Annotated in this window: 107 protein-coding genes, 1 tRNA gene and 8 pseudogenes (2 of these 116 only partly in view); 46 read left to right on the plus strand and 70 right to left on the minus strand. The window is 64.5% G+C overall.

From position 1 onward, the window contains the following. The 4 genes from ACNJYB_RS31035 to ACNJYB_RS31050 form a co-directional block, all read right to left on the minus strand. Positions 1–2,189: the beginning of an AAA family ATPase gene (locus ACNJYB_RS31035; RefSeq protein ID WP_439370346.1), read on the minus strand. 4,114 nt of this gene lie to the left of the window's left edge; only the first 2,189 of its 6,303 coding nucleotides appear in the window; its start codon is at positions 2,187–2,189; its stop codon lies beyond the left edge, outside the window. 286 nt (positions 2,190–2,475) lie between these two features. After that, the gene (locus ACNJYB_RS31040) at positions 2,476–2,835 is read right to left on the minus strand and encodes a hypothetical protein (RefSeq protein ID WP_439370347.1); all 360 of its coding nucleotides are present in this window, start codon (positions 2,833–2,835) and stop codon (positions 2,476–2,478) included. Positions 2,836–2,873: 38 nt separating this feature from the next. After that, positions 2,874–3,083 carry a hypothetical protein gene (locus tag ACNJYB_RS31045; RefSeq protein WP_439370348.1) on the minus strand — a complete coding sequence of 70 codons (210 nt, stop codon included), beginning with the start codon at positions 3,081–3,083 and terminating at the stop codon, positions 2,874–2,876. Between the two features lie 218 nt (positions 3,084–3,301). Beyond that, positions 3,302–3,934, minus strand: coding sequence for an FMN-dependent NADH-azoreductase (locus ACNJYB_RS31050; RefSeq protein WP_439370349.1), 633 nt, complete (start codon positions 3,932–3,934; stop codon positions 3,302–3,304). A gap of 130 nt (positions 3,935–4,064) precedes the next feature. Here ACNJYB_RS31050 and ACNJYB_RS31055 point away from each other — a divergent pair, with 130 nt between their 5' ends. Beyond that, the gene (locus ACNJYB_RS31055; protein WP_439370350.1) at positions 4,065–4,958 is read left to right on the plus strand and encodes a LysR substrate-binding domain-containing protein; all 894 of its coding nucleotides are present in this window, start codon (positions 4,065–4,067) and stop codon (positions 4,956–4,958) included. Between the two features lie 85 nt (positions 4,959–5,043). Here ACNJYB_RS31055 and ACNJYB_RS31060 read toward each other — a convergent pair whose 3' ends face one another. The 3 genes and pseudogenes from ACNJYB_RS31060 to ACNJYB_RS31070 form a co-directional block, all read right to left on the minus strand. Beyond that, on the minus strand, positions 5,044–5,499 hold the full coding sequence (locus tag ACNJYB_RS31060) for an ATP-binding protein (protein ID WP_439370351.1): 456 nt from the start codon (positions 5,497–5,499) through the stop codon (positions 5,044–5,046). Between the two features lie 242 nt (positions 5,500–5,741). Continuing rightward, positions 5,742–6,460: pseudogene (locus tag ACNJYB_RS31065) on the minus strand (LrgB family protein). A gap of 4 nt (positions 6,461–6,464) precedes the next feature. Continuing rightward, entirely contained in the window at positions 6,465–6,857 is a 393-nt protein-coding gene (locus ACNJYB_RS31070; protein ID WP_439375686.1) for a CidA/LrgA family protein, read from the minus strand. 66 nt (positions 6,858–6,923) lie between these two features. Here ACNJYB_RS31070 and ACNJYB_RS31075 point away from each other — a divergent pair, with 66 nt between their 5' ends. After that, positions 6,924–7,838, plus strand: coding sequence for a LysR family transcriptional regulator (locus ACNJYB_RS31075; RefSeq protein WP_439370352.1), 915 nt, complete (start codon positions 6,924–6,926; stop codon positions 7,836–7,838). A 64-nt stretch (positions 7,839–7,902) separates the two neighbouring features. On the opposite strand, the gene ACNJYB_RS31080 is transcribed toward ACNJYB_RS31075, so the two are convergent. From ACNJYB_RS31080 to ACNJYB_RS31105, 6 genes are all read right to left on the minus strand, one after another. Beyond that, on the minus strand, positions 7,903–8,247 hold the full coding sequence (locus tag ACNJYB_RS31080; protein WP_439370353.1) for a hypothetical protein: 345 nt from the start codon (positions 8,245–8,247) through the stop codon (positions 7,903–7,905). 75 nt (positions 8,248–8,322) lie between these two features. Then, the gene (locus ACNJYB_RS31085; protein WP_439375687.1) at positions 8,323–8,442 is read right to left on the minus strand and encodes a protoglobin domain-containing protein; all 120 of its coding nucleotides are present in this window, start codon (positions 8,440–8,442) and stop codon (positions 8,323–8,325) included. Beyond that, the gene (locus ACNJYB_RS31090; protein ID WP_439375688.1) at positions 8,408–8,575 is read right to left on the minus strand and encodes a protoglobin domain-containing protein; all 168 of its coding nucleotides are present in this window, start codon (positions 8,573–8,575) and stop codon (positions 8,408–8,410) included. Before ACNJYB_RS31090 ends, ACNJYB_RS31085 begins: the two co-directional genes overlap by 35 nt. 123 nt (positions 8,576–8,698) lie before the next feature. After that, positions 8,699–10,210 carry a methyl-accepting chemotaxis protein gene (locus ACNJYB_RS31095; protein WP_439370354.1) on the minus strand — a complete coding sequence of 504 codons (1,512 nt, stop codon included), beginning with the start codon at positions 10,208–10,210 and terminating at the stop codon, positions 8,699–8,701. A gap of 671 nt (positions 10,211–10,881) precedes the next feature. Next, on the minus strand, positions 10,882–11,535 hold the full coding sequence (locus tag ACNJYB_RS31100) for a Crp/Fnr family transcriptional regulator (RefSeq protein ID WP_439370355.1): 654 nt from the start codon (positions 11,533–11,535) through the stop codon (positions 10,882–10,884). A gap of 176 nt (positions 11,536–11,711) precedes the next feature. Further along, the gene (locus tag ACNJYB_RS31105; protein ID WP_439370356.1) at positions 11,712–12,650 is read right to left on the minus strand and encodes a helix-turn-helix domain-containing protein; all 939 of its coding nucleotides are present in this window, start codon (positions 12,648–12,650) and stop codon (positions 11,712–11,714) included. 400 nt (positions 12,651–13,050) lie between these two features. Between ACNJYB_RS31105 and ACNJYB_RS31110 the strand changes: the two are divergent. Both ACNJYB_RS31110 and ACNJYB_RS31115 read left to right on the plus strand, forming a co-directional pair. Continuing rightward, positions 13,051–13,494: pseudogene (locus tag ACNJYB_RS31110) on the plus strand (PAS domain S-box protein); the annotation flags it as partial. 21 nt (positions 13,495–13,515) lie between these two features. Next, a pseudogene (locus ACNJYB_RS31115) lies at positions 13,516–14,268 on the plus strand (ATP-binding protein); the annotation flags it as partial. A gap of 802 nt (positions 14,269–15,070) precedes the next feature. Here ACNJYB_RS31115 and ACNJYB_RS31120 read toward each other — a convergent pair. From ACNJYB_RS31120 to mnmA, 4 genes are all read right to left on the minus strand, one after another. Next, positions 15,071–15,147: transfer RNA gene (locus tag ACNJYB_RS31120), tRNA-Met, on the minus strand. Between the two features lie 261 nt (positions 15,148–15,408). Further along, positions 15,409–15,765: a hypothetical protein gene (locus tag ACNJYB_RS31125; protein ID WP_439370357.1), complete on the minus strand. Its 357-nt coding sequence runs from the start codon at positions 15,763–15,765 to the stop codon at positions 15,409–15,411. 44 nt (positions 15,766–15,809) lie between these two features. Next, positions 15,810–16,448 carry a class I SAM-dependent methyltransferase gene (locus ACNJYB_RS31130; protein WP_439370358.1) on the minus strand — a complete coding sequence of 213 codons (639 nt, stop codon included), beginning with the start codon at positions 16,446–16,448 and terminating at the stop codon, positions 15,810–15,812. Between the two features lie 187 nt (positions 16,449–16,635). Continuing rightward, entirely contained in the window at positions 16,636–17,817 is a 1,182-nt protein-coding gene (gene mnmA / locus ACNJYB_RS31135; RefSeq protein ID WP_439370359.1) for a tRNA 2-thiouridine(34) synthase MnmA, read from the minus strand. Between the two features lie 344 nt (positions 17,818–18,161). On the opposite strand from mnmA, the gene ACNJYB_RS31140 reads away from it, so the two are divergent. The 8 genes from ACNJYB_RS31140 (at position 18,162) to flbD (ending at position 26,474) form a co-directional block, all read left to right on the plus strand. Continuing rightward, positions 18,162–19,787 carry a flagellar hook-length control protein FliK gene (locus ACNJYB_RS31140; protein WP_439370360.1) on the plus strand — a complete coding sequence of 542 codons (1,626 nt, stop codon included), beginning with the start codon at positions 18,162–18,164 and terminating at the stop codon, positions 19,785–19,787. A gap of 13 nt (positions 19,788–19,800) precedes the next feature. Further along, positions 19,801–20,508 (plus strand): flagellar hook assembly protein FlgD, encoded by a 708-nt coding sequence (locus ACNJYB_RS31145; RefSeq protein ID WP_439370361.1) that lies wholly within the window; start codon positions 19,801–19,803, stop codon positions 20,506–20,508. A gap of 356 nt (positions 20,509–20,864) precedes the next feature. After that, positions 20,865–21,140: a CtrA inhibitor SciP gene (gene sciP / locus ACNJYB_RS31150; RefSeq protein ID WP_002714638.1), complete on the plus strand. Its 276-nt coding sequence runs from the start codon at positions 20,865–20,867 to the stop codon at positions 21,138–21,140. Between the two features lie 188 nt (positions 21,141–21,328). Then, on the plus strand, positions 21,329–22,942 hold the full coding sequence (fliF, locus tag ACNJYB_RS31155; RefSeq protein WP_439370362.1) for a flagellar basal-body MS-ring/collar protein FliF: 1,614 nt from the start codon (positions 21,329–21,331) through the stop codon (positions 22,940–22,942). A gap of 30 nt (positions 22,943–22,972) precedes the next feature. After that, positions 22,973–24,070 (plus strand): flagellar motor switch protein FliG, encoded by a 1,098-nt coding sequence (gene fliG / locus ACNJYB_RS31160; RefSeq protein WP_439370363.1) that lies wholly within the window; start codon positions 22,973–22,975, stop codon positions 24,068–24,070. Beyond that, positions 24,070–24,690, plus strand: coding sequence for a FliH/SctL family protein (locus ACNJYB_RS31165; protein WP_439370364.1), 621 nt, complete (start codon positions 24,070–24,072; stop codon positions 24,688–24,690). The genes fliG and ACNJYB_RS31165 overlap by 1 nt, the downstream gene beginning before the upstream one ends. 3 nt (positions 24,691–24,693) lie before the next feature. Continuing rightward, a complete protein-coding gene (gene fliN / locus ACNJYB_RS31170) occupies positions 24,694–25,041 on the plus strand; it encodes a flagellar motor switch protein FliN (protein ID WP_254146279.1) in 348 nt (115 codons plus the stop codon). A 50-nt stretch (positions 25,042–25,091) separates the two neighbouring features. Then, positions 25,092–26,474, plus strand: a complete 1,383-nt coding sequence (flbD, locus tag ACNJYB_RS31175) for a sigma-54-dependent transcriptional regulator FlbD (protein ID WP_439370365.1) — start codon at positions 25,092–25,094, stop codon at positions 26,472–26,474. A gap of 84 nt (positions 26,475–26,558) precedes the next feature. Here flbD and ACNJYB_RS31180 read toward each other — a convergent pair whose 3' ends face one another. Then, entirely contained in the window at positions 26,559–26,891 is a 333-nt protein-coding gene (locus ACNJYB_RS31180) for a GYD domain-containing protein (protein WP_439370366.1), read from the minus strand. 612 nt (positions 26,892–27,503) lie between these two features. Here ACNJYB_RS31180 and ACNJYB_RS31185 point away from each other — a divergent pair. Next, positions 27,504–28,652: a M20 family metallopeptidase gene (locus ACNJYB_RS31185; RefSeq protein ID WP_439370367.1), complete on the plus strand. Its 1,149-nt coding sequence runs from the start codon at positions 27,504–27,506 to the stop codon at positions 28,650–28,652. Between the two features lie 116 nt (positions 28,653–28,768). Here the strand turns inward: ACNJYB_RS31185 and ACNJYB_RS31190 are convergent, their stop codons facing one another. The 10 genes and pseudogenes from ACNJYB_RS31190 to ACNJYB_RS31235 all read right to left on the minus strand — a co-directional run bounded on the left by ACNJYB_RS31190 (position 28,769) and on the right by ACNJYB_RS31235 (position 36,064). Continuing rightward, positions 28,769–28,924 (minus strand): hypothetical protein, encoded by a 156-nt coding sequence (locus ACNJYB_RS31190; protein WP_439370368.1) that lies wholly within the window; start codon positions 28,922–28,924, stop codon positions 28,769–28,771. A gap of 95 nt (positions 28,925–29,019) precedes the next feature. Further along, on the minus strand, positions 29,020–29,601 hold the full coding sequence (locus ACNJYB_RS31195) for a flavin reductase family protein (RefSeq protein WP_439370369.1): 582 nt from the start codon (positions 29,599–29,601) through the stop codon (positions 29,020–29,022). Between the two features lie 32 nt (positions 29,602–29,633). Continuing rightward, a pseudogene (locus ACNJYB_RS31200) lies at positions 29,634–30,278 on the minus strand (ABC transporter ATP-binding protein); the annotation flags it as partial. A 212-nt stretch (positions 30,279–30,490) separates the two neighbouring features. Next, entirely contained in the window at positions 30,491–31,297 is an 807-nt protein-coding gene (locus tag ACNJYB_RS31205; protein ID WP_439370370.1) for an ABC transporter permease subunit, read from the minus strand. Beyond that, positions 31,294–32,457, minus strand: a complete 1,164-nt coding sequence (gene ssuD / locus ACNJYB_RS31210; RefSeq protein WP_439370371.1) for an FMNH2-dependent alkanesulfonate monooxygenase — start codon at positions 32,455–32,457, stop codon at positions 31,294–31,296. Before ssuD ends, ACNJYB_RS31205 begins: the two co-directional genes overlap by 4 nt. A 10-nt stretch (positions 32,458–32,467) precedes the next feature. Then, positions 32,468–32,590, minus strand: a complete 123-nt coding sequence (locus ACNJYB_RS31215) for a hypothetical protein (RefSeq protein ID WP_439370372.1) — start codon at positions 32,588–32,590, stop codon at positions 32,468–32,470. A gap of 2 nt (positions 32,591–32,592) precedes the next feature. After that, a complete protein-coding gene (locus ACNJYB_RS31220) occupies positions 32,593–33,543 on the minus strand; it encodes an aliphatic sulfonate ABC transporter substrate-binding protein (protein WP_439370373.1) in 951 nt (316 codons plus the stop codon). Positions 33,544–33,910: 367 nt separating this feature from the next. Next, positions 33,911–35,077, minus strand: a complete 1,167-nt coding sequence (locus ACNJYB_RS31225; RefSeq protein WP_439370374.1) for a cytochrome P450 — start codon at positions 35,075–35,077, stop codon at positions 33,911–33,913. Between the two features lie 397 nt (positions 35,078–35,474). Continuing rightward, positions 35,475–35,702 (minus strand): hypothetical protein, encoded by a 228-nt coding sequence (locus tag ACNJYB_RS31230; RefSeq protein WP_439370375.1) that lies wholly within the window; start codon positions 35,700–35,702, stop codon positions 35,475–35,477. A gap of 182 nt (positions 35,703–35,884) precedes the next feature. Further along, the gene (locus ACNJYB_RS31235) at positions 35,885–36,064 is read right to left on the minus strand and encodes a hypothetical protein (RefSeq protein ID WP_439375800.1); all 180 of its coding nucleotides are present in this window, start codon (positions 36,062–36,064) and stop codon (positions 35,885–35,887) included. Positions 36,065–36,617: 553 nt separating this feature from the next. On the opposite strand from ACNJYB_RS31235, the gene ACNJYB_RS31240 reads away from it, so the two are divergent. Beyond that, a complete protein-coding gene (locus ACNJYB_RS31240) occupies positions 36,618–37,730 on the plus strand; it encodes a helix-turn-helix transcriptional regulator (protein WP_439370376.1) in 1,113 nt (370 codons plus the stop codon). A gap of 895 nt (positions 37,731–38,625) precedes the next feature. On the opposite strand, the gene ACNJYB_RS31245 is transcribed toward ACNJYB_RS31240, so the two are convergent. The 5 genes from ACNJYB_RS31245 to ACNJYB_RS31265 all read right to left on the minus strand — a co-directional run bounded on the left by ACNJYB_RS31245 (position 38,626) and on the right by ACNJYB_RS31265 (position 44,830). Next, complete coding sequence (locus tag ACNJYB_RS31245) at positions 38,626–39,051, minus strand: YybH family protein (protein ID WP_439370377.1); 426 nt, start codon at positions 39,049–39,051, stop codon at positions 38,626–38,628. A gap of 237 nt (positions 39,052–39,288) precedes the next feature. Further along, positions 39,289–40,017: a hypothetical protein gene (locus ACNJYB_RS31250; protein ID WP_439370378.1), complete on the minus strand. Its 729-nt coding sequence runs from the start codon at positions 40,015–40,017 to the stop codon at positions 39,289–39,291. 145 nt (positions 40,018–40,162) lie between these two features. Continuing rightward, positions 40,163–42,757 (minus strand): AMP-binding protein, encoded by a 2,595-nt coding sequence (locus ACNJYB_RS31255; protein WP_439370379.1) that lies wholly within the window; start codon positions 42,755–42,757, stop codon positions 40,163–40,165. Between the two features lie 162 nt (positions 42,758–42,919). Next, the gene (locus ACNJYB_RS31260) at positions 42,920–43,414 is read right to left on the minus strand and encodes an RlpA-like double-psi beta-barrel domain-containing protein (protein ID WP_439370380.1); all 495 of its coding nucleotides are present in this window, start codon (positions 43,412–43,414) and stop codon (positions 42,920–42,922) included. Between the two features lie 189 nt (positions 43,415–43,603). Continuing rightward, positions 43,604–44,830: an LLM class flavin-dependent oxidoreductase gene (locus tag ACNJYB_RS31265; RefSeq protein WP_439370381.1), complete on the minus strand. Its 1,227-nt coding sequence runs from the start codon at positions 44,828–44,830 to the stop codon at positions 43,604–43,606. A 411-nt stretch (positions 44,831–45,241) separates the two neighbouring features. Here ACNJYB_RS31265 and ACNJYB_RS31270 point away from each other — a divergent pair, with 411 nt between their 5' ends. Next, on the plus strand, positions 45,242–46,357 hold the full coding sequence (locus ACNJYB_RS31270) for an ATP-dependent DNA helicase (RefSeq protein WP_439370382.1): 1,116 nt from the start codon (positions 45,242–45,244) through the stop codon (positions 46,355–46,357). Positions 46,358–46,427: 70 nt separating this feature from the next. Here the strand turns inward: ACNJYB_RS31270 and ACNJYB_RS31275 are convergent. After that, a pseudogene (locus tag ACNJYB_RS31275) lies at positions 46,428–46,793 on the minus strand (tetratricopeptide repeat protein); the annotation flags it as partial. A gap of 215 nt (positions 46,794–47,008) precedes the next feature. Between ACNJYB_RS31275 and msrA the strand changes: the two are divergent. The 4 genes from msrA to ACNJYB_RS31295 all read left to right on the plus strand — a co-directional run bounded on the left by msrA (position 47,009) and on the right by ACNJYB_RS31295 (position 48,954). Further along, entirely contained in the window at positions 47,009–47,713 is a 705-nt protein-coding gene (gene msrA, locus ACNJYB_RS31280; protein ID WP_439370383.1) for a peptide-methionine (S)-S-oxide reductase MsrA, read from the plus strand. Between the two features lie 37 nt (positions 47,714–47,750). Next, positions 47,751–48,170, plus strand: coding sequence for a peptide-methionine (R)-S-oxide reductase MsrB (gene msrB / locus ACNJYB_RS31285; RefSeq protein ID WP_439370384.1), 420 nt, complete (start codon positions 47,751–47,753; stop codon positions 48,168–48,170). A gap of 107 nt (positions 48,171–48,277) precedes the next feature. After that, positions 48,278–48,442, plus strand: coding sequence for a DUF3309 family protein (locus tag ACNJYB_RS31290; RefSeq protein WP_439370385.1), 165 nt, complete (start codon positions 48,278–48,280; stop codon positions 48,440–48,442). A gap of 215 nt (positions 48,443–48,657) precedes the next feature. Continuing rightward, on the plus strand, positions 48,658–48,954 hold the full coding sequence (locus ACNJYB_RS31295; RefSeq protein ID WP_439370386.1) for a hypothetical protein: 297 nt from the start codon (positions 48,658–48,660) through the stop codon (positions 48,952–48,954). A 222-nt stretch (positions 48,955–49,176) separates the two neighbouring features. Here the strand turns inward: ACNJYB_RS31295 and ACNJYB_RS31300 are convergent, their stop codons facing one another. Both ACNJYB_RS31300 and ACNJYB_RS31305 read right to left on the minus strand, forming a co-directional pair. Then, positions 49,177–49,719: a DUF4112 domain-containing protein gene (locus tag ACNJYB_RS31300; RefSeq protein WP_439370387.1), complete on the minus strand. Its 543-nt coding sequence runs from the start codon at positions 49,717–49,719 to the stop codon at positions 49,177–49,179. A gap of 59 nt (positions 49,720–49,778) precedes the next feature. After that, positions 49,779–50,204, minus strand: a complete 426-nt coding sequence (locus ACNJYB_RS31305; RefSeq protein WP_439370388.1) for a DUF5413 family protein — start codon at positions 50,202–50,204, stop codon at positions 49,779–49,781. A gap of 145 nt (positions 50,205–50,349) precedes the next feature. On the opposite strand from ACNJYB_RS31305, the gene ACNJYB_RS31310 reads away from it, so the two are divergent. The 3 genes from ACNJYB_RS31310 to ACNJYB_RS31320 all read left to right on the plus strand — a co-directional run bounded on the left by ACNJYB_RS31310 (position 50,350) and on the right by ACNJYB_RS31320 (position 51,379). Continuing rightward, the gene (locus ACNJYB_RS31310; protein WP_439375689.1) at positions 50,350–50,592 is read left to right on the plus strand and encodes a hypothetical protein; all 243 of its coding nucleotides are present in this window, start codon (positions 50,350–50,352) and stop codon (positions 50,590–50,592) included. Between the two features lie 35 nt (positions 50,593–50,627). Continuing rightward, a complete protein-coding gene (locus ACNJYB_RS31315; protein ID WP_439370389.1) occupies positions 50,628–50,858 on the plus strand; it encodes a hypothetical protein in 231 nt (76 codons plus the stop codon). 257 nt (positions 50,859–51,115) lie between these two features. Continuing rightward, entirely contained in the window at positions 51,116–51,379 is a 264-nt protein-coding gene (locus tag ACNJYB_RS31320) for a hypothetical protein (protein ID WP_439370390.1), read from the plus strand. 164 nt (positions 51,380–51,543) lie between these two features. Here ACNJYB_RS31320 and ACNJYB_RS31325 read toward each other — a convergent pair whose 3' ends face one another. Together ACNJYB_RS31325 and ACNJYB_RS31330 are read right to left on the minus strand one after the other, a co-directional pair. After that, positions 51,544–53,166 (minus strand): hypothetical protein, encoded by a 1,623-nt coding sequence (locus ACNJYB_RS31325; protein ID WP_439370391.1) that lies wholly within the window; start codon positions 53,164–53,166, stop codon positions 51,544–51,546. A gap of 37 nt (positions 53,167–53,203) precedes the next feature. Continuing rightward, entirely contained in the window at positions 53,204–54,496 is a 1,293-nt protein-coding gene (locus ACNJYB_RS31330) for an adenylosuccinate synthase (protein WP_439370392.1), read from the minus strand. A gap of 361 nt (positions 54,497–54,857) precedes the next feature. Between ACNJYB_RS31330 and mgtA the strand changes: the two genes are divergently transcribed. From mgtA to ACNJYB_RS31350, 4 genes are all read left to right on the plus strand, one after another. Beyond that, a complete protein-coding gene (mgtA, locus tag ACNJYB_RS31335; protein WP_439370393.1) occupies positions 54,858–57,356 on the plus strand; it encodes a magnesium-translocating P-type ATPase in 2,499 nt (832 codons plus the stop codon). Between the two features lie 158 nt (positions 57,357–57,514). Continuing rightward, complete coding sequence (locus ACNJYB_RS31340) at positions 57,515–58,444, plus strand: DMT family transporter (RefSeq protein ID WP_439370394.1); 930 nt, start codon at positions 57,515–57,517, stop codon at positions 58,442–58,444. A gap of 192 nt (positions 58,445–58,636) precedes the next feature. Further along, positions 58,637–59,572, plus strand: coding sequence for a DMT family transporter (locus ACNJYB_RS31345; RefSeq protein WP_439370395.1), 936 nt, complete (start codon positions 58,637–58,639; stop codon positions 59,570–59,572). Positions 59,573–59,664: 92 nt separating this feature from the next. Beyond that, positions 59,665–60,639, plus strand: a complete 975-nt coding sequence (locus tag ACNJYB_RS31350; protein WP_439370396.1) for a Bug family tripartite tricarboxylate transporter substrate binding protein — start codon at positions 59,665–59,667, stop codon at positions 60,637–60,639. A gap of 129 nt (positions 60,640–60,768) precedes the next feature. Here ACNJYB_RS31350 and ACNJYB_RS31355 read toward each other — a convergent pair whose 3' ends face one another. After that, entirely contained in the window at positions 60,769–62,454 is a 1,686-nt protein-coding gene (locus tag ACNJYB_RS31355; protein WP_439370397.1) for a methyl-accepting chemotaxis protein, read from the minus strand. Positions 62,455–62,701: 247 nt separating this feature from the next. Between ACNJYB_RS31355 and ACNJYB_RS31360 the strand changes: the two genes are divergently transcribed. From ACNJYB_RS31360 to ACNJYB_RS31380, 5 genes are all read left to right on the plus strand, one after another. Next, on the plus strand, positions 62,702–63,745 hold the full coding sequence (locus ACNJYB_RS31360; protein ID WP_439370398.1) for a C-terminal binding protein: 1,044 nt from the start codon (positions 62,702–62,704) through the stop codon (positions 63,743–63,745). 84 nt (positions 63,746–63,829) lie between these two features. Next, positions 63,830–65,173 (plus strand): ABC transporter substrate-binding protein, encoded by a 1,344-nt coding sequence (locus ACNJYB_RS31365; protein WP_439370399.1) that lies wholly within the window; start codon positions 63,830–63,832, stop codon positions 65,171–65,173. Between the two features lie 139 nt (positions 65,174–65,312). After that, positions 65,313–66,269, plus strand: a complete 957-nt coding sequence (locus ACNJYB_RS31370; RefSeq protein ID WP_439370400.1) for a carbohydrate ABC transporter permease — start codon at positions 65,313–65,315, stop codon at positions 66,267–66,269. Further along, complete coding sequence (locus tag ACNJYB_RS31375) at positions 66,262–67,158, plus strand: carbohydrate ABC transporter permease (protein ID WP_439370401.1); 897 nt, start codon at positions 66,262–66,264, stop codon at positions 67,156–67,158. Before ACNJYB_RS31370 ends, ACNJYB_RS31375 begins: the two co-directional genes overlap by 8 nt. Before the next feature lie 133 nt (positions 67,159–67,291). Then, positions 67,292–68,260, plus strand: a complete 969-nt coding sequence (locus ACNJYB_RS31380; protein ID WP_439370402.1) for an MBL fold metallo-hydrolase — start codon at positions 67,292–67,294, stop codon at positions 68,258–68,260. Positions 68,261–68,626: 366 nt separating this feature from the next. Here ACNJYB_RS31380 and ACNJYB_RS31385 read toward each other — a convergent pair whose 3' ends face one another. The 3 genes and pseudogenes from ACNJYB_RS31385 to ACNJYB_RS31395 form a co-directional block, all read right to left on the minus strand. Next, positions 68,627–69,355, minus strand: coding sequence for a mucoidy inhibitor MuiA family protein (locus ACNJYB_RS31385; protein ID WP_439375690.1), 729 nt, complete (start codon positions 69,353–69,355; stop codon positions 68,627–68,629). 35 nt (positions 69,356–69,390) lie between these two features. After that, positions 69,391–70,305, minus strand: a pseudogene (locus ACNJYB_RS31390) (mucoidy inhibitor MuiA family protein); the annotation flags it as partial. Positions 70,306–70,462: 157 nt separating this feature from the next. Continuing rightward, complete coding sequence (locus tag ACNJYB_RS31395) at positions 70,463–71,083, minus strand: response regulator transcription factor (RefSeq protein WP_439370403.1); 621 nt, start codon at positions 71,081–71,083, stop codon at positions 70,463–70,465. A 199-nt stretch (positions 71,084–71,282) separates the two neighbouring features. Between ACNJYB_RS31395 and ACNJYB_RS31400 the strand changes: the two genes are divergently transcribed. Then, entirely contained in the window at positions 71,283–72,320 is a 1,038-nt protein-coding gene (locus ACNJYB_RS31400) for an AraC family transcriptional regulator (protein ID WP_439370404.1), read from the plus strand. A 31-nt stretch (positions 72,321–72,351) separates the two neighbouring features. Here ACNJYB_RS31400 and hemN read toward each other — a convergent pair whose 3' ends face one another. Beyond that, entirely contained in the window at positions 72,352–73,704 is a 1,353-nt protein-coding gene (gene hemN / locus ACNJYB_RS31405) for an oxygen-independent coproporphyrinogen III oxidase (protein ID WP_439370405.1), read from the minus strand. Between the two features lie 135 nt (positions 73,705–73,839). Between hemN and ACNJYB_RS31410 the strand changes: the two are divergent. Then, positions 73,840–74,094, plus strand: a pseudogene (locus ACNJYB_RS31410) (formylglycine-generating enzyme family protein); the annotation flags it as partial. A 155-nt stretch (positions 74,095–74,249) separates the two neighbouring features. Here the strand turns inward: ACNJYB_RS31410 and ACNJYB_RS31415 are convergent. From ACNJYB_RS31415 to ACNJYB_RS31425, 3 genes are all read right to left on the minus strand, one after another. After that, on the minus strand, positions 74,250–74,513 hold the full coding sequence (locus ACNJYB_RS31415) for a hypothetical protein (protein WP_439370406.1): 264 nt from the start codon (positions 74,511–74,513) through the stop codon (positions 74,250–74,252). A 22-nt stretch (positions 74,514–74,535) separates the two neighbouring features. Further along, positions 74,536–75,186, minus strand: coding sequence for a 3-oxoacid CoA-transferase subunit B (locus ACNJYB_RS31420; RefSeq protein ID WP_212430967.1), 651 nt, complete (start codon positions 75,184–75,186; stop codon positions 74,536–74,538). A gap of 68 nt (positions 75,187–75,254) precedes the next feature. Then, positions 75,255–75,962 (minus strand): CoA transferase subunit A, encoded by a 708-nt coding sequence (locus ACNJYB_RS31425; protein ID WP_439370407.1) that lies wholly within the window; start codon positions 75,960–75,962, stop codon positions 75,255–75,257. 335 nt (positions 75,963–76,297) lie between these two features. Here ACNJYB_RS31425 and ACNJYB_RS31430 point away from each other — a divergent pair, with 335 nt between their 5' ends. Beyond that, positions 76,298–78,238, plus strand: coding sequence for an AsmA family protein (locus ACNJYB_RS31430; RefSeq protein ID WP_439375691.1), 1,941 nt, complete (start codon positions 76,298–76,300; stop codon positions 78,236–78,238). A 26-nt stretch (positions 78,239–78,264) separates the two neighbouring features. Here the strand turns inward: ACNJYB_RS31430 and dctA are convergent, their stop codons facing one another. Then, positions 78,265–79,644, minus strand: a complete 1,380-nt coding sequence (dctA, locus tag ACNJYB_RS31435) for a C4-dicarboxylate transporter DctA (RefSeq protein ID WP_439370408.1) — start codon at positions 79,642–79,644, stop codon at positions 78,265–78,267. A 52-nt stretch (positions 79,645–79,696) separates the two neighbouring features. After that, complete coding sequence (locus ACNJYB_RS31440; RefSeq protein ID WP_439370409.1) at positions 79,697–80,770, minus strand: 4-oxalomesaconate tautomerase; 1,074 nt, start codon at positions 80,768–80,770, stop codon at positions 79,697–79,699. 117 nt (positions 80,771–80,887) lie between these two features. Here ACNJYB_RS31440 and ACNJYB_RS31445 point away from each other — a divergent pair, with 117 nt between their 5' ends. From ACNJYB_RS31445 to ACNJYB_RS31460, 4 genes are all read left to right on the plus strand, one after another. Beyond that, entirely contained in the window at positions 80,888–81,871 is a 984-nt protein-coding gene (locus ACNJYB_RS31445; RefSeq protein ID WP_439370410.1) for a LysR substrate-binding domain-containing protein, read from the plus strand. 381 nt (positions 81,872–82,252) lie between these two features. Next, on the plus strand, positions 82,253–83,638 hold the full coding sequence (locus tag ACNJYB_RS31450; protein WP_439370411.1) for an ABC transporter substrate-binding protein: 1,386 nt from the start codon (positions 82,253–82,255) through the stop codon (positions 83,636–83,638). Positions 83,639–83,827: 189 nt separating this feature from the next. Continuing rightward, positions 83,828–84,700 carry a carbohydrate ABC transporter permease gene (locus ACNJYB_RS31455; protein ID WP_439370412.1) on the plus strand — a complete coding sequence of 291 codons (873 nt, stop codon included), beginning with the start codon at positions 83,828–83,830 and terminating at the stop codon, positions 84,698–84,700. Further along, positions 84,697–85,548: a carbohydrate ABC transporter permease gene (locus tag ACNJYB_RS31460; RefSeq protein WP_439370413.1), complete on the plus strand. Its 852-nt coding sequence runs from the start codon at positions 84,697–84,699 to the stop codon at positions 85,546–85,548. The genes ACNJYB_RS31455 and ACNJYB_RS31460 overlap by 4 nt, the downstream gene beginning before the upstream one ends. Before the next feature lie 178 nt (positions 85,549–85,726). Here ACNJYB_RS31460 and ACNJYB_RS31465 read toward each other — a convergent pair whose 3' ends face one another. The 5 genes and pseudogenes from ACNJYB_RS31465 to ACNJYB_RS31485 all read right to left on the minus strand — a co-directional run bounded on the left by ACNJYB_RS31465 (position 85,727) and on the right by ACNJYB_RS31485 (position 92,938). Next, positions 85,727–86,539: an ABC transporter permease gene (locus ACNJYB_RS31465; protein ID WP_439375692.1), complete on the minus strand. Its 813-nt coding sequence runs from the start codon at positions 86,537–86,539 to the stop codon at positions 85,727–85,729. A gap of 4 nt (positions 86,540–86,543) precedes the next feature. Further along, the gene (locus ACNJYB_RS31470) at positions 86,544–87,458 is read right to left on the minus strand and encodes an ABC transporter permease (RefSeq protein ID WP_439370414.1); all 915 of its coding nucleotides are present in this window, start codon (positions 87,456–87,458) and stop codon (positions 86,544–86,546) included. Further along, a complete protein-coding gene (locus ACNJYB_RS31475) occupies positions 87,455–88,627 on the minus strand; it encodes an ABC transporter ATP-binding protein (protein ID WP_439370415.1) in 1,173 nt (390 codons plus the stop codon). The genes ACNJYB_RS31470 and ACNJYB_RS31475 overlap by 4 nt, the downstream gene beginning before the upstream one ends. An 80-nt stretch (positions 88,628–88,707) precedes the next feature. Next, a pseudogene (locus tag ACNJYB_RS31480) lies at positions 88,708–90,112 on the minus strand (glycerol-3-phosphate dehydrogenase). A 141-nt stretch (positions 90,113–90,253) separates the two neighbouring features. Beyond that, complete coding sequence (locus ACNJYB_RS31485; protein WP_439370416.1) at positions 90,254–92,938, minus strand: sensor domain-containing protein; 2,685 nt, start codon at positions 92,936–92,938, stop codon at positions 90,254–90,256. Positions 92,939–93,140: 202 nt separating this feature from the next. Between ACNJYB_RS31485 and ACNJYB_RS31490 the strand changes: the two genes are divergently transcribed. Beyond that, positions 93,141–94,244: an NAD(P)/FAD-dependent oxidoreductase gene (locus ACNJYB_RS31490; RefSeq protein WP_439370417.1), complete on the plus strand. Its 1,104-nt coding sequence runs from the start codon at positions 93,141–93,143 to the stop codon at positions 94,242–94,244. A 111-nt stretch (positions 94,245–94,355) separates the two neighbouring features. Here the strand turns inward: ACNJYB_RS31490 and ACNJYB_RS31495 are convergent, their stop codons facing one another. Both ACNJYB_RS31495 and ACNJYB_RS31500 read right to left on the minus strand, forming a co-directional pair. Further along, entirely contained in the window at positions 94,356–94,535 is a 180-nt protein-coding gene (locus ACNJYB_RS31495) for a YdcH family protein (RefSeq protein WP_025034152.1), read from the minus strand. 58 nt (positions 94,536–94,593) lie between these two features. Continuing rightward, positions 94,594–94,821 carry a hypothetical protein gene (locus ACNJYB_RS31500; RefSeq protein ID WP_439370418.1) on the minus strand — a complete coding sequence of 76 codons (228 nt, stop codon included), beginning with the start codon at positions 94,819–94,821 and terminating at the stop codon, positions 94,594–94,596. 41 nt (positions 94,822–94,862) lie between these two features. Between ACNJYB_RS31500 and ACNJYB_RS31505 the strand changes: the two genes are divergently transcribed. From ACNJYB_RS31505 to ACNJYB_RS31515, 3 genes are all read left to right on the plus strand, one after another. Continuing rightward, the gene (locus ACNJYB_RS31505) at positions 94,863–95,069 is read left to right on the plus strand and encodes a YdcH family protein (protein WP_439370419.1); all 207 of its coding nucleotides are present in this window, start codon (positions 94,863–94,865) and stop codon (positions 95,067–95,069) included. Positions 95,070–95,244: 175 nt separating this feature from the next. Further along, positions 95,245–95,463, plus strand: a complete 219-nt coding sequence (locus tag ACNJYB_RS31510; protein WP_439370420.1) for a hypothetical protein — start codon at positions 95,245–95,247, stop codon at positions 95,461–95,463. A 22-nt stretch (positions 95,464–95,485) separates the two neighbouring features. Continuing rightward, a complete protein-coding gene (locus ACNJYB_RS31515) occupies positions 95,486–95,737 on the plus strand; it encodes a hypothetical protein (protein WP_439370421.1) in 252 nt (83 codons plus the stop codon). Positions 95,738–95,739: 2 nt separating this feature from the next. On the opposite strand, the gene ACNJYB_RS31520 is transcribed toward ACNJYB_RS31515, so the two are convergent. Beyond that, positions 95,740–96,441: a GGDEF domain-containing protein gene (locus tag ACNJYB_RS31520; RefSeq protein ID WP_439370422.1), complete on the minus strand. Its 702-nt coding sequence runs from the start codon at positions 96,439–96,441 to the stop codon at positions 95,740–95,742. A 142-nt stretch (positions 96,442–96,583) separates the two neighbouring features. Between ACNJYB_RS31520 and purE the strand changes: the two genes are divergently transcribed. Continuing rightward, entirely contained in the window at positions 96,584–97,072 is a 489-nt protein-coding gene (gene purE, locus ACNJYB_RS31525) for a 5-(carboxyamino)imidazole ribonucleotide mutase (RefSeq protein WP_439370423.1), read from the plus strand. Then, entirely contained in the window at positions 97,069–98,175 is a 1,107-nt protein-coding gene (locus ACNJYB_RS31530; protein WP_439370424.1) for a 5-(carboxyamino)imidazole ribonucleotide synthase, read from the plus strand. The genes purE and ACNJYB_RS31530 overlap by 4 nt, the downstream gene beginning before the upstream one ends. 37 nt (positions 98,176–98,212) lie before the next feature. Here ACNJYB_RS31530 and aqpZ read toward each other — a convergent pair whose 3' ends face one another. Continuing rightward, positions 98,213–98,935 (minus strand): aquaporin Z, encoded by a 723-nt coding sequence (gene aqpZ, locus ACNJYB_RS31535; RefSeq protein WP_439370425.1) that lies wholly within the window; start codon positions 98,933–98,935, stop codon positions 98,213–98,215. 258 nt (positions 98,936–99,193) lie between these two features. Between aqpZ and rpsU the strand changes: the two genes are divergently transcribed. Both rpsU and ACNJYB_RS31545 read left to right on the plus strand, forming a co-directional pair. Then, positions 99,194–99,490 (plus strand): 30S ribosomal protein S21, encoded by a 297-nt coding sequence (rpsU, locus tag ACNJYB_RS31540; RefSeq protein WP_027545547.1) that lies wholly within the window; start codon positions 99,194–99,196, stop codon positions 99,488–99,490. 215 nt (positions 99,491–99,705) lie between these two features. Then, entirely contained in the window at positions 99,706–100,356 is a 651-nt protein-coding gene (locus tag ACNJYB_RS31545; RefSeq protein ID WP_439370426.1) for a tetratricopeptide repeat protein, read from the plus strand. Between the two features lie 12 nt (positions 100,357–100,368). On the opposite strand, the gene ACNJYB_RS31550 is transcribed toward ACNJYB_RS31545, so the two are convergent. The 13 genes from ACNJYB_RS31550 to ACNJYB_RS31610 form a co-directional block, all read right to left on the minus strand. Further along, on the minus strand, positions 100,369–101,277 hold the full coding sequence (locus ACNJYB_RS31550; protein WP_439370427.1) for a hypothetical protein: 909 nt from the start codon (positions 101,275–101,277) through the stop codon (positions 100,369–100,371). 87 nt (positions 101,278–101,364) lie between these two features. After that, positions 101,365–101,649, minus strand: coding sequence for a cupin domain-containing protein (locus ACNJYB_RS31555; protein ID WP_283021696.1), 285 nt, complete (start codon positions 101,647–101,649; stop codon positions 101,365–101,367). 27 nt (positions 101,650–101,676) lie between these two features. After that, positions 101,677–102,774, minus strand: a complete 1,098-nt coding sequence (locus ACNJYB_RS31560; RefSeq protein ID WP_439370428.1) for a calcium:proton antiporter — start codon at positions 102,772–102,774, stop codon at positions 101,677–101,679. 49 nt (positions 102,775–102,823) lie between these two features. Then, positions 102,824–104,302: a sodium:proton antiporter gene (locus ACNJYB_RS31565; RefSeq protein ID WP_439370429.1), complete on the minus strand. Its 1,479-nt coding sequence runs from the start codon at positions 104,300–104,302 to the stop codon at positions 102,824–102,826. Next, positions 104,256–105,053, minus strand: coding sequence for an alpha/beta hydrolase (locus ACNJYB_RS31570; RefSeq protein WP_439375693.1), 798 nt, complete (start codon positions 105,051–105,053; stop codon positions 104,256–104,258). Before ACNJYB_RS31570 ends, ACNJYB_RS31565 begins: the two co-directional genes overlap by 47 nt. Before the next feature lie 28 nt (positions 105,054–105,081). Then, complete coding sequence (locus ACNJYB_RS31575) at positions 105,082–105,252, minus strand: hypothetical protein (protein WP_439370430.1); 171 nt, start codon at positions 105,250–105,252, stop codon at positions 105,082–105,084. Positions 105,253–105,265: 13 nt separating this feature from the next. Next, the gene (locus ACNJYB_RS31580) at positions 105,266–106,663 is read right to left on the minus strand and encodes an NAD(P)(+) transhydrogenase (Re/Si-specific) subunit beta (protein WP_439370431.1); all 1,398 of its coding nucleotides are present in this window, start codon (positions 106,661–106,663) and stop codon (positions 105,266–105,268) included. Positions 106,664–106,702: 39 nt separating this feature from the next. Further along, positions 106,703–107,020: a proton-translocating transhydrogenase family protein gene (locus ACNJYB_RS31585; protein WP_014492434.1), complete on the minus strand. Its 318-nt coding sequence runs from the start codon at positions 107,018–107,020 to the stop codon at positions 106,703–106,705. A gap of 11 nt (positions 107,021–107,031) precedes the next feature. After that, positions 107,032–108,159, minus strand: a complete 1,128-nt coding sequence (locus tag ACNJYB_RS31590) for a Re/Si-specific NAD(P)(+) transhydrogenase subunit alpha (RefSeq protein ID WP_439370432.1) — start codon at positions 108,157–108,159, stop codon at positions 107,032–107,034. 138 nt (positions 108,160–108,297) lie between these two features. Further along, complete coding sequence (locus ACNJYB_RS31595) at positions 108,298–108,450, minus strand: aa3-type cytochrome c oxidase subunit IV (RefSeq protein WP_008136857.1); 153 nt, start codon at positions 108,448–108,450, stop codon at positions 108,298–108,300. Positions 108,451–108,547: 97 nt separating this feature from the next. Then, complete coding sequence (locus ACNJYB_RS31600) at positions 108,548–108,943, minus strand: type II toxin-antitoxin system death-on-curing family toxin (protein ID WP_439370433.1); 396 nt, start codon at positions 108,941–108,943, stop codon at positions 108,548–108,550. 12 nt (positions 108,944–108,955) lie between these two features. After that, on the minus strand, positions 108,956–109,180 hold the full coding sequence (locus tag ACNJYB_RS31605; protein ID WP_128964236.1) for an AbrB family transcriptional regulator: 225 nt from the start codon (positions 109,178–109,180) through the stop codon (positions 108,956–108,958). Positions 109,181–109,276: 96 nt separating this feature from the next. Beyond that, positions 109,277–111,068: the 3' portion of a M3 family oligoendopeptidase gene (locus tag ACNJYB_RS31610; protein WP_439370434.1), read on the minus strand. Its footprint extends 140 nt past the window's final position; only the last 1,792 of its 1,932 coding nucleotides appear in the window; its start codon lies off the right edge, out of view; the stop codon is at positions 109,277–109,279.

Genomic DNA, 111,068 nt, shown 5'->3' on the forward strand with positions numbered 1-111,068 from the left:
CCCCTTGCACTGATGAGTGCACTTCCGCGATTGAGTTGTCCGACGATCTCGAAGACAGTCTCCTCGACCGTAGCCAAGCTTTGCGCAGCGAGCCGCCGGCCGATGCCAAGGTGAATTGCCGCGCGCTCGTTTTCTGGGATGAGCGCGTAGGCAGCCTCCCGCACCCGGTCATGCAGAAAACGATAGGCGCCTTGTTGCCGCGATATGAGACGCGCCCGCACCGCCGGCCAGAGGCTCGCGTGCAGGGATTCTTCCGTGTCCTCCTGTACCAGCCCCAGCGCCACGGCGGTCGCGCCGTTGCCGAGACAAGCCAGACGCTGCAGGACGGCGCGGGTTGCCTCGGGGAGGAGGCGCAGCTTACCGAGGATGAAATCCACCACGTTGTCGGTGTAGTCCCTGGCGCGGATCTGCTTCAGATCCCAGGACCAGGACATCGAGGCCCTGTCGAAAGCGAGCAGCCCTTCGTCAGCGAGCGCGGTCACGAACTGGATCGTGAAAAAGGGATTGCCGGCAGTCTTTTCATGGACCAGCCGGGCCAGCGAGCGCGTGCGCCGCGAGCGTAGTGACTCGGCCAGCATCAGGTTCACGTCCTCCAGGCCGAGCGGCTTCAAAGCGATTTTCCGCAACCGCGCTTCGGAGTCCTGGATCGCCCGAAGCCGGCGCATGAGAGGGTGCGCAGGCGTAACTTCGTCGTCGCGATATGCTCCGATCAGGAGGAGGTTATTCAGGTCCGGCTCGACAAGAAGATGATCGATCACGTCAAGCGTGGCCGCATCGAGCCATTGCAGATCGTCGAAGAACAGCGCCAACGGATGCTCCGCCTGCGCAAACACCGCAATCAGCCGGCTCAACACGGATTTGAACCGGAGGGACGCGTCGTGCGGCGGCAGCTCCGGCGCTGGCTGCTGTGGCCCGATCAGAAGCGCGAGTTCGGGAACAAGCGCGGTCATGAGCGCGCCGTTCTGGCCAAGTGCCGCAGCCAGCCTCTCGCGCCAGGATGCCAGCTCAGCTTCGCTTTGCCCCAACAAGGGCCTGATCAGGCCTTCGAGCGCCTGCGCCACGCTGGCATAGGGGATGTCGTGCTTGAGTTGCTCGAACTTGCCGAACGCATAAAGCCCGCGGTGCGGCACCAGGGCGCGGTGCAGCTCAGAAACAACCGCAGACTTGCCGACGCCGCCCTGCCCCGCGACGAGAACCAACTCCGGCCCCCCGCCCGCGACGACGCGCTCGAACGCCGCAAGCAAGCTCTCGACTTCGCGCTCACGTCCGTAGAGCCGTTCCGGAATCAGCAGCCGATCGGGCGCATCCCGTTCGCCGAGGGAAAAGGCGTCGATACCGCTCCGCTCGCTCCACTGGCTCAGGCAGCGCCTCAGATCATGCTCGAGGCCCGCAGCGGTCTGGTAACGGTCCTCGGCCGTCTTTGCGAGGAGCTTCATCACGATATCCGAAATCGGAGCCGGAATACTTGTTCTCTTCGCGGCCGGGGCAACCGGCTCGCGCGCGATGTGACAATGAATCCACTCCATCGGCTCGGTCGCACTGAACGGAAGCGCGCCCGTCAACATGCGGTAGAACGTCATGCCGAGCGCATAAAGGTCGGCCCGAGAATCGATCGACCTGTTCATTCGCCCAGTCTGCTCGGGCGCCATGTAGGCAAGTGTGCCGGCGATGACTTCCGGCGGCTCTGGCGTGCGCCGCTCCCGGACCAGCTTCGATGCGAGTCCGAAACCTGACAACCGCACCTGTTGAATTCCGCAGTTCACGAAGATGTTTGCGGGCTTGATGTCCTTGTGCACGAGCCCGCGTGAATGTGCGCTGGACAGGGCCGCTGCAGCATCGATCGCAATGTCAAGGAATGTGCGCACCTCCATTGGTTCGCCAATGAGACGCTCGAGCGGCTCACCGCCGGGGTCTTCGAGGAGGAGCAGGATTCGACCGTCCTTCCGGACAAGATCGAGCGGCCGCACGGCCCACGCCGTATCGAGCTCATCCTTAAGGGCATACTCGTGCGCGAGGCGGTTGACGACAGCGGGCTGAGGCTCCTTCGCCGCCGGCAGGACCATCAAAACGGAGCCGACGCCGCCCTCTTCGAGAAGACGCCGACCACGATAAAGGGCTTGATCCGAATCCTCGCACAGGACCTGGAGATCCGTTATTTCACCAGCGTCGTGCGCAAAACGGGGGTTCAAGCGCCGGGCTCCCTCGCCAACGTTGGATTATGCCGCCCCGCAAAAAGCGGTGCAATCTAAGCCAAAGTACTGAGGCGCGACCAGTCGGCTCCGAAACGGTCCATCAAGGGCGAGCTGTATCTTATTACCAGCGTCAGGGCTCTCTTAGCTGCCCTTTCGATGAGACAAGTCTCGCGTTCAAGGCACATCCGCGGTCAAAGGCGCGCCCTGCGGCGCCATCGTAGCCCACGCGCCTCTGCCTGTTGCGCAGCGAGTTGCGCTATAGACTCTCCGGCGACACCGAGTACTAGCCTCGCTGCGCCGTCCAGTATCCGGAGCAACGATCCGCGCCCGAGTGGCCGCTCCACGTTCCCTGGCCGGTGTTCCCCTTCAACCGGCCGGAGCCCGACGCGTATTTCTCGTGCACGGTGACCGACGCGCGAACCCCGCCGGTTCTTCCGACATAGCCTCTGAACTTCACCAGGTTGGGATGGGTAATGATGCCCCCGGCTATGTTGACCGAAAAGTTATAGGTCGCGTCGCAAACCCCGCGCTGAGTGAAAAACGTCAGATTCCAGGAACCGTCGTAAGAGCTTCTGGCATCTGCTGCCGTGGCCGAAACGAAGCAAGCGCAGCCCAAAACTGCCGCTATCGCGAGCTGTTTCATGATCTCCCTCCAACTTCCTTCTGCGAGGTCCGCCTAAGCTAGGCTCCCCTTTCAACCTGCTTGCCCATGACACAGCGCCAGGCGGCGAGGCGTTCTGCGGGATGTTGCTTCATCCAGTCAGCGAGCTGCGGTGCGCCCATCAGGCAGGCCTGCATCGAGATGTCGGCAAATTCCGAGGTCGTGACGATCTGCTCGTGGCAGTTCGTCGGCGAGGAAAGGCTGCACAACACGGCGATGATCTTGATCATTGTCGGATACTCTCCGTTGCCCGGGAAGCTGCCGCCCTCGGATCATGAACTCCAGTCTAGGATGGCCGTCCGCAGAGTCTCAATTGAGCGCGGGTCTACGTCGCATGTCCGAAGGCGTCGCCGGGTGATACGAAGGCTTACACCTTCGGTTCACCTCACTCCTCTCTGCCCTCCCCGGCGTCAATCCGCGTGCTCCGCCCGATGCAGGGGCAATGGGGTCATGCTGCCCTCGAATGAATGAAGAGCTTCTCGATCTGCTTTTGCGCCTCGTTGATCGCTGCTCGCGCGGCATCCGGCCCCATATTGATCCCTTCGGCACGAATGATGGTCTGGTCGGTGATGCCGACGAAACCAAACACTCTGCACAGATAAGCTTCCTGGTGATCGAGAGCTGCCTCCAGAGGCGTGCCTGCGTACTTGCCACCACGGGAGGAGGCAATGATCACGCGCTTGCCCCCGGCTAGTCCGACAGCGCCGAGCTCGGTGTATTTGAACGTGCGCCCGGCCTGAGCGATTCGATCAATCCACGCCTTGAGCGGTGTCGGAAGGCTGAAATTGTACATGGGGGCCCCGATGACCAATCCATCGGCTGCGAGAAATTCATCGACCAGTTGTTCCGAAAGCGCCACCTCGGCGCGCTCTTCATTCGTCAGCCCGGTCATGTCGCGGGAGCGCATGGCCATCGCCACGCGGCCGGTCAGGTGTGCTGGCGGAGCGGCGGCCAGATCCCGGTAGTTGACGCGGAGTTTGGGCTCCGCGTTTCGCCAGGCTCCTACGATCGCGGCCGTCAGCTTGCGGGAGGTCGAAAATTCGCCAAGGGCGCTCGAGTCGATGTGCAGAAGCGTCGTCATGAGTCGTGTCTCCGCTCAGATGTAAAAAGGGCAGCCTCGCTGTCGGATGAGACATAGCGGTCGAACGACGTTGCCATTAGAGCCTTGGCATGGCACTTATCGTTCCATTAATGGAACGATGAGTGCCAGCTTGCACGATCTCAATGACCTGTATCTGTTCGCCAAGGTGGTCGAGCACGGCGGCTTTGCACCGGCGAGCCGGGTGCTCGGCATGCCCAAATCGACCCTGAGCCGACGCATATCGCTGCTCGAGCAGAGGCTCGGGATCCGTTTGCTTCACCGTTCAACCCGACGCTTCAGCGTCACCGACATCGGCCAGGCGTACCATCGGCATTGTCTCGCAATGGTGGAGGAGGCAGATGCGGCGCAGGAGATGGTCGAACGCGTGCAGGCCGAGCCCCAGGGGCTTATCCGGGTGAGCTGCCCGGTCATGCTCAGTCTGACGACCGTTGGACCTCTGGTGGCGCAGTTCGCGACGAAATATCCGCGTGTTCGTATCGATTACGAAGTCACTAACCGCCGCGTGGATGTCATCAACGAGCGCTTCGACGTGGCGCTCCGTGCCCGGCTGCCGCCGCTGGAGAGTTCGGACTTGGTCATGAAGATATTGGGAGAGAGCGCCCAGCTCCTCACAGGCAGCCCAGCGCTCCTCCAAAGGCTGGGGCGCCCGCAGGCGCCTGCCGACCTCACGCGTTTCGAGAGCTTGAGCTTCAACCTCGGCGCCGCCGAGCACCTATGGCAATTGACCGGGCCCGACGGCACGACGCAAGCGATAGCCCACAAGCCGCGATTGACGACCGATGACATGACGACGCTCCGGCAGGCAGCGCTTGGCGGCGCCGGCATCGTGCAATTGCCGGACTACTTTCTGGCGCAGGACATCGCAGACGGAAAGCTGGAGGTGCTACTCCCCGCCTGGTCGCCGCCGCGGGCCGTCATTCACGCGGTTTTCCCGTCCCGGCGCGGCCTGCTGCCGGCCGTCCGCACGTTTATTGATTTCCTCGCGGCTGAGATGGCGGCCTGACTTGCGATCTCCCGACTCGTAGCAATCAAATAAGTCTGCTCAACCATTCAATTTCGGCGAGCAGGCTAACGAGCTCCCCGGAAGCTTACGCGGCGGGTGCGCTAGGCAGCCTGTTCGGTTGGTTTGCCAGGCGCTCGCGTTCGGTGAGCGGGATGGTGAGCACCAGGGACGTCGTTTCATCATCGAACCAATGTCCAATTCGGCCGCACACGCCCTTGGCCAACTCGCGAGCAACGTCCAAGCCTCGCACCGTCCTCACCGATTCCGAGGCGTTGTCGGTGACCGTGCAATGAACCAGGTCGGCCTCGTGCGACAGCTCTATCTCGATCTTTCCACTCCTTCCGGCGAACCGTGCAGCCGCGCTTGCCAGAAGCTCGTTGACGATCAGCTCCAATTGCCAGCAGCGGTCGGATTGGAGCAGGAGGCTGTTGCCAGGGGTGGCCGCGTGTACTTCTATGGCCGTCAGTTCAAGACGTTCGGCCTCAGCGCCGACGCTGCGCAAATACTCCGTGGCATCGATCAGTCCGTTGTTGCGTGTCATAAGCTCGCGTCCAGGTTTGTAAAAAACGTCACGGCCCGTGTCGCCACGAGTTGCGGGCAAACGGAAGTGGTGCAGGCCCACGATCGGAGCGCAGCGGTCCGTCGCAGTTGGCTCCGACCTCATGGATCATCACACTCGCTGCGACTGTCGTGCGGAACTGACCTTCGTCGTTGTGAACGTGAATCTCCATTGCACCGAGATACTGTTTGCTAAGCGTTGGCTTAGCTCGCAGCGCGTCCCCCTCAACCTGTCCTGAGACACGCAGCAACGATTGGCGCGAGCAGAACGTTGAAAAGCCCAACCAGGACCATCACCAAGCCTGCGACAGAGCCTTCCTGCCGGCCGAACTCATTCGCCTTCGCGGTACCCGCCCCATGCGCCCCGACCCCGAGCAGCGCGCCGCGGCCAAGGCCGAGTATCCGGGAAACCAGCTCAGCAACAGTTCGCCAACGATTGCGCCGACGATCCCGGTCACGACGACGAATACAGCCGTCAGGTCTGGCGTGCCGCCGATCTCCCCGGAGATCGTCATGGCAAAGGGTGTACTGATCGAGCGCGGCAACAGACTGAGGCGAAGGTCACCATTCAAGCCCAGCAATGCGGCCAAGGCCCACGACGACACCATGGAAGTTGCCGTCCCCGCCAGCATGCCAAGAGCAAGAACGCGCCAATGACGCCTGACCAGTTGCCGCTGCTCATAAATAGGAACTGCGAAGGCCACGGTTGCTGGTCCGAGCAGAGCAACCAGCCAGTGCGTTTGGCGGATATACTCATGATAGCCGGTCCGGAGTAAGATGGCTGCGAGGATCAGCACGAGCGGTGTGACGGCAAGTGGTGCCAGCCACCAACGGGGCCAGCGCCGGTACACGGCCTTGACGCCGACATACGCAGCGACGGTCAGCGATGACCAGAACACTGCACTGGTCGCGGGATCTTTCCAGATCGTCATGAGCGAGCTCATCACTTCACGGCCTTCGACAGCTGAGGTCAACAGTGAGCCCGGTCACGCACATCACAACAAGAGTGCTGCACACAATAACAGCAAATACCTTGAGGCCGACGATTCCCATGAGCTCGCGATGGTCGAGCACGGCAAGAGCGGCCGGCACGAAGAACAGGACCATGTCTCTGATCAGCCATTCGGCGCCTCGCCGAACGCTGAGGATGCTGAGATGCTTCGTTGCAAGAAGCAGGAGCACGACCAGCATGCCGACGACGCCGCCGGGAACTGGAATGCGCGTCAGCATGACCAGGACCTGCCCGGCGAGCCAGAACGCCAGGACGAGCACCAGCTGGAGCGGACCATTGCGGTGAAGAAAACGCCGCAGGCGATCGACGGCTCCTTCATTGCCGCCAATGTAGGCCCGCTCGGATCATGTGAAAAATGAATTGTTCGACTTGTTTCTATTCTGCTATGGAATGTCATGGAGCTGAAAAACCTTCGTACCTTTGTCGAGGTCGTGCGCCAGGGCGGCTTTACCCAGGCCGCCAAGACGGTGTTTGCCACGCAATCAACCGTGAGCAAGGCAGTCAAACAGCTCGAGGACGAGATCGGCGTGCCCCTGCTCGACCGCATCGGCCATCGCAGCCAGCCGACCGCGGCCGGCCATATCGTGTACGAGCGGGCACTCAGGCTGCTGGCGGAACGCGATGATCTCATCGCCGAGCTCGGCGCCTTGCAGGGGCTGAAACGCGGCACGCTCCGCCTCGGGCTTCCGCCGATCGGCAGCAGTACGTTGTTCGCGCCCCTGTTTGCCGTCTATCGCAAGCGCTATCCAGGCATCGACATTCGCTTCGTCGAGCACGGCAGCGACCGCCTGGAGGAGCTCGTCCGCTCCGGCGAGATCGAGCTCGCCGCGTCGCTTCTCCCCGTATCTGATGAGTTCGATTGGCAGGATGTCCGGAACGAGCCGCTGAGCGTCCTCATGTCAGCCAGTCACCAGTTTGCAAACCGTCGCTCGCTCGACCTTCCTGCGCTGCGCAACCTGCCGTTCATTCTCTACGAGAGCGGGTTTGCACTGAACCGCATCATCATTGATGCGTGCCGGCGGCACGGCTTCGAACCCGCCATCGTTGCCCGTAGCAGCCAGATCGATTTCATCATCGAGCTCGCGGCGGCGAATCTCGGGATCGGCTTCATGCCGAGAATGATCGCGGAACAGCGCAAGAATGCCTTGGTCAAGCGCATCCTGCTATCGGAGCCGCATACCAACTGGCACATCGCCATGATCTGGCGTCGCGGTGCATTCTTATCCCATGCCGCGAAAGCTTGGCTGGAGCTTGTCGCGAAGCGCGGCACTCGGAGCGGAAGCAACCAAAATCGCCTGAATGTCGGTTGAAGAAGTCACCTTTCTGCGGCATCCGCGCTCGCAGCTTCGGCCTGCGGCGATCGGCGACTTAATCCTATCCCGTTGCCGAGATCTGGGCGAAGAACCGCTCGACGTCCGACTGAAGCATCGTCGCCTCTTTCGATAGATCGCTTGAAGTCACGAAGGCCTTCTCTGATGCCGCCGCTACAGCCGTCGACTGACTTGTCGCCTGCTCCGCATTCGCCGCAAGCATATTGGCTGCGCCTTGAAGAGAAGCCGCCGAGTGGCTCACAGTCGCAAGCGACCGGTCGACACGATTCCTGAAGCTCTCGATCGCGCTGTTCATCTCCTCGCGTCTTCGCTGCTCCGCCGGCAAAGCCTCCTGGTACACGGAAATGGCAACGTCTATATCCAACATCACGGCCGAGTTGATGGCCACGAGAACCTTGGCGAGGCGCGAAGGACTCCAGCGATATTTCTGACGGCAAGACAGGTAAGCTCCCCAAGCACCAAATTATACCCCCCCGATATACCACCGAGGCTCCAGGCCGATTTTGTTATGGGCCAGTCCGATGTTGCGGACACCGCGAATATGTTCTTCATCGAACCGTCCACTGAACAGACGGGCCCCAATGAGCGCCCTGGGCTCCCTTCAAACGAGGAATATCGTTTCCGATCATCCTCGCGAGCTGCGGCGTGGCGGCGGCGTGCTCATAGAACCGGTCGAGGATCGCCGGCAGATTGTGCTCCAGAACTCGCGCAGCAATTCAAATGTCTGGGAATCGATGCGCATAAAGCGCAACCGCGTCTCCCGCTCCTCCGTGACGTCGCGAAGCTCCAATCGACCAGTCTCAAGGCTCATATTGCAAAAGCTCCATCTGTACTCGGCGTCAAGCGGCGCGTACACCTGAAAGGAAGTTTGCTACTTCCGACTTCAGCCGTTCGGCTTCCGCAGAGAGCTGATTCGCCGAGGTCAGGACGCTATCCGAGATCGCCCCTGTTTCGGCTGCAGCTTTTTGCGCCGAAGATACATTTCCGGAAACTTCGCGCGAGCCAGCCGCGGCATGCTGGATATTACCTGCGATTTCTTGCGTCGCTGAGCCCTGCTCTTCGACAGCTGCGGCGACGGTCGCTGTGATTTCGTTCATGCGGGCTACGGTGCCGCCGATCCCCTCGATGGTGCTGACTGCGCTTCCGGTCATCGCTTCGATTTCGGCCACCATCGACTGGATTTCGTCCGTCGCTTTCGCGGTCTGTGTCGCCAGGGATTTGACCTCCGAAGCGACAACAGCGAAGCCCCGCCCGGCTTCCCCCGCACGTGCCGCCTCGATGGTAGCGTTGAGCGCAAGGAGGTTGGTTTGAGCGGCGATGCCGGTGATGAGCTCAACGATATCGCTGACCCGCTTGGCGGAGTTGGCGAGATTGGCCATGGTTGTATTCGCCCGAGCCGCCTCTGCGACTGCCCCCGCGGCAATCTGGGACGAATGAGCGACCTGGCGCGAAATCTCCTGTATCGACGAGGACAACTCCTCCGTCGCCGCAGCGACCATTCCTACATTGGAGCTGGTCTGGTCGGCGGCGACTGCCGCTGCGCTCGTCGCTTTGCTCGTGGTCTTCGCTGCGATCGCCATGGAGTTGGCAGAGGCTTCCATGCCGGTGGCCGCCGAGGCTATCCCGTCCGCGACCGCCTTGATCGATGCTTCAAAGCCGTCGGCAAGCTTTCGCATGGCCAGCTGACGGTCGCGTGCAGCGGCTTCCTTGAGCTGGTTCTGCTCGCCGGCGAGCCGCACTGCCTCCGCAGAGCGCTGCTTCAAAACCGCAATGGCTTGTGCAAGCGTGCCGACCTCGTCCTGCTGACTTGTGCCGGGCACGTCGACGGAGAGGTCGCCATCCGAGAGCCGGTGGGTGGCCTCGGCGAGCTTCAGGATCGGCCGGGTTGTGCGGCGGCCAATCCAGAGGGCTAGGCAGAACGAAACGAGAGCCAACGCAGCGACAATTCCGCCGATGCGTTGCGTGCTCGACCAAATGGCGGCCTCGACGGCGTCCAGATACACGCCCGAAGTGACGACCCAGTGCCACCCAGCAGTCAGCTTGTTGTAGGCGACTTTATCTATCGGAGGCGTGTTCGGTGCCGTCGGCCAGACATAGTAGACAAAGCCACCACCCCGCTGGGCGGCGGCGATCATTTCGCGGACGAATGCGACGCCATTAATATCTTTAACATCGGCCATTTGCCTGCCTTCCATCTCTCGAAACATGCCATTGGCAATCGAGAGGCCGTCCGCCTGCATGGCAGCGACGTATTCGCGCCCGTCGTAGCGCATGGCACGGATGGCATCCTTTGCAGCGGTCTGCGCTGCCTGCTCGCTCATCTCACCTCTTGCCGCCTTGCTCTCGTACATCTCAACGATCTTGGCCGCTGCTTCCGTGACCGAGCGAGCGCGCGCCCCACGCTCATAGCGGGTGATTTCGCCAGCCCGCCACGACGAGCGCTATCACGGCGAGCACCGGAAGAAGCAGAATTCGGGTGTTGATGCTTCGAGCAATTTTCAGCACATTTTTCTCCTGGAAACGGCGGTGCGAGACGGTATGCGCAGCTGGAGCTCCGAAGAGGCTGGATCACACGTGAACCCAGAGAGCGGCTCATCTCTTCAGAGGGTCCTGATCCGCTCATGGAGGCAGTTCAATGCCTCGAGCTGCTGATCCAGTCGGTGCAGGGTCTGGGCAAGAACCGCCCTATCGACGGACTCCGGCTGCTTCGAGACGTCCTGAATCAGCCTTGCAGTTGCCAACACTGCCCGAGACGCAGCGGCGAGCGCAGACGACGCCTTCGCTGCGACTGCCAGTCTGAAGACTGTCCCGTCCGCAGTCCCTCCTTCTGCGGAGATGCCCGGCGCGCTCATTTGCAGGTTGCCTGCTCGATAGGTGAATGACGTTCATTTGCCCCCGATTTCCCGAACGCCCCAGCCCTCGTGGCGTAATTAATCGACCGGTTCACCCTCACGCCATTTGATTAAGGAGACTTCTGCCGCAGTTGATCGATGTTAATTGCGGCCTTCCTCCTCGCCCCGAATTAACTGATCGCCTGGTATTGGCAGATTTGCTCCAATTCCCGGCGGTGCGATATCTCCAGGAACCCCGCTTCCAGTCGCAGCCAGCCGCGCGCCCGGAAAGTCGCGATGGTGCGGCTGACGTGCACCGGCGTCAGCCCGACGGTGTCCGCGATATGCTGCTGCAAGAATGGGAACGAATAGCGTTCGCTTCGATCAGGACTCCACTTTCGCAGCCGAGAAGTGGAATGCAGCAAGAACCAGGCGACGCGCTCCTCGGCCGACTTCTGCGCAATCGCGGTCAGAAGCCGATTGGCTTCGCGAAGCCGCTCGCCCAGCAATTCGGAGATCACGATCGCGAGTTGAGGCTCCCGGACGATGCGATCCTTGATCGCGGCCATGGAAAAGATGCCGAATTGAACGTCGGTCAAGGCGCGCGCGGAGGACTCGCCTTGCTGGCCGAGGATGTCACCCGGAAACAGCATGTCTCCCGCTGAAAGAAAAGCCAGGATTTGCCGGCGCCCCCTACTCAACGGCAGATATTCGAAGGCCCACCCTTCGCAGACCACGATGACTTCGTCCACGCGCGGCTTTGCGAGCGAGACGATTTGGCCTTTTCGCGCCACCTTGAAGTGTTTGCCTAAATTCCCGCGAGCAACGCCACTTTCGAGGGCCATTGCAGCACCGCAGAAACCTTGACCTCTGTTCGGGCAAGTGACGCAGAGATCGGCGTTCATGCTAAGAGAAAACAGGCCACACTGCGCCCGCGGTTTCCGCCGGCGGATGAAGGATCGTGCTAGATTGCTAGGGACGAGCCGGGACCAATAGAACGATATTGCGAGCGTTGTGACGATTATTGCGATTTGACCGACGAACGAACCACTCCTGGCGTAATTCCCAAGATCCGCTTGAAGGCGCGGGTCATATGCGATTGGTCGCTGAAGCCGCAGGCAACGGCGACTTCCGAGAGTGGCAAAGGCGATTCGCGGATCATTTCGACCGCGCGATCGAGGCGCTTTCTGATAACGAACTGGTAAGGGCTGAGGCCGAACGACGCCTTGAAACAACGAATGAAATGGTACTCGCTGATGCCCGCCTCACGTGCAAGCTGCTCCAGCTCGAAGTCCCGAGACAGGTGCGTTTCGATGAAACCGAGCGCCCGCCGTTTCTGGGCCGCGGTCAGTTGCCAGGCCGGCTTCGTTTCTTCTCTGCGATCGTGATGATAGTCCCGGAGCAAGCGAACTGACATCGCTTGCGCAAGCGTGTCGATGAGCAGCGTACCACCAGTTGACGGGGCTCGCAGTTCATCAATCATCATGTCCGCAAGCGCGAGTAGCTTGCCGTCATCGACCTCGAGAGCATCCTTCGCGATCAGTCGCCGGTAATCCCGTTCGAACGCGCGGGCGCATGTCTCGCTGAGAAGCCCGCTCGAAAGGTAGAGGTGCGACACCTCGATCGGCTGATCCCATTCCCAACGCGAAGGCGTTCCCGCGCCGAGGATCGAAATCGTCCGCGGGCGAACCAGCGCACCTTGCCAACCGGCTTCGCAACGCCGGCGCATGCGAGACTGCCCATGGCGATAGATGACGATGAGAAGGCTATCGATCGCAGGTCCCTCAACGAGCAAGGGCCCGTAGCGAAACTCCCGAAAGACCACGCGCCGCCGCGGATCCCCATTGTCGGACTCAGCAAGAATTTCACCTGGGGCGTAGAGCGGCACCTGCTCGGGGTTTATCGGGGGCGACGCGGCCGGTCGCAACCGCTCCTGATTGTAAAAGCTCCTCATGCTCATTGCACTTTCGCCGACAGGTCCGTTCAACCGGGAGACCGCTTCACTGACCGGTGCAACCTCAGCAATCCGCTGCGGGCATCGATCGAGACTACACATCATTTTCGATTACGGCTGATTGAATGGCAATCGCGCAAATGCGCGGTACGCGCCGTCGCGTCGGCGGGAGAACGGAATAGGGGCGACCCCAAAAAAAATCCAGAGAGGTACGTGGTTACGCTGCGAATTTGATGCAGGTTAAGCAGTTCGCTGTTCTCAAGTGGCGAGCGCGAGCGGCTATTCGTTCCATGTCGGCCCGATCTCGATCAAACTGCTCGATATCCGTATCTTCGGCTGCCTGGCTTGGACTCGTCGGTTTGCAAGCAGGCAGTTTCGACGACGCTGGCATGCGACAGGGTATCGAATGATCTGGGATGAGCTCAGGGCGGCTTTCAAGCACGGGGTCAGAGAAGAGACAGTCGATCGGATATTACAGGTGCTGAACGAGGAGCTCGAGCTTCGAAGCCGCGCGGAAGCCGATCTGCGACTGAGCGAGGCCAAATTCCGCAGTGCCGTGATCGCCAGCCCAGACGCCGTGATCGTGGTCAACAAGGCGGCTTCCATCGAGTTCGCAAGCGAACGTGTGTTCGACGTCTTCGGCTATGCATCTGCAGAACTGCTGGGAAAGCCGCTCAATGTCCTGATTCCGGATCGGTTCTGGATCAGTCACCTGGAGAACGTCGACCGGTTCTTTGCCAGTCCGCGGACGCGAATGATGGGCGCTGGGGTTGCTCTGTGCGGGCGCCGCAAGGACGCAACGGAATTCCCGGCCGAGATCAGCATCAGCCCGATCGAATTCGCCGGCACGACCTCGGTCGTGGCCGCGATCAGAGATGTCACCGAGCGCAAGGCGATGGAAGCTCAGCTGCAGCAGGCGCAGAAGATGGAGGCGCTCGGTCAGCTGACCGGCGGCGTGGCGCACGACTTCAACAACATCTTGACTGTGATCACCGGCACCATCGACGTTCTCGCACGGGCCGTCGCGGATCGGCCCGATCTGCTGGCGATCACGAGGCTGATCGATGAAGCCGCGGAACGGGGCGCCGGGCTGACGAAGCATCTTCTTGCCTTCGCCCGCAAGCAGCCGCTCCAGCCGCGGGACATCGATGCCAATGCGCTGGTGCGGGAGGCAGGAAAGCTCATTGGTCCCACCCTTGGTGAGCGAATCATCATCAGCATGAGACTGGCGGAGGAGGCCTGGATCGTGCGCGCCGATGCCGATCAGCTCACGACGGCACTATTGAACCTCGCGTTCAACGCGCGCGACGCCATGCCGAATGGTGGCAAGCTGATGTTTGAGACGCACAATATCTCGCTCGACCAGCGAGACGTTGGCGCGCATGGTGATGTGGTGGCCGGCGAGTATCTCATGATCGCCGTTCGCGACACCGGGGTCGGCATAGCTGCTCATCTTCTGGAACGAGTCTTCGATCCGTTCTTCACCACCAAGGAGGTCGGCAAGGGGACCGGCCTCGGGTTGAGCATGGTGTTTGGCTTCGTCAAGCAGTCGGGCGGGCACATCACAATTCATAGCGAGGAAGGTCACGGTACAACCGTCAGGATCTGTCTCCCGCGAAGCACAGCAAGGCCGACAGCCTCATAGGTCGTTCGCGGCAGGCCGGGATTCGCAAGAGATTCGGCCTCGATTCTCCGAGTATCGCAAGATCTCGCACCTGGCCTTGGGAGGGATGGGCCGGGTTGGATTCAGCGCTGCCATTGCCGCCCAGGGCTCGCCATGCTGTTCTCGAGCGCAACCAGCAGCTCACCCGCGCCTTGTCCTTGATCGCGAGCTTGAGCACCCGCCACATTCGTGCTGGCGTGATGCGGGCGTCGATGAAGTCGCCCGGAAGATCCGGTCCCCATTGATAGAGACCGCCGCGGTCCATCAAGTGATAGCCCGCCGGCTGCGCCGCGTCGAACAGATCGCCATCGGCGTAGGGCTCGTGTTTTCTGGCCGCAGGGGTCGCGCAAATAGTCGAAGATCTGGCCGTCGGCGAGACACATGACGTCGGACGGAAGGAAACCCAACGTGTCCATGTACCAGCGTACGCTGCGGTTGAAGTCGGGTGTCTCCAGGACGAGGTGACCGAGCTTGGTGACCTGCGGCGGCTCGAGCTTCGGGCGGCGGCCTTTCCGTTCGCAGCGGCGATCACCGAGGGCCATGAGAGCGCAGCTGGCGCGGGAACGATTTCCTTGCCCGGCCTCACTCCTCTCGCATTGCCGCTGAGACCATCTGACGTTCGATCACGGATCGAGTGTTAGGACTTCCGATCGGCCCTTGTGGCCATTGCTGAGAGGCTCGCGCGCCTGTATCATTGATACATTCCCTCGTGCGCAACAGCGATTAGGCAAGTCGAGGAATTTCATGGATTTACCGGGAACGTTGGTAGCGGGGGAGGGACTCGAACCCCCGACCCCAGGATTATGATTCCCGTGCTCTAACCAGCTGAGCTACCCCGCCACAGGGATCGCGAACGGCGGAACGGCCGATCTCGCGAACGCGCGGCATATAAGGAAGGGGGCGGCGGGAAGTCAAGCAAAGTGGCAGCGATTGAGGGGTGATTTCACTGGCTAAATCGCCCGTTTAGGGCGGGGCTCGTCCGTTTTTGCGGAGAGTCCCCTCGCCCGGAGTCCGCGCCTTTGTGCGGATTCCGGCTTCTCCGCGCGCGGGGAATCGAAGGGAGATCGGAGTCCGCCTACGGCAGGGCTTCGGCGGGACAAGCTATTTCGGCCTCACATTCGGGTCGCCGCCGGGGCTGCCGGGGGGCGGGATGACCGGGGTGTTGCTGCCGGTGTCGGGGGCCGGGGCGTGCATGTCGGGGTCGACGCCGGCGGGCGGGCAGAGCACGCCTTCGGATTTGGCCAGCCTGTCGCCGAGCGGTTCCCGGGACTGGCCGGTGGTGGTGCCATCGGGTGAGCGGTTCGGGCGGTCCTGCGGCGTGCAGTTGGCCGCATGTTGCGGGGATGGCGGCGCTGTCGCTTGCGGCGGCGTCGCAGGGGCGGGCGGGGCCTGCGCGATCGCACCGCCGGAGGCGGCGATCAGCAGGCTTGCCAGAATGATGTTTGATGTGGTGCGCATGGGAGGAAAACGCGCCGGCCTTGGCGCGTGTTCCCGCAGTACAATCACGATTTGCGGTAGCGGATCAGCGAGAAATGGCCCATCGGCGGCATGGGGCGACGCTCGGTGAGCGTGACGCCGCCGTGTTTGGCGGCCCAGTTGACGAGGCGGGCCCACGGGAATTCCGGGCGCCAGCCGAGGCGGCGGGCGATGGGGGCAAAGGCGAGCTCGGAGAGCTTGCGCAGGCCCTTTTCCGCGCCGATGTGGTTGACGAGGATCAGCTCGCCGCCCGGCTTGAGCACGCGCACGAACTCGTCGAGCGTTCCTTCCGGATCGGGCACGGCGGTAATGACATATTGCGCCACCACCGCGTCAAAGACGTTGTCGGGGAAGGCGAGGTTCTTCGCGTCCATCACCGAGAGCACTTCGACATTGCTGAGACGTAGCGCGCGGACGCGCGCCTGCGCCTTGCGCAGCATCGGCTCGGAGATGTCCACGCCGCAGATCTTCGTGGTGCGCGCGTAGTCGGAGAGCGAAAGCCCGGTGCCGACGCCCACGTCGAGGATGCGGCCGCCGATGCGGTCAGCTTCCGCGATGGTCGACTGCCGTCCGGCGTCGAAGACCTTGCCGAACACGAGATCGTAAACCGGCGCCCAGCGGCCATAGGCCTTCTCGACCCCCGCCCGCGAGATGTCTGCTGCCATGCCCCCTGCCCTTACTACACCTCTCCCGAAGGGAGAGGTCGGATAGCATCGCAAGATGCGATCCGGGTGAGGGGTTGCGGTGTCAATAATAGTTGCGGCCCCTCACCCGGATTGCTGCGCAATCCGACCTCTCCCCGTCGGGGAGAGGTAAACCCGGCCCGACCAGTTACACTAAATCTCTTCATGGTCAGCCGCGCACGGCTTCCGCAAGCGGACGCGATGTTGCAGCGTCAAGCTTCGCCGCGGCGCTCTGAATAAAGCCACCGCCGAGAACGCGGGCCTGGCCACTGGGTGCGTCGTAGAACACGCAGGCCTGGCCGGGCGAGACGCCCTCCTCGCCGGCGACGAGTTCGACCTCGTAATGGCCGCCTCCGCCGCGCAGCCAGGCCGGCTGCGGCGAGCGGGTCGAGCGCACGCGCACGAACATCTCGAGGCCATTGCCGATCGCGCGGTCGATGTCGCCGCCGCCGATCCAGTTGACGTCGCGCAAGCTGATGCGGTGCATCTTCAGCGCATCGCGCGGGCCGACGACGACGCGGCGGCCCGGGGCATCGAGGCGCACCACGAATAGCGGCGAGCCGGAGGCGATGCCGAGGCCGCGGCGCTGGCCGACGGTGAAATTGGCAATGCCGTGATGCTGGCCCAGCACGCGGCCGTCGAGATCGACGATATCGCCGGGGTCCATCGCGTTCGGACGCAGGCGGGTGATGATGTCGGTGTAGCGACCGGTCGGCACGAAGCAGATATCCTGGCTGTCGTGCTTGTCGGCGACGGACAGGCCGAAGCGGCGCGCGAGCTCGCGTGTCTCGGGCTTGGTCATGTCGCCGAGCGGGAAGCGAAGGAAGTCGAGCTGCTCCTGCGTGGTCGCGAACAGGAAATAGCTCTGGTCGCGATCTGCGTCGGCCGCGCAGACCAGCGCGCGCGAACCGTCGCTCCGGAGGCGCGAGGCGACGTAATGGCCGGTGGCGAGCGCCTGCGCTCCTAACTCACGGGCGGTCTTGAGGAGGTCGCGGAATTTGACGCTGCGGTTGCACTCGATGCACGGCACCGGCGTCTCGCCGAGCGCGTAAGAGTCGGCGAAATTGTCGATGACGGACTCGCGAAAACGATCCTCGTAGTCGAGCACGTAATGGGGAATGCCGAGCTTGGCCGCGACGTCGCGGGCGTCGTGGATGTCCTGGCCGGCGCAGCAGGCGCCCTTGCGATGGGTGGCCGCGCCGTGGTCGTAGAGCTGCAGGGTGATGCCGACGACGTCGTAGCCTTCAGCCTTCAGCAGCGCAGCCGTCGTCGAGGAATCGACGCCGCCCGACATGGCAACGACGACCCTGGTGTCGTCAGGACGGCCTTCGAGATCCAGACTGTTGCGCATGGGTTCTTAAGCTGTGACGGCGGTTCGGCGATCCGCGATTTGCTTCTGGCCGGGACATGAACGGTCCCGAGGGAACTTCGGTTCCCGCAGGGGCCCGACTTGCCCGGTCGAAAGCGGCTGAGAGCTGCCTCTTTAATATAGGCCTCATTCCGGTGAAGCAATCACGCCGGCCTCGAGCTTAGGGCAATTCTTGCCGGGCCGGCAGAAATGGCGAGGCTTTCGCGCCCCGCGTGGCGGGACCATCAATACAATAATTGATTGATTCCGTTATATAAATCGTCGCAGCGGAGGCTGGCCCGCTCCTTGCTACTCCCAAGGCCGAAGATGTTTCCAAGGGGTTGCCTGTGGTCGGTGTTTCCTCAGATCTAGCTGCCAGCGTCCAGGTTTCGAGCGCGCAGCAGAAACCTGCGCGGTCGCAAGGGCCGAGGGGCACGTCACCGAACGAGTCCTTCGGCTCGCTGGTCGACAGCAACACCCAGGGGATCAGCAATAACGCGCCGGCCCAGGACGCCGCGCCGCGCCGGACCGAGTCCTCGTCCTCCTCCGCCTCCGACCGCAGTTCGCGCGACACCGCCTCCACCCAATCCTCCGCGCAGAGCAAGGCCAGCGACGACAGCAACACGCCCGCTCCCGCAAAGAGCGAAGCTACGGACGATGCGGGCAAGGATCAGGTCAAGACGGACACGACCAAGGACAAGCCAGAGGCGTCCGACGCGAAATCGGCCGAAAAATCCGAGGACACCAAGAGCGACACGACCGAGGGCAGCGACAGCCTCGCCGCCGCCCTCGACGCCGCAACCGCCGCGCAGGTTGACGCGACGCAGGCCGCTCAGCCCGATCCGAACGCCGTCGTCGTCGCCGCGCCTGTCGTGCCGGCCGGTCCGAATGCGGCAGCAAACCAGGCCAGCGAGGCGGCCGCCTCGCCGCTGACGATCGCCGCCGCCGGCATTGCCGCCAGCGCGTCCACGGCGGCGCAGATTGCGGGCAGCAAGACCGAGACCGCGACGGCCGGCGACAAGAGCGCCAAGATGGCCGGCGCGAAAGTCGATGCCGACACCTCGGCGACGCTGGCCGATGCCGCGACCGGCACGACTGCGACGACCGACGGCACCGCGACCGACGCCAAGACCAATGGTGGATTGATCGCCGTCGTGGACCAGGGCACGCCAAAGACCTCGTTCAAGGCCGCCGCGATCGCCGCCGGCGTGAGCGACGTCTCGAATATCGGCCAGGATGCGGGCAAGACGAACGCCGCACCCACACCGGACAATGCGGCAACCGCCAACCCCGCGCATGGGCAAGTGGCAAAGCCGCAGGCGGATGGCGGCACGGCCGAGGTGAAAGCCGACGTGAAGGCCGGCGCCAATGACGCCGCACCCGCCGCGCCGAACACGCATGCCCATGCAGGCGCGCAAGCCTTCGCGGCACCGACCGACACCGGCGCGCAGGCCCCATCCGCCGTGCAGGCGCCGCTGACCAACACGAGCTCCGCAGCAACCGCCTCGACCGCAACACTGACCGCGACCGCGGCGACTTCGACGGCGGTGCCGATCAACGCGGTGCCGATCGAGATCGCGGCGGCCGCACGCACGGGCAAGACACGCTTCGACATCAGCCTCGATCCGGTCGACCTGGGCCGTATCGACGTCCGCATCAATGTCGACCGCAACGGCCAGGTCACCTCGCATCTCACGGTCGACAAGCCGGAGACGCTGCAGATGCTGCGGCAGGACGCGCCGCAATTGCAGCGCGCGCTCGACGATGCCGGCTTCAAGACCGGCAGCAACGGGCTCTCCTTCAGCCTGCGCGACCAGAATTCGTCGGGCCAGCAGTCCGGTCAGAACAACGACCATGGCGGCAATGCCCGCCGGCTGATCATCAGCGAGGACGACAGCGTTCACGCAGCGCCCGTCGGGCGCGGCTATGGCCGCATGCTCGGCTCGAGCAGCGGCGTCGACATCAGAGTGTGAGGAGTATTCGCTTATGACCACCACGAATGCCGCCACCGCCCCCGCCGTCGTCTCCGGCACGACCGACATCCCGAAATCGTCCTCGAGCTCGACCATGAGCTCGAACACGGGCTCGACGCTCGCCGGCAACTTCCAGACCTTCCTGACCCTGCTGACGACGCAGCTGCAGAACCAGAACCCGCTCGATCCGCTCGACACCAACCAGTTCACGCAGCAGCTGGTGCAGTTCGCCGGCGTCGAGCAGCAGCTCAAGACCAACGATTCCCTGGCCCAGCTCGTCACCCTGCAGCAGACCACGCAGGCGACCCAGGCGCTGGGCTTCGTCGGCAAGAGCGCGCTGGTCGATGGCTCGACCGCGACGATGAAGAACTCGTCGGCGACCTGGCACCTCAACGTGCCCTCCGACTCCACCGTCGACATCACCATCGCCAATGCCAGCGGCCAGACCGTCTTCACCGGCAAATACACCGCCGGCGCCGGCACCGACATTCCCTTCACCTGGAACGGCCAGGGCAATGACGGCACGCAGTGGCCGGACGGCAAGTACACGATCTCGGCCACGGGCAAGGACGTCGCCAACAACAATGTCGGCATCGCCGCACAGGTGCAGGGCATGGTGTCGTCGGTCGACCTGACCCAGTCGCCGCCGCTGCTCACGATCGACGGCGCCAGCTACACGCTGAGCCAGGTGAAGAGCATCATTGCGACGAGTAGTAATTGAAGGCGAGCGCGCGAGCGACACATTCGGTGTCATCCCGGCGAGAAATTTGGCGAAGACTCGTGGTCAGGAAGTCATTTTGGGTACTGCTACCTGCGTCTCATCGATAGATCACGCGGTATGGGTCCCGGACTTCGCGGGACGACATTGAGGGCCTTGCGGCGCCGCGCTCGGGCCCGGGTTTGTTAGTAAAGTATTTACCTTCTGCCCGCCTGGCCCGGCCTGCCGCCCGCCAGGCCGGCCGCGTTCCCGCAAGTTTCAACGAGAATTGTATTGAAGCCTTAGGCTTAGCGGATTTTTAAGCCGCGGGGCGTAGGGTTACTGCGTGAGTTCAGTGGTTGAGAGTTTGTGAGTACGCCATGACAGAACCCCATCGCCCGAGGGTAAAATACGTCATCGGGCCGGACGGCAGTCCGCTGACGATCGCAGATCTGCCCGCGCCCGGCACCAAACGCTGGGTCATCCGCCGCAAGGCCGAGGTCGTTGCCGCTGTGCGCGGCGGACTTCTCTCCCTCGAGGAGGCCTGCAGCCGTTATACCCTGACGGTCGACGAATTCCTCTCCTGGCAGTTTTCCATCGACCAGCACGGTCTGGCGGGTCTTCGCACCACCCGCATCCAGCAATATCGCCAGTAAGCGATCCGGAAATCTGCGGCTTTTGACGAAAATCGGCCTCGCCCAGCGAGGCCGATTTTTTGCATGTTTCCTTTTGGGGCGACTTTTGTCCGACCTCTTAACCTTCGTTAACCATATCGAAACCATCCCCTAGGCAATAATTGCCCAGTCGACCGCTCCGTTGCGGGTCGAAGCTTCGGGGCGGTTGCTTGCAAGGTCTTGCGGACTTCTTAAAAAGTATCGGTGCCGCCCGGTTCGGGGCCATGATCGCGGTCACCGCCGCGCTCATCGGCTTCTTCGCATTCGTCATCATGCGGGTCACGACGCCGCAGATGACGACGCTGTTCACGGACCTCAGCGTCGAAGATTCCTCCAGCATTGTCAAAGACCTGGAACGCCAGGGCATCCAGTTCGAGATCCGCAATGAGGGCTCGATCATCATGGTGCCCAAGGACAAGGTCACGCGCCTCAGAATGAAGCTCGCCGAGGGTGGCCTGCCCAAGGGCGGCGGCGTCGGCTACGAGGTGTTCGACAAGTCGGACGCGCTCGGCACCACCTCCTTCGTCCAGAACATCAATCATCTGCGCGCGCTGGAAGGCGAGCTCGCCCGCACCATTCGCGCCATCGACCGCATCCAGGCCGCCCGCGTCCACCTCGTGCTGCCCGAGCGCCCGCTGTTCGCCCGCGAGGCGCCGGAGCCGTCAGCGTCGATCGTGGTCCGCGTCCGCGGATCGCTCGAAGCCCAGCAGATCCGCGCCATCCGCCACCTCGTCGCCTCCGCCGTCAACGGCCTGAAGCCGCAGCGGGTCTCGATCGTCGACGAGGCCGGCCAGCTGCTCGCCGACGGCGCCCAGACCGATCCGGAGCAGGCGCTCGGCGACGAGCGCCGCACCGCCTTCGAGAAGCGGATGCGCAAGCAGGTCGAGGACATCGTGTCCTCGGTGGTCGGATCGGGGCGCGCCCGCGTCCAGCTCTCGGCCGATTTCGACTTCAACAAGATCACCCAGACCTCGGACAAGTTCGATCCCGAGGGCCGCGTGCTGCGCTCGAGCCAAACCCGCGAAGAAAGCAGCATGACCGCCGACAACAACGGTCAGGTCACCGTCAACAACGAGCTGCCCGGCAACCAGCAGAGCAACGGCGTCGCGGCCAAGGACCAGAGCAAGAAGACCGAGGAGACCAACAATTACGAGATCTCCCGCATCACCAAGACCGAGGTGACCGAAGCCGGCCGGGTCAACCGCATCTCGGTCGCGCTGCTGGTCGACGGCATCTACACCAAGAACGACAAGGGCGAGCTGGCCTATCAGGACCGCACCAAGGAGCAGCTCGACCGCATCGCCACCCTGGTGCGCTCGGCGATCGGCTTCGACCAGAAGCGCGGCGACCAGGTCGAGGTCGTCAATTTGCGCTTCGCCGACGCCCCCTCCACCGCTCCGATCGGCGAACCCGGCGGCTTCCTCGGCATGCTGCAGTTCACCAAGGACGACGTCATGTACTTCGTCGAGCTCGGCGTGATGATGCTGCTCGGCCTCGTCGTGCTGTTCATGGTGATCCGCCCGCTGGTCAAGCGCATCCTCGCCTCCGACGAAGTCGCCGCCGCTATCTCCGGCGTCCTCTCCGGCCCCTCCTCCGAAGAAGCCGCGCCGGCCGCCGGCGGACAGCCCCTGCTGCCCGGCGGCGCCGCCAGCGCGATCGACGTCGCCACCATCCAGGGCCAGGTCCACGCCCAGTCCGTTCATCGCGTCGGCGAGCTCGCCGAGCGCAACCCCAACGAAACCGTCGCCATCATCCGCCAATGGCTCACCGAGCCAGCCAAGTAATCCGCCAACTGAATCAAGAAGTGATCTGACATGGCCGCCTCCTTGCAAAACGCCAACTCCAACGACATCACCAGCGTGATCTCCACGCTCGGCCAGCGCGCCGGCAGCCGCGCCGCCGACGGCAAGGGCGCCGCGCAATTGTCCGGGCCGCGCCGCGCCGCGATCCTGATGCTCGCACTCGGCGAGCAATATGGCGGCAAGATCTGGAGCCTGCTCGACGACGACGAGGTGCGCCAGCTTTCGCTGGAAATGTCGACGCTCGGCACCGTCGAGGTCGACACCGTCGAGGACATGCTGCTCGAATTCGTCTCGCGCATGTCGGCCTCGGGCGCGCTGATGGGCAATTTCGACGCCACCGAGCGCCTGCTGCAGCAATACCTGCCGCCGGAGCGCGTCAACGGCATCATGGACGAGATCCGCGGCCCCGCCGGGCGTAACATGTGGGAGAAGCTCTCCAACGTGCAGGAAGAGGTGCTCGCCAACTATCTCAAGAACGAATACCCTCAGACCATCGCCGTGGTGCTGTCGAAGCTGAAGTCGGAACACGCCGCCCGCGTGCTCGGCATCCTGCCCGAGGAGCTCGCGCTCGACGTCGTCAACCGCATGCTGAAGATGGAAGCGGTGCAGAAGGAGGTGATCGAGAGCGTGGAGAAGACGCTGCGCACCGAATTCATGTCCAACCTGTCGCAGACCCGCCGTCGCGACGCCCACGAGGTGATGGCGGAAATCTTCAACAATTTCGACCGCCAGACCGAAACCCGCTTCATCACCTCGCTGGAAGAGGACAACCGCGAATCCGCCGAGCGCATCAAGGCGCTGATGTTCACCTTCGACGACCTCGTGAAGCTGGATTCCGGCTCGGCCCAGACGTTGATGCGCAACGTCGACAAGGACAAGCTCGGCGTCGCGCTCAAGAGCGCCAACGAGGACGTCCGCAACTTCTTCTTCGGCAACATGTCCTCGCGTGCGGCCAAGATGCTCCAGGACGACATGGCGGCCATGGGCCCGGTCCGCCTGCGCGACGTCGACGAGGCCCAGGCGCTGCTGGTCAACCTCGCCAAGGACCTCGCCGCCAAGGGCGAGATCATGCTGACCAAGAACCGCGCCGACGACGAGCTGGTGTACTGATGGCCGCTCCGGCAAAATTCCTGTTCGACACCGACTTCGCCGCTCCCGAGCGGTCGCGCGAGAAGGCCGCGACCGCGGCCGAGATCGCGCAGAAGATCGCGGAAGCCGAAGCGCGCGCCTATCGGGACGGCTTTGCCGCCGGCCAGCGCGAGGCCAAGGCCGAGAGCGACCGCCGCGTCGCACTCGCCATGGAAGAGATCAACATCGGGATCCGGGGCATCGCCTCCGGCATCGGCAACATCGAGTCAAAGATGGAGACTGAGGCGGTCGACGTCGCGGTCGCGGTGGCGCGCAAGCTGTGCGCCGACCTCGTCGCCGCCGAGCCGCTCGGCGAGATCGTCGCGCTGGTCAAGGACTGCTTCTCGCACCTGGTCGCCACGCCCCATCTCGTCGTCCGCATCAACGATTCGCTCTACGACAGCGCCCGCGAGAAGATCGAGCGGCTCGCCAAGCAGAGCGGCTTCGAAGGCCGGCTGGTGATCCTGGCCGAGCCGGAAATTGCCACTGGCGACTGCCGGATCGAATGGGCCGATGGCGGCGTCGTGCTGGAGCGCGGCGCCGTCGCGGCCAAGATCGACGACATGGTCGGACGCTATATCGCGTCCCGAAGGGGGAGCTAAGCCATGAGCGACACCGACGGACAGGTCCCGCTGCCCGATCTCAACGGCCCGATGCCGCCGAGCGCTGACGTCGGCTACAACGAGGACGAATATGCGGCGCGCGCCGCCGCCGACCTCGAGGCCGTGTTCGACGTGCCGGTGCAGGTCTCGGCCGTGCTCGGCCGCTCCAAGATGGATGTCGGCGAGCTCCTCAAGCTCGGGCCGGGCACCGTGCTCGAGCTCGACCGGCGCGTCGGCGAGGCCATCGACATCTACGTCAACAACAAGCTTGTCGCTCGCGGCGAGGTCGTCCTGGTCGAGGACAAGCTCGGCGTGACCATGACCGAAATCATCAAGACCGAGCGCAGCTAATACGCAGGGAATGACGCGCGGCAGCGCGACCAGACCGACAGGAGACTGACATGCGGCTTCTCATCGTTGGCACATTGAAGGGCCAGCTCACCACCGCCACCAAGATCGCGATGGAGAACGGCGCCACCGTGACCCACGCCGAGAATCACGAGCAGGCGATGCGCGTGCTGCGCGGCGGCAAGGGCGCCGACCTCCTGCTGGTCGATGTCGCCCTCGACATCCGTGACCTCGTGATGCGGCTCGAAGCCGAGCACATCCACGCTCCGATCGTCGCCTGCGGCATCACCAACGACGCCCGCGCCGCGGTCGCCGCGATCCACGCCGGCGCCAAGGAATACATCCCGCTGCCGCCGGATCCTGAGCTGATCGCCGCGGTGCTGGCAGCCGTCGCCAACGATTCCCGCGAGCTGGTCTATCGCGATGAGGCGATGGCCAGGGTGATCAAACTCGCGCAGCAGATCGCGGGCTCCGATGCCTCGGTGATGATCACCGGCGAGTCCGGCACGGGCAAGGAAGTGCTGGCCCGCTACGTCCACACCCGCTCGGCCCGGGCCAAGCGGCCGTTCATCTCGATCAACTGCGCCGCGATCCCCGAGCACCTGCTGGAGTCCGAACTGTTCGGCCATGAGAAGGGCGCCTTCACGGGCGCCGTCGCCCGCCGCATCGGCAAGTTCGAGGAAGCCACCGGCGGCACGCTGCTGCTGGACGAAATCTCCGAGATGGACGTCCGCCTGCAATCAAAACTGCTGCGCGCCATCCAGGAGCGGGTGATCGATCGCGTCGGCGGCACCAAGCCGGTGCCTGTCGATATCCGCATCATCGCGACCTCGAACCGCAACCTTGCGGAGGCCGTGCGTGAGGGCAGGTTCCGCGAGGACTTGCTGTTCCGCCTGAACGTCGTGAACTTGAAGATTCCGCCGCTGCGCGAACGTCCCGCCGACATCCTCGAGCTCGCCCAGCACTTCGTGAAGAAATATGCCGAGGCCAATGGCGTGCCGATCCGCCCGCTCTCGGCGGAGGCGCGCCGCGTGCTCTCCACGAACCGCTGGCAGGGCAACGTCCGCGAGCTCGAAAACACCATGCACCGCGCGGTGCTGATGGCGCAGGGCGACGAGATCGGTCCCGATGCAATCATCACGCCGGACGGCGACCGCCTCGACCTCGCCAGGACCGCACCGGCCGTGGCGCATGCGACCATGGCCGCCGAGCAGGTGACGCGCGCGCTCGTGGGACGCACCGTCGCCGACGTCGAACGCGACCTGATCCTGGAGACGCTGAAGCACTGCCTCGGCAACCGGACCCATGCCGCCAACATCCTCGGCATCTCCATCCGCACGCTGCGCAACAAGCTCAACGAATACGCCGACGGCGGCATCCAGATCCCGCCGGCGGGCACGCCGGGTGAATATCCGCGCGTGCCAGCCATGGGGTGAGCGCCGATCTGCAAGCTCGACGTCAGCAAAAGGGCCCGGAGCGCCGCAAGCGTTCCGGGCCCGATGATGTCGCGATCTGTCCGACTATTTGCCCGGCGGGACGTAGGTGCTTGCGAGCTTCGCGGCCTTTTCCGCGATGCTCTTGAATTCGCCCATCTTCCAGGCGCGCACGGTTTCGATCTTGGAGACGGCGCCACTGGCGGCGGCAACCATTCCGATCGCAATAGCATCGGAGCCATCGGGAAACTCCGTGACGAGCACTGCGTCGTGCTGACCAGTCGTCATGAAAGCTCCCTGGAGCTTTCCGCCGGCTTTCTCGACCAGCGCACCGATGACTGAGGTACGATCGATCGGCTTGTCGACCATTCCCTTGATGCCCGCGTTTGAGTATGAGACGTACGAGATGAACAGCGGCATGTTTCTCTCCGTCGAAGGTTGGACCGACAACATTTGTAGTTTTGGAAAGAGCTCTCCGAGCGAGAGCAAGGCAAGGCCTGCCGACGGCACGCGAGCTGCCTTGAAAATAGAGCTGCGGACCTCGGCACGTCCAACTGGCAGCTTGTGTCGAGTATAGCCAACTCCGCAGTGCGGCGCGAACGGTAAGCCAAGCCTACCCATTTGAAGGGCGTCTATCGTGCTGCCGCGAGTGAAGCAGTTCGCTATCGATACGCATCAGGATCGATAGAATTTTGGAGTGAGGTGATCTCGGCCACAGTCCGCCCCCACCTTCTCTGTCCTTCAACTCGAAACGGCAGGCCATGGAATATTCGTCGTGGATGATGTCGCCAATGCGCGCATCTGGGCCGGCTTCCACTACCGCTTCTCGACCGAAGTCGGCAACGACATGGGCCGGAAGATCGGTACGCTGGCCCGTCGAGATGCAGCTTCGCGGTGTCGAGGCGATGGCGCAGCCAGGCCGCTAGTCGGCCGCACTTTTGGAGCACCGAACACATAGCCGCACCGCATCCGGCGACTAGGTCACGCCGGCGCAAGGTCCTATAACCCCGCGTGAGAACCACGAGGGTACATATGTCTGAAGCTCAAATCACGGACTGGCTGGCGTCGCAGAAGCAGGCGATGATCGATCTCTTGCGCGACGTCGTGAACATCGATTCCGGATCCTATGACAAGGAAGGCGTCGATGCGGTCGGTGCGCGGTTCGAGCGGCATTTTACCGAGCACGGCATTCCGTTCCGGCGCGAGGCCAATGCCACCTTCGGCGATGCGATCCATGCCGAGGTGACCAAGCCCGGCAGCAACGAAAAGCCGGTGCTGTTGATGGGGCATCGCGACACCGTGTTCGGCAAGGGCGAGGCCGGGCGGCGGCCGTTCACGATCCGGGACGGCCGCGCCTACGGACCGGGGGTTTCCGACATGAAGTCCGGCCTCGTCATGAACGTGTTCGTGGCGACCGCCTTCCACAAGTTCGGCGGCTCGCCGCACCCGATCAAGGTGCTGATCACCTCGGACGAGGAGATTGGCTCGCCCGCCTGCCGCCCCATCATCGAGCGCGAGGGACGCGCCGCGCGCGCGGTGTTCAACTCCGAGCCGGGGCGGCCCACGGGCAATGTCGTGACGGGGCGTAAGGGCGGCATCTTCATGCACATGACCATCACCGGCAAGGCCGCGCATTCCGGCGCCAATTTCGCCGCCGGCGTGAGCGCCATCGGCGAGCTCGCGCACAAGATCGTCCAGATCCACGCGCTGACCGACCTCGACAAGGGCATCACGCTCAACGTCGGCCTCGTCTCCGGAGGACAGTCCGTCAACACGACGGCGCCTTATGCCGAAGGCCAGATCGACCTGCGCTATGTCGATCCCGCCGATCGCGCGCGGATCATGGGTGCGATTCAAAAGATCGTCGCGACCTCCTACGTGCCGGGCACCAGCGCGACGCTGACGATCAAGGGCGAGTTCGTGCCGGTGGTGCAGAGCGCGGAGTCGAAGACGCTGTTCGAAGTTTATCAGGCCGCCGCAAGACAGGTCGGCCTCACCACGCTGCAGGGCGAGTTCTCCGGCGGCTGCGCCGATTCCGGCTTCACCGCGGCCGTGAGCACGCCGACCATCTGCGGCCTCGGCCCGGTCGGCGGCCTCGCACATACGCCGGAGGAATATCTCGAGATCGACAGCATCGTCCCGCGCGCGCAGGCGCTCGCGCTGGCGATTTTAAGGGGGTGAGGGAGAGGTGCCGTAGGGTGGGCAAAGGCGCACTTGCGCCGTGCCCACCATTCGTCTTCGCTGGGCAGAGGTGGTGAGCACGCTTCGCTTTGCCCCCCTACGAGACCTCCCGAATTCTACGAATAACTCGGCGCGTCGGGCTTGCGGAAAATGTGGATGGGGTCACCGGGAATGATCGGCTGCCCCGAGAACATCGCGTAGGCATAGAGCGCGAGATAGGCGATCGCGAGCGCGCCGATGGCGTAGAAGGCTAGGGTCGCGACGCGCTTCATCGATCCGCTCCAGGGCCGTCCCGGCGGGACGGCTCAAGCGCTTCTAGAGCGATGAGGCGGAAAAGGCCAGCCTGCGCGGCGCTTGTCCGCGGCGATCAAATGCCGCGCCGGGTGCGCGCGGGAAGGCTGACATCGGCGAGCCTTGCGGCGTCCTCGTCCTGATCGACCGCCACATACTGGCCGTGCCAATAGGCGAGCGCCGCGTTGCGGGTCGAGTTCCTGACGTCCCTGACGCGGCCGATGACGATGCCGTGCGAGTGCCGCTCGACGATCTCCTCGACCTCGCAGTCGAACACCGACAATGCGCCGACCAGCAGCGGCACGCCCGAGACCGCCGTCACCCACTGGCTGCCTGCGAAGCGGTCGGCGCCCTTCAGCCCGCCCTTGCCGGCAAAACGCTCCGCGATATCGAGCTGGTCGGCATTGAGGATGTTCACGCCGAAGGCGCCATGGCGCCTGATCAGCGGGAAGGAGGAGGCATCGCGATTGATGCTGACCAGCAGGGTCGGCGGCTCCACCGACAGCGAGGTCACGGAAGTCACCGTCATGCCGGTGATGTCCTTGCCCCGGCCGGCGGTGATGACGCTGACGCCGCCGGTGAGGTGGCGCATGGCCCCGCGGAAATCGGCGGGCGAGACGGGGATTTCGGTCATGAGATCGCGGGGCACTACATTCATGGCATGGTCCCCGAAATGGGGTTCCCCTGTATTTAGGTACGATCGTCCGCCGACAAAAGGTGGCTCAGGATCGAGCCTTCCAGGCCCGCCAGCTCTGCGGAGCCACGCTGGCGAGGCCGGGCCGCGTTAACCGTGACGTCATGAGCGATCCGGCCCTCCTCGATCACCAGCACCCGGTCGGCCAGGGCTACCGCCTCGGCGACATCGTGGGTGACCAGGATCGCGGTAAAGCCCTGGTCGCGCCAGACGCGCTCCAGGAGCCGCTGCATCGAGATGCGGGTCAGGGCATCGAGCGCGCCGAGCGGCTCGTCGAAGGCGAGTACCCGCGGACGGGACACCAGTGCGCGGCCGAGCGCGACGCGCTGCTTCTGGCCGCCCGAGAGCACCGAAGGCCACTGGTCGCGCTTATCGGCGAGGCCGACCTCGGTCAACGCCTTCTCTGCGCGCGCATGCGCATCCTGCGATGCGCGATCGCGGCCGAGACCGACCTCGACATTGGCGAGCACGCGCGCCCAGGGCAAGAGCCGCGGCTCCTGGAACATCACGCGGATGTCCTCCGCCTGGACCTCGCCGCCGAAGCTGATGCTGCCGGCATCGACCTTCTCCAGGCCGGCGATCAGGCGCAGCAGCGTGCTCTTGCCGCAGCCGCTCTTGCCGACGATGGCGACGAACTGGCCGGCGGGGATGTGCAGATCGATGCCCCGCAGCACCTCGTTGCTGCCGAAGGATTTGCGCAGGCCCCGGATGCTGAGCGGCAGGCCGCTGGCCTGAACCGGCCGCTCCTCGCGGACCACTCGGGCGTGAGGGGCGAAACTGGCGCGGCTGGCGAGCTCGGTTTCGGGCAGGGACGTACGAAGCGCTGTCTGCATGTGATTCCCGGTATTTCTGCTCAACGTTTCTGGAAGGCGGGGTGCCAGGAGAGCGTCGCCCGCTCCAGCACGCGGGAGGCGCTGTCGGCGAGCTTGCCGAGCAGGGCATAGATCAGGATCGAGAGCACGACGACGTCGATCAACATGAACTCGCGCGCCTGCATCGCCATGTAGCCGAGGCCCGAGGACGCCGCGATGGTCTCGGCGACGATCAGTGTCAGCCACATGATTCCGAGCGCGAAGCGGATGCCGACGAAGATCGAGGGCAGCGCGCCCGGGAAGATGACGCGGCGGAACAACTCGCCATCGGTCATGCCGTAGATGCGGCCCATCTCGATCAGCTGCGGATCGACGGTGCGGATGCCGTGCAGGGTGTTGAGGTAGATCGGGAAGAACACGCCCAGCGCCACCAGGAAGAGCTTGGCGCTCTCGTCGATGCCGAACCAGAGGATGACCAGCGGGATCAGCGCCAGATGCGGCACGTTGCGCACCATCTGCAGCGTGGTGTCGGTGAGCTTGGCGGAGAGCTGCGACAGGCCGTTCGCGAGCCCGAAGGCAAATCCTATGCTGCCGCCGATCAGGAAGCCGATCGAGGCGCGCCAGAACGAGACCCAGATGTTGCGGACGAGCTCGCCGGAGAGCAGCAGCTTCCAGCCCGCCAGCGCGACGTCGCTCGGCGCCGGCAGCACGCGCGTCGGCACGAAGCCGGTGACGCAGGCGACCTGCCAGATCGCGATGATGGCGAGCGGCACGATCCACTGCACCAGGCCGTCGACGCGCGGCAGGCGGACGCTGCGCGGAAGAGAGATGCTGTCGATGAGGCTCATGATTGCGATGCCTCCCTATGCGGGCGGAAGTCGTTGCCGACGGTTTCGCCGAACGGGCCGCCGTTGAAGTGCAGCCTGGTCACGTTTGAAGGCTGCTCCAGCGAGAGCAGCGGGAACACCAGCTCGGCGAAGCGATAGGCTTCCTCCAGATGCGGGTAGCCCGACATGATGAACGTATCGATGCCGATGTCCTGGTACTCCCTAATGCGGGCTGCGACGGTCCGGGCGTCACCGACCAGCGCGGTGCCGGCGCCGCCGCGGACGAGGCCGACACCGGCCCACAGGTTCGGAGCGATCTCGAGCTTGTCGCGCTTGCCGCCATGGAGCTGCGCCATGCGCTGCTGGCCGACGGAGTCCATCCGCGCAAAGTTCTTCTGCGCAGTCGCAATGGTCTCGTCGCTGACATGCTTGATCAGCTCGTTCGCGGCGCGCCAGGCCTCTTCATTGGTCTCGCGGACGATGACGTGAAGACGGATGCCGAAGGACAGCTTGCGGCCGCGTGCGGCGGCGACCTCCCTCACCTTCGCGATCTTCTCGGCAACCTGCGCCGGCGGCTCGCCCCAGGTGAGATATTTGTCGACGGTGTCTACAGCGACGTCGATGCCGGCATCGGACGAGCCGCCGAAATAGAGCGGCGGCCGCGGCGCCTGCAGCGGGGGAAACAGCAGCTTGCCGCCTTCGATGCGGATGTGCTTGCCCTCGACATTGACCACCTTGCCCGCGAGCAGGTCGCTATAGACGTTGAGGAACTCGCGGGTGACCTCGTAACGTTCGTCATGGCTGAGGAAGATGCCGTCGCCCTTGTTCTCGACGGGATCACCGCCGGTGACGACATTGATCAGCAGCCGGCCATTGGTGACGCGGTCCAGCGTCGCCGTCATGCGCGCCGCTACGCTCGGCGATTGCAGGCCGGGCCTGACGGCCACGAGATAGCGCAGCCGCTCCGTGAACGGTGCGACTGAGGAAGCGACGATCCAGGAATCCTCGCAGGACCGTCCTGTCGGTAGCAGCACGCCGAAATAGCCGAGCTGGTCGGCGGCCTGCGCGACCTGGCGCAGATAGTTGAAGTTGACCTCGCGGCCGCCGGTCGCGGTGCCGAGATAGCGGCCGTCGCCGTGGGTCGGCAGGAACCAGAGGATGTTGGCGCTGGATTGGCTCATGGACACACTCCTAGCCGTATGTGGTGCCGACGGCGGCCGCGACGATGCCGATCGACATGACGATGGCTGCGATCACGCGTTGAACGATGCGCTTCATGTTCAGACCCTTTGAGGTGGGAAGATCGGTCGGCAAGGTCAGGCTGCCGGGTTGCGCCAGACGATGTCGCGGATGACGATCGGCCTCGGGATCAGGCCGAGCTTGTGGAAGCGGTCGGCAACGCCCTGCTGGGTCGCGACGATGTCGTCGGTGACGGGTCCGACCACGAAGGACGAGCGGTTGGCCGCGATGGTCTGGACATCCAGGGGAATGGCGGTGACGGCGGCGAGCGACTTTGCCACTTCGTCGCGATGCTGCTCGGCCCATCTGGCGGTCGCGGTGGTGACGTCGACGATCTGCTGCAGGACGGCGCCGTGGTTCTTCGCGAAGTCGCGATTGGCGATGTAGAAGGAGTTGGTCTTGGTGACCTCGCGCGCATTGATCAGGATGCGGCCGTTCTGCCTGGTCTCGCCGATCGCGAAATAGGGATCCCAGATCGCCCAGGCGTCGATGCTGCCATTGGCGAAGGCGGGGCCCGCGTCCGGCGGGGTCAGATAGACGGGGGTGATGTCGGCATAGGTGAGACCGGCCTTCTCCAGCGTCTGCACCACGATGTTGTGGGCGCTGGAGCCCTTGGTGAAGCCGACGCGCTTGCCCTTCAGTTCAGCGATGGAACGGATCGGCGAATCCTTCGGCACCAGGATGCCCTGGCCGTTGGTGACGGGCTGGCCGGCGGCATAGACGATCGCCGCGCCCGCGGCCTGGGCGAACACCGGCGGGGAATCGCCGACGGCGCCGTAATCGACGCTGCCGACATTCATCGCCTCCATCATCGGCGGGCCTGAGGAGAACTCGACCCATTTCACCTCGATGCCCTGGGCCGCGAAATGTTTTTCCAGTGCGGCCTGCTGGCGCGTGATGACCAGCACGCCGTTCTTCTGGTAGCCGATACGAATTTCCTTCACGGCACCTTGCGCGATGGCAGGTGCGGACAGCGCCGCCAGCGCAACAGTTCCGGCGGATAGCTTGAGAAAGTCCCGACGTCGCATTCCACGCTCCCGGCCGGTGGCCGTCATCATTCGTGTTTCGGGAATGATGGTGTGCCTTGTCGGAGGTGTCGAGACGTGCGGGAAAATAGCGATGCGAGCACTGCGCCTGTGGCCGAGTGCATGATTAATCTTTCAAGCAGCCGCGACGATGCAGATGGAAATTTCCGCACGCGAATGTGAGAGCCGCGCCGATTCCGTCCGCGGTCCTGACACCGGAACATAGAAGTCGCAAAACAACCCCATGCACAGTAGCCGGGGCTTGTGAAAGCAAGATCTTACGTATTATCCGAAATTCTTTTGACCCGTCGGGCAAAACAGGGGCATAATGGCATCATGGCGGTGCTCGGGACGGAGGGCACCCGCCGGTCTATTGCGACCACCGGACCGGCAAATTCTGCAGTCCTCGGAACGCCCAGCCGCCGATCCGCACCGGCTCGTCGTCGGCGATCTCGAGCCGTTTGGTTCGGGCGAACAATGTCGGCAGCGCGACGTCGGCGATCATGGCGCGCGAGGCAAAGGCGCCGGCGCAGAAATGCGGGCCGGCGCCGAAGGCGACGCTCTTCGACGTGTCACGCCGCACGTCGAACTGGTCGGCGCGCTCAAAATGCTTCTCATCGCGGTTGGCGGAGCCGAACATCAGGAACACGCGCTCGTCGAGCTCGAATGCGACATCGCGAATGATCCACGGCTTTGCGATGCGCCGCGGCGACATGCCGATCGGTGAGATCCAGCGGGCATATTCCTCGAAGGCCTGCAGCCAGGACACTTCGCCGCGCAGGACCAGGTCGAGCTGGTCGGGATGGGTCAAGAGCGCCCACACCGTGCCGGCGATCGCCTTGCGCGGCTCGTTCTGACCGCCCGATATCGCGAGTTTGACATTCGCGCGCACGCTCTCCATCGGCATGCCCGAGGCAAGCAGCACGCCCAAAATGCTCTGGTCGGGGTGCTTGCGCATCACCGGCAGGATGTCGTCGATCGCGGCATCGATGCCCGAGGTCGCCGCGTGGCAGCGCGCCTCGACCGCGGGATCGCCGGCATAGTTGGCGATGCCCTCGATCATGCCCTGCGACCACGCGTCCATGTCCTGGAAGCCGATGTTGGTGAGGCCGGTGATCGATTTCAGGCATTCGCCGGAGAACGGCAGCGCGAAGTCGCGCATGAAGTCGATGCGGCCTGGCTTGATCGAATCGAGGATGCGGTCGGCATGGGCCTGGAACAACGCGGTCCAGTGCGCCTTCACGGTCTTCGGCGAGATCGTCGGAAACATCGCGCGCCGCTCGACCTGGTGCGCCTCGCCGTCCTTGCGCATCATGTTGTGCCCCATCAGCCGGTTCATCAGGCCGGCCGGCTGGTGCGAGGAGAACACGTCGATCTGCTTCTCCGAGATCGAGATGTCGTCGCGGCTCGTCAGCAGCGTCGAGCCGAGCTGCGGGACGAAGGCGATCGGGGCGTCCTTTCGCATCTTCGCGAGCATCGGATAGGGATCGGCCCAGAATGCATCAGGATCGATGTCGATGCGCGGCGCGGTGCTCAAGGCGGCGGCTCCCCTGGATTTTCGTTTCCTCCAGGCCAGATTAGCGAAGTCCGGCGCCGGCGTCTGTCCCTCGCGATAGGGACGAGCATCTCTTCGCAAGTCGGATGCATGCCGCAAAGAAACGGCTAACCACGTTACGACGAACTACACCTGGCCGACTTGCGGCACACAAACGCCGCCCTGGAGAGGATCGCGGCGGCTGTCGAGAAGCAATCGTCGGGTTAGCTTTGGGTTGTCAGACGTTTGGCCGCGCCGACGTGCTCTAACTTCGGGAGTGAGCGTCAGAGCCGCCCGACGAACCGTCATTCTGGCGGGTCCAAAGTTCGTGTTGTTCGATCCGCCGAGTCCCCTCCGGGTTCGGCTATCGTATCTTCTCAAGCCTTTGTCTGCTTTCAAGTCAGATCGCAGCTCCGGCCAGCAAGAAAGCGCCGCCAAGCGCGACCATCACCAGTCCGGGCCAGTTCGATTTGACGCCGAAGCCGCTACCGGGCCTTTCAGGCTCCAGCGTGTCACGCCCGGAGCGAAGCCACTTCCCACCGCTAAATCGGCTCCGCCAAATCGGCTGAAACGCCATTTGGAATATGCCGCCGAAAACAAGGAGCACTCCAAGCCATACGAGAGTCATGCTCGCCTCCTCTACCCGCGAACGCCGATAGGTCGCCGCCCGAGAACCGTGGTCCATTCAACGTCTGCCCGCTGCTCTCGGAATCAGACCGGGCTTGAAAGCCGCCGGGCGGACCAGCGCGCTGCTGCACGCAGGCTGGGGATCGCACTCACCGCAGCTCAGACAATGTCCAAGCCTCCTGCCTAGTCCTCGTCCGGCTCGCGCACGACCGCCGGTTCGTCGGTTTCGTCCTCTTCATCGTCTTGCTCGTCCTCCTCATCCTCTTCGTCGTCATCAGGATCGCGGGGCGGCGTCGTGTTGGTCATGACCGCGAAGACATGCCGGTCGATCCTAGCAATAACCAGCTCAGGAAGTAGCGTCATGTTGTTGCTCCTCGGATGTGACGCCGGGGCACTCTACCCCTATTCGGCGGAGCAGACACGAAATTGGCTGCCGCCGCGGGCGAGGTGCGGTCATCTCCATCAGACGCGCTGGAGACGAGTGTCCGGGTTCGTCGCATTCGGCTCACTCGCGCGGGCTTGCCCACGTCTGCCAATGTGCGGTCTGGTCTCGGCCGCGGACACGCTGGACAGCAGGGCGATGTTCGCCGTCGGTTATCACGCCGGTCTGGCCATGCGCGCCATTTTCGATCTGCCGCGATCAGCCGACATGGCTTCAAACAGAAAAAAGGCGCGGCCGGCTGGAGTACAGCGATTACCCGTGCCCCGATAACCTTAGACCTCTCAAATAGTTGAATGAAATGTGGACATGATTTCTGCTAGGCGTCCACGGGCCCACTCGGGAAAAAGTAGCAATTGAGTTCCGCTGAAGGGGGTTGGTATCAAGGGCCTCAGGCGAGCGCAGCATGAAGACTCATGCAAAAATGCACGCCGCGCGGCTGAACGATCGGTCGAATCTGATGGGTCAAGCGCAGCCATGACGGGCATCGATTTCGAGCAGATTGTGGATCGCATCCATGAGGCCGCGACTGTCCCGGAACTCTGGCCGGACGTCCTGGAAGACATCGCTCATGCCGCAGGTGCGCATGGCATGGTCATGATTACCTCGGACTCCGATCAGTGGTCTGGTGTCTGGAATGGTGTCGTGACGTCGCCGTCGATCCGTGAGGCATTCTCGGCGTTCCTGCGTGACGGCATCTCCAGTCGCACCGAGACGACCCCCAGGCTCCTGGCACTCGATCACCCCGGCTTCGTCAGCGACCAGGATGTGTTTTCGCTGGAAGAATGGGAGCGTGATCCCTATCGGGCGGAATGGAACAGGAAGTGGGGATTCGAGCACGCTTGCGCGACGGCCGTCCGCAGCCCCTCCGGTGAGATCATCGTTTTCCATATGGAACGATTGGCCGGCCGGCCGGCCTTTTCGCGGCAGGACCTCGACTTTCTCGACCGGTTTCGCCCCCATCTCGCGCGCGCAGCTCTGCTGGCGACGCGCTGGCGTCTGACCTGGATGCGGGCGGCGACCGAGGCGCTGTCGCTCGTCGGCTTGCCAGCCGTCGCGATTGCCCGCTCAGGACGGGTTCTGGCAGCGAACGCCTTGATCGAAGGCATGACGGACGTTCTGAACTGGTTGCCGAAGGACCGGATCGCAATCAGGGACCGCGCCGCCGATACAATGCTGCGCGCTGGTCTAGCTCAACTCGATTTGCCGGAGAAAGCCGTGTGCTCCTTCGCCGCGCGTCGCACAAGCGATCTTGACCGGGTGGTCCTCCATCTCGTCCCGATGCCGGGTGAAGCACGCGATCTGTTTGATGGGGCGGTTGGCCTCCTCATTGCGACGCCAGTCACCGCCTCCCAGGCGCCGAGCCTGGCGCTCATTCGTGGGCTGTTTGATCTCACCCCCAGCGAGGCGCGCGTTGCGCGCGGCATCGCGCAAGGACAGACGATCGGCGACATTGCGTCGCATCACGGGCTAAGCCGCGAGACAATCCGCACGCAGATCAAGGCAGTCCTTGCCAAGACGGGAACGCGTAATCAGAAGAGCGCAGCCGCGCTCTTCGGCGCCATCCCCAGATTGCCAATGAATGATTGAGGCCTCGCCAGGCCGGATCTGCCACGGTATGAGCAGGCTCCCCTTCACCCATATGGGTGAAGACACAGGTCGGCCCTCCGGGTTCAACTCCGCCTGAGTAGATATCTGGCGAGAAGCGGCGGGGATGGCGGGACCGGAATTTCCGATTTTCGAAGTGACCCTGGCACAGCGCAGGCGAAGGAAATGGACCTGGAGCGTCTGCACCGTGCAAGGAGTCGTCGTGATGCAGGGCCGGGAAGCCAGTCGACCTGCCGCAAAGTACCAGGCCGAACGAGCGCTTTTCATGCTACTGCTGACTGCGCCCTATCGGGCGCGACTTCCCCTGTAGCGCGGCGCTCATTGAGCGCTGCAGGATTGCCAGCTCTGCGGAAGCGCAGGAATTGCATGGCGCCTCTCGTTCCGCAGGCCTATCGCATCTGAAAAAGCGTGTCGGATAGCTCGCCCGCAGCCGCCCCTTCGAGACGCCCGCCGATGGCGGGCCCTCAGGGTGAGGGCGGAGTGCGCGGCGGCCCCGCCGCGGCATCCTCGCAGGCTTCAGCTCCGAAGCGATCTCGCAAGGGCTCGGCATCAGCCTGAGCGGCGGGCGGGTGGCGAACACGGCAGCGAGAGACTGATCCGGCGCTGCCGTCTCCTGAAAATGGCGGGCCACGCTCGCCGCGATCGCCGGCGCGATCGCCCCAAGCCGGTCGCGCTGCGCGGCGCTGCCCTGCGTGGCGATGCGATGGAAGTTGACGTAGAAGCAGGTGCCATCAACCAAGATCGCGGTCGCGCGTTTGTCGACGATGCCGGAATCCTAAAAGAAGATTTTCCCTTAGCGCGCGCCGTACATGCGCGAAGCGAACGCAACGGAATATCGACGGAAGTCGGAGCGGCCTCAAGTCCGCCCACGAGCGGCCTACTTGCCTTCGTTCCATATGTCGGTGGCGAGCTTCCAGTCATTTCCGACCTTTTCCCAAACAACGACGTACTTCCCGGTCACTTCCTGCGGCGTCGACGCCTTGGTCTTCAGAGCAAACGTGCCGATCTCGCGCGCCGCCAAAGGGCCAAGCGCCTTCACGTCAACCGTCGCGAGCCTGGGATCGCCGACCTGCTCCGCCATGCTTTTCCACATTCCTTCGATGGCTGCTCGACCCTGCACCATCGAAGAACCGGGCGGCAGCACGATCGCATCGGCGCTATAGAGCGACGCAATGCCAGAGAAATCGCCCTTGTTGAACAATTCGACAAATTTGGCATTGATCGCTTCAATCTCGGGCTTCTGCGCCAATGCCGGAGCCGCCAACGCGATCACGAATACAATCACCAACCCGATGCTGCGCATAATCACCTCCAACTGAATCTACGACTCGAATGCAGCGCGGCCGTTGCTCCACAGGGGATGCGTTCAATGCCGCATCCCAGGCCGCGTTTGACTAAACAGCAACTCCGGAGGATTACCGTAAGCAATATTGACGAGATGCAGGATGCGGCAAACGAGATGAGCAATGCTGCGGGACGTGCAAAACGCTTTGCCGAGGAAAGAGGCCCGCCAGCTGTGAGAGCCGGGCTGCCCATTCGCTCAATGGCGCAACAGCACGGCATCGCGCAGCGCGCGGCTCGAGCTTAAGACAGAGCCAATACCCAGGGCCATCAGCAGCAAGCCCACCCAGCTTGCCATCCAGCCTCCCTCGTCGGCCGCCTCCGCAACGCGGATGCTCACCGGTGGCACCTGAATAGAGGCCGCGTCGCTGGCGGGCGCTACAAGCTTTTGCAGATCCGCGATGGCCGGCACGGCGTTCTCGGGCGTGGGCTGGCCGGTTTGAACAGGGCTAGCGGGCGGGGCCGGCATCAAAGGCGTCGTGCCCGTACCGACAACGAGAGCGGCATCAGCGACCTTGACCTCGGTTGGAGGCGGCGTCGGCTGGACGCCCTCTGCCGGTGTGGAGCGCTCCAACTCGGCACGCGCATCCACGACCGAGATCCGCCGCCTGCGCGGCGCAGTTTCGTTCTCGTCAGGATCGGCGCGGCGATGGGCCACGCGACCATGAGCCGGCTTTTTCACCGTGGTGACATGCTCCGCCAGGAACCAGCATTTGCGGCCCTGGTCTCGCCGATAGACCCAGTGCTGGTCCGCACCGGCCGAGTTACCGGGCCGCGACAAGCATTCCGCCTGCGCCGGAGCGGTCGCCGCCGGCTCGCGCGCAGGGCCAATGAAAAGATCGGCAAATGGGTCGGAGAACGCAGGTTGCGCGGCCAGAACCCCAACAAGAACTAAACTCGCCTGACAAAGTCGCAAATGACCGGACATCGAAAACTCCCGGTGTGGCGCCCCCACCGGCATGACCCTTCTCGGCGAGATAGGCCGCCATGCGGCCCAAATCTGGCGGAGCCATGGATTCATTGTGCGGGAGCCGCGAGGAACCTTGAGCCGGACGCAGTTCAATGGCGGCCGATCAGCTGCAGTCGGCGATTCTCTGCCGCAGATGATCAACCAGAGGTTCCGCGCCCATTGTCAGACAACCATAATGTCCCCAGGGAATCTGGACGACATCCAATCGAGGACTGAGACGCCTCCACCCCTCGCCATCGTGTTCGGCGGCGTAGAAAACCACGGGGACGTCGAGCGGCGCCGGAAGATATCGCGCCATTGCTATTGAATAAGCGTACCACAGCGGCTGCGGGACTTCAGTCTTGGCGACCACAACCGGCTGGCTCGCCGACCGCTTGGCGTACCGCTCCCACTGTGCCAGGCATTCAAACGTCCCGCGCAGGACGCGGGATGGAACCACGGGCTTCATCACGCCAACGATCGCCCGCGTCAGCGGACGGGCATTGACGGTCGGCGGGTCGACCATCGCGACCATGTGAACCTTGTGTCCAGCATCCATCAATTGGCGCGCTATTTCGAACGCCACCATTGCGCCGTTGCATTTGCCGCCCAGGAAGAAAGGGCCACAAGCCTGCCGTTCCAGGATGAGCGGCAGGCGCTCGGCGGCCATTTGCTCGATCGAGGGCGGCACCAACTCACCACGAAGACCGTGCGGATTGATGGAAATGATGGGATGATCGGGGCCGAGGAGCTCAACCATTCGCCGCACGCTCGCGTGTCCGCTGACGAGGTCTCCATTGAAGAAGTGCAGCGGAGGCCGATTGCCGCCGCCGTGAAAGTGGATGAAGGGTGTCGCTTGCGTGTCGATTTGCGTGTCAATCTTGTGGACGAGCTGCCGGATGGTTTCCGCTCCGAAGAGGATCGTTTCCGGCACGGCTTGACCGATCAGCTGTCCGAGCTCGATCAGCATCTCCATCGCGAGCAGCGAGTCACCTCCGCATGCAAAGAAATCGTCGTCGAGCGTCACGGCATCGGACTTGAGCAGTCTCCGCCACAGCGTCAGCAATTCACCTTCCAGGTCCAGCGACGCTTTGGGCGCGACCGGCACAGGCATTGCCCGCTGACGATCCGGCGGTTCGCGGAGCCATTCGCGCAATCGACGGCGTTGCACTTTTCCCGTCGCGCCCTTTGGCAGTTGGTCGAGGATCACAATGCGTCGCGGAACCTTGAACGATGTCAACTCGGGCCGCAGGAACTCGCGAAGCTCCTCGGGTGTGACTTGCGCCCCGGGGCGGGCAATGATTGCGGCGGCGACGTCCTCGCCAAGACGTGGATGAGGGAGGGCAAAGGCGGCAGCCTCGGCTACAGCCGGATGGCGTAGCAAGGCGGATTCGACCTCGGCAGGAGCAATCTTCTCGCCGCCGCGATTGATCAGTTCGCTCAGGCGACCATGCAAGGAGAGAAAGCCGTCTTCGTCGAGGCTGCCGATGTCGCCCGTGCGAAACCAGCCATCGACGAAAGCAGCTTGATTGAGCTCCGGCGCATCGAGATAGCCGGAGAACACCGTGGGGCCACGGATCCAGATCTCGCCGCGCTCGCCCGCCGCCAGGAAACGCCCATCCTCACTGGCGATAACCAGAGTTCCAGGCCAAGGTTGGCCGCAGGTCCCTGGCCTGTTCGCGCCGGGCGGCGGCAGATTGGCGGCGATCTGCGCGGCTTCGCTGGAGCCATAATGCTCCAGCACAGGCGCGCCTAAAATGCGCTGCAGGCCGTCCCGTACGTCCGGCGGCAGCGGCGCGCCGCCCGATACGACGAACCGCAACGTGTGCGGCGCGCGCGCATCTGCGAGCGCTCTCACCTTGTCCAGCACTGCAGCATGAAGCGCAGGACCTGCCGAGTACCAGGTCGGGCTCAGACAATCCAGCCACTCATCCAGCGCGACGATGGCATTGTTTTCCGGGACAGCGATGCTGCCGCCGGTCAGCAGCGGTGTGAACACCGTTACTTTGAGCCCATGAGAATAGAATGGGGGCGACACGCTCAAGCAGCGGTCCTGGTGCGTGAGGCCGAACCAGGCCTGGAGACGCGCGGCCGCGGCCAGCATGTTGCCGTGGCTGAACGGAATGAGCTTTGGCTGCGCGGTCGTGCCCGACGTCTGCAGGATGAAGGCTGGCGAGTGTGGAGCTGGCTCAGCGTCGATGGCGGCGCGATCGGCAGCCCGCACGGTGACATCAAGTCCAAGCTGGCCATGTGCGACCGGAACGGCTTCGATGATGGAGATCCCGCGCCGCTCGGCCGCTTGCCGCGCTTCAGTGCCGCTGCCTTGCAGCACGACAAGAGCGTTCAGGCGCAGCATGTCGAAGCGCTGATCGATCTCCGCCGGGGACAGCCGCGGATCGAGAGGAACCGCGATGCTGCAGCAAGCCACGGCCACGATGGCGAGAACCGCCTCCGGACCGAACGGCATGAGCACCCCGATCCGAGCGTCGCAATCGAACCCACCCAAACGCAACTGCCCGCGAATGTCGTCCAACCTGCGCTGAAGATCGCCATAGGTCAGAGGCGCAGACGTGGTGGAGACGATCGCGGTCCGATGCGGAAATCGGCTGGCAGTCCGACCAATGACCTCGCCCAGCGTGCATCGCGCGCCGGGGTCTGTGCCGTCGGCAAACGAGATTTCCTCGGACGACTTCGCGATCTCTCGGAGCAAATTCGTCACAGCGGGCTCTGGCATCTTCAGGGGGATGGGCAAAGCCGCCGCAATTGCCCGCTGCGAGCATTACGGCCGCTTTCCTCCCAGCCGGGCAATTGGCAATGGTGGGTACCTCACAATGATGAGTGCCTCACAATGACGCGCCTTTTTAGTATGCTATTTTCTCCGTCAGCCCACCGGCCCCAGCGTCCAATCATCCCCTGCAAGGGGGCTGACCTTCACGTCCTTGATGACTCCGCGCTCCAGGCTCGGATCGAAATGGCGCATCGTCCGCTCGTTGAAATCGATGATGCGGCCGGGCCTGAGTGGTCCCACGTCATTGATCTTGACGATGACCTTCTTGCCGACGGCCTCGACAAGTGCATATTTCGGCCTCGCACCAAATAGCACCCCGCCGAATTTCCGACGCAACGTCGTCTTGATCGCCGCCGCCCAATCGGAGGGATCATAGCGCTCGCCGGAGGCTGTCTTCGGACCGCCCTCCTCCTTGCCGGGCTTGAACGGATTGTACGTGGATGCGGCGCCAACGACCGCCTCCCCGGAGGCGGCATCGACGACGGCGTTTGCGTGACCTCCACGCGTTTCACTTCGAACAGCAGTGACAGAAAGGGCAAGCGCAAGCAGGGCGCCGCAAAGCGCGGCGCTCGAGCGGAACAGCATCATAACTCCTGTGTTTTTTCGTCGACCGGTTCCCGTCACCGCAAACACGGCAAGCGAACGCAGAAGCGTTCAGGAGCTTGCGCCGCGTCTTTGCGGAATCGTGCCAACCCCTTGGCTATGGAACCGTCGTGAGAACCAGAGTGGTTCCCACGCAGTGTTTTAAGTTATCGCCGGGTTAAGACAGAGATTGCGTCAGCAACATGACTTCACGGACATATCCTGCGCTGCACTGGCCGGCGCGACATTGATCGCGAGCTTGCCGTAGCGATCCGTAAAAGCCACGGTGTCGATCTCTTCCAGCTTGATTTCGCCGCTCATCACGCCCTGTTTCCACGCGGCGTGCGCCGGATCATTCTGGAACTCAGGCATCACCTCGCTGCCGAACAATTCCAGCGATTCGCAGATGTGCTCGTGGCTATTCTTGCCGGCCTGGTTGAGCAGGATGACCTGGTCGATATGCGACGACTGAAAGCGCTTCAGTTTGTTTCGGATCGTCTCGGGCGAGCCGATCAGGCCGCCGCGCAGCGCGGCCTCCTGCGCCTCCGGGTTGTCGCGCTTCCACTTGTTGTACTCGTCCCACATGTTGACGGTGTAGGGCGCGGGACGCTGGCGGTTTTGCGCGGCGCCGTAGTAACGCAGCGCGAACTGGAAGAAGGTGGCGCCGTCGGCGCGCGCCCGCGCTTCCTCGTCGGTCTTCGCGCACATGAAGAACGACACCAGCGCCATGTTCGGATTGATCTCGTAGTCGGCCAATTTGTGCAGCCGCTTGGTCATCGCATTGTAGTAAGCGTGCACCCAGGCATGCGCGGCTTCGGCACTGACGAACTGAAAACCTAGCGCCCCAAAACCGTGGCGGCCGGCGCGCTCGATGGTCGGCAATTGCGAGCAGGCCATCCACAGCGGCGGATGCGGCTTCTGCACCGGCTTCGGCACGACGTTGCGCAGCGGAATGTCGAAGTACTTGCCGTGATGCTCGCTGCCGGCGTCCTTGAACATCGGGAAGATCGCCTGCACTGCTTCCTCGAACACTTCCTTCTTGGTCTCCATGTCGCGGCCGAACGGGGTGAGCTCGGTGATGGACGCGCTCTCGCCCATGCCGAATTCGCAGCGGCCGTTACTGAGCAGATCGAGCACCGCGACACGCTCGGCGACGCGGGCCGGATGGTTGGTGGTGAGCTGAAGGATGCCGTGACCGAGGCGGATGTTCTTCGTGCGCTGGCTGGCGGCGGCGAGAAACGATTCCGGCGAAGGCGAGTGCGAGTATTCCTCGAGGAAGTGGTGCTCGACCACCCAGGCATGGTCGTAGCCGAGCCTGTCGGCGAGCTCCATCTGCGAGAGTGCGTTCTGGTAGAGGGCGAGCTCGTCGCCCGCCACCCAGGCCCGTGGCAGCTGCAGCTCATAGAAGATGCCGAACTTCACGACGCCCCTCCCGCCTGTTGTTGTTAACTGCATCTTAGAGCGTGAGCCGGCGCTGTCTACGCGGCCGCAATTCCGCGGCGTGGGAGAACGATTCCCCGCCTGCACAGAGCGGCGCGCTGCGTCCCGGCGCTGCCGCCGCGACATCCGCGCCAGTCGACAGATTGATACAAATCAACGCCACCGGCCCGAATGCAGGCGGCCTGATCAACGCCTCAGGATGAGACTGGGCGGCATCTTCGCATGCGGAAGCCGTATCCGCGCACTCCGTCCTCATCCTGAGAGCCCGCCGGAGGCGGGTATCCCGAAGGATGGGCCACAGGGAAACGGCCTCCCTGCGCTTGAACCCCTGGTGCGAATGGTTAGTTTTGAGATCCGGCGAATCGCCTCATTCGCCACTCCCTCAAGATAGACATGGCCAGTTTCACCCCGCATCAGGATGCTGCGCTCAAAGCCGTCGGCGATTGGCTAAAGGCCAAGCCCGGACGGGGCGGCACGCCGCCCGTCTTTCGCCTGTTCGGCTTTGCCGGCACCGGCAAGACAACGCTGGCGCGGCATATCGCCGAGGGCGTGGACGGCGAGGTGAAGTTCGCCGCCTTCACCGGCAAGGCGGCCCTCGTCATGCGCAACAAGGGCTGCGACGGCGCCTCCACCATCCATTCGCTGATCTACCGCGCCCGCGAATCCGGCGAGGAGCAGCCGAGTTTTGAGCTGTGGGACGACGCGCCGGCGTCGAAAGCCAAGCTGATCGTGATCGACGAATGTTCGATGGTCGATGCCGAACTCGGCCGCGACTTGATGTCGTTCGACTGCCCGCTCTTGGTGCTGGGCGATCCCGCGCAGCTGCCGCCGATCCAGGGCGGCGGCTTCTTCACCAATTCCGAGCCGGACGCGATGCTGACCGAGGTGCATCGCCAGGCACAGGACGATCCGATCGTGCGGATGTCAATGGACGTGCGCGAGGGCCGCGAGCTCGACATCGGCCGCTACGGCGAGAGCGAGGTGGTGTCGCGGAAAGACCTCGATCCCGATCGCGTCATGGGCGCCGACCAGGTGCTGGTCGGCCGCAACAACACGCGGCGCGCGTACAACATGCGCGTGCGCCAGCGCCAGAACATCGAGGATGTCTTTCCAGTCGCCGGCGACAAGCTTGTGTGCCTGCGCAACAACCGCAAGAAGGGCCTGTTCAACGGCGGCCTGTGGCGGGTGAAGTCGCGCAACACCTCGCGCTCGAAATCGCGCATCCTCTCCATGCGGCTGTCGCCGGACGAGGATTTCGGGAACAAGGTGACGAAGGCGTCCGTGCGGGCCGACTGCTTCGAGGGCGGCATCGAGCAGATCCCCTGGGAGCAGCGCAAGCCCTATGACGAGTTCGACTACGGCTACGTGCTGACAGTGCACAAGTCGCAGGGCTCGCAATGGGACGATGTCGTGCTGTTCGACGAGAGCTTTGCGTTCCAGGATTCGCGGGCGCGGTGGCTGTACACGGGGATCACCCGGGCGGCGAAAAGGCTGAGCATCGTCGTCTAAAGCGCCCTGCCCACGATCTCTCTCCATAAGCAAATAAACGCGTGGGCACGCTTCGCTTTGACCACCCTTTACGGGCGCGATTGGTCCAGGCGAGCAGGAATTTCGGCGTGACCTTGATCGACAGGCTGAAATCGTCGATCGCGCTTTGCAGCGCGCCGCGGCGCGCGTGGATGACGCCGCGGTTGTTGTAGGGAACGCCATAGGCCGGGCGCTTCAGGAGCGCGAGGTTGTAGTCGGCCATCGCGAGATTCTCCTGTCCGTGCGCTCTTAGGCGAGGCCGCGCAGGTTGAGCGCGACGACGTTGTCCGGATCGAGGTCGATGGCCAATGGACAGCGTCTCGATCGCGTGGACATGATCGCGCTTGTTGAGCAGGGTGTTGCCGCGCACGGACAGCGCGGTCGCCTTGTCCTTGCCGGCGAGACGATCGGCGCTCAGTCGATCGCGCCGGTTCATCGAGCGCGGAGTTCCGCATCCCGCCAAGCCGGCCGGTCCCCGCGTCGACCCTGCGCGTCCTCACGGTCTCGTGTCCTCTCCGGCGTAACAATCTGCGGCTCTGCCCGTATCTTGAATGATGCGAAAACGCGGCCGGGCAGGCTGTTCGCCCGGTCCCGACCGCCCTAGACTGTCAGCCCTTCCCAAAGAGGATCGTCATGCGCCGAACCGCCCTCGCCACCCTGCTCGCCGCAACCACCGCCCTGATGCTGGCTTTCACGATGCCGTCCCGGGCCGCGGAGGAGGCGGTCGTGATCCCTGCCCCAGCATTGGACGCGGCGCCTGCAACCGGCATCCAGACCGCCGTGGTTGCCGGCGGCTGCTTCTGGGGCGTGCAGGGCGTCTTCCAGCACACCGCGGGCGTCGTCAGCGCGGTCTCCGGCTATGCCGGCGGCACCAAGGCGACCGCCGACTACCAGACCGTCTCGAGCGGCCGGACCGGCCACGCGGAATCAGTCGAGATCAAGTACGACCCGAAAAAGATCTCCTACGGAAAAATCCTCCAGATCTACTTCTCGGTGGTGCACGACCCGACCCAGTTCAACCGCCAGGGCCCCGACATCGGCACGCAATATCGCTCGGCGATCTTCACCACCTCCGACGAGCAGAAGAATGTGGCGGAGGCCTATATCGCCCAGCTCAACGGGGCCAAGGTGTTCGGCAAGCCGATCGTGACCAAGGTCGGCGCGCTGGAGGCGTTCTATCCGGCAGAGGCCTATCACCAGGACTATCTGACGCTGCACCCGAACCAGCCCTACATCGCCTATAACGACCTGCCCAAGGTCGAGAACCTGAAAAAGCTGTTCGCGGATCACTACATCGAGAAGCCGACGCTGGTGAATGCCAGCAAGGCCACCAACTGATCGCGAGATCATCGATCACTGAAGAAACGGGAGACCCATGCCCGACACCAAGGCGAAAACCACCGACGACAAGGTCATCAAGAGCGAAGAGCAGTGGCGGCGCGAGTTGACGCCGATGCAGTACGCGGTGCTGCGCGAGAAGGCGACCGAGCGACCCTTCACCGGCGAATATGAGCACGACCATCGTGCCGGCACTTACGTCTGCGCCGGCTGCGGCAATGTACTGTTCGAGTCCGATGCCAAGTTCGATTCCGGCTGCGGCTGGCCGAGTTTCACCGCGCCCGCGGTCGAGAGCCATATCGACGAGGAGCGGGATCTGAGCCACGGCATGATCCGCACCGAGGTGCTCTGCTCCAAGTGCAGCGGCCATCTCGGCCATGTCTTCCCCGATGGCCCCGGACCGACCGGCCTGCGCTACTGCATCAACTCCGCGGCGCTGAAGCTCGAGCCCAAATAACCCTCGCGCGCTCCGGGTTCCGCCATGGAACCCGGGGGCGCGATGTGCTTTTCTTCCCTAGCGGTGCGCCGATCAGCGCATTCCGGCGGGCCGCCAGGGAGGATGCCATGACCCTTGGGACCGTCCTGATCATCCTGGTGATCATCTATCTGGTCGGCGGCCTGTCCGGCCAGTTCGGCGGCTACGGCTATGGCCTTGGCCATTCCGGCATGGGGATCGGCGGGGTCGCGCTGGTCGTGTTGATCGTGCTGCTGCTTGCTGGCAAAGTTTAAACCATACAAGCCATTGAAATAGCTTATATTTCTTTGGTTGCGGGGCTGCCATGCGTGGATTCATCATCTCGCATCGCGGGGGTCGCATTTCTGTCAAAACGGCCTATATTAGGGGACGAAAATGACATGTGCGGCGGGCCCGCTCGAGTGCGGCCCCTGCCCTCCCAAAACCCCACGCGCTTAAAGCCCCAGAGAAGATCACGAGGTCTTTGACCATGCGTCAACTGCGTCCGTTCAACTTCAACACCTCCGCCGAACTCTTCCCCGCTGCGATCCGCAAGAAGAAGCGTGCCGGCTTCACCTACCGCCGGTTCGGCACCGCGGCCGAGGCCGTGCAGTTCGCGATGGAGCAGTTGCCGACGGACTCGCTGAACGGCGCCTATCTCCAGGTCGAGGAAGCGCGCTTCGACCAGAACGGCATCCGCTCGCTCTATGAGAGCGAAGCCTTCCCGCTGCCCCGCCGTCCCAAGCCGGCGCCCGCCGCCGCCGAGACCGACGCCGACGCGGCGTAAGTCTTCGCAAGGGTCCGATGTACGCTGAAGGCGCGATGACCGAAAGGTCGTCGCGCCTTTTGCGTTCGCGCGTCATTGCGAGCGCAGCGAACAATCCAGCGCCCCTCTCAATCCAGCGTCCCTCTGCGGAAAAATTCTTGGTTGCTTCGCTGCGCGCGCAATGAGGATGTGGAGAAATCTGGCGCGTCGTCGACCAGTCGGACTCCCCCTCACCCGCCGCCCTCACGTCCGCGGCTGCTTGTCGAGCCAGCGGCGGAGCAGGCGGACGTTGCGCATGTTGGCGCGGAACACGACGTCGAAGGCATCACCCGCGAACGGCACCATGCCGACCACGCCGTCGACCGCGACATTGCCGAGCATGCGCGCGGTGACGTACCAGGGCGCACCCAGCGCCCTCGCCTCGCGCACCAGCCACAGCGAGATCGCGGTCGTGATGATGTCGCCGACCACGGGGATCAGCCCGATCAGCCCGTCGATGCCGTAGCGGATGTTGGTACCGGGCAGGATGAAGGCGACGTCGAGCAGTTTTGCGATGGCCTCGAGCCGCGCGATGCGCTGCTCGCGCGTCAGATTGCCGAACGGATTGCCCTGACCGAATTCGAAGCGAAACTCGCGAAAACCCTGTTCCAGCGTCTCCGGGCGGATCTCATGCCCTTCCTGGTCGATGATCTTCCCGTGCGCCGCGGCGCCTGAAACGGTCGCGCGCGAATGGCTCCCGGAACGGGATTTGTGGGGCGCAAGGATGTCGTCGTCAGACATGGTCATAACCTGGGAAACGCGCCAGCGCCACGAGGGTTGCTGCGCCGCGCCCGAACGCCGCGCGTTCAGGTCGGTGCTGCCGCGGATTGCGGCTCCTCGACATATCTATGCACGAGCCAGGAGGAAATCACCGACGGCACGAAGCCGACCATGCCGTACAGGATGAACTGCACCACGCCCGAATCCGGCCCGCGCGAGCTGTAGGTCAGTGAGGCCAGCACGAAGGCGAACAGGCCGACGAGGAGCATGCGCAAGGTGGGGCCGATCCGGCGGATATGAATGAGAATATCGTCGACGGCGCCGATCATCAGCGAGGGCAGGAAGCCGAACAGATAGCTGTATTGCAGCGTCTTGAAGAACACCACGAACAGCTTGCCGACCTCTCCGAGACTGGTCTGGGTCCAATAGCCCGACTGATAGGTTGTCGTCAGCAGCAGCAGGAACCCGCCGACGAACGGGCCAACCAGCGCAAACACCAGATAGCGTTTCATCAAATACCCTCACCCTTGGTCCCGTTATAGCAGCGCAGCGGGAACCTTGAACAGCGGGGTCGGTGGCCGCCTCGAGGGGAACAAGTGGAATGGCGACGAGTTCAGACAGCACTTGGAAATCATCCCAGTCGGATTGGAGCCGCCGATGTCCCGTAAATTTTGTCTGGCGACGATCACGTTGGTTGCCCTGAGCGGCCTGTCGGGCGCGCCCGCTTTTGCCCAGGGCCACATGGGCACGCCACAAGAGCAGAACGCCTGCTCGCGCGATGCGTCGCGGCTGTGTCGCAAGGAACTCGGCAATGACGGCGCAGTGCAGAGCTGCCTGCAGGCCAACCGGGCCAAGCTGTCGAAAGCATGCAGCAAGGTGTTCGCCAGCCACGGCATGTGAGGATCGGAAGCACCCTGTGAACGGAGAGTGAAGCCATGCTGCGCGACGAACAACTCTCGATCCTCAGGGACATCAGCCAGTCCGTCGCCTTCGCCGACGACCGTCACGGCAAGATCAGCGAGCTGATCGCCGACGGTTATGTGATGAAGGACGGCGATCTGTTCGAGCTCACCGCGAAGGGCGTCACGGCGGTGCAAGAACATGCCGCCTCGCTCGGTGCCGACGATGCGGAACAAGCGAGCGCATCATCCGACAGGCCGATCTGATCGCGCCACCTCGCTTGCTGCGTGACGTGCGCGCAACAATCGGGAATTCCTTTGCCATGACCATTGCAGCCGCGCGACAATGGCGCATACTTCGCTCGGGCGGCGCAGCACTTTCGATTCGACATCCAAGTAATCGAGCGACCACATGCGGGATCGAGGTCCCGGCGTGAAGGCTGTGACGTGCGGCAGATCAAGCCGCGTGCGGCGCCCCAAAAACCAAGCGGCTCAAGCCCAGGGAACTCAGGGACCCATCCTTCATGACACGCTATCAGACCATCACCTCTGTCGTCGCATTCGCCACCACCTTCGCACTCCAGACATCACCCAGTCTCGCCTTCTCGCAACAAGCCCAGCAGATGTGCTCGGCCGATGCGATGCGGCTGTGCTCCAGTGAAATCCCTGATATCCCGCGGATCACCGCCTGCATGGTCAGGAACAAGTCGCATGTCAGCCCCGGCTGCCGCGCCGTGATGGACCGCGAGCATGCGGCCGCCCGGAAGCGGGAAGCGGCGGCGCAGTAGGAGGGGGTGGCGACGCCTGCCGATCCGCCGTCATTGCGAGGAGCGCTTGCGACGATATCCAGAACTTCGACCGTGGAGAGACTCTGGATTGCTTCGATTCGCTCGCAATGACGGAGTGTGTGGCGACGCCTCCGCCCTGCAGGCGGAAACTTCTCGGAGTAAGCCTAGTCGCCCCACTGGGCGAAGGCGTCGTTGAAAGCGCGCTCGCCGGGGGCGCCCTTCTCGATGGCGATGATGGCGCGGCGCTGGTTGGCGTAGACCAGGGGCACGTCGAACCAGGAACGCTCCTTCAGGAGCTGGACGTTGCGGGCGCGGTCGGCATCGACATTGGAGAGGCCGACCAGGAAGAAGCCGTCGGTGACCTTGACCGCGAGGCCGGCAAGCGGCGTGCCGCGGGCCTGCTCATTCGACTTCATCAGGATCCCCGGCACGTTGGAGACGCTGCCGCCAGGAAAATCCGGCGGCAGGATGAAGGTCAGTTCCGCGGTGTGGCTCGCCGGCAGCGAGGAATCGGTATTGCGGCGGAACGACATCGTCATCTTGAACTTGCGGTCGGGAATCTCGATCTCGGCGCGCACGGCGACGTCGGCCTTCTGGTTGCCCGATGCCTTGATCGGCTCGAGCCGCCACACCACCGAGCCGACATATTGCTTGCCCTTCGGGTCGGACGGGTCCTCGTCATAGAGCACGACCTTCTGCGCCACCGGCGCGACCGGCTGGTCGCTGGCCGAGGGCTGGCCGACGCGGTCGGGGATCTTCGGCTTGCTCTGCGGCTGCGACGCATCCTTCGGCGCCTCCACGACCTGGGTCGGCGAGGACTTGAACAGGTTGGTGGCGGCCTGGAGCAGCGGCTTGCCCCAGAGGATGCCGGCACCGATCAGGATCAGCACGATGCCGACGGCGATCGCGCTCTTGAACGGGAACGCGGAGCCGCGGCGCTTGGGCTTCTTGGCGTCGCGGTCGAGGACCGGGATGTGCGGGCGCGGCGACGGCGGCTGCGACGCGTAGCCCTCGGCCTCCTCAACCGACTCGTCATAGGAATAGGGCGCGTCCTGCTCGCCGGCGCGGTTCTCCAGGCTCGGCTCGAGCCGGTCGAATTCCGGCGAGGGCGAGGGCACGTTGGCGTAGGTGCGGCGCGCGGCGCGGTTGGCCTGCGCGGCCGCGCCGCCGAGGTCGTTGGCATCGGCCGTGATGTCGCGGAAGCCGCGCACGCCGGGGGCCTGAGGCAGCGCCGGTGGCGGTCCGATCTCCGGCGGACGGCGCCCCCCGGGGCGATCGCGGCCGGCCGGTTGCGGCGCCGGCGGCTCCGGCATCGACGGCGGCGCAGGCGGCCCCGGTTGGCGCGGCGCGTCGAAACGCGGTGCGCGCGGCGGACGCTGGACATCGCCCTGGTCATCGACGTTGAAGGACGGGCGGTCGGCCCGCGGCGGGGTCGGGGCCGGACGGGTGCGCGGCTGGGATGGGGGCGGGCCCGCCTCGGTGGCACGGGTGCCGGCCCGGCGGAAGGCATCGCCGCTGCCGCTGCCGCTGCTACGGGCGCCACCACCACCGGGGCGCGAGGCCTCCCGGGCACGCTGCGCGGCTTCCGATTCGACCTTGCGGACAGCCTCTTCCAGCGACAGCCGTTCGCGGGTGATCTCGGACTCGGAGAGCGGCGGCTGCACGCTGCGGAGCTGCGCGATCAGTGCCGTGCGCGCCCGTTCATAGAGCGCGCGACGGCTTTCGCCGGGAGCGTTGGGGTCCAGGGCGGCAATAGCGCGGGCGATCAGCGGATAGTAATCAGCCATTTCTACTCAACTATACGCGCGTCCCGGTAAGACATCGTTAAGCCTCAAACGGATTTTGGACCAGGATAGTATCCTCGCGTTCGGGGCTGGTGGAAAGCAGCGCGACCGGGCACCCTACCAATTCCTCGATCCGGCGGACATATTTGATGGCCTGGGCCGGCAGGTCGGCCCAGGACCGCGCGCTGGCGGTCGGCTCCTTCCAGCCCTCGATGGTCTCGTAGATCGGCTCGACCCGGGCCTGGGCGCCCTCGCCGGCCGGGAAATGGTCGATCTCCTTGCCGTCGAGCTTGTAGCCGGTGCAGACCTCGATCGTGTCGAAGCCGTCGAGGATGTCGAGCTTGGTCAGCGCGAGGCCGTTGATGCCGCAGGTTCGGACCGCTTGGCGGACCAGCACGGCGTCGAACCAGCCGCAGCGGCGGGGCCGCCCGGTATTGGTGCCGAACTCGCGGCCGCGCTCGCCGATCTTGCGGCCGATCTCATTGTCCTGCTCGGTCGGGAACGGGCCCTGGCCGACGCGGGTGGTGTAGGCCTTGCACAGGCCGAGCACATAGCCCACGGCGCCCGGCCCAAGGCCGGCGCCGGTCGCGGCCTGCGCCGCCACCGTATTGGACGAGGTCACATAGGGATAGGTGCCGTGGTCGACGTCGAGCAGCGCGCCCTGCGCGCCCTCGAAAAGCATGCGCTTGCCGGCACGGCGCTCGATGTCGAGCAGGCGCCACACGGTCTCGACATAGGGCAGCAGCTGCGGCGCCAGCGCGCTCAATTCCTTCAGGACCTCCTTGCCGTCGAACTCCGGCAGGTTGAGACCACGGCGCAGCGCATTGTGGTGCGCCAGCAGGCGGTCGATCTTGTGCGGCAGGGTGTTGAGGTCGGCGAGATCCATCAGTCGGATGGCGCGGCGGCCGACCTTGTCCTCGTAAGCCGGACCGATGCCGCGGCGGGTGGTGCCGATCGCGGTTGCCGCGTTGGAGGACTCGCGCAGGGCGTCGAGCTCACGGTGCAGCGGCAGGATGAGGGTGACGTTCTCGGCGACCCGCAAGTTTTCCGGGGAGACCGCGACGCCCTGCGAGCGCAGCTTGGCGACCTCATCGAGGAAGGCGGCGGGATCGAACACCACGCCGTTGCCGATCACCGACAGCTTGCCCTCGCGCAGCACGCCGGAGGGCAGCAGCGCAAGCTTGTAGGTCTTGCCGTTGATGACCAGCGTGTGGCCGGCATTGTGGCCGCCCTGGAAGCGGACGACGATGTCCGCCTGCTCCGACAACCAGTCGACGATCTTGCCCTTCCCTTCGTCGCCCCACTGGGCGCCGACGACGACAACATTGGCCATTCGCGGGTAATCCCTGTTCAATCTGTCTCAGGAGGCATGATCCTCGCGGAAAACCGGTGCCCACTCTTCCGGGATCATGCCTGACGCCCAGCCGATCCGCGGCCCGGGACCGCTCGCACGCAAGGCAGCCAACCGGATAAAGGAAGCAGCCCCTCTAGGCAAGCAAGAACGGGGCTTTTTCGAGGACCGGAGGCTGGTCCAAGCCTTTGATATCCCCTTAAAATCTCGCAACCTTTGAAGCCGGCGGGCACCCCGGTTGACCGGCATCAAGCGTTCCGGCCCGCAATTGCGCCAAGGGATAGCCGTCACCTTCCGCGCTGACCCTGCCCGGACCTTGAACTCTCGATTTTTCGGACATGCCGTGACCAAACCGCCGAACAGCCAAGCGAGCCAGCTCTGGCACCTGACGGCCGATGCGCTCTGCACCCGGCTCGGCTGCTCCTTGCAAGGCCTGACCGGCGCGGAAGCCGCCGAACGCCTGGACCGTTTCGGGCCGAACAGCGACGCCCCGCCGCGCATCGAGGGCGCCATGCGCGCCATCCTGCGCCGGCTGCTGGAGCCGCTGTCGCTGATCCTCTTGGTCGCCGGCATCGTCTCGATGCTGACCGGCGACGACATCGGCGGGCTCATCATCGTACTGATTCTCGCGGGCTCGATCGGGCTCGACACCATCCAGGAAGGGCATGCGGTCCGCGCCGCCGAGATCCTCCGCCGCTCGGTGGCGCTCAAGGCCGAGGTCAAGCGTGACGGCGCCTTCCGCGAGATCGACGTCGAGCACGTCGTTCCCGGCGACCTCCTGCGCATCCGCGCCGGCGACATCATTCCCGCCGACGCGCTGGTGCTGGAGAGCACCGCCTTCACCGCGGGCGAAGCGGCACTCACGGGCGAACCCTATCCGGTGCAGAAGCAGGCCGGCGCCGTTACCGACCCCGACGACACCTCGAATGCGCTGTTCCGCGGCGCCGTGGCGCAGACCGGCGAGGCGATCGCGCTCGTCGTCGGGACCGGCCGCAACAGCGTGTTCGGCGCCGCGGCCGCAGCGCTCGCAGAGCCGCAGGCGACCTCCCCGTTCGAGCGCGATCTGCGCGAGTTCGGCCTCGTGGTCGCGCGCGCCACGCTCGCGCTGGTGCTGATCGTGCTCACCATTCGCGTCGTGTCCGGCCGCGCGATTCTCGATTCGCTGCTATTCGCAGTGGCGCTCGCGGTGGGGCTGACACCGGAACTGCTGCCGATGACCACCACGGTGACGCTTTCGCGCGGCGCGCTGCGCATGGCCGGCCGCAAGGTGATCGTGAAACGGCTGGCCGCGATCCACGATCTCGGGGCCATGACGGTGCTGTGCACGGACAAGACCGGCACGCTGACCTCGGCCGAGATCACGCTCGCCAGAAGCATCGGTGGCGCGGGCAACGACGCGCCGCGCGCAGCGCAGCTCGGCGCGATCGCAGCATCGCTCGGCGGCGACCGCGGCTCGCTCGATGCCGCGCTCGTCGCCGGCCGGCCGGATGCCGTGCAAGGCTGGCGGCTGGCCGGGCAGCAGGCCTTCGACTTCTCGCGCCGGCTGGGATCGGTGCTCGCCACCGGTCCGGACGGAGCGCTGCTGATCGTCAAGGGTGCCCCGGAAGCCGTGCTCGCATTGTGCACGATGGACGAGCGGGCGCGCGAGGCGGCCATGGCACGCGCGCGCGAGCTCGCAAGCGAGGGCCTGCGCACCGTGGCCATCGCCTCTCGGGCATGGAGCGGCGCGCGGCGCGAGATCGAGACCGACGACGAGACCGATCTCGTGTTCGAAGGTCTTTGCGCTTTCGCCGATCCGCCGAAGCCGACGGCCGCGGCAGCCATTGCGCGGCTCGCCGCTGGCGGCGTGCGGCTGAAGATCCTGTCGGGCGACGATCCCGTGGTGGTGAAGCGGCTCGCTGGCCTGGTCGGACTCAATCCCGAGCGCGTGCTGTCGGGGGCCGACATCGCCGCGCTCAGCGACGAGGCGCTCGCGGTACAGGTCCGCTCCGCCGATGCGTTCGGCCGCCTCGCGCCGGACCAGAAGTCGCGCATCGTGAAGGCGCTGCAGGCCGGCGGCGAGGTGGTCGGCTTCCTCGGCGACGGCATCAACGACGCACCGGCGCTGAAGGCCGCCGACGTCGGATTGTCGGTCGACGGCGCCACCGGCGTGGCGCAGGCTGCCGCCGACATGATCCTGCTGGCCTCCGATCTCGAAGTCGTCGCCGACGGCGTCGAGGAGGGACGGCGCACCTTCGCCAACATTCTCAAATATGTCCGCATGGGCGCCAGCTCGAATTTCGGCAACATGCTGTCGATGGCAGCCGCCTCGATCGCGCTGCCCTTCCTGCCGATGCTGCCGACGCAGATCCTGCTCAACAACCTGCTGTACGATCTCTCCGAGCTCGGCATTCCCTTCGACCGGGTCTCGGCGCAGGCCACGGCGCAGCCGCAGGTGTGGAGCATGGCGCGTCTGGTGCGGTTCGCTGCGATCATGGGACCGCTGTCGTCGGTGTTCGATGCCCTGACCTTCGTCGCGCTGCTGGTGCTGTTCAAGGCTTCGCCCGAGGAGTTCCGCACCACCTGGTTCGTCGAATCCATGGCGACGCAGATCCTCGTGATCTTCATCATCCGCACCAATGGAAGGCCGTGGCGCAACTGGCCCGATCCTGCGCTCGCGGCATCCTCGCTGACCGCGCTGCTCGCGGCGATGGTGCTGCCGTTCACGCCGCTCGGGGCCTGGTTCGGCTTCGTCGCCCCGCCACCGATCATGATGGCCGGCATCGCGCTGCTCGTCGTCGCCTATCTCGCCTGCGCCGAACTGCTGAAGCCCTTCGCAATCCGCAGCGGGCGGAAGAATTGAAGGTTCCCGCCGTATCGCCTGCGCATGGAGGCGATGCGCCTCGCCCCATTGATGTCGGGGACCTTTCCGTGTCTTTGGACCGTGCCGGGCGATTGAAGCCGGCCCTGCTATCGCCGGGCCGGGGTCCCGGCGCATGACGCGGGACCACAACAACCACGATGACCGCCACCGGCCAGACCACCAGCGCCGCCGCATCCAGTCACAACTGGATCGCCAACCAGCCTTACCTGCTGCTCAGCATCACCGCATTGTGCTGGGCCGGCAACGCCATCGCCGGGCGGCTCGCCGCCGGCCACATTCCGCCGGTGACGCTGTCGTTCCTGCGCTGGCTGTTCGCGTTCCTGCTGGTGCTGCCGTTCGCCTGGAACCACCTGGTGCAGGACTGGGCCGCGATTCGTGGACGGCTCGGCCTGATGGTCACGCTCTCGATCACCGGCATCGGCGCCTTCAACACGCTGCAATACTGGGCGCTCGAGCACACGCAGGCGCTCAACACGCTGCTGCTGCAGTCGGCCGCGCCTTTGCTGGTGGCGCTGTGGTCGCTGGTCATCCTCGGCATCCGCCTCACGGCGGCGCAGGCCTTCGGCGTGCTGCTGTCGATGTGCGGCGTGCTGACCATCCTGCTGCACGGCGACGTCACCACGCTGTCGAGCATCGAGTTCAACAAGGGCGACCTCATCTTCCTGCTCGCGCTCTTGATCTTCGCGCTCTATTCGGTGCTGAGCCTGAAGCGGCCGCCGATGCACGGCCTGTCGTTCCTCGCCTTCACCTTCGGTGCCGGCGCCGCATGCCTGGTCCCGCTGGAGATCTGGGAGCTCTCCGCGCGTCCGGTGATGAAGCTCGACGCGCCGAACCTGCTCACTTTGTTCTACGTCGCGGTGTTCCCCTCGACCCTCGCCTATCTCTGCTTCAATCGTGGCGTGCGCCTGATCGGCGCCAACCGCGCCGCGCCGTTCTTCCACGTCGTGCCGGTGTTCGGCTCGATCATGGCGATGGTGTTCCTGGGCGAACAGCCGCACGCGTTCCACTTCATCGGTTTCGCGCTGGTGCTGTCCGGCGTGTTCGCGGCGTCGAGGAAGCAGGCGTAGCCCAGCTTCGATCCAAGTGCACTGCTGCCCTTCTTCTCCCCTTGGGGAGAAGGAAAGAGCACGCGCTGCATCAAGGCTGCGTCCAACATATTGACCGCTGAGGCCGCGCTTCGGCTCACTCGCGCATTGTAGCATTGCGGCCCTGTGACTTGTGTCATCACGGCAATCGGGCGCAAGTTGCATCCAACGCCAATGACGATTGCTTCGCCCGCGCCACCGGCCGCCAATCCGGCCAGCTGGCTCAACAACCAGCCTTATCTGCTGCTCAGCCTGAGCTCGCTGTTCTGGGCCGGCAACATCGTGCTCGCGCGCCATGTCGGCGCGCACGTGCCGCCGCTGACGATGACCACGATCCGCTGGTTCGGCGTGTTCCTGCTGCTCTTGCCGTTCTCCTGGCCGCATCTGAAGCGCGACTGGCCGGCGCTGCGCGCGAGCCTGCCCCTGATGCTGTTCCTGTCGCTGGTGGGCTTCGCCTTCAACAACGCGATCTCGTACTGGGCGATGCAATACACCGAGGCGCTGAATGCGCTGCTGATCCAGTCGGCGGGTCCCCTGTTCGTGGCGCTGTGGTCGCTGGTGCTGTTCGGGGTGCGGATGACCGGCGGGCAGCTCGCCGGGATCGCGATCTCGCTGCTCGGCGTGCTCATCATCATCCTGCGCGGCGATCTCGCCGCGCTCGCCGGCATCAGCTTCAACCGGGGCGATCTCATGTTCGCCTCCTCGCTGATCGCGTTCGGCCTCTACTCCGCCTTCATCCCGCGCCGGCCCAAGATCCACCAGCTGTCCTTTCTGTCCTTCACCACCTGCTGCGGCGCGATGATGCTGCTGCCCACCGCGATCTGGGAGACAATGAGCGGCCGCGTCCTGCATTTCGATGCGCTGACGCTGGCAACGCTGGGCTACATCCTGATCTTTCCCTCGACGCTGGCATATCTCTTCTTCAACCGCGGCGTCGCGCTGATCGGCCCGAACCGGGCCGCGCCGTTCTTCCATCTGGTGCCGGTGTTCGGCTCGGCGATGGCGATCCTGCTGCTCGGCGAAAAGCTGCAGCCGTTTCACTTGATCGGTTATGCCCTGGTGCTTGCCGGCGTCGTGATCGCCTCACGCCAGGGTTCAGCGGCGAAGTAATTCCGTGACGCGGGCGACGAACTCCCGCCTTCCGATTTCAGCGAAGAGAAGCTAGGTTTCCCACCAACGAAAAAAGGAGGGAACGACCACACATGCTTTCAGCGTTGATTCGAAACCTGCGCATCATCGGCGCGGGCGCACTTTGTCTCGCCGCGTCCGCTGCCCAGGCCGACAATTACCCCAGCCGCAACATCACGCTGGTGCTGCCGTTCGCGGCCGGAAGCGGTACCGACACCACGACGCGGCTGATCTCGCAGCATCTGTCGCAGGCGCTCGGCGTCGGCATCGTGATCGAGAACAAGGCGGGCGCCAACGGCATGCTCGCGGCGACCTATGTCGCGAAGGCCGCCCCTGACGGCTACACTCTGCTGGTGACGACCAACACCACGCATTCGGCCAATCCCTATCTGCTCAAGAGCCTGACCTACGATCCGGTGAAGGATTTCACCCCGATCGCGCGCACCGGCGACCTGCCCTTCATGCTGGTCGTCAATCCGGACGTGCCGGCCAAGACCGTCGGCGAGCTCGTCGCCTACGGCAAGGCCAACCCTGGCAAGCTGAGCTACGCCTCGGGCTCGTCCTCGGCGATCGTGTCGGGCGCGACCTTCGCGCACAATGCCGGGCTCGACCTGTTGCATGTGCCCTACAAGAGCTCGCCGCCGGCGCTCAACGACGTCATGGGCGGCCGCGTCTCGATGATGTTCGTGGACATCCTGACCGGTCTGCCGCACGTCCAGGGCAACGCGCTGCGCGCGCTCGCCGTCACCACCAAGGACCGCTCGCCGCTGGTGCCGAACCTGCCCTCGATGCAGGAGGCCGGCGTGCCCGATTTCGACATCTCGTCGTGGCAGGGCTATTTCGGTCCTGCCGGCATGCCGAAGGAGATCGTGACGCGGCTCAACGCCGAGATCCGCAAGATCGTCGAGAAGCCGGAGATCAAGGCCCAGCTCGCGACGCTCGGCATGGACGCCTTCTCCGGCACACCGGAGCAGCTCGGCACGTTCGTGAACGAGCAGCTGGTGCTGTGGGAACGGCTGATCCGGGACGCGGGGATCGAGAAGCAGTAGGGTCGGCGGCACGGCTCGCATGGGGCAAAGCGTAAGCGTGCCCAGCGTCACTTCTCGAGAACTCAACAAGGAAAAGGTGGGTACGACGCTCTTGCGTCTTTGCCCACCCCACGAATTCAGCGCAAGGAATCAGGCCGCCCGCACCTTGGCGAGGAAGCCGTCCACCGCGTTGCGCAGCGCGCCGGATTGGCTGTCGAGCTCGCGGGCGTTGGTCAGCACGTCGCTTGCCGCCGTGCCGGTCGCCTCCGCGGCCGAGGTGACGCTGCCGATATTGGCGTTGATCTCGCTCGAGCCGGCGGCAACCGACTGGATGTTGCGGGCGATCTCGCGGGTCGCCTCGCCCTGCTGCTCGATCGAGGCGGAAATGCCCGCCGTGATCTCGCTCATCTCGGCGATGGTCTGGGTGATGCCGCCGATCGCCGCGACCGCATCGCTGGTCGAGGTCTGCATCGCCGCGACCTGGGCGGAGATTTCCTCGGTCGCCTTGGCGGTCTGGTTGGCCAGCGCCTTGACCTCGGAGGCGACGACGGCGAAGCCGCGGCCGGACTCGCCGGCGCGGGCCGCCTCGATGGTGGCGTTGAGCGCGAGCAGATTGGTCTGCGCCGCGATCGAGTGAATGAGCTTGACCACCTCGCCGATCTTCTCGGCGCCGGTGGAGAGTTCCTGCACCGTGGCGTTGGTGCGCTCGGCATCGCTGACGGCGCGGCTCGCAACTTCGGTCGAGCGCGTCACCTGGCGTGAGATTTCCGCAACCGAACTCGACAGCTCTTCGGCCGCCGCGGCAACCGTGCCGACATTGCCGGAGGCCTTCGACGAAGCCGCACCGACCGTTGCCGCACGCGCGGAGGCGTCTCTGGCGGTCGCGGTCATCGACTGCGCCGTGGTCTGCATGCCGGCTGCGGCCGAGGAGACCGAGCGGACGATGCCGTTGACGCTGCGCTCGAAGTCGCTGGCGATCGCTTCCATGGCGCTGCGACGTTCCGCCGCGGCGCGTTCCTTGGCGTCCGCCTCGGTCCTCTCGAGATCGCGGATGCGGATTGCGTTGTCCTTGAAGATCTGGACGGTCGCGGCCATCCCGCCGACCTCGTCGCCGCGGCCGACGCCGGGAATCTCACCGTCGAGCTTGCCGTCGGCGAGATCCTTCATGCTGGCACCGAGCAGCGCCAACGGACTGCTGATGCTCCAGCCGAGCATCCAGGCAACGCTGCCGGCGACGATGACGATGCCGAGCACGGCAAGGCCCAGCAGCCAGTAGACCGGCCCCATCTTCTCGTCGATGTCCTCGAGATAGGCGCCGGTGCCGAGATACATCTCGAAACCGGGGACAGCGACGGCGTAGCCGAGCTTACGGATCGGCTTCTCCCGGCCAGGCTTCATGTATTCGTAGAAGAGCAGGATGTCGCCGGTGGCCTTGACGCCGTCCATGATCTCACGTGACAGCTTGCGGCCGTTCGTCTCCACGTCCATGCGGTTGGCGCCGATCTGCTTTGGATCGGGCGCAAGCTGCGTGATGCCGTCATAGCTGGTGCCGAACAGATAGCCGGAGCCCTTGTCGTAAGTCATCGCGTTGCCGTAGCGGCGCAGTTCCGCAAACGCGGCGTCCTTGGTCATCTCGCCGGCATTGACCCGCTTCATCAGCGTCGCGGCATAATTGCGGGCCAGCTCGACGATCGCCTTGGTCTGGCCGATGCGCGCATTCACCATCTCGCGCTTCATCAGGTAGCCGGCGAGAACTCCGGAGATGCACAGGCCGAACAGGGTGACGCCGACAAGGATTCCAAGCTTGGGGGCGATCTTCAGATTGCTCAACTTCACGGGATAGCTCCGGCAACAAAGGACGGCACGCGAGTGGATCGATCGAAATTGAATCAACCTTTAGGGTGAGCCCCCTTAGCAAGTTACTTACGTGCCTCCGTAGAAATCCGGACAATGCCGGCCAAACCGGCAATTTTCACCGGTGTGGACAACCGGCAATTGTACGCACCCGCCGCGATTTCGCGTAAAGACGCAAAGGCCCGGGAGAAAGCCGGGTCACGACAAGAAACCAAATCGGGAGCAGGAAATGCCGAAATACAGGGTGGTGACGCCGAAGGGCGCGAGCTTCACGGTCGCGGGCAGCGATTATTCCTACGAGCGCGAGGCGCTCGATCCGATCGATGCCGAGATCGTCGAAGCCCCCGCGAGTGAGGCCGAGTTCATCGCCACTGCCAAGGATGCCGATGCCATCTATGCCAAGGGCATCCCGATCACCAAGGCCATCATCGACAGCCTGCAGAAGTGCAAGGTCATCACGCTCGGCTCGGTCGGCGTGGACAGCGTCGACGTGAAGGCCGCCACCGCCCGCGGCATTCCCGTCACCAACATCCCTGATACCTTCATCGAGGAGGTCGCCGACCACGCCATGATGCTGCTGCTCGCCGGCTTCCGCCGCCTGGTCGAGCAGGACCGCATGGTGCGTGACGGCCGCTGGGCCGAAGGCCGGCCGGCGCTGCTCAAGATCCCGCGCCTGATGGGCCAGACGCTCGGTTTTATCTCGTTCGGCCGCGTCGCGCGTGCGGTTGCGAAACGCGCGGCGCCCTTCGGCCTGCGCATGATGGCCTACGATCCCTTCATCCAGGAAACGCTGATGTACGACCACGGCGTCATCCCGGCGACATTGAACGAGGTGCTGTCGCAATCCGACTTCGTCTCGATGCACGCACCCGCGCGGCCCGAGGTGCACCACATGCTGACCGAGAAGCACTTCCGGCAGATGAAGAAGGGCTCGATCTTCATCAACACCGGCCGCGGCGCCACGGTGGACGAGGAGAGCCTGATCAAGGCGCTGCAGGAGGGATGGATCGCGCACGCCGCCCTCGACGTGCTGGAGAAGGAACCGCCCTCGCACAACAATCCGCTGCTCGGCATGGAGAACGTGACCCTGACCGCCCATGTCGCCTCGGCCTCGGCACGGTTCGACGAGGCGCGCAAGCGCCGCGTGGGCTACGAATTGTCACTGGTGCTTCAGGGTATGTGGCCGGTAAGCTGCGTCAATCCGTCGGTGCTGCAGAACACCGCGCTCCGCCGCTGGCAGCCCGTCAGCATGGACCGCGGGCCGAACAGCTAGGCGGCCGGCGCGACAGCGCCGAAGACCGGAACGACCCTTCACCGGCGATCAACGCCGGGAAGGGAACACATAGGGAGGTAACTGATGAGGAGCGACATCACACGTCGTGATGCCTTGGCGCTGGGCCTGTCCGCTGCAACGCTTGCGGCCACCGGCGCTGCAGCGCAAACATCCAATATCAAAGCGGCCGATGTCACGGCGCCCAAGCTCGAGATCGAGAAGGGCGCATCCTTGCGCATGCTGCGCCCGGTGCGCTTCGTCCAGGCCGACGAGGACGTGTTCCGCGCCAATGCGGCCAAGTTCAGCAAGGACACCGGGGTCGAGGTCAAGGTCGACTTCGTCGGCTGGGAAGACATCAACCAGCAGACCGCGGTGACCTCGAATTCCGGCGCCGGCCCCGACATCATCATCGGCTTCTCCGACGCACCTCATATCTACATCGACAAGCTGATCGAGCTCACCGACGTCGCCGACTATCTCGGCAAGCGCTATGGCGGCTGGCTGCCGCTGGCGCAACGCTACGGCAAGAAGAACAAGAGCGACACCTGGATCGGACTGCCGTTCGGCGCCACCGCGGGTCCCCTGATCTACCGCAAATCAGTGCTGCAATCGGTCGGCTTCGACAAGGTTCCGGAAGATCATGCCGGCGTGGTCGACCTGTGCCGCAAACTGCACAAGGCCGGCAAGCCGGCCGGCTTCGCGCTCGGCAACGCCAAGGGCGACGGCAACGGCTTCGCCAACTGGGCACTGTGGTCACACAACGCCGCCCTGCTCGACGAGGAAGGCAACGTCACCATCAACAGCAAGGAGACGATCGCCGCGCTGAACTGGGTCAAGGAGCTGTACCCGACCTTCATCGCCGGCACACCGTCCTGGAACGACGTCAGCAACAACCGCGCCTATTCATCGCAGGAGATCTCGCTGACGGCCAACGGCGTCTCGCTTTACTTCTCGCTCAAGAACGACCCCGCAACCAAGGCGATCGCCGAGGACAGCGAGCATCAGCTGCTGCCCAAGGGCCTCGCCAAGGTCTCGCCGATGGCGGGCCTGACGCTGAACGCGATGGTGTTCAAGCACAGCCCGTACCCCAATGCCGCAAAGGCCTTCCTGCAATACATGATGGAAAAGGACCAGTACGAGCCGTGGCTCAACGCCAACTCCGGCTACTGGTCGCAGCCGCTGGCCGCCTATGCCGAGGCCGCCGTGTGGTCGCAGGACCCCAAGGTGAGGGTGTTCAAGGACACGATGAACAGCACCTATTATGACGGCTACAAGGGCCCGATCTCGACCGCGACCGGTGCGGTCAGCGCCGATTATGTGCTGATTCAGATGTGCGCGTCCGTCGCCACCGGCGCTGCCACGCCGGAGGCCGCCGCCGCGGAAGCCGAGCAGCGCTGCAAGCGGTACTTCCGACGGCAGGGCCGGTAATGGCGACGACAAAGCGGCCGTCATTGCGAGGAGCCCTTGCGACGAAGCAATCCAGACTTTCACCGCGGAAGCAGACTGGATTGCTTCGCTTCGCTCGCAATGACGGTGTGGTGACGTTCGAAGACAGGACAACACATTGATGTCCGTGACCACCCTCTCTTCTCCCGCGCTGGCGCAGCGGCGGCCGAACTGGATCGTGCGGCTGTTCGACTACAAGCCGTTCCTGATCGCGATGTGCCTTGCGCCGGCGCTCGGGCTGCTCACCGTCTTCCTCACCTATCCGCTCGGCCTCGGCGTCTGGCTCGCCTTCACCGACACCACGATCGGACGGCGCGGCGTCTTCGTCGGCCTCGAGAACTTCCAGTACCTGCTCACCGACCCCTTGTGGTGGAACGCGGTGTTCTACAGCGTGTTCTACACGGGGATCGCGACCTTCGGGAAGTTCGCGCTCGGCTTCTGGCTCGCGCTGCTGCTGAACAACCATTTCCCGTTCAAGAGCGTGCTGCGCGCCATCGTGCTGTTGCCCTGGATCGTGCCGACGGTGCTCTCGGCGCTGGCATTCTGGTGGATCTACGATCCGCAGTTCTCGATCATCTCGTACCTGCTGGTCGACGTGCTGCACTGGAAGTCGAGCAATATCGACTTCCTCGGCTCGCCCTGGCCGGCGCGGTTCTCGCTGATCGCCGCCAACATCTGGCGCGGCATTCCCTTCGTCGCGATCTCGCTGCTGGCGGGCCTGCAGACCATCTCGCCCTCGCTCTACGAGGCCGCTATGCTCGACGGCGCCAGCGCCTGGCAGCGCTTCCGCTACATCACCTTCCCGATGATGATGCCGATCCTCGCCATCGTGATGACGTTCTCGATCATCTTCACCTTCACCGACTTCCAGCTCGTCTACGCCATCACCCGCGGCGGCCCGGTGAACTCGACCCATCTGCTGGCGACGCTGGCGTTCCAGCGCGGCATCGCCGGCGGCGAGCTCGGCGAAGGCGCCGCGATCGCGGTGTCGATGATCCCGTTCCTGGTTTTCGCGACGCTGTTCTCCTATTTCGGCCTGGCGCGCCGCAAATGGCAGCAGGGAGAGGCCAATGACTGACACCGTCGCGCAAGGCTCCGCCGGCGCCAAAGCCGCACCGGACACCATGGCCTGGGATTCCGGGCTGCGGCGGCTGATGATGATCTATCTGCCGCTCGGCTGCTTCGTGCTGATCCTGCTGTTTCCGTTCTACTGGATGGCGATCACCTCGTTCAAGCCGAACGCAGAGCTGATGAACTACCGGGACAACAACCCGTTCTGGATCTCCTCGCCGACGCTCGCCCACATCAAGCACCTCCTGTTCAACACCGCCTATCCGCACTGGCTGAAGACGACGATGCTGGTCGCCATCGGCTCGACCACGCTGTCGCTGATCGCGAGCACGCTGGCGGCCTATGCGATCGAACGCCTGCGCTTCCGCGGCAGTCCCTATGTCGGCCTCGGCATCTATCTCGCCTATCTCGTGCCGCCCTCGATCCTGTTCATTCCGCTCGCCACCGTCGTGGTGCAGTTCGGCCTGTTCGACTCGCCGCTGGCGCTGATCCTGGTCTATCCGACCTTCCTGGTGCCGTTCTGCACCTGGCTCCTGATCGGCTACTTCAAGTCGATCCCCTACGAGCTCGAGGAATGCGCGCTGGTCGACGGCGCGACGCGCCTCCAGATCCTGCGCCGGATCACGCTGCCGCTGGCGGTGCCCGGCCTGATCTCGGCCGGAATCTTCTCCTTCACACTGTCCTGGAACGAGTTCATCTACGCGCTCGCCTTCATCCAGAGCGGCGCCAACAAGACCGTGCCGGTCGCGATCCTCACCGAGCTCGTCACCGGCGACGTCTACCAATGGGGCGCGCTGATGGCGGGCTCGCTGCTCGGCTCGCTGCCGGTCGCGATCTTCTACTCGTTGTTCGTGGACTACTACGTGTCCTCGCTGACCGGTGCGGTAAAGGAGTAGCGAGCCACCGCATACATTCGCAGCGGATCGTGCAATCCTGGTAGACCGATGACGTGCCTGGCCGCACTCTGCCGTGTTAACGGCGGGGCGACCGTTCAGACCATCGATACTCGCCCCAGAAAGCGGGCATCGCATGGGATCGACCAAACTCCCTCCATTGTCCCGGCGGGGATTTTGCCTGTGTTGCGTCGGCGGTGCTTTCGCGGCCACCACGGGATGGCTCACCCCGAGGCAAGTCTTCGCAGAGGCACGCGGCCTCGTCAGCCTGATCAAGGATAGCGCAGCCACGTCGCCGATCACGACCCGCAAGCTGCGCAGCAATATCAGCGTCCTCGAAGGATCCGGCGGCAACATCGCCGTGCTGACCGGGCCCGACGGCAAGCTTCTCGTCGACGGCGGAATCGGCGTCTCGCGTCCCCGGCTGAGCCAGGCGCTGGCCGGGCTCGGCAGCGAGCCGGTGGAGCATCTGATCAATACGCATTGGCACTTCGATCATACCGACGGCAATGAATGGCTGCACGCGGCCGGCGCGAAAATCATCGCCCAGGACAACACCCGCAAGCATCTCTCCGGCATCCAGCGGGTCGAGGACTGGGATTACAATTTCCTGGCCTCTCCGGCGGGCGCCATTCCGACCGAGGTCTTCGCCAAGGAGCACCATCTCAAGCTCAACGGCGCATCGATTGCCTTGAGATATTACGGCCCCGCCCACACCGACGGCGACATCTCGGTGATGTTCACTGAAGCCAACATCCTTCACACGGGCGACACCTACTGGAACGGCATCTATCCCTTCATCGACCATTCGACCGGCGGCAGCATCGACGGCATGATCGCGGCGTCCGACGCAAATCTGGCCGCGGCCAAAGCTGACACCATCATCATCCCCGGCCACGGCAGGCCCGTCAGCAACAAGGCCGAACTGCAGGAATTCCGCGACATGCTGGTCGCGATCAGGGACAATGTCGGTAATCTCAAGAAGCAGGGGAAAACGCGCGACGAGGCGGTTGCCGCGAAGCCGACGGCTTCCTTCGACGCGAAGTGGGGACAGTTCGTCATCGATCCCAGCTTCTTCACAAGGCTGGTCTACGAAAGCGCGTGAGACGCGGCGCGCGGTATGGGAATAACCCGAGCCTGCGGCCTTCCCGGTTTCACAAACCTGCAATACGCCATCCGCATAAGGCGTGCGTCCGCTGACAGGAGACGCCCATGCTTCCCGAAGGCGAAGTAAGACTCTCTCCCTCTCTCCGTTCTTGCGGGGAGAGGGTTGGAGCCGATAGCGGCGCCTCACCCTCGGTCATTGCGAGCGCAGCGAAACAATCCAGAATCTTTCCGCGGAGACATTCTGGATTGCTTCGCTGCGCTCGCAATGACGAGGATAGAACTCCATTCCCGCACTCTCGATGAGTTCGTGGAGACAGCCCTTCAGCCAAGCTCTCCCCGCAAGCCTACGGGAGGTGAAGTGCCCCTACCCCGCCGGCACGATCACCATGCCCTTGTCCTTCGGCCAGCGGACGCGCCAGGCGAAGTTGATGTCCCGGGCTTCGCCCGGCCTGGCGTCGAACGACCATTCCAGCACGCCGCGCTTGTCGCGGATGTTGCTTGCGGTCGGCGCCGTGGTCGAGGGCAGCATCTCGACGACGATGTCCTCGTTCTCGCTGACCGGCAGCTGGTCCTCGATCGCGACCTTGATCGGGAAATCGTGGCCGTTGCGGATCGTGGTCTTGAACGAGCGCTCGTCGGTCTTCGACGTCGTGACGAGCAGGCCGGCCGAGCCTTCGTTGCGCTTGAGCACGGCGCGCTCGATCTTGACCTTGTCGTCGGCGCCGAAGCCGAGCCGCACGATGTCGTCCTTGGCCGAGGCCGAAATCTTGCCGCGGCCCACGAAGACGCCGTCGCGATGGATCGCGACCTTGCCCGGCAGCAGGGTGGTGTTGTCGGTCTGCTTGAAGCTGGCTTCGAGGAAGGCGGTGGGATCCAGCACGGGCGCGGCGCGTACGGCGAGATCGACGGGCACGTCCATCGCAGCGATACGCAGGCTCTTGGCGCCTTCGGCCGCGCCGAGGCTGACGCGGCCGGGGATTTTGAACGTCGCCTGGAAGTCGCCGATCTCCGCAACGGCTTCCTGTTCGTCGGCACCTTGGGCCGGCAGATCAAATTCGTCCCGGCTTCGTGCCGCCTCCATCTTTCGCAGCATTGGTGCGGGAGCGGCGGGACGCGCCAGATCCGACGCCGTACCGAGCGCCGTCGGCTTCGGCACCTGCGGATATGCGCGAGCAGCGAACCCAGCTCCGGCGCGCTGCCGCCACGGCCGATCCGGACGGTGGAGACGCCCAGCGTCACGTTCGACCAGTCCTCGCCAGTCGATTGCGTGATCTCGGCGCGGCGGACCAGCTCGAGCTGGGGCTTGCGATCCTTGGTACCGGTATCGAGCCTCGCATCGTAGAGCGGCAGCCAGCGCGCATTGCGCACATTGTAAGTCACCCGCAAGGTCGCCCTGGTCGCGGCTGTGGCGGCAACGTCCATGCGGACCTCGAGCTTGCTCGGTGGCTTGGCCTTGCGTTCGACATTGAGCTCGGCGATCTGCCGGTCGATCTCGCGCATCCTGCGTGTGGCATCACGGATTGCGGTATCGGCGCTCGCAATTTCGTCGCCGACTGCGGTAAAGGCCGTACGCCATTCGGCGATCGGCCGCGCCTCGCCCTTCTCGCCGATGCCGACGGGGGCGGCTTCCGCAAAATGCTCGGCAAACTTGCGCCGTGCGTTGGCCGAGTCGATTGCGCCCTGCAGGTCGGCGCGCTGGTCGTTCAGCGCCTCGATGCGCTTTTCCAGCTCGGGCAGGCTGACCGCCGCCACGCGCGGCGGCCGCGCATCGATCGTGCCGATGGTGAGCTTTGCTCCGCCTTCACCCTCCACGCGGATGGAGGACGTATCGAGACCGAGCGGAAAGTCCTTGGCCACCAGCGTCGAATCACCGGACGGCAGATCGACCATGATGACGCGGGTGACAGTGGCGCCATCGGGGTAAACGGTGACGGCGTCGATCGCCGAATTGGCGTCCAGATCGGCGGCCCATGACGGCGACGCGAAGGCCGTGGTCACCAGAACCAGGCTCGTCGTTGCCAAACAACTTGCGGTGATGCGCATAAAGTCCCTCCTGCCGTATCGCCGCGCCGCCAGCCGGACGCGCGATCAAAATGCCTCGCCAACATGGTTGGACGCGGCAGCGAAGGAACCGGTTCGATTGAGGTTTCCGTGGGGCGCCGCGACGGCGGCACCAAGGCCGCGGAACGTGCCGGAGACCTTAAACCTGGGTGGGCGAGTCCTGACCGAAGATGCGGCGGAGCAGATCGGTCACGTTCCTGGCGCTGGCCTTCTTCAGGATGCTGGCGCGGTAGCCTTCGACCGTCCGGGCGCTGAGATGCATGCGGCGGGCGATCTCCTTGTTGGTGAGGCCGGCGGCAAGATGCTCGAGCACGTCGCCTTCGCGTCCGGTCAGGGGCTCGCAGCCAGGCAGCCAGCGCTGCCGGTTCGCGCCGGGCTGCGCCACTTCGTCGATGGCGGCATCGATCCGACCAACGATGTCGTGAGTGCGGAACGGCTTCTCGATGAAGTCCGTCGCGCCGCTCCTGATCGCGTCGACCGCCATGGCGATGCTGCCGTTGGCAGACGTCACCAGCACCGGCGCAATGCAATTCTCCTCGCGCAACCGCTTGAGCACGTCGAGGGCGGAGCGATCCGGCGGCATCTCCAGCAGCACGCAGGCGGGCATCCGTGCCTTGGCTTCCGAGAGCAGAGACTCCCCGTCGGCGAAGCAAATCACGTCATAGGCGCTCTGTTGGAGCGCGGCGGACAATTGTTCGCGGGTGGCAGCGTCAGCGTCGATGACGAATACCTCACCCTTGGAAAGCAAGTTCCCCGGCATATCCCGATCCAGCGATGTCTTGGTCAAAGCGTCCGAGACGGCTGGGGGCACCGTCGCGCCCGCCGTCATGCGCACGGCATTCACGCCCGTGCTTCGGTTTCCCTTATGTATGTTCCATGCCGTTCCCGGATTTGACGGGTCGGGACAGAAACTTTACATTTCGGGACATCTGCGGGGAACGGCTGACGGAACGGTTCGCATGACCGACCTCATTCGCAGCGCAGGCTTGAGCTTTTACCCGGAGGTCGCCCGGTCAGTCGGGCTCGACCCCAGGCAGATGATGCGCAAGGTCCGGCTGCCGCCGGCTGTGCTGGACAAGCCCGACACGCCGATTGCAGTGAGCAGCCTGCGCCGTCTGCTCGAATTGTCGGCAGAGGCCTCGGGTGCCGAAGATTTCGGCTTGCGCCTCGCCGAGCGTGGCGGTCTCACCAATTTCGGCGCGGTCGGCCTGATCGTGCGCGAACAGGCGACCGTCGGTGACGCCATCAAGGCGTTCTCGCGCTTCATCCATGTCCATCACGACGGCATGAAGCTCGTCGTGACCAGCGACAAGCAGACCGTGACCATCACGCTGCATTTGCGCGGCCGGCAGCCGACCGCGCCGCGACAATCGATCGACATGGCGCTTGGCAGCGTCCACCGCATCATCCAGTCGCTGTTCGGCAGCGATTGGCGCCCGCAGGAAGTGCATCTGCATTATCCGCCGCCGCACGACCGCAAGCGCTACCGCGACTTCTATGGTTGCCGGGTGACCTTCAATGCGGATGACGATGCGATCCTGCTGGCGGCGCACGACATGGAGCGTCGCATCCCGAGCGCGCATCCCCTGATCGCGAACTATTTACGCAAGCGGATCGAGGCGATCGAGACGCGGCCGGCAAGCTGGGAGGCAAAGGTCGACGAAGTGGTGCGGACCCTGCTCGCCAGTGGCGACTGCACCGTCGAGCGCGTGGCCGAGCATCTCGCCTGCACCCGCCGCACCATCCACCGCCGCCTCGCCGCGTCAGGCACCAGCTTCTCGGCCATCCTCGACGCGCAGCGCGCCGATCTCGTGATCCAGCTGATCGACGATCCCGATCGGCCGCTGGCCGATATCGCCGCGCAACTCGGCTTCTCCGCACAAAGCGCGATGGCCCGCTGGTTCCGCGGCCGCTTCGGCTGCACCATCACCGCGTGGCGCAAGGGTGTGCGGCCACTGGAAAAAGCGACCGATATCCCCTCGGCGAGCGCAGCTTGATCCACCTCTCCCCGCAGCGGAGAGGTGAAAGCTACACCGCCCTGCTGTGCAGCTGCTTTCCCGGATCCAGATGCGCGTCGAACGCGGCGGCGACGCTGCGGACCAGGAAGCGCGAGTCGTTTGCGACAGCGAGCCGGTCGCCGTCCAGCCTCACGACGCCGTCCGAGATCAGCGGCTTCAGACGCGAGGCCGATTTGAGCATCGCGCCGGCCTCGACACCATGGCGCGCGCAGATGTCGCCGAGATCGGCGCTGAACTCGCACATGATCCGCTCGATGATGTCGGCACGCAGGCGGTCGTCGTCGGTGAGCCCGTAACCCTTGGCGGTGGCGAGGCGGCCGGCGGCGATGCCTTGCGCATAGGCGCCGATCTGCACCTCGTTCTGCACGTATCCCTGCGAAAGATGCCCGATCGCACTCGCACCGAAACCGAGCAGGACTTCACCCCTGTCGGTGGTATAGCCCTGGAAATTGCGCCGCAGCGTGCGCTCCCTGAAGGCCACGGCCATGGCATCGCCGGGCCGGGCGAAATGATCGAGCCCGATCTGCACGTAGCCGGCCTCCTTCAGCGCATCGGCGATGGCGCAGGCCTGGTCGTGACGCGCAAGACCGTCAGGCAGCACCGCCTCGTTGACCATGCGCTGGTGCTTCTTGAAGGCAGGCACGTGCGCATAGCCGAACACCGAGAAGCGGTCGGGTGCGAGCTCGAGCGCGCGCCGCACGGTATCGAGGCACGAGGCGACGGTCTGATGCGGCAGCCCGTAGATCAGATCGAAATTGACGCCTGCGATGCCGGCGCCCCGGAGCATGTCGACCACATCAGCCGTCTGCTCGAAGCTCTGCACGCGGTTGATGGCGCGCTGCACGACGGGGTCGAAGCTCTGCACCCCCAGGCTGGCGCGATTGACGCCGGACAGCCGCATGGCCTCGACCATGTCGGCGGTCAGCGTGCGCGGGTCGATTTCGACCGCGATCTCCGCCGACGGCAGCACGAAGAACGACTGGCGCATGGCCGCCATCAACTCGACAAAGGCTTCCGGTGCCATGATCGTCGGCGTGCCGCCGCCGAAATGGATATGCTCGACCTTGATGCGGCGGCCGATGGTTTCGGCCACTTGCGCGATCTCGCTGCGCAGCGTCCGCTGGTAGGCCGCGATCAGCTCGTCGCGTCGCACGATCTGGGTATGGCAGCCGCAATACCAGCACATCTCGCGGCAGAACGGCACGTGCAGGTAGAGCGAGGCGCTGGCACCGGCAGGGAGCTCGGACAGCCACCGGGCGTAGCTATCGGCGCCGATCGCCGGCGAGAAGTGCGGCGCGGTCGGATAGCTCGTATAGCGCGGCAATCTCTCTTCGCCGTAGCTCGCTGCGAGATCAGTCCTCATGTCTTACCCATTCGTAAACCAACGCCGCGGGGTGGCGGGGGCAAATCCTGGATGCATTAGATCCGTTTCCGGACAAGCGACCTTGCGCTCGCTCAAAGTTGGGGCGCCGGAATTCGGCCGATGATGGCGTTTAAACGGGAGTGGACCTCGACCGGTTTCGTGCGCTCGCGTGTCGACGAGGCGGGCAATGCCGACCGACCGTGAATTGCGGCGTGCGCATCGCCGAAGGGGCGCACCGCGCCTACGTCACCGACTTCATCCGCGACGCGCTCGCCGGCGGCTGCCCAAGGCGTGCCGCCCGCCAATCCCGGCTTCCGTCTGGTACGGGAGGAGCCGTCACGGGTCGCGACCGTGTCGGCAAGATGGGGCAAGGTGTGGGCGAGGTCGTAGCGTCACCACAGCGTGAAATGAACACCGGCAGCGCCGCGCACTGCGTCATTGCGAGCGAAGCGAAGCAATCCAGAAGCTCTCCTTTGAGAAAGCCTGGATTGCTTCGTCGCAAGGGCTCCTCGCAATGACGGTGTGGAAACAGCCGCGTAGCCCCCTCAAATCTCCCGCGCGAACATGCGAAAGCCGGGCGCGCCGATGATTGCCTCGAAGGCGGGATCGCGCTTCTCATCCGCGAAGACGAATCCGGCCCCGGCATAGGCGCAGGCGACCGCGATGCGCGCGATGAAATCGCGGCACTGCGCCTCAGGCCAGCCAAGCGCGACGTCGAACCAGCCGCGCGAGCGATAGCCGCGCTGGGCCGAAAGGATAGTTTGAACGATGAAACCGGCGTCGTCGGGACGCGCAGACCGTGTCGTCATGCGCGCCCCATTCTCGAAGACTTCAGGCGTTCTTCAGCGCGACGCGGAACTCGGCTTCGGTCTTGGCCTTGACCTCGTCGAGCGAGACGCCGTCGGCGAGCTCGATCAGGGCCATGCCGCCGTCGCCGTGCTTGTCGATGGTGAATACGGCAAGATCAGTGACGACCATGTCGACCACACGCTCGCCGGTCAGCGGCAGGTTGCACTGCTTCAGCAGCTTCGGGCCGTCCTTGGCCGAATGCTCCATCACCACGACGACGCGCTTGACGCCCGCGACGAGGTCCATCGCGCCGCCCATGCCCTTGACCATCTTGCCCGGGATCATCCAGTTGGCGAGGTCGCCGTTCTGGGCCACCTGCATGGCGCCGAGAATCGAGAGATCCATGTGGCCGCCGCGGATCATGCCGAAGGAATCCGCGCTCGAGAAATACGAGGTCGAGGGCAGCTCGCTCACGGTCTGCTTGCCGGCGTTGATCAGATCCGCGTCCACCTCGTCTTCATAGGGGAACGGGCCCATGCCGAGCATGCCGTTCTCGCTCTGCAAGGAGACGTCCATGCCGTCGGGGATGTAGTTCGAGACCAGCGTCGGGATGCCGATGCCGAGATTGACGTAGTAGCCGTCACGCAATTCCTTTGCGGCGCGCGCAGCCATCTGTTCACGGGTCCAGGCCATTGTTGAGCTCCAGTCGATTCTTTAGCGGCGCATGATCTGATAGGAAAACCGGTGTCCACTTTTCCGCATCATGCACTCGGGCGCGGGCGGGTGTTGCGGAATTCGATGCGCTTCTTGGCCGTGCCGACCTCGACGATGCGCTTCACGAAGATGCCGGGCGTATGGATGTGGTCGGGGTTGAGTTCGCCGGCCGGAACCAGGTGCTCGACCTCGGCCACCGTGATCTTGGCGGCGGTCGCCATCATCGGGTTAAAGTTGCGCGCGGTCTTGCGGTAGATCAGGTTGCCGGCGGTGTCGCCCTTCCAGGCGTGCACGATGGCGAGGTCGGCGAACAGGCCGCGCTCCATCAGGTACTTCTCGCCGTCGAACTCCTTCACTTCCTTGCCTTCGGCGATCAGCGTGCCGACGCCGGTCTTGGTGTAGAAGGCCGGGATTCCGGCGCCGCCGGCGCGGATGCGCTCGGCCAGCGTGCCCTGCGGGTTGAATTCGAGTTCCAGCTCGCCGGCGAGGAATTGCTGGGCGAACAGCTTGTTCTCGCCCACATAGGACGAGATCATCTTCTTGATCTGCCGGGTTTCCAGCAGGCGGCTGAGCCCGATGCCGTCGACGCCGGCATTGTTGGAGACGACCGTCAGCCCCTTGACGCCCGATTCGCGGATCGCGTCCGACAGCTCCTCGGCAATGCCGCAGAGGCCGAAGCCCCCCGACATGATCATCATGTTGTCTTTCAGAATACCGTCGAGCGCCGACCTGGCGTCGGGATAGACCTTGTTCATGCAAAAAACCTCGACTGAACCTTCGGCTTGAAGTCGCCGCGCCTCATTGGTGGCGATTATTAGGCGAAATCCTCCAAAGCCGTCAATGATACGGGGTTCTCCGCTCCACGGGGCGATGGTAGAAGCTGCCCATGGCGTGGGCAGAACCGCCCCCGCGGCCTTGAAAGCGACAAGAAAACCCATCAAGTTGCGGCACTTAACTAACACGACTTGTGACTAACAAGACTTGTAACCTGACAAACTTGTAGCCTAACAAACCTTGGCCGCGGGGCGCGCAGGTTTCCCGGCCCGCCTTCTGGACCAACAACCAACCCGATCAGGACATGCCATTGACCATGGCCCAAGGAATGAAGCGCCTCGGGACGCCGATCGCGGCGCTGCTCGGCGTCGCGCTGATCGCCGTGGTCGCGACCTCATGGCTCATTAACCGCGAGGCGCTGCGCAAGGCGGTGGAGGCGCAGATCCGCGACGTCACCGGCCTCGAGCTCAACGTTGCAGGCAGCATCGACATTTCGGTGCTGCCAGCGAGCTACATCTCCTTTCATGACGTCGGCCTGAAGGGCGGCGGCACCAGCCATCCCGCGCTCCATGTCGACGTGCTCACCGCCAATCTGCGGCTGCTGCCACTGCTGCTGCAGCGCTTCGAGATCGCCGACCTGACGCTGCTCAGGCCGCGCATCCATGTCAGCCTCAAGCCGGACGGCGAGAGCAACTGGACGCCGTTCATCCAGACCATTGCGCGCACCATGAAGCCCGGGGCCGACAACCAGGTGTCGTTCTCCGAGATCAGGATCCAGGACGGCGTGCTCAACTACGAGGATGCAGCCACCCGCGCCACCGAGAAGTTCGAGGACATCGACCTGTCGCTGGCCTGGCCGTCGATCTCGCGCTCCTTTGCCGCGACCGGGCAGTTCGACTGGCGCGGCGAGCGCGTCGACGGCTCGATCAGCTTTTCCGATTTCGTCGCCGCCCTCTCCGGCGACCGGTCCGGCCTGAAGGCGCGGATCGCCAGCGCGCCGCTCAAGCTCGCCTTCGACGGCAGCGTCGCCAACCGCACCAGCCCGATGATGGAGGGCACGCTCACCATCGACAGCCCGTCCCTGCGCAGCGCGCTGCGCTGGACCGGACAGCCGCAGCCGGCCAGCGGCGGCTTCGGCCGCTTCGCGCTGAAAGCGCGCGCCAATGTGGTGGGCGCCTCGATCGCGCTCACCAATGTCAACGTCGAGCTCGACGGCAACGCCGCCGAGGGCGTCATGACCTACGCCAATAACGGAAGGCAGACGCTGCAGGCGACGCTCGCCGCCGACGCGCTCGACTTCACACCTTATATCTCCACCTTCCGCCTGCTCGCGAGCGGCGCCCGCGACTGGAACAGGCAGCTGTTCGATCTCAACGGCCTGTCGACCGCCGACCTCGACATGCGCCTGTCGGCGGCGCGACTGACCGTCGGACCGACGAAGCTCGGCCGCACCGCGATCGGCGCCAATCTGCGCAACGGCACGCTGGCGCTCTCTGTGGGCGAGGCCCAGGTCTATGGCGGCATCGCCAAGGGCTCGTTCGGCATCGCGCGCGCCGACAGCGTCGCGGACATCAAGGCGCAATTCCAGTTCACCGACGTCGACCTGCAGGCCTGCGCCACCGAGCTATTCGGCCTCAACAAGCTGTCCGGCCGCGGCAACATCAACGTCTCCCTCCTTGCCTCCGGCTCGAGCCCGTTCGGCCTCGTGCAGTCGCTCGACGGCTCCGCCACGGTCACCGGCCATGACGGCGCGATCTCGGGCTTCAATGCCGAGCAGCTCCTGAAGCGGCTCGAGCGGCGGCCGCTGTCCGGCGGCGGCAATTTCCGCAGCGGCTCGACCCCTTACGACAACCTCACCATCGCGGTGAAATTCTCCGACGGCATCGCCACCGCCGAAGACATCCGCGTCGAGGGGCCGGCAGCGAAGATCACGCTCACCGGCACCGCATCGGTGCCGACGCGCGAATACGACATGAAGGGCGTGGCGAGCCTCAACAGTGCGTCGGGCTTCGAATTGCCGTTCGTGGTGCAGGGGCCCTGGGATGATCCGCTGATCTTCCCCGATCCGGAAAGCCTGATCCGCCGCTCGCCGGCTTCCGCGCCCCTGCTCGACATGCTGAAGGACCGCAAGGGGAGCGATGCCGTGCGCTCCGCCATCGAGCGCATCACAGGCGCCGGCAAGCGTCCCGCACCGGCAGAATCCCCGACGGCGGAGAACGCCAAAGAAAACGCCAAGGAAAACGCCAAGTCCAACTAGAAGGGTCGGCACCGCTCCCTTCGGGTTCAAGCGGCCGTTTGCGTCCTCGAGACCCAGCTCGCGTTCTCCTGCACCACTGGCGCTGTCATCGTCCTGCCCGTGGCCTCGCGCGTGACGCGCTGCCCCAGTTCACGGGCCAATACTTCGCGGTCACAGGCATCCTCGCACAGCGAGATGGTGATGGCCGCGACGCAGTTGCTGATCATGCTGGTCAGCGCCCGCGCCTCCGACATGAAGCGGTCGATGCCGACGAGCAGCGCCACGGCGGTCACGGGCAGATCCGGCATGACGGAGAGGGTCGCGACGAGCGCGACGAAACCGCTGCCGGTGACACCTGCCGCCCCTTTTGACGTCAGCAGCATCAGTCCGAGCATCGCCGCGATCTGCCCCCAGGACAGGTGAATGTCGCAGGCCTGCGCGATGAAGATGGAGGCCAGGGTGAGATAGATGGCGCTGCCGTCGAGGTTGAAGGAGTAGCCCATCGGCAACACGAGCCCTGACACGCCTTTGCGGCATCCGAGCTGCTCCAGCTTGCGCAGAGCGGAAGGCAGCGCCGGCTCGGACGAGGACGTGCCGAGCACGATCAGCAGCTCTTCCTTGAAGTAGCGGATCGTCTTCCACAGGCTGAAGCCGTTCAGCCGTGCCAGCGTACCAAGCACGACGACCACGAAGAAAGAGCAGGCGATATAGAAGGTCAGGATCAGCAGTCCGAGCGAGCCGATCGAACGGATGCCGTAGCGGCCCACCGTGAAGGCCATGGCCCCGAAGGCGCCGAGCGGCGCGAGCTTCATGATGAAGCCGAAGGATATGAACAGTACATGAGAGAATGAGGCGACTGCGTTTGTCACCGCGACACCACTATCGCCGGCTCGGCTCAGGCCGAAGGCGATCAGGATCGAGACCAGCAACACCGGCAGCACTTCACCGTCGGCGAACGCCCCGAAGAATGAATGCGGGATGATGTGCAGCATGAAGTCCGTAAATCCGGTCGCCCCTGCCTGCTTGCTGAATTTCGCGGCCACCGACGGATCCAGCGTACTGACCGCAACATGCATGCCCGCCCCCGGCTGGATCAGTGACACGGCGATGAGCCCGGCCAGCAGTGCGAGCACCGTCAAGAGGTAGAACAGCGCCATGGACTTCACCAGCGTGCGGCCGACCTCGCGGGAATCGCTGATGCTGTTGATGCCGCTCACGATGGTGCAGAACACGATCGGCGCGATCATCATCTTGACTAGCTTGACGAAGCCGTCGCCAAAGGGCTTCAGCGCGGCGCCGAATTCGGGCCAGAAATGGCCGGTGAGGACACCCAGCGCGAGGCCGATCAGCACCTGAACATAGAGAATCCGGTAGAAGGGTTTCCCAGCCTCGGTGCTCGCGTGGCCGACCAGCGCTTCCTTGTGCATTCTCGTCTCTCCCATGGCTTAGATTTTGTGATGGTTTCGGAAGCGGCGGGCTTCAGGCCGCCAGCACCGAATGAGGCACGTGCGATCGACGGGCGAAGACGTGGCCCTCGAAGATCCGCCGGGCGGTCCGCAGCACCCTCGCAACCGGGCCGGGCTCCAGCCGAACCACGAGCTGGCCGGAGGGATGGGCAAGCGTGATCGGCAGCGGGGGCGCCAGTGGTCCGACCATCTCTGCTGCGATCGTCCCTGGCGTGACGCACGCCGTCGCGATCGCGACGGCGCCGGTCACCGCCAGCGCGCTATGGCAGTCATGCGGCATGAAGTACCTGGCGTTCAACGTCGCCTCGCCCCCGCGCGCGATCAGGACCGGCTTCGGGATCACCATGTTCGCGGAGTCCGGAAAGCCCATTCGCCGTCCAGCCTGGATCCGCAGGGCTTCGAGTCGCGCGCGAAAGCCGTCGTCTGCGAAGTCCGAGGGAGCCTCGCGGCCGGTCCATCCCAGATCCGCCGCGCGGACCAGCATGACCGGCATCGCCGCGTCGATGCAGGTCACATCGATTCCGTCAATGCGATCGACCGGTCGTCCGGTGGGCAGGAGGCGGCCGGTGCGTGCGCCGGCCGCGTTGGGGAACGACAATTCGATCGGCGCAGCCGTTCCCGGGACGCCGTCGATCCGCGCCTCGCCGTCGTAGGTCACGCGCCCCCCCGGGGTCGGAACGGTCGCATCAATCAGCTTGTCCGTGTTGACGTTGTGGATGCGCACATGGGTGCGATCTGCAGCGGCGGCGACCAGCCCGGCTTCAATTGCGAATGGCCCTACTCCCGCCAGCATATTTCCGCAGTTCGGGGAGGTGTCGACGACGCCTTCGCGAACGCGCACCTGGGCAAACAGGTAGTCGACATCGGCGCCCGGCACCGATGCGGGTCCAACGATCGCGACCTTGTTGATGACGGCATTGCCGCCGCCGATTCCATCGATTCCAAGATCGTGTCCCCCTCCCATCACAGACAGCAGGATCGCGTCGCGCAGTTTGGGGGCGACGGGAAGATCGCGGGCCAGGAAAAATGGCCCGCGCGAGGTGCCTCCGCGCATGACCACACAGGGAATGGCAATCTGTTCGTTCATGGAGCTCTTCCGTCGGGGTCAATTCGCCCGAACCAGAACATCCTCCGCCAGAACTCTTTTGTAAAATGCAAATATCTGAGGTATTATTCCGGTTATCGGAATAATGGAGACCGGCCAATGAACGCAGAACTTCTCGACCTCAAGGCGTTCATCACAGTGGCGGAGACGGGAAGCTTCGTGCGCACCGCCAGGGCGCTGAATCTGTCGCAGCCGGCGCTGAGCCGACGCATCCAGAAGCTGGAAGAAGGTCTCGGCGCGCCGCTGCTCGAACGCTCGACGCGCCACGTCAATCTCACCATGACCGGCCGTGATTTCCTGCCGAAGGTGCGCCGCCTGATCGACGAGTTCGAGACCTCGGTGCTCGCCATCCACGACATCGGCGCGCGAAGTTCGGGCCTCGTCTCGGTGGCTGCAGTGCCGACCGCGGTGTTCTATTTCCTGCCGCGGGCGATCGGCCGGTTTGCCGAAGCCTATCCACGCATTCGCATCCGGATTCTCGACATCGGCGCCAATGAGGGATTGGAAGCGGTCGCGCGCGGAGAAGCCGACTTCGGCATCAATTTCATCGGTGCGTCACATGCCGAAATCGAGTTCGAGAAATTGGTCGAGGATCCCTTCGTTCTGGCCTGCCGTCATGACCATCCGCTGGCATCGCGCAAACAGGTCACCTGGTCGGAGATCGTGCCGCACCGGGTCATCACCGTTGGTCGCAACAGCGGCAATCGCGCGCTGATCGACAATGCGCTGGCGCGGCACGGCCTGCAGCTGAACTGGTCCTATGAAGTCGCTCACCTCTCCGGCTCGCTCGGCCTCGTCGAAGCGGGACTGGGCATCGCCGTGCTGCCGAGGCTTGCGACCCCAGCGGCCGGTCATCCCATCATCCACACCATTCGGTTGAACGAGCCGGAAGTGTCGCGGACGATCGGCATCGTGCGCAGGCGCGGGGCTACACTATCCCCTCATGCGAGCCAGTTTCTCAAGATGCTCCTCGAGGCGTGGCACGAACCTTCCGGGACAAGTGGGCAAGACAAGCCGCGGACCCGATCGGCTCAGGCAAACTTGAATCGCGTTTCGGCGGGCCGGAAGGGGAAACGCCGATAGCTCAGCGGCGCAGCACCGTTTCCATCTCGCGTCGGAAGTTCCTCGGACCGGCCCCGCCCTTTTTCGCAGGCATTTCGGCTCCTCCGGCCGCAGCGGCGTCGTCGTCAGCCGGCTGCGTTGCGTTCGGTCTGCATACCCCCTACAAAAGCCGATCTTCGCCAGTCGCGAGCGGGTGAGGAATTGCGTATGGTCGGGCGACCGGGAAGCCGGATTGATTGCCGCGAATTGATGCGGCGATTGGATCGATGCGCAGGTTAAGCATCTCCTCCCGCGCAAGGCCCACGACCTAGGTCTGACAAGATGCCGCTAGATCGGCTCACCGCCATGCGCTAGTGTTTTATACGACCGGTTAAAAACACCGGCCGTTTGAGGGAGAAAAACGTGAGATCCAAGGTTATTGGCGCAGTGTCACTGGCGGTCGCTGCGGTTGGGCTGTTCGCGGTCGCTGCACCCGCCTTTGCGCAGCAGAAGACGATTACGGTCTGGTGGGGCAAGGGCTTCTATCGCTCCGAAGACGACGCGCTGATCGATACGATCAAGAAATTCGAAGCCAAGACCGGCATCAAGGTCGAATTGTCGCAATACGCGATCCAGGACATGATTCCGAAGACGGTTGCCGCGCTCGACGCCGGCACCGTGCCCGATGTGGCCTATTCCGATTCGTATGACGTGCAGGCGCAGGGCAAGTGGGCCTACGAGGGCAAGCTCGAGGATCTCTCGGACGTCATGGAGCCGATCAAGGACCGGTTCGTGCAGAACACGCTGGACGCCTCGATCCTCTATAACGACGTCCTCAAGAAGAAGGCCTATTACGGCTTCCCGCTGAAGCAGCAGAGCATGCACGTCCAGATCTGGAACGACCTGCTGGAGAAGGCCGGCTTCAAGCAGAGCGACATCCCGAACGACTGGACGGGCTACTGGACGTTCTGGTGCGACAAGGTGCAGCCGGGGATCCGCAAGGCCACCGGCCAGCGCATCTACGCCGTCGGCCAGCCGATGGGCGTTGAATCCACCGACGCCTTCCAGTCGTTCTACACCTTCATGGACGCGTACCACGTCAAGCTGGTCGACGACGACGGCAAGCTCCTGGTCGACGATCCCACGGTTCGCGAGAACCTGATCAAGGCGATGAAGGACTACACCGACACCTATATCAAGGGCTGCACGCCGCCCTCCTCGACGACCTGGAAGGATCCGGACAACAACGTCGCCTTCCACAACAAGACCATCGTCATGACCCACAACTTCACGATCTCGATCGCGGCGAAGTGGTTCGAGGACTCGCAGAACCAGGCCCTGACCCAGGAGCAGCGCGACGCCGGCAAGAAGGCCTATGAGCAGGACATCATCACGGCGTCCTTCCCGAAGGCTCCGGACGGCTCGACCATCCGCTACCGCTCCGACGTCAAGACCGGGCTGATCTTCACCGCGGCCAAGAACAAGGCGGAGGCCAAGCAGTTCATCAGCTTCCTGCTCCAGGAAGAGAACGTCCGTCCCTATATCGAGGGCGCACTCGGCCGCTGGTTCCCGGTGACGAAGGAAAGCCAGGAAAGCCCGTTCTGGCAGGCTGACAAGCACCGCAAGGCCGTCTACACGCAGTTCAAGGGCGGCACCGCAGCGTTCGACTTCACCAAGAACTGGAAGTTCACGATTCTGAACAACGAGAACGTCTGGGCCAAGGCGATGAACCGCGTCGTCAGCGAGAAGGTCCCCGTCGACAAGGCCGTCGACGAACTGATCGCACGCATCAAGCAGGTCGCGGGTTAATATCTACCCTCCCTCTTCCCGTTCTTACGGGGAGAGGGTCGGGGCACGGGGCTCTATCCGCGAGTTGTGCGCGCGGTGAGTCCTGTACCCCCTCACCCGGATGCGTCGGACGATGCTTGCATCGCCGGTGGCAATCCGACCTCTCCCCGCAAGCGGGGAGAGTTTCAGATTTGAGAAGAGTCCGAAAGAATGGCGATCACGCTCTCTGGCGATCAGGCACTCCCCGGCCCGCCCCTGTCGTCGCGGCTGACCCCGGCGCAGGTCTGGGGCATCATTCTGCTCGCGCCCTATCTGCTGGTTTTCCTGGCCTTCGTCGTCTATCCCGTCTGCTACGGGCTGTGGCTGGCGCGGGACCCTGCGAACTATGTCGCGCTGTACAACGATCCGATCTTTGCGCGCGCCGCGATCAACACGCTGATCTTCCTGGTCATCGGCATCAACGTCAAAATGCTGATCGCGCTGTTCCTGTCCGGCTTCTTCGCGCAGCAGCGCACCTGGATCAAATGGCTATCGGTGATCTTCATCCTGCCCTGGGCGGTGCCCTCGATCCCGACGATCCTGTCGGTGCGCTTCATGCTCAATCCCGAATGGGGCGTGATCAACCACCTCATCTTCTCCTTCACCGGCGATGACGGCCCGAACTGGCTGAACGACCCGACCGTGGCGCTGACCATGGCGATCGGTGTGCATATCTGGAAATCGCTGCCGTTCTGGACGCTGATCCTGATCACCGGACGCCTTGCGATTTCGCACGACCTGTTCGAGGCCGCCGAGGTGGACGGAGCGAGTTGGTGGCAGAAATTCCGCTACATCACCTGGCCGTCGATGCAGACGCTCTACGTGACCTGCACGCTGCTCTCGATGATCTGGACGCTGGGCGATTTCAACAGCGTCTACCTGCTCACCGGCGGTGGCCCGGCCGACCTCACGCACGTGCTGGCGACGCTCGGTATCCGCTATCTCCGGCTCGACCAGCTCTCGCTCGCGATGGCCTCCATCGTCTGCGCGATGCCGTTCGTCCTGCCGCTCGTGTATTTCATGATGAAACGGTTGTCGCGATGAAGCTTCCCTCTCTCCGTGACGTCGCGACGGAAGCGCGGCTGCTCCTGATCGGCATTCCCGTCTTCCTGTGGACGATGATCCCGATCTACCACATGTTCCTGTTCGCGATCTCGCCGAAGGAGGACGCGTTCTCGGGCAAGCTTTGGCCGGACCATCCGACGCTGCACAACTTCGAGATCGTGTTCAAGCAGCAGCACTACTTCCTGCGCGATTTCTACGTCCAGTTCTGGAATTCGACGCTGATCGCGGCCGCCGTCGGCGTGCTGACGCTGTTCATCGCCACCGCCGCGGCGTTCTCGATCTCGCGGCTGAGGGTGCCGGGCGGGCGCATGGTGCTGAACCTCGCGCTCTTCACCTATTTCATCCCCGCGGCGTTCCTCGCGGTGCCGATGTATCGCACCATGGGCAATTACGGCCTGCTCAACAATCACTGGTCGCTGATCCTGGCCATGGTGACGATCGCCTCGCCTTACGCGATCTGGGTGCTCAAGCAGGCCTCCGACAAGCTGCCGGTCGAGCTGGATGAAGCCGCGGTCATGGACGGCGCCACAACGATGCAGATCTTCCGCCTGGTCTATCTGCCGCTGATGATGCCCTCGCTGGTCGCGATCGGCACCTATGCGGTGCTGCTGGCCTGGAACGAATATCTCTACGCGTTCCTGCTGCTCTCGAACGACCGTGAGATCACCCTCCCCGTCGCGCTCGGCAACTTCCTCGCCGCCGACGACTCGCCGTGGGAGCTGCTCATGACCACCGGCTTCATCTACGCGCTGCCGCCGGCCGCGGTCTATTACGCCTTCCGCCGCTACATGGTGGGTGGGCTCACGGCAGGTGCGGTGAAGTCCTAGGCATCTACGGCGCGCTTCCTGCGACAGGAGAGCAGAAGCGCGATCTGGCGCCAGCGATTTCAAGGCCATTATCGGCGGCACGACCGACTTTCAGACGACGCTGTCGCGGGGCAGGATCTATGTTTTGCGGGCGGGCGCGGCAAGAGGGGGTGTTGGGTGCCATGAGAACGATGGCCGCTCACAGCGGCGCGGCGCTCTCGCCCTGCGAGCTCGACAGCTTCGAGGCCAGCGAGGCGATGACGATGACGACCGCGATCAGGGCGATCACCAGCGTGCAGATCGCGTTGATCTCGGGCTTCACGCCCAGTCGCACCTCCGAATAGATCCGGATCGGCAAGGTGGCCGAGCCGGGGCCGGTGGTGAAGCTCGCGATCACGAGATCGTCCAGCGACAGCGTAAAGGCCAGCATCCAGCCGGCAACGATGGCGGGCGCGATCAGCGGCAGCGTCACGGCCACAAAGGCCCGGACGGGGTCGCAGCCGAGGTCCATCGCCGCCTCCTCCAGCGAACGATCGAGCGAGCCGAGACGGGACTGCACGACCACCGCGACAAAGCACATCGTCAGCGTGGTGTGGGCGATCGTCACCGTCCAGAAGCCGCGCTCGGCGTTCAGCGCCACGAACAGCAGCAGGAGCGATAATCCGGTGATCACCTCCGGCATCACCAGCGGCGCATAGAGCATGCCGGAGAACAGCGTGCGGCCGCGAAACCGCTCGCCCCGCGACAGCGCCACGGCTGCGAGCGTGCCGAGCAGCGTGGCGATGGTCGCGGAGGCAACCGCGACCCGCAGGCTCATCCAGGCCGCCTCGATCATGGCGCGGTCATTGAAGAACTCGCGATACCAGCGCAGCGACCAGCCGCCCCACACCGTCACCAGGCGCGAGGCGTTGAAGGAATAGAGCACGAGGATCAGGATCGGCAGGTAAAGGAACGCCAGCCCCAACGCCAGCGAGGCGATGTTGAAGCGGGACAGGCGGGTGACCTTGCGCATCATCTCACCGCCTCTGTTCGAGTTGCCGCTTCTGCAGGCGCTCATAAAGCAATAGCGGCACCAGCAGAACGACGAGCAGCACGATGGCTGCCGCGGAAGCGACCGGCCAGTCCTTGTTGGTGAAGAATTCGAGCCACAGGGTCTGACCGATCATCAGCGAATTGGAGCCGGCCAGGAGATCCGGAATGACGAATTCGCCGACGATGGGGATGAAGCACAAGAGCACGCCGGCACCGACGCCGGGCAGCGACAGCGGAAAGGTGACGAGCCAGAACACCTGCCAGGGCGGCGCGCCGAGCTCGGAGGCCGCCTCCTCCAGCGCCGGCTCCATCTTGGCGAGCGTGGCGTAGAGCGGCAGGATCATGAACGGCAGATAGGAATAGACGATGCCGATATACATCGCGGTCTCGGTGGAGAGCCACACCACGGGCTGGCTGACCAGATGCAGCGCCAGCAGGATCTGGTTGAGCAGGCCGTCGTGCTGGAGAATGTTGATCCAGGCATAGATGCGGATCAGGAACGAGGTCCAGAACGGCACGATCACCAGCACCATCGCCACCGCCTGCCAGCGTGTTGGCAATCGCGCCATGCCATAGGCGATGGGATAGCCGATCAGGAGCAGCAGGGCGGTGGCCGTGATGGCGACCGTCAGGCTGCGCACATAGGCAAACACGTAGATGTCGTCGGAGCCGAGCAGTTTGAAATTGTCGACCGACAACGAAGCGAATGCCGCCTTCAACGCCTCCCATCCCGCCGTCGGGTCGAACACGGGCTCGTAGGGCGGCTGCGCGATCGCGGTCTGCGACAGGCTGATCTTGAGCACGAAGGCGAACGGCACCAGGAAGAACAGCGCCATCCAGACATAGGGTGCGATCGCGGCAAAGCGCGCCGGCCGCGCGAAGATGCGACGGGAGCTCATGACGGCAGCACCACGCAATCGTCGGGCGTGAACCAGGCGACGACACGCTGGTTCATGCTGTAGGCGTCGGCGTCGATGCGTGCGCTGTTGGCGAGTGACGCCTGCAGCAGCCCACCGGTATCGAGCTTCACCTTGTAGGTGGTGGTGCCACCGAGATAGCAGATGTCGGCGATGACGCCGTCGAGGGCGTTGATCGCGCTTTCACGACCGGCCTCGCTGACCGGCGCGCGTCGCGACAGCTTGACCTTCTCGGGGCGGATCGCGACCGAAAATCTTCCCGCGCCGACCGGCTCCCGCGGCTCGGCCACCACCAGCGCGCCCGCGTCACGCGTGCCAATGACCAGACGATGACCGTCGCGCAATTTGGACTCGCCGTCGAACAGATTGATGTCGCCGACGAACTCCGCGATCCAGCGCGAGCGCGGCGCCTCGTAGAGCTCGCGGGGGCTCGCGACCTGGGCAAGCTTGCCTGCTTTCATCACCCCGATCCGGCTCGCCATCGTCATCGCCTCCTCCTGGTCGTGGGTGACGATGATGAAGGTCATGCCGAGCCGCCGCTGCAGTTCCATCAGCTCGCTTTGCGTGCTCTCGCGCAGCTTCTTGTCGAGCGCTGCGAGCGGCTCGTCGAGCAGCAGCAGTTGTGGCCGGCGCGCCAGGGCGCGGGCGAGCGCGACGCGCTGGCGCTGGCCGCCGGAGAGCTGGTCCGGCTTGCGCTTCTCCAGCCCTTCGAGCTTCACCAGCCCGACCATCTCCGCTACGCGCGTGGCGGTCTCGGCGCGCGCCATGCCGGCGCGCTTCAGGCCGAAGGCGATGTTGTCGCGCACCGACAGATGCGGAAACAGCGCGTAGTTCTGGAACATCATGTTGATCGGCCGCTCATGCGGCAGCGCCTGCGCAATATCCCTGCCACCCAGCAAAATGCGCCCCTCGTCCGGCGCCTCGAAGCCGGCGAGCATGCGCAAGAGCGTGGTCTTGCCGCAACCGCTGGGGCCCAGCAGCGCGAAGAACTCGCCGGCCTTGATATCGAGCGACACGCCGTCCACGGCCCGGAACGTGCCAAAGGTCTTGGCGACGCCCTCGATGCGTAGCAGCGGCTGGCCCGCGGCGGGATGTGCATCTCCGGCGGCTGCATCCGCCGCCAAATTCGTTCCGGGCAACTCTTCCGCCATGATCCCTGCCAACCCCGATTCCGCCGCACGCTAGCGGCCGATTGGCCTTTGCTCAACCGCTACGGGGACGATCGTTCGCATCAAACCGCCATGAACGCAGCCAGCGCGTCACGGTCGGCCGTCGACATGGTCAGACCGAGCTTGGAGCGGCGCCACAGGACATCGTCCGGAAAGCGCGCCCATTCGTGGGTCAGGAGATAGCGCACCTCCGCGCCCGCCGAGCACGGCGGACAATCGAGAACCATAGGCCGCAACCAGGCGCTGGGCCTCTGGCTCCGAAAGGAAGCGCCAGCGATCGCGCGCGAGGTCGACCTCGGTGTCGAAACGATCCCAGGCGAAATCGCCACCGGGCAGCGCAGCGCCGGCGGTCCAGGGCGGCGACATCGGATAGAACGGGGTCAGCTTCGTCACCGCCCGCTCCGCGCGCAGGCGCGAGGTGGTGACATCGCCGCCGAACATCGTCAGCAGCGGCGCCTTGCGCCGGTGCGCGTGGAACAGCGTCGCGCCCTCGCGCCCGCGCGCGCACGCCAGCGCCAAATTGACGCCCGAGACGGTCCGGACCACGTCGGTCGGGGCAACGCGTTCGCGGAAATAGCGGCTCGCGGCCTCGCAGAGATAGCTGACATCGGCGCCCGGCATCGCGACGATGGCGGGGTCACCGGTGAAACCGTGCGTGACCGTGCCGATCAGCGTGAAGTCGCGCTCGAAGGGCCGGGCGAAGATCAGCCGCCCGTCATTGTTCTGGAAGACATAGACGTTTTCAGAATCGAACAGGCGCGGCACGACGATCTGGCTCATCTGCATGGCCGCCATCGCCGGTTGCCGCTGACGCAGCACGGTGTCCGCGACCACCGCGGTCCAGGCGCCGGTGGCGTTGGCGAGCGCCCGCGCGGTGACGATACGGCGATAGCCACGATCGATCACCGCGAGCCGCCAGGTGTCGGTTCGATCGGCACGGACGCAGCGCGCCCCGGTCCGGATCGCCGCGCCACGTTCGGCGGCATCAAGCGCCGTGAGTACCACCAGGCGGGAATCGTCGACGACGCAGTCCCAATATTCGAACGCCGTGCCGAACGGACGTCTCAGCGCGTTCCCGACCGGATGATGGGTGATGTCGAGAGTCGCTGACGGCGGCAGACCGCCCCGGTTGGTGAGGCCGTCATAGACGTAGAGACCGGCGCGCAACAGCCACGGCGGACGCTCGTCGGAATGCGCAGGAATCACGAAGCGCATCGGCCGGACCAGGTGCGGCGCGATCCGGAGCCAGATCCGGCGCTCTGCGAGCGCCCGGCGCACCCGCCAGAAGCCGCGGCGCTCCAGCACCGACAGGTCGCCATGGATCAGCCGCGGCGTCGCCGACGACGCAGCGCCGGCGAGATCGCCCTGTTCGAACAGAATCACGCGCAGACCGCGCCCGGCCGCATCGCGCGCCAGGCTGACACCGTTCAGGCCGCCGCCGATGATCGCAAGATCGTAGTCCGCCATGAAACCGTCGAGAGCGAGCGAAAAACCGCTTAACCCTCACTAGAGCCATTTCCGTTCCGATGAAATCGGAACGGGGCTCTGGATTCCTATTTTGATGCGCTTTCTTGACGCGAACCGGTCTCCACTTCGCTGGAAAACGCTCTAGCCGGCCTTGAGCGCAAGCTCCATGGTCTCGGCGCGGCCGACGAGATCGCCGTATTTGCCGATCGGCAGGGGCTTGCCGAGCAGATAGCCCTGCACGCCGTCGCAGCCCTCCTTGGCGAGGAAGGCAAGCTGTTCGAGCGTCTCGACGCCCTCGGCGATGATCGACATTTCGAGACCGTGGCCGAGATCGATCACGGCGCGGACGATCGCTGCCGATTGCGGGTTGCGGCCGAGATTGATGATGAAGGCGCGGTCGATCTTGATCTTGTCGAACGGGAACGCCTGGAGATAGCTCAGCGAGGAATAGCCGCTGCCGAAATCGTCCATCGAGATGCGAACCCCGAGCGCCTTGAGGCGACGCAGCAGCGCCAGGCCGCGATCAAAATCCTCGATCAGCACGCCCTCGGTGATCTCGAGCTCGAGCCGGCCGGGGGCAAGGCCGGTCTCGATCAGGATGGAATGGACGAGGCCAACCACATCGCCGTGCATGAACTGCGCCGGCGACAAATTGACCGCGACCTGGAGCGGCTTCGGCCAGGACGCCGCCTCGCCGCAGGCCTCGCGCAGGATCCACTCGCCCATCTCGACGATCAGGCCGCTCTCCTCGGCGATCGGGATGAATTCGGCCGGCGAGACCTGGCCGCGCACCGGATGCTGCCAGCGCGCCAATGCCTCGAAGCCGATGATGTCGCTCTCGGCGACGCTGTGGCCCGCGGCACCTTGCGGCTGGAACGCGAGCGAAAGCTCGCCGTTCTTGATCGCCATCGAGAGGTCCTGGTGCAGCACGCGGCGATCGCGGATCTGCTGGTCCATCTCCGGCTGGTAGAGGCTGATCGTGCCGCGCGACTTCTGCTTGGCACGGAACAGTGCCGCGCCGGCATTGGCCAGCAGCGAGGCGCCATCCGCGCCATTATGCGGAAAGATCGACATGCCGGTGGTGATACCGGCACGGACCGGCCGCCCATCGATCTGGAACTCCTGCGCGACGGCATCGCCGATCTGCCGCGCGAGCGCGAGGCCCGCTTCCGGCTGCTTGCCGTCGATGATCAGGCCGAACTCGTCGCCGGACAGGCGCGCCACCACGCCGCCCCGCGCGGAGTCCTGGAGCCGCTGGGCCACCTCGACCAGGAGCTTGTCGCCGAGCGCATGGCCGAAGACGTCGTTGACCTCCTTGAGCCCGTCGAGGTCGACGCAGAGCACGGCGAACTCCTCGCCGGTGCCTTCGCAGGCCTCGATCATCTGGGTCAGCGCCTGCAGGAAGGCGGTGCGGTTCGGCAGATCGGTGAGACCGTCGTGATAGGCCATGTGCGCCATGCGCGACTCGGTCTGCCGGCGGTCGGTGACGTCTTCATGGGTCTTGATCAGGTATTGCGGCTCGCCGCCGTCGCTGAGCACGGTGGCGCGGCGGGTCAGGAACAGCCGTAGGCCGTCCTTGGTGGAGATCGGGTGTTCCTCGGTGATCATCCCGCGCTTCTTGATCGCCGCCTCGTCGCGGGCGATGATCAGCTTGGCTTCCTTTGGATTGAAGATGTCGGACGCGGTCAGGCCTGTGGCTTCCTCGCGACGCCGGTTGAGGATCGTCTCGGCGCTGCGGTTGGCGAGTAGGTAACGACCGTCCTCGACCTGCTCCACGATCAGCGCGACCGGGATGTTGTCGACGACGAGCTCGAGGAATTTCTTGGTGCTTTCCAGCTCCTGCGACAGCGAGCGGCGGTCGGTGATGTCATCGAACACCAGCAGCAGGAATTCCGGCTTGTTGCTCTCGCTGCGGACGACGATCCGGATCGAAGCCACCATGCGCCGCTCGCCGCCGCGGTCGACCTCGAACTCATTGCGGAACTGACCATCCGGCGCCTCCAGCGCCGCCCGGTCGGCCGCCTCGATGCTCGCTGCCGAGCCCGGCGCAAACAGCTCCCGCGCATTCCTGCCGACGGCGTAGTCCCGCGACAGTCCCCAGAACCGCTCGCAGGCGCTGTTCGCGAAGATATAGCAACCATCGTCGATGTTCTTCGCAGCCACGCAGGCCGGCACATGGTCCAGCACCGATTCCAGGAACTGCTTGGTGGAGGCGAGCTGCCGCGACAGCTTGCGCTGGTCGCTGACGTCGAGATGAGTCGCCACCGATCCGCCGTTCGGCAGGATGAAATATTTCACCAGGATGGCCCGGCCGTCGGGCAACTCGGTGATCAGCCCGTTGGGGCTTGCCGCCTTCTCGTAGAATTCGTCGTCCGAGACGCCGAGGACGCCTCGCTTGCGCCTGAGCTCGAGGATGTCGTGGCCGTTCATGCCGGCCCACAGGTCCGAGCGGGTCAGGCCGTAAATGTCGAGATAGCGGTCGTTGCAGAAGATGATGCGCCGCTGCGCATCGGTCATCACCACGCCCTGGTTGAGATTGTTCATGGCGGAGGAGACGAAAGCGTTGCGCCGCAATTGCAACCGCCTCGTCCGGCGCAGCGCCGAATGGACCCACAGCGCGACGGCCGCCAGGAACGCACAGACGACGATGCCCGCAATCAGCACTTCCCAGATCAGGTTGGGATCGAGCTGGCCGATGTAGCTCGTCGGGGCGAGGCCGTCCGAGAGCGCAAAGGCGCGCGCAGGCGCGACCGCGCTGGCCAGGCACACGACGGCCTGCACAGCAATCGGAAGCGTGCTGCCCTCGTGCCAGTTCTTCTCAGCCATCAGCCACCCGCGATTTCAATGTCGGATTGTCTGGCCTCGCGGGTTTGGATCGGGTAAACGCCTGTACGCGCAACAGAAAAATGCGACGCCAAATGAGCCAATTGCCCTGACATGATAAATGCCTCCTTAATGGAAAACGGCCCCTGGCCCGCGTTCTCAGGTCCAATTCCACCGGCGCTTCCAGCGGACGTCCTGCACAACCATGGATAAGGTCGACTGCATCGTCATCGGAGCCGGCGTGATCGGACTTGCGGCGGCCCGGAGGCTCGCGAAGGCCGGACGCGAGGTCATCGTGCTCGAGGAAGCCGAGGCAATCGGCACCATCACCTCTTCGCGCAACAGCGAGGTGATCCATGCCGGCATCTACTATCGCGCCGGGAGCTGGATGGCGCGGATGTGCGTCAGCGGCAAGCACGCGCTCTACCGCTACTGCGGCGAGCGGGGCATCCCGCACAAGAATTGCGGCAAGCTGATCGTCGCGACCAATGCGAAGGAAACCGAGAAGCTGCAATCGATCAAGGCGCATGCAGAGGCCAATGGCGTGCTCGACATGCAGCTGCTCACGGGTGAGGCCGCACGCGCGCTGGAGCCAGCGCTGGCCTGTGACGCCGCGCTGCTCTCGCCCTCGACCGGCATCATCGACAGCCACGCCTACATGCTCTCGCTGCGCGGCGAGGCCGAGGAAGCCGGCGCCGCTTTCGCGTTTCACACGCCACTGGTCCGCGCCAAGGCCGCGGCCGGCGTGATCGAGGTCGAGGCCGGCGGCGAGGCGCCGATGACGCTGCAATGCAGCCTCCTCGTCAACGCTGCGGGACTCTCGGCGACGACCGTCGCGCGCAACATCGAGGGCATGCCGCTGGATCGGATTCCGCCGGCCTATCTCGCCAAGGGAAATTACTTCAGCTGCAGCGCCAGGGCGCCGTTCTCGCGCCTGATCTATCCGGTGCCCGAGCCCGGCGGGTTAGGAGTGCATTTGACGCTGGATATGGCAGGGCAGGCGCGTTTCGGTCCCGATGTCGAGTGGATCGAGACGATCAACTACGAGGTCGACCCGTCACGCGCCGAGCGCTTCTATCCGGCGATCCGCAAGTACTGGCCGACGCTGCCCGACGGCGCGTTGATGCCGAGCTATTCAGGCATCCGCCCGAAGATCGTGCCGCCGGCGGTGGCCACACAGGATTTCCTGATGCAGGGGCCGCGCGATCACGGCGTCGCAGGCCTGATCAACCTGTTCGGCATCGAATCGCCGGGACTGACGTCGTCGCTCGCGATCGCCGATCACGTCGCCGAACTCGCAGAGATCTAGCCCACGCGCAACGATGCGCGCGCGTTGTCGTGCCTCGCAGCAGGGATGAGCGCAAAGGCTCCCATCCCTGCCTTAGAGGGTACGATCAACTCAACACTGTTACGGGGGTTGCTAGTGGAGCGTATCGCCTTGCTTCAGACGCTCGATCTGGTCCTTGACCATCAACTTCCGGCGCTTCAACTCAACAATTTGCAGGTCGTCTGTTGAAAGGTGCACGAGAGCTTCGTGCAATTCGTTTTCGAGAAGTTTGTGTTTCCGCTCCAATTCAACCAGATGTGCCTGAATTGTCATTCGAAACCTCCTCGGTAGGGTTGAACCTCAGGATTCGATCCGGACGGCGAAGTCTACATCACCGATTCGTTCTGTCGATGGGTATCCGTCGTCGCAATGTCATTTTTGAAAATTCATATGTAATGAAGCGTGAGTACGGAACTCTGCGGGAAAAATCCATGATATCAATGCGCTCGCGCAGCGCCGCAGCGAACCGTTGAATATCTTGCGGGAGATCGGTGCGCGACAGCCCGAGATCGCTTGCGGTCACGCCGCGCAAGGACGATAATTTCCACAGGGCATCCACAGCCCAGATCCCACGCCTATCGGTTTTCGGCCACCGCAGACATGACCCATGAAGAGGAGCGTGAGCTCGAAGCCGAGCTCACCCGGTTGCAGCAGGAACACCGAGATCTCGATGCCGCGATCGATGCATTGCATCAATCGCCTGCCCCCGACCTATTGCGGTTACAGCGGCTGAAGAAGCGCAAGCTGTTGCTGCGCGACCGCATCGCGTTCATCGAAGACCAGATCACGCCCGACATCATCGCCTGATCGCGTCCCGCGCGACGGTGACGCCGTGCCTGAATCCGCTTGACTCGAAAAGAACAAAATAGGAACATCCCTGCGCCCGACACCCCCAGGAAACGCTCAAGGGAAATGCCCAAGGGAAACCCAAAGGGAAAACCCCAAGAAAGTTCCCAAGGATAACTCACGAGGAACAACGCAGATGCCGGCACCCGCTCTTTTGGACAACAGCCATTATGAACAGGCCTGCGATCAGGCGATCGCGATGTGCGACGGCAATCTGCGCAGCACCATCAAGGCGCTGATCATGGCCAACGAGTATCTGGAGGCAGAACTGGAAGAATTGCAGGCGGCGATCTCCGCCGGCTGCATTGCCGAGACCACACGCAGCAAGGTGCGGAGCAAGAGCAGCGCCGCTTGACTTTCAACATTGGAGCAACGCCATGTCGGATGTGACCTATTACGTTGCAATGCCCTTTTTGATCGATGCCGACGGATCTCCCGTCGCAGGCGCGGCGGAGGAGTGTCAGTCCTCATCGGCAGCACTGCGGCGCGCCGAGATCCTCGCGCGCGTTGCCGGCCATATCGGCGCGGTCGCCTTCAGCCGCAGCGGCGATCCCATGACCGGCGAATTCGGCGACGCGACGCTGCTGCGCAAATTCGGCAACGTGCCGGAAGATCTCGCCACGCTCTAGCATCAGCTGCTGATGAGCCTGATCCGCGGCTCATGCCGGCGATGCGCCTTGCGCACATACATCGCCGCATCGGCCTCCTCCAGGGCGCGGCCCGCATCGGAATGCGGACCGAGCAATGCGACGCCGGCAGAGGCGCCCGCCGTCACGTGCTGCCCGCGGAAGTCGAAGGACAATTCGTCGATCGCCTGCTCGAGGGTCGCGGCCTTCGCCTTGGCATCGGTCTCGTTGAGATTCCACAACAGCAGCGCGAACTCGTCGCCACCAAGCCTGCCGACCACGTCGGAGGCACGGATCTGCCGCGTCAGCGTCGCGACGATCGTCTTGAGCACCTCGTCGCCGGCGGCATGGCCGTAGGAATCGTTGATCGGCTTCAGCCGGTCGACATCGAGCACGATCAGCGCGCCGCTGGCGCGATACCGCTTCATGTAGGCGATGGCGCGCGTGAGCTCGCGCTCGAAGCCGCGCCGGTTCGGAATCTCGAGCAGGAAGTCGGTGTCGGCGGCTGCCTCGAGTTCCGAGATCCGCAGCAGGGCCGTCTTGAGCTTGGCCTTGAGGTCGCGAATGGTCGCCTTGCTGTTGCCGGCAACCGGCACTGTACGCGAGGCCAACCTGGCCGGGCGATTCGAGACGGCTTTGGATCGACCGGCGCTGGTTTTCCGGCCCTTTTTGGCCTTCGCAGCGCTCGCCCTTTTTGGTTTCTTCATGGGCATCCTGCTCAATGAAGGCTTGCGGGGATTCACCAAGACAGGATAGTGCATTCCCTTCTCCTTGCCACCGCCTTGCGAGCCGCCGGCCGGAACCGTTAATCTGGCCTATGTTTCTGCTTTCCCGAGCACAATTGACGTCATGACCGCGCCGATCGCCATTATCATGGGAAGCCAGTCGGATTGGGACACGATGCGGCATGCCGCCGATACGCTCGACGCGCTCGGCGTCGCCGCCGAGACCCGCATCGTTTCGGCCCACCGTACTCCCGACCGGCTGTTTGCCTTCGCCAAGGGCGCCAAGGCGGCGGGCTACAAGGTCATCATCGCCGGCGCCGGCGGCGCTGCGCATCTGCCGGGCATGGCCGCGGCACTGACGGAGCTCCCGGTCTTCGGCGTTCCCGTCGAATCGAAGACACTCAAGGGCATCGATTCGCTTTATTCCATCGTGCAGATGCCCGCGGGCATCCCGGTCGGCACCCTCGCCATCGGCAAGGCCGGCGCGATCAACGCGGCGCTGCTCGCGGCCGCGGTGCTGGCATTGTCCGACCCGGCCCTGTCCGGCCGCCTCGCCGCATGGCGCAAGGCGCAGACCGACGCGGTTGCCGAGCGTCCGGAGGACAAGGCGTGACTGACGCAAAGCAGGTGAAGCTGAAGCCCGGCGACACCATCGGAATCCTCGGCGGCGGACAATTGGGGCGGATGCTGGCGATGGCTGCGGCGCGGCTCGGCCTGCGCTGCCAGGTGTTCTCGCCCGATCCGGATTCGCCGGCCTTCGACGTCGTGCTCAACGCGACCTGCGCCGAATATGCCGACGTCGAAGCGCTGGAGCTGTTCGCCCACGACGTCGACGTCATCACCTATGAATTCGAGAACGTGCCGGCGGCCGCCGCGATGGTGCTGGATGCGCGCCGCCCGGTGCTGCCCAATCGCAAGATCCTCGAGACCACCCAGGACCGGCTCGCCGAGAAGGATTTCGTGACGAAGCTCGGCATCGGCACTGCGGCCTATGCCGACGTCACCTCCGTCACCTCGCTGCGCGAGGCGATCCTGAGGATTGGCCTGCCGGCGGTGCTGAAGACCCGCCGCTTCGGCTATGACGGCAAGGGCCAGGTCATCATCCGCGACGGCGACGACATCGCCAAGGTGTGGACCAGCCTTGCCACCAAATCGGCGATCCTGGAGGCCTTCATCCCGTACGAGCGCGAGATCTCGGTGATCGCGGCGCGCTCGGCCCCAGGTGAGGTCGAGTGTTTCGACGTGACCGAGAACGAGCACCGCGACCACATCCTGAAAGTGTCGCGCGCGCCGGCGCCGATCCCGGACGCGCTCGCGGACGAGGCGCGCAACGTCGCGAGCAAGATCGCGACGGCGCTCGACTATGTCGGCGTGCTGGCGGTGGAGATGTTCGTGCTCGCCAACGGCACCGGCTCGAAGGTGCTGGTGAACGAGATCGCCCCGCGCGTGCACAATTCCGGGCACTGGACGTTGGACGGCGCCTCCGTCTCGCAGTTCGAGCAGCACATCCGCGCCATCGCCGGCTGGCCGCTCGGCAAGCCGGTGCGCCATGGCGAGATCGTCACCATGACCAATCTGATCGGCGACGAGATCAACGACTACGACAAATGGCTGACGGTCCCGGGCGCGACGGTGCACATCTATGGCAAGGGCACACCGCGCCCCGGCCGCAAGATGGGCCACGTCACCGAAGTCCGGCCCGCCAAGGAGAAGTGAGCGGGACGGCAGCAGAGGCGGCAATCCCGCTTGACGATCACGCCGTCTTCACGCCCGCGACCACGCCCGCGGGCTCCTCGCTGAGCCAGCGATAGACCACCCCGCCGAGCGCACCGCCGATCAGCGGCGCAACCCAGAACAGCCAGAGCTGTGCCAACGCCCAGCCGCCGACGAACAGCGCGGGGCCCGTGCTGCGTGCCGGATTCACCGACGTGTTGGTGACGGGAATGCTGACGAGATGGATCATCACCAGCGCGAGCCCGATCGCGAGCGGCGCGAAGCCCGCAGGGGCGCGGCCGTGGGTGGCGCCCATGATGACGAACAGGAACATCATCGTCATCACCAGCTCGGTGATGAAGCACACCACCATGCCGTATTGGCCGGGCGAATGTGCGCCAAAGCCGTTCGACGCAAAGCCCTTGGTGACGTCGAAGCCCGGGGCGCCGCTGGCGATCACATAGAGCAGTGCGGCCGCAACGATCGCGCCGACGACCTGCGCGACGATATAGGGCAGGATCTGTCCGGTCGGAAAACGGCCGCCGGCTGCAAGACCGACCGTGACCGCCGGATTGAGATGGCAGCCCGAGATGTGGCCGATGGCATAGGCCATGGTGACCACGCTGAGACCGAACGCCAGGGACACTCCGACCAGACCGATTCCGACCTGGGGGAAGCCGGCCGCGATCACTGCGCTGCCACAACCTGCGAATGTGAGCCAGAAGGTGCCGATAGCTTCGGCAGCATATTTTTTCATATCCATTGTCGTCCCCTGATTTCAAAGATTCCGGAACAAAGCTCCGGTCGCGGCCCACCAAGGGCGCCAAACCGCCAAATCAGGGTCGCGTAGGGCCATTTTCGCCTCATTTAATGGCTGAACTTGGCCCGAAACACCTCTTGGCAGGTGGACATCTCAGGTTTTGTCTGATACATCCGCGCGCTCAAGGTTAAGGGCGCCGGGCTTTTTGCCATCCCCTTTGACTTACCAGAATTCAAATCGATCCACTGAAGAGGATGCCGCGTGCAGGTTCTCGTTCGCGATAACAATGTTGATCAAGCCCTCAAGGCGCTGAAGAAGAAGATGCAGCGCGAGGGGATTTTCCGCGAGATGAAGCTCCGCGGTCACTACGAAAAGCCCTCCGAGAAGAAGGCCCGTGAAAAGGCCGAGGCCGTGCGCCGCGCGCGCAAGCTGGCCCGCAAGAAGCTGCAGCGCGAAGGCCTGCTGCCGATGAAGCCGAAGCCGGTGTTCGGCGCCGGCCCCGGTGGCGAGCGTGGCGGTCGTGGCGGCCCGGGTGCAGGTCCGCGCGGACCGCGCTGATCTTTCCGGATTTACCAGACTCCAGTTTTCGATGACGCGGGCCCAGAGCCCGCGTTATTATTTTATAGCGGTGCCTTTCTGGGATGGGGCACTCCGATGCGGCACTAAAGCGCGATGAGGTTGATCATCGCGCTTTAGATTGTTGTTTGAGCATGATCTTTTCGGAAAACCGCGACACACTTTTCCGATCATGCTCTAGCGCGAGCGAACCGTAGATGGCCTCCCCTCTCCCCGAGCGCCGCTTGGCGCGACGACGCCTGATCTTGCGCCAGCCGCTCGCGCTGACTTTGATGGGAATTGCGCTGTGCGGCTGCTCCTTCGACCTGGGATCCTTGATGCCGGAGAAGGAGAAGCCGCAGGAGGCTCCGAAGGCGGCGGCGACTGCCGAGAGCGCGGTGAGCGCCGGCAACGTCACCGAAGCCCAGGCCCATACGGCAAAGGCCCAGTCCCTCGCCAGGTCAGGCGAGACCGCGGCGGCGCTCGACGAGTTCAACCGCGCCGTCGGGCTCGATCCCTACAATGCGCAGGCGCTCTATGGCCGCGCGCTGATCTACCAGGGCAACAGCCAGCACGATTTCGCCATCGCCGATTTCAGCGCGGCAAGCGGGCTCAACCCGCAGAAGGCCGAGCCGCTGCTCGGCCGCGCCACCAGCTATCTGGCGCTCGGCAAGGTCAAGGAAGCCGCGGCCGACCTGGATGAAGCCTCCGAGGCCGATCCGCACAATCCCCAGGTCTGGACCGCGCGCGGACAGGCCTATGAGCGGCTCGGCGACAGGGCCAAGGCGGCGGCGTCCTACAACAAGGCGGTTGCCCTGCGTCCACGCGACGATGCCGCCCGCAGCGGCCTCGCCCGCGTCGGCGGCTGACAGCGGGGTGGCTTAATCGGGGGTAGCACTCTTCGGCAGGACGGAGTGGAACATCGACTTCATGCCCGACAGCATCTCGTCCGCGACGTTGGTCTTCTTCGGCCGGGGCATGGCCCCATCGGCATCGGCACGGAGGTCGAGCGGCGGCGCAATCACCGGCACGGGAATGTCAGCCGGCGGCGTGATCCGGTTCGGGTCGTCACTGCCGACCGAGGCCGTGTAGGAGGGCGGCGAACCGGCATTGCCATACGCCTCGGTTGAGGGCGTGGACACCGTGATCGGCGGCGGCAGCGGACGGACCACGGACGGCTCCGTCGTGACGACACGCGGGGCCTCGGGGACGCGGGTGGCTTCGCGCACCGCGGGCTCGGGGCTCCGCTCGACCGGCCTGGTCTCGGCGGCTTTGGCTTCGGCAGCCTTTTCGGCAGCCTTGCCCTCAGGCGACTTGCGAAGACGCTCGATGGCGGCACGCGCCAGATCGTTGGCGTCGGGGGTCGCAGCCGGGGATGCAGCGGCCGGCGCAGAACTGGCCTCCACCACCGGGGCGGTGGCTGTCGGGGTCGACTTCGCGGCCGCCTTCTCGCGCGACGGGCGGCCGTGCGGGGCGGTCTCAGTGGGAGCTGTGTCCGCAGCCTTGGTCTCGGGCTTGTCGGCAGGCTTATCGGCCGCGGTCTTGTCCGTCACGCTCTTCTCGGAGACGCTCTTCTCGGAGACCCCCTTCGCCTTGACGCCGGGCGCGGGAAGTTTGGCGGTGTCCGTCGGCTTGGCGTCCCTGCCGGCCTCGGCAGGCGCAACGACGGCCGCGGGGGTATCCGCCGCCGGCTTGGCATTGATGTAGTGGTTAACGATGTAGGCCCCGATGATCGTCGCGAGCACCGAGGGGAAAATATCCATCGAGATTTTAGCGAGGTATTTCAGCATTTCTCGGCCACTCCCCGCGCGACCAGATGCGGGAACTTTGGGGCATTGTAAGGGATCAACTGCGACGGATCGATGGCAAAGGTAACCCTACGCCTTCAGCTCGATCTCAAGGAACACGATCTCAGTTGAGGTTTCGTTAAGTACGTCGTGCTGAACGCCGGCCTTTCGGAAGTAGGATTTTCCGGCCGCAAGCTGCGCCTTGGAGCGCTCGCCGCCAGGTGCCACGATGGTCATTTCGCCGGCGACGACGGGAACGATCACGTAGTCCATCCCATGGGTGTGGTGCCCGGTCGCGCTGCCGGGGGCGAGCCGCCATTCGGTTACCCGGACCTCTTCGTTGTCGATCTGGACGTCGGACTTGGCGGCAAGCATCGGAAACCTTTCCTGGGACGGAGCGCTTCAGGGCACGAAAACCATGAACACGTAGACGGCAAATACCACCATATGGACCAGGCCGAACAGGACATTGGTCCTGCCCGTACCGAAGGTCAGCATGCTCAGGAAGAAGGTCAGCAGCAGAAGCACGCTGCCCTGCGCGCTGAGGCCAAGCTCGAGCTCCTTGTCGAGCGCGTAGGTGGCCACACCGACGGCGGGGATGGTCAGGCCGATGGTCGCCAGCGACGAGCCGAGCGCGAGATTGATGCTCTTCTGGAGATCGTTCTTGCGGGCCGCCGCGATGGCCGCGACGCCCTCGGGCATCAGGATCAGCAGCGCGACCAGAAGGCCGGCGAAGGCCGGCGGCGCGCCGATCCTGACGCCGACGGCATCGACCACCAGCGAGAATTTCTTGGCCAGCAGCACGACCGCCAGCAGCGAGATCAGGAGCAGCGCCACGGTGAGCGCGAGCGCTCGGACCGACAGGTGCACCGCCCCGCCCTCACCCTCCGCCCGTTCATGAACGAAGTAATCCTTGTGCAGGACGGTCTGGGTGTAGAGGAACACCGCATAGAGCGCGAGCGTGACGACGTCGACGAAGCCGAGCTGAACGGACGAATAGACCGGTCCCGGCGTGGTGGTCGTGTAGTTCGGCATGATCAGCGTGATGGTCGCGAGCGCGAACAGGACGCTGAGATAGACGTTGGCGCCGGAGAGCTGAAAGCCCTGCTCGCGATAGCGCAGGCCGCCGATGAAGATGCAGAGCCCGACGAGGCCGTTGCAGACGATCATGACCACGGCGAACACGGTGTCGCGTGCCAGTTCCGGCGCCGGCTTTTCGCCCAGCATGATCGTGGTGATCAGCGCCACCTCGATGATGGTCACCGAGAGCGTCAGCACCAGCGTGCCATAGGGCTCACCGACCCTTTCGGCGATCACCTCGGCATGATGAACGGCGGCGAACACCGTGCCGAACAGGATGACCAGAAGGACGATGGCGAAGACGAGGCCGGCCAGCGACAGCGTGAAGACGTAGCCCGTCACGCTGACGGCAACGAACAACAGCACGGCCAGCGCCGGAAAGATCCAGGCCGACCGGGGCATCGGACTATGCGCGCTCATCCACTGGCTCCAGTTGTGCAACCGAGCAGTAGCAAATCGGCCATCAGATTCAATGCCAGTGCAGGATCGGCGCGATCGGCAGGAGGGTCAGCAGCAGGAATAGCGGGATCAGCACGGCGCCGGCGCGCAGGAGATAGCCGAAGAAGCTCGGCATCTCGATGCCGTTCTCGCTGGCGATGCTGCTGACCATGAAGTTCGGCGCATTGCCGATATAGGTGAGCGCGCCCATGTAGACCGCACCCATGGAAATGGAGGCGAGCGTGCCCGACATGGCATGCATCAGCACTTGCGGGTCGCCGCCGGCCAGCTCGAAGAACAGCAGATAGGTCGGCGCATTGTCGAGGAATGCCGACATCAGCCCGGTGCACCAGAAATACGCGGCCTCGCGCGGCGTGCCGTCCGGCGCAGTGACCGCCGACAGCAGCCAGGCGAAGGCGCCGTGATGGCCGGCATCGAGCATGGCTATGACCGGAATGATGGCGACGAAGATGCCCGCGAACAGCTTTGCGACCTCGCGGATCGGTTCCCAGGTGAAGCCGTTGGCCTGCCTGTGCTCGTCCGGCGTCAGCCAGACCGAGAGCGCCGCAATCGCCAGCAGCGCCGCGTTGCGGGCGAGATCTTCCAGCTCCAACCTGGTGCCGAGAATGTCGAACGCGATGCCGGGCTTCCACGTCGCCGAGGCCAGCAGACTGGCGACGATGACCGCAATCAGCACCAGATTGACGAGGCCGCGGATCCGCACCGGCTTCCCAGGACCTGCGTCGCCGAGCGGCGGCTCGCGCCCGAAACGCCAGACGTCGACGGCGACGAAGATGACGAGCAGCAGTCCGGCGACGATCACCGTCTGCAACCAGATGTTCCGCGTGGTCCAGAAGAAGTCGACGCCGTGCAGGAAGCCGACGAACAGCGGGGGATCGCCGAGCGGGCTCAGTGCGCCGCCGACATTGGCGACCAGGATGATGAAGAAGATGACGACGTGAGCGTTGTGGCGCCGGTCCCGGTTGGCGCGGATCAGGGGGCGGATCAGGATCATCGCCGCGCCCGTGGTGCCGACGACGCTCGCCATCAGCGTGCCGAGCGCGAGGATGCCGGTATTCGCCGCCGGCGTACCCTTGATGTCGCCCGTGACGAGAATGCCGCCGGCCACGACGTAGAGCGAGAACAGCAGCACGATGAAGCCGAGATATTCGGCGAGCATGGCGTGGATCAGCGCGGCCAGCGTTGCCACGCTTCCGGCAAAGATCACGAGCGAGCCGAGCGCCAGCAGCGACCACGCCGCGGCGATCTTGCCGTAGTGATGGTGCCAGAATTTCGCGAACAGCAGCGGCCCGAGCGCGATCGACAGCAACAGGCCGGCAAAGGGCAGCGCATAGGGCCAGCGCATCGCCGCGCCGTCGATCCCCGACGCCGCCCATGCGGGCTGCGGCAACAGCGAAAGAGGCGCGGCGACGACCACGCAGCTCCGCCAGGGCGCAAACCGTCTAGGAAGCAATGAATCGCCTCGCTGTCTCGACCGCACCGAATGCATCGAGATTGTCGTGTCCGCCGCCCGCAAAGCGAACGAACTGTTTCGGTTCATGCGCGAGCGCGAACAGACGCTCCCCGAACACCATCGAAATGGCAAGGTCATTGGTGCCATGCATCACCAGGAGCGGCACCTTGACGCGCGCGATCCGCTGGTCGGAGCGAAACCGATCGCGCATCAGAAGCCGGACCGGAACGAAGCGGAACGCCGCGGCAGCAACATCGACCGTCGAGGTGTACGGCGCCTCCAGGATCAATTTGCCGACGGGATGCTCGGACGCGATGGCGACCGCGACGCCCGTCCCCAGCGAGAAGCCCCATGCGACGATTCGTTCCGCGGCATAGCGCGCGGTGGTGAAGGCGTAGGCGGAAGCGGCATCCCGCAGCAGCCCCTCTTCGCTCGGCGCTCCGCTCGAGCCGGCATAGCCGCGATAGGACAGCGCGACGAGCCCGGTGCCGTCAGCTGTCATCGCCCTGAAGCGATCGACGCGGCCGGCGAGGTAATCGCCATTACCCGGAAAGAACAGGATCACGGGACGGCCGGGCTTCGCCGGCACGTGCCAGAGGATGACCTTCTCGCCATCGGAGGTGGTCAGGACATGCTCTTCAGCCTCGGGCAGGCCTGCAGCATCCGGAGCAGTCCGGCCGACGGGCGGGATCGGAAACAGCATCTCGCGCTGGCGGACATACAGCACGGCGAGACCGGCAAGATAGAGGCTCGCGAGCAGGATGAGGGTCCATTTGACGATGGTCATCATGTGCGCGGCCGGCCCTCGATCCAGACTAGGGCTTGCGATAGCTCCGCAGCAATTTCATGACGTGGGGCCGTATGCTGGCGGGAACGTCGCGGCAGCCGCACGCCGCCTTGCGGGCTGCGTGCCAGGCGATGCGCTGCTCGCGCGTTGCCTTGGGCGACATGCGATGGGACCGGTGGCATTCCTTGTTGATGGCCACGGTCCCTCTCGCGCTACATCGCCTTGACGATGTTCTCGGTGACCTTCTTGGCGTCGCCGAGCAGCATCATGGTATTGTCGCGGTAGAACAGCGGATTGTCGATACCGGCATAGCCCGAGGCCAGCGAGCGCTTGATGAACATCACCGTGCCCGCCTTCCAGACCTGGAGCACCGGCATGCCGTAGATCGGTGAGGACTTGTCCTCTTCGGCGGCCGGGTTGGTGACGTCGTTGGCGCCGATCACGAAGGCGATGTCGGCCTGCGCGAACTCGGAGTTGATGTCCTCGAGCTCGAACACCTCGTCATAGGGCACGTTGGCTTCGGCGAGCAGCACGTTCATGTGGCCGGGCATGCGGCCCGCGACGGGGTGAATGGCGTATTTCACCTCGACGCCTTCCTTCTTCAGGATGTCCGCCATCTCGCGCAGCGCGTGCTGGGCCTGCGCCACCGCCATGCCGTAGCCCGGCACGATGATGACCTTGGAGGCGTTCTTCATGATGAAGGCGGCATCGTCGGCCGAGCCGAGCTTGGCGGGCTTCTGCTCGCCGGTGCCGCCGCCGGCCGCGGCGGTCTCGCCGCCGAAACCGCCGAGAATGACCGATATGAAGGACCGGTTCATCGCGTGGCACATGATGTAGGACAGGATCGCACCCGACGAGCCGACCAGCGCGCCGGTGATGATCAGCGCCGAGTTGCCGAGCGTGAAGCCGATGCCGGCCGCGGCCCACCCCGAATAGGAGTTCAGCATCGAGATCACGACCGGCATGTCGGCGCCGCCGATCGGGATGATCATGAGCACGCCGAGCAGAAGCGCAAGGATGACGTTCAGCCAGAAGAACACGGGGCTGCCGGTGACGACGAGGCCGACGATGCAGGCGACCAGCGCCACCGCGAGCGCGACGTTGATCACGTGGCGGGCCGGCAGGATGATCGGAGCGCCGCTCATTCGCGCCGACAGCTTGAGGAACGCGATCACCGAACCGGTGAAGGTCAGCGCGCCGATGGCGACGCCGAGCGACATTTCCACCAGGCTCTGGGTGTGAATATTGCCGGGCGTGCCGATGTCGAAAGCCTCGGGCGCATAGAACGCGCCGGCGGCGACCAGCACCGCGGCCATGCCGACCAGCGAGTGGAAGGCCGCGACGAGCTCCGGCATCGACGTCATCGGCACGCGCCGCGCAATCACCGCGCCGATGGCGGCGCCGATCGCGATGCCGACGATCACCAGCACCCAGGCGAGACCGTCCGCCGGCGGATGGTTGGCGAGCGTGGTGGCGACCGCGATCGCCATGCCGATCATGCCGAACAGATTGCCCTGGCGCGACGACGCCGGGCTCGACAACCCGCGCAGCGACAGGATGAACAGCACTCCTGCCACGAGATACAGCAATGCAGAGAGGTTGGCGCTCATCTCAGGTCCCCATTGATCCCATCAGCCCGAGGTGGCCGCTTACTTCGACTTCTTCTTGTACATCGCCAGCATGCGCTGGGTGACAAGGAAGCCGCCGAAGATGTTGATGCAGGCAAAGATCAGCGCAACGAAGCCGAAGGCGCGCGCCCAGCCCGAGCCGCTCGAAACGTTGGCGACGCCGCCGGCGAGCAGCGCACCGACCACGATCACCGAGGAGATCGCGTTGGTCACGCTCATCAGCGGCGTGTGCAGTGCCGGCGTCACCGACCACACCACGAAATAGCCGACGAAGACGGCGAGAACGAAGATCGACAGCCGGAAGATGAAGGGGTCGACGACCTGTGCAGCATGCTCCATAGCGGATCTCCTTAAGCCTTCGGCTGGAAGTTCGGGTGGATCACGGCGCCGTCCTTGGTCAGCGCGGTCGCCTTGACCAGTTCGTCGTCCCAGTTCACGGCGAGCTTCTTCTCCTTCTTGTCGACCATGGTCTCGATGAAGGAGAACAGATTGCGCGCATAGAGGCTGGAGGCCGAGGCCGCGACGCGGCCTGCGACGTTGGTGTAGCCGACGATCTTGATGCCATCGAGGTCGACGACCTCACCGGCCTTGGCGCCTTCGACATTGCCGCCGCGCTCGACGGCCAGATCGACCAGCACCGAACCGGGCTTCATCGACCTGACCATCTCGGCGCTGACGAGCTTCGGCGCAGGCCGGCCCGGGATCAGCGCCGTGGTGATGACGATGTCCTGCTTCTTGATGTGCTCGGCGGTCAGCGCAGCCTGCTTGGCCTGGTATTCCTTGGACATCTCCTTGGCGTAGCCGCCGGCGGTCTGCGCGTTCTTGAACTCCTCGTCCTCGACGGCGAGGAACTTTGCGCCGAGCGACTCGACCTGTTCCTTGGTCGCGGGCCGGACGTCGGTCGCGGTGACCACGGCGCCGAGGCGGCGCGCGGTCGCGATCGCCTGGAGGCCGGCGACGCCGACGCCCATCACGAACACTTTTGCGGCGGGCACGGTGCCGGCCGCGGTCATCATCATCGGGAAGGCGCGGCCGAAGGCCTCGGCGCCCTCGATCACGGCGCGGTAGCCGGCGAGGTTGGCCTGCGAGGACAGCACGTCCATCACCTGAGCGCGGGTGATGCGTGGCATCAGCTCCATCGCGAAAGCGGCGATGCCGGCATCGGCCATCGCCTTCAGCGCGGCCTCGTTGCCATAGGGGTCCATGATGGCGATGACGAGCGCGCCGCGCTTGTACTGCGCAAGCTCGGAGGCCTCGGGGCGCTTCACCTTGATGATGATGTCGGCGTCCCTGAGCGCGTCAGCGCTGACGGTGGCACCCACGGCGGTGAATTCGGAATCCGGCAGGCCCGACTTGATGCCGGCACCCGGCTCGACCGCGATCTCGGCGCCCAGCGCCTTGAACTTCTTCACCGTATCAGGCGAAGCGGCGACACGCGGCTCCGACGGATCGATTTCCTTGGCAACGGCGATCTTCATAGGCCCTCCGGCGACGCGGGACAAAGCGCGCACGCGAACTTAGCGTCACTCCCGCAACGTTGGATACCGGTTTTGGCACCGGCTTGAATGCAAATTTTGTGAGCACCGACGACGCTGGCGGTGCAACAAGCGCATGGATCAGGTGAGGAAGATCGCCATCAGGATCACGATGAGCGCGACCGAGGCCGTGCCGTACTTCACCAGCTTGATGAAGCCCTCATAGGTCTGCTCGTGGGCAACGTAGTCGTTGCCGTCGGCAGTGGTGTATGCCACTTCGCTATGGTCAGCCATGGATTGTCCCCAGTCGAAAGTCGAATTCTCGGGCTGGGATACCTTAATCTTTCGGGCAGGGCAACGGCAGGCAGAGGCGGTTTTCCCGCAAATCGGGTCATCTGGAATCCCAATTGTCACGGGCCCAGCGCGTGAGGCTCTGCTCGCTGACTTCGCCGTCGGCAAGGGCGAGGATGATGGTCGTCGCTTCTGCGGGATCGGGACTGAACGCCGCGCCATTCTTGTGGAGGAAGACCATCATCGCCATGAAGGCGATGCGCTTGTTTCCGTCGACGAAGGCGTGGTTTTTCGCAAGGCCGAATGCATAGGCTGCAGCGAGCTCGTCCATCGGCGCCTGCTCATAGCGCCATTTGTTGATTGGCCGCTCCAGCACCGAGCGCAGCATGCCCTCGTCGCGCAATCCCGGCGCACCACCGAAGCGCCGGAGTTGGCGACCGTGAATTGCGACAGCCTGCTCGTAGGTGATCCAGAGCGGCTCCTGAGGATCGCTCATGCGCTTAGCCGACTATTTTGCCAGCGCAGCGAGTGCGTCGCGATATTTGTCCATCACCTCGTCGGCGATTTCCATCGTCCGCTCGAAGTCGGGATCGTAGGGCAGCGCCTGGAAGCCACCGCCGGGCAGTTCCACGATGTGCAGTTGCTGCCCGCGCTTGAGATCGAGCCGCTGCATCAATTCGCGCGGCAGCAGCAGTCCGTCTGAATTGCCGATCTTCTTGATCTCAATTTTCATAGCCCGGGCGCCAGCGCGTTATACACATGTATAACATCGCGGGAGGCTTGGTTCAACAGATGTTTTACGCGATCCGCGAGGAGGCGCCCGCGCGCCTCAGGCCATCGCCTCCAGCTCATCGATCATGCCGGCGATGACCGAAAGACCGCCGTCCCAGAATTTGGGATCCTTGGCATCCAGCCCGAACGGCCGCAGCAGCTCGGAATAGTGCTTGGTGCCGCCGGCGGCGAGCATGTCGAGATAGCGTTCGGCGAAGCCTTCGGCCGCGTCCTCGTAGACGGCATAGAGCGAGTTCACGAGGCAGTCGCCGAAGGCGTAGGCGTAGACGTAGAACGGCGAATGGATGAAGTGCGGGATGTACATCCAGTAGTTCTCGTAGCCCGCCTTGATCTCGATCGCGGGCCCAAGGCTCTCGCCCTGCACCGACAGCCAGATCTCGCCGAGGCGCGTCGCGGTGAGCTCGCCGTTCTTGCGCTCGGTGTGGACCGCGCGCTCGAACGAATAGAACGCGATCTGCCGCACCACGGTGTTGATCATGTCCTCGACCTTGCCGGCAAGCAGCGCCTGGCGTTGTTTCGCATTCCTGGTCTGGGCCAGCAGCCGCTTGAAGGTGAGCATCTCGCCGAACACGCTTGCGGTCTCCGCGAGCGTCAGCGGCGTCGGCGCCATCAGCGCGCCGTTCTTCGCGGCCAGCACCTGGTGTACGCCGTGGCCGAGCTCATGGGCGAGCGTCATCACGTCGCGCGGTTTGCCCTGGTAGTTCATCAGCACGTAGGGGTGCGCCGACGGCGTGGTCGGATGCGAGAACGCGCCCGGCACCTTGCCCGGACGCACCGGCGCATCGATCCAGCGATCGGTGAAGAAGCGCTCGGCAATGTCGGCCATTTTGGGCGAGAAGCCGCGATAGGCCGTCAGCACCATGTTGCGGGCATCGGGCCAGCCGATGATGTCGGTCGCCGCAAACGGCAGCGGCGCGTTGCGATCCCAATAGGCCAGCCGCTTCTTGCCGAACCACTTCGCCTTCAGCGCATAATAGCGATGCGACAGTCTGGGATAGGCGGCGCGGACCGAGGCGACCAGCGCGTCCACCACCTCGCGCTCGACGCGGTTGTTCAGATGGCGGGAATCCGCGACGTCCTTGAACCCGCGCCAGCGGTCGGAGATGTCCTTGTCCTTGGCGAGCGTGTTGGTGATCAGCGCGAAGGTGCGCTCATTGGCCTTGAAGGTTTTTGCCAGCGCTTCGGCCGCGGCCTTGCGCTTGGCGCCGTCGCGGTCCTGCAGGAAATTGAGCGTCGGCTCGATTGCCAGTTCTTTCGCACCGACCTTGAAACGCAGGCTGGAGATGGTCTGGTCGAACAGGCGGTTAAAGGCGGAATAGCCGGTCTGCGCCTTCTCCAGGAAGAGCTGTTCGAGCTTGTCATCGAGCTGGTACGGCTTTTCCTTGCGCAGATCCTCGATCCACGGACGGTAATGCGCGAGCTCCGGAGCCTCCATAGCGCGGGTCAAAATATCGTCATCGATACGGTTGAGCTCGAGCGCGAAGAACAGAAGGTGCGTGGACGCCGCCGTCAGGCGTTCGGACACATCGCCGTAAAACTTTGAAATCTTGGGATCAACGCTGTCGCCGGCATGAACGAGACCGGCATAGGAGCCGAGACGGCCGGCGAGATCGTCGATCGCCTCATAGCGGCGCACGGCTCCCGCGAGCCATTTTCCGCCATCTTCGTTTGCTGTGCCTGTCGCGAGCTTGCCCTTGTAGTCGGTCTCGAACGCGACGCAATCGGCATCCATCTTCTCGAGATCGCGCGCCACTTCCGGCGCATCGATCCCGGAATAGAGATCGGCGAGGTTCCACTCCGGAAGCTTGCCGGTCTTGCTCGCGAGCTTG

Source organism: Bradyrhizobium sp. SMVTL-02 (assembly GCF_051853005.1).
Classification (GTDB): domain Bacteria; phylum Pseudomonadota; class Alphaproteobacteria; order Rhizobiales; family Xanthobacteraceae; genus Bradyrhizobium.

What these genes read in the sequence shown, in the direction of transcription:
- ACNJYB_RS31300 (WP_439370387.1), bottom strand. Translation starts at nt 49,719, where the DNA reads ATGACCATGTCTGACGACGACATCCTTGCGCCCCACAAATCCCGTTCC.
- ACNJYB_RS31095 (WP_439370354.1), bottom strand. Translation starts at nt 10,210, where the DNA reads ATGTACGAGAGCAAGGCGGCAAGAGGTGAGATGAGCGAGCAGGCAGCG.
- ACNJYB_RS31045 (WP_439370348.1), bottom strand. Translation starts at nt 3,083, where the DNA reads ATGATCAAGATCATCGCCGTGTTGTGCAGCCTTTCCTCGCCGACGAAC.
- ACNJYB_RS31585 (WP_014492434.1), bottom strand. Translation starts at nt 107,020, where the DNA reads ATGGAGCATGCTGCACAGGTCGTCGACCCCTTCATCTTCCGGCTGTCG.
- hemN (WP_439370405.1), bottom strand. Translation starts at nt 73,704, where the DNA reads ATGAGGACTGATCTCGCAGCGAGCTACGGCGAAGAGAGATTGCCGCGC.
- ACNJYB_RS31545 (WP_439370426.1), top strand. Translation starts at nt 99,706, where the DNA reads ATGGCCTCCCCTCTCCCCGAGCGCCGCTTGGCGCGACGACGCCTGATC.
- ACNJYB_RS31510 (WP_439370420.1), top strand. Translation starts at nt 95,245, where the DNA reads ATGCCGGCACCCGCTCTTTTGGACAACAGCCATTATGAACAGGCCTGC.
- ACNJYB_RS31125 (WP_439370357.1), bottom strand. Translation starts at nt 15,765, where the DNA reads ATGCGCACCACATCAAACATCATTCTGGCAAGCCTGCTGATCGCCGCC.
- ACNJYB_RS31520 (WP_439370422.1), bottom strand. Translation starts at nt 96,441, where the DNA reads ATGAAGAAACCAAAAAGGGCGAGCGCTGCGAAGGCCAAAAAGGGCCGG.
- ACNJYB_RS31305 (WP_439370388.1), bottom strand. Translation starts at nt 50,204, where the DNA reads ATGAAACGCTATCTGGTGTTTGCGCTGGTTGGCCCGTTCGTCGGCGGG.
- ACNJYB_RS31485 (WP_439370416.1), bottom strand. Translation starts at nt 92,938, where the DNA reads ATGGCTGAGAAGAACTGGCACGAGGGCAGCACGCTTCCGATTGCTGTG.
- ACNJYB_RS31075 (WP_439370352.1), top strand. Translation starts at nt 6,924, where the DNA reads ATGGAGCTGAAAAACCTTCGTACCTTTGTCGAGGTCGTGCGCCAGGGC.
- ACNJYB_RS31330 (WP_439370392.1), bottom strand. Translation starts at nt 54,496, where the DNA reads ATGGCCAATGTTGTCGTCGTCGGCGCCCAGTGGGGCGACGAAGGGAAG.
- ACNJYB_RS31105 (WP_439370356.1), bottom strand. Translation starts at nt 12,650, where the DNA reads ATGAGCATGAGGAGCTTTTACAATCAGGAGCGGTTGCGACCGGCCGCG.
- ACNJYB_RS31185 (WP_439370367.1), top strand. Translation starts at nt 27,504, where the DNA reads ATGTCTGAAGCTCAAATCACGGACTGGCTGGCGTCGCAGAAGCAGGCG.
- ACNJYB_RS31400 (WP_439370404.1), top strand. Translation starts at nt 71,283, where the DNA reads ATGACCGACCTCATTCGCAGCGCAGGCTTGAGCTTTTACCCGGAGGTC.
- ACNJYB_RS31270 (WP_439370382.1), top strand. Translation starts at nt 45,242, where the DNA reads ATGGCCAGTTTCACCCCGCATCAGGATGCTGCGCTCAAAGCCGTCGGC.
- ACNJYB_RS31380 (WP_439370402.1), top strand. Translation starts at nt 67,292, where the DNA reads ATGGGATCGACCAAACTCCCTCCATTGTCCCGGCGGGGATTTTGCCTG.
- ACNJYB_RS31190 (WP_439370368.1), bottom strand. Translation starts at nt 28,924, where the DNA reads ATGAAGCGCGTCGCGACCCTAGCCTTCTACGCCATCGGCGCGCTCGCG.
- ACNJYB_RS31580 (WP_439370431.1), bottom strand. Translation starts at nt 106,663, where the DNA reads ATGAGCGCCAACCTCTCTGCATTGCTGTATCTCGTGGCAGGAGTGCTG.
- ACNJYB_RS31295 (WP_439370386.1), top strand. Translation starts at nt 48,658, where the DNA reads ATGCGTCAACTGCGTCCGTTCAACTTCAACACCTCCGCCGAACTCTTC.
- ACNJYB_RS31180 (WP_439370366.1), bottom strand. Translation starts at nt 26,891, where the DNA reads ATGCCGCTGTTCATCTCGTACGTCTCATACTCAAACGCGGGCATCAAG.
- ACNJYB_RS31470 (WP_439370414.1), bottom strand. Translation starts at nt 87,458, where the DNA reads ATGAGCTCCCGTCGCATCTTCGCGCGGCCGGCGCGCTTTGCCGCGATC.
- mnmA (WP_439370359.1), bottom strand. Translation starts at nt 17,817, where the DNA reads ATGCGCAACAGTCTGGATCTCGAAGGCCGTCCTGACGACACCAGGGTC.
- ACNJYB_RS31375 (WP_439370401.1), top strand. Translation starts at nt 66,262, where the DNA reads ATGACTGACACCGTCGCGCAAGGCTCCGCCGGCGCCAAAGCCGCACCG.
- ACNJYB_RS31465 (WP_439375692.1), bottom strand. Translation starts at nt 86,539, where the DNA reads ATGCGCAAGGTCACCCGCCTGTCCCGCTTCAACATCGCCTCGCTGGCG.
- ACNJYB_RS31505 (WP_439370419.1), top strand. Translation starts at nt 94,863, where the DNA reads ATGACCCATGAAGAGGAGCGTGAGCTCGAAGCCGAGCTCACCCGGTTG.
- dctA (WP_439370408.1), bottom strand. Translation starts at nt 79,644, where the DNA reads ATGCACAAGGAAGCGCTGGTCGGCCACGCGAGCACCGAGGCTGGGAAA.
- ACNJYB_RS31220 (WP_439370373.1), bottom strand. Translation starts at nt 33,543, where the DNA reads ATGCGACGTCGGGACTTTCTCAAGCTATCCGCCGGAACTGTTGCGCTG.
- ACNJYB_RS31230 (WP_439370375.1), bottom strand. Translation starts at nt 35,702, where the DNA reads ATGACTCTCGTATGGCTTGGAGTGCTCCTTGTTTTCGGCGGCATATTC.
- ACNJYB_RS31240 (WP_439370376.1), top strand. Translation starts at nt 36,618, where the DNA reads ATGACGGGCATCGATTTCGAGCAGATTGTGGATCGCATCCATGAGGCC.
- ACNJYB_RS31320 (WP_439370390.1), top strand. Translation starts at nt 51,116, where the DNA reads ATGACACGCTATCAGACCATCACCTCTGTCGTCGCATTCGCCACCACC.
- ACNJYB_RS31370 (WP_439370400.1), top strand. Translation starts at nt 65,313, where the DNA reads ATGTCCGTGACCACCCTCTCTTCTCCCGCGCTGGCGCAGCGGCGGCCG.
- ACNJYB_RS31385 (WP_439375690.1), bottom strand. Translation starts at nt 69,355, where the DNA reads ATGCTGCGAAAGATGGAGGCGGCACGAAGCCGGGACGAATTTGATCTG.
- ACNJYB_RS31325 (WP_439370391.1), bottom strand. Translation starts at nt 53,166, where the DNA reads ATGGCTGATTACTATCCGCTGATCGCCCGCGCTATTGCCGCCCTGGAC.
- ACNJYB_RS31350 (WP_439370396.1), top strand. Translation starts at nt 59,665, where the DNA reads ATGCTTTCAGCGTTGATTCGAAACCTGCGCATCATCGGCGCGGGCGCA.
- ACNJYB_RS31050 (WP_439370349.1), bottom strand. Translation starts at nt 3,934, where the DNA reads ATGACGACGCTTCTGCACATCGACTCGAGCGCCCTTGGCGAATTTTCG.
- ACNJYB_RS31100 (WP_439370355.1), bottom strand. Translation starts at nt 11,535, where the DNA reads ATGGCCCTCGAAAGTGGCGTTGCTCGCGGGAATTTAGGCAAACACTTC.
- ACNJYB_RS31205 (WP_439370370.1), bottom strand. Translation starts at nt 31,297, where the DNA reads ATGAGCCTCATCGACAGCATCTCTCTTCCGCGCAGCGTCCGCCTGCCG.
- aqpZ (WP_439370425.1), bottom strand. Translation starts at nt 98,935, where the DNA reads ATGGATATGAAAAAATATGCTGCCGAAGCTATCGGCACCTTCTGGCTC.
- ACNJYB_RS31555 (WP_283021696.1), bottom strand. Translation starts at nt 101,649, where the DNA reads ATGCTTGCCGCCAAGTCCGACGTCCAGATCGACAACGAAGAGGTCCGG.
- ACNJYB_RS31360 (WP_439370398.1), top strand. Translation starts at nt 62,702, where the DNA reads ATGCCGAAATACAGGGTGGTGACGCCGAAGGGCGCGAGCTTCACGGTC.
- msrA (WP_439370383.1), top strand. Translation starts at nt 47,009, where the DNA reads ATGCGCCGAACCGCCCTCGCCACCCTGCTCGCCGCAACCACCGCCCTG.
- ACNJYB_RS31420 (WP_212430967.1), bottom strand. Translation starts at nt 75,186, where the DNA reads ATGGCCTGGACCCGTGAACAGATGGCTGCGCGCGCCGCAAAGGAATTG.
- ACNJYB_RS31560 (WP_439370428.1), bottom strand. Translation starts at nt 102,774, where the DNA reads ATGAGCGCGCATAGTCCGATGCCCCGGTCGGCCTGGATCTTTCCGGCG.
- ACNJYB_RS31130 (WP_439370358.1), bottom strand. Translation starts at nt 16,448, where the DNA reads ATGGCAGCAGACATCTCGCGGGCGGGGGTCGAGAAGGCCTATGGCCGC.
- ACNJYB_RS31415 (WP_439370406.1), bottom strand. Translation starts at nt 74,513, where the DNA reads ATGACGACACGGTCTGCGCGTCCCGACGACGCCGGTTTCATCGTTCAA.
- ACNJYB_RS31570 (WP_439375693.1), bottom strand. Translation starts at nt 105,053, where the DNA reads ATGACCATCGTCAAATGGACCCTCATCCTGCTCGCGAGCCTCTATCTT.
- ACNJYB_RS31145 (WP_439370361.1), top strand. Translation starts at nt 19,801, where the DNA reads ATGACCACCACGAATGCCGCCACCGCCCCCGCCGTCGTCTCCGGCACG.
- ACNJYB_RS31445 (WP_439370410.1), top strand. Translation starts at nt 80,888, where the DNA reads ATGAACGCAGAACTTCTCGACCTCAAGGCGTTCATCACAGTGGCGGAG.
- ACNJYB_RS31040 (WP_439370347.1), bottom strand. Translation starts at nt 2,835, where the DNA reads ATGAAACAGCTCGCGATAGCGGCAGTTTTGGGCTGCGCTTGCTTCGTT.
- ACNJYB_RS31195 (WP_439370369.1), bottom strand. Translation starts at nt 29,601, where the DNA reads ATGAATGTAGTGCCCCGCGATCTCATGACCGAAATCCCCGTCTCGCCC.
- ACNJYB_RS31395 (WP_439370403.1), bottom strand. Translation starts at nt 71,083, where the DNA reads ATGCCGGGGAACTTGCTTTCCAAGGGTGAGGTATTCGTCATCGACGCT.
- ACNJYB_RS31495 (WP_025034152.1), bottom strand. Translation starts at nt 94,535, where the DNA reads ATGACAATTCAGGCACATCTGGTTGAATTGGAGCGGAAACACAAACTT.
- ACNJYB_RS31475 (WP_439370415.1), bottom strand. Translation starts at nt 88,627, where the DNA reads ATGGCGGAAGAGTTGCCCGGAACGAATTTGGCGGCGGATGCAGCCGCC.
- ACNJYB_RS31340 (WP_439370394.1), top strand. Translation starts at nt 57,515, where the DNA reads ATGACCGCCACCGGCCAGACCACCAGCGCCGCCGCATCCAGTCACAAC.
- ACNJYB_RS31490 (WP_439370417.1), top strand. Translation starts at nt 93,141, where the DNA reads ATGGATAAGGTCGACTGCATCGTCATCGGAGCCGGCGTGATCGGACTT.
- ACNJYB_RS31365 (WP_439370399.1), top strand. Translation starts at nt 63,830, where the DNA reads ATGAGGAGCGACATCACACGTCGTGATGCCTTGGCGCTGGGCCTGTCC.
- ACNJYB_RS31595 (WP_008136857.1), bottom strand. Translation starts at nt 108,450, where the DNA reads ATGGCTGACCATAGCGAAGTGGCATACACCACTGCCGACGGCAACGAC.
- ACNJYB_RS31605 (WP_128964236.1), bottom strand. Translation starts at nt 109,180, where the DNA reads ATGAAAATTGAGATCAAGAAGATCGGCAATTCAGACGGACTGCTGCTG.
- ACNJYB_RS31250 (WP_439370378.1), bottom strand. Translation starts at nt 40,017, where the DNA reads ATGTCCGGTCATTTGCGACTTTGTCAGGCGAGTTTAGTTCTTGTTGGG.
- ACNJYB_RS31455 (WP_439370412.1), top strand. Translation starts at nt 83,828, where the DNA reads ATGGCGATCACGCTCTCTGGCGATCAGGCACTCCCCGGCCCGCCCCTG.
- ACNJYB_RS31430 (WP_439375691.1), top strand. Translation starts at nt 76,298, where the DNA reads ATGGCCCAAGGAATGAAGCGCCTCGGGACGCCGATCGCGGCGCTGCTC.
- purE (WP_439370423.1), top strand. Translation starts at nt 96,584, where the DNA reads ATGACCGCGCCGATCGCCATTATCATGGGAAGCCAGTCGGATTGGGAC.
- ACNJYB_RS31345 (WP_439370395.1), top strand. Translation starts at nt 58,637, where the DNA reads ATGACGATTGCTTCGCCCGCGCCACCGGCCGCCAATCCGGCCAGCTGG.
- sciP (WP_002714638.1), top strand. Translation starts at nt 20,865, where the DNA reads ATGACAGAACCCCATCGCCCGAGGGTAAAATACGTCATCGGGCCGGAC.
- ACNJYB_RS31590 (WP_439370432.1), bottom strand. Translation starts at nt 108,159, where the DNA reads ATGAAGATCGCCGTTGCCAAGGAAATCGATCCGTCGGAGCCGCGTGTC.
- ACNJYB_RS31565 (WP_439370429.1), bottom strand. Translation starts at nt 104,302, where the DNA reads ATGCATTCGGTGCGGTCGAGACAGCGAGGCGATTCATTGCTTCCTAGA.
- ACNJYB_RS31315 (WP_439370389.1), top strand. Translation starts at nt 50,628, where the DNA reads ATGCTGCGCGACGAACAACTCTCGATCCTCAGGGACATCAGCCAGTCC.
- ACNJYB_RS31600 (WP_439370433.1), bottom strand. Translation starts at nt 108,943, where the DNA reads ATGAGCGATCCTCAGGAGCCGCTCTGGATCACCTACGAGCAGGCTGTC.
- ACNJYB_RS31310 (WP_439375689.1), top strand. Translation starts at nt 50,350, where the DNA reads ATGTCCCGTAAATTTTGTCTGGCGACGATCACGTTGGTTGCCCTGAGC.
- flbD (WP_439370365.1), top strand. Translation starts at nt 25,092, where the DNA reads ATGCGGCTTCTCATCGTTGGCACATTGAAGGGCCAGCTCACCACCGCC.
- fliN (WP_254146279.1), top strand. Translation starts at nt 24,694, where the DNA reads ATGAGCGACACCGACGGACAGGTCCCGCTGCCCGATCTCAACGGCCCG.
- ACNJYB_RS31425 (WP_439370407.1), bottom strand. Translation starts at nt 75,962, where the DNA reads ATGAACAAGGTCTATCCCGACGCCAGGTCGGCGCTCGACGGTATTCTG.
- fliG (WP_439370363.1), top strand. Translation starts at nt 22,973, where the DNA reads ATGGCCGCCTCCTTGCAAAACGCCAACTCCAACGACATCACCAGCGTG.
- ACNJYB_RS31550 (WP_439370427.1), bottom strand. Translation starts at nt 101,277, where the DNA reads ATGCTGAAATACCTCGCTAAAATCTCGATGGATATTTTCCCCTCGGTG.
- msrB (WP_439370384.1), top strand. Translation starts at nt 47,751, where the DNA reads ATGCCCGACACCAAGGCGAAAACCACCGACGACAAGGTCATCAAGAGC.
- ACNJYB_RS31165 (WP_439370364.1), top strand. Translation starts at nt 24,070, where the DNA reads ATGGCCGCTCCGGCAAAATTCCTGTTCGACACCGACTTCGCCGCTCCC.
- ACNJYB_RS31440 (WP_439370409.1), bottom strand. Translation starts at nt 80,770, where the DNA reads ATGAACGAACAGATTGCCATTCCCTGTGTGGTCATGCGCGGAGGCACC.
- ACNJYB_RS31460 (WP_439370413.1), top strand. Translation starts at nt 84,697, where the DNA reads ATGAAGCTTCCCTCTCTCCGTGACGTCGCGACGGAAGCGCGGCTGCTC.
- ACNJYB_RS31290 (WP_439370385.1), top strand. Translation starts at nt 48,278, where the DNA reads ATGACCCTTGGGACCGTCCTGATCATCCTGGTGATCATCTATCTGGTC.
- ACNJYB_RS31260 (WP_439370380.1), bottom strand. Translation starts at nt 43,414, where the DNA reads ATGATGCTGTTCCGCTCGAGCGCCGCGCTTTGCGGCGCCCTGCTTGCG.
- ACNJYB_RS31235 (WP_439375800.1), bottom strand. Translation starts at nt 36,064, where the DNA reads ATGACGCTACTTCCTGAGCTGGTTATTGCTAGGATCGACCGGCATGTC.
- ssuD (WP_439370371.1), bottom strand. Translation starts at nt 32,457, where the DNA reads ATGAGCCAATCCAGCGCCAACATCCTCTGGTTCCTGCCGACCCACGGC.
- ACNJYB_RS31060 (WP_439370351.1), bottom strand. Translation starts at nt 5,499, where the DNA reads ATGACACGCAACAACGGACTGATCGATGCCACGGAGTATTTGCGCAGC.
- ACNJYB_RS31515 (WP_439370421.1), top strand. Translation starts at nt 95,486, where the DNA reads ATGTCGGATGTGACCTATTACGTTGCAATGCCCTTTTTGATCGATGCC.
- ACNJYB_RS31245 (WP_439370377.1), bottom strand. Translation starts at nt 39,051, where the DNA reads ATGCGCAGCATCGGGTTGGTGATTGTATTCGTGATCGCGTTGGCGGCT.